This is a genomic window from Bariatricus sp. TF06-38A (assembly GCF_027690675.1).
Taxonomy (GTDB): domain Bacteria; phylum Bacillota; class Clostridia; order Lachnospirales; family Lachnospiraceae; genus Allocoprococcus; species Allocoprococcus comes.
This window is the reverse complement of record NZ_JAQFCE010000016.1, coordinates 1-83,309: the sequence shown is the minus strand read 5'-3', so window position 1 is coordinate 83,309 and position 83,309 is coordinate 1. Positions and strand designations below refer to the sequence as shown.

Below are 83,309 nucleotides of genomic sequence, written 5' to 3'. Positions count from 1 at the left end.
AAAGTCAATCTCAATTTAACCTCAACAAGGTTTGTTTTTTTCATCCACGCAAAATCTTCTTTGTACAACAGACTGTTAGATATAACAAAAACAGCCTTTCAAAAACAGTTAACTTCTAAATCAACTGTTTTTTGAAAGGTCGTTTCATCAGATTCTTATAGCAATCCAGCAAATAATCTCATAAATAATTGTCCCAGTCTCAAATATGCACTTCGTCCGGTTTGATATTGGTCTGTCACATCACGACATTCTCCCATCGTTCTTATCAAATCATTTTTTATTTCCACAACTGCCTGACAATCTGCCATAAAACAGCCGTTTTCAAAATGGTGATATAAACTTCGATAATCCAGATTAATTGTTCCACAGGTTGCCATACAGTCATCTGCCACACTCATTTTTGCATGACAGAAACCAGGAGTCCACTCATAAACACGAACACCATGTTTAACTAATCCATGATAAAAAGAACGAGTTATATTATAAATGAACTTCTTATCAGGGATACCCGGTGTGATAATTCTTACATCTACCCCTCGCTTAGCAGCCAGGCATAACGCATGTGTCATTTCATCTGTTATGATTAGATATGGAGTCATAAACCAACAGTATTTTTCAGCTTTATTTATCATACTGATATAAACTTCTTCTCCTACCTGCTCATTATCCATAGGACTGTCTGCATAAGGTTGAACAAACCCAGTTTGCTGTGCCGCATAATCATAATGGAAAAGGTATTTACTAAAATCAGAATCATTAGCATCCTTATCACTTACTGCATTCCACATCTCCAAAAATGTCACCGTAAGCGACTGAACAGCATCTCCTTCTAAACGAATACCTGTATCTTTCCACTGTCCGTACGGGTGTGTGTAATTAAAATATTCATTTGCGAGATTATATCCACCTGTAAATCCGACTTTTCCATCAATAACTGTTATTTTTCTATGATCACGGTTGTTCAAAAACAGATTTAAACCTGGCATAAACGGATTGAATACACGGCAATGAATTCCTATTCGCTCCATTTTTTTCACAAAATCTGTATTAATAAAGCCTATAGAACCCATATCATCATAGAATACTCTAACTTCCACACCTGCTTTTACTCGCTCTTCCAGAACATCTTGAATCTTATGCCATGCTTCAGCGTCTTCTATCGCATGATATTCCATGAAGATAAATTTCTGTGCTTTCTTCAAATCCTTAAGCTGTGCCTCTAATCCTGTCACTGCTTCATCAAAATACACAATATCTGTATTCTGATAGATTGGATACTGCGAATTTCTTTGTATGTAACTTGCGATATTTCCTGCTTTCGGAATCGTTTCTTTTATTCTACTCAAACACTCCTGATTGTCAGGAAGCATTGGTAATAATTTACTATCAATTTCTGTATATCGTTCACGCATTTTATGTGTGCCACCATTCAAACCAATCAACAAATACAGGCCTACACCCATAATTGGGAAGATTAGAATTAAGATGACCCAAGGCATTTTCATAGAAGAGGTCTTATCTGATGCGTACAATCCCAAAACCAAGATTCCACTCAAAATCCTTGTAAATAAATTTATAATTTCTGCATATTCATTCAAGCGTGTTACGATAGTAATAATAAAAATTACTTCCAGAAGAATGCAGACTATGGAAAAACACAGCCGTTTTACCCCATTTTTTGTTTTTGCTTTGCCCTCTAAAGTATCTTGCTTCATATATATTCCACCTTCCTACTTGCTCAGTTTTCTGCCTAAATTTCATGAAACATACCTATTTTGTCTTTTATTCTCTGCATTTCATTATCCGCTTCAATGATAGCTCTTGCAGAATGAAGTAATTCTTCACTTATCTCATCATAACCAGGCATTTCTTCAATTCCTTTTTTATAGCGAAGTTGATGTTCCAATGTTGCCCAGAAATCCATACCATTGGTTCGGATCTGTAATTCTACACGCATAGGTGTTTTACCCTTAGCAAAAAATACTGGTATTTCAACAATCATATGATAGCTTCGATAACCATTTGGTTTTGGATTTTTTATATAATCTTTTATTTCAATAACTTTAATATCATCCTGTTGGGTAATCAAATCTGATATCATATAAATATCGTCAATAAACGCACAAACTATTCGAACGCCTGCTACATCATTTAAATATGTCTGTATATTTTCTGTTGTAAAATCATGTCCCATTTTCTGCAATTTATTGTAAATACTATTGGGCTTCTTAATCCTTGTTTTTATAAAAGAAATAGGATTTCGATTGTTCTCAACTGAAAATTCATCATCCAAAACCTCAAGTTTAGTTTGTATCTCCCGAATAGCACAACGATACATCATCATTAAATTATAAAATTTTGTAGCATTATTTAAAAATTGTAGTGATTCCGGACTGTCCATCCAGAGTTTTTTTACTTCATCCTTTGTCATGGTACTTTCCTTTCTACTTCATCCCCGTATTCAAAACATTATTTATTTTGATAGTTGATTCGTTCTCCTTGAATTACTGGATAACAAGGCTATCTATATAATTTAGATATTTCTCTTTGGTCATGACTCTTTTACAATAGAAATTTCTCGATCGTATCTATCTTCTCCATTCCACTTTAAATGATTATTTAGAACAGCTACTTTGCTTGTTGTATGAAAATATGATGAATGATGCTCAAACTGGGAATATTACTGGTCGTAATACAATTGCATCTGCTTTGACCAATATTGTTACTGGGAAGGAAGATGCAAATTTTTCATCACCAAATGGGAAATATAATTTCTTTACTTGCTCAAGTAATACATTGAAATGTGATGAATATGCGTTCAATGCTTCATCTATTTTGATAGCCGGCAATGGAGAGTTTAATGTTAAGCATTATACAGGAAAATTTAATGCTTATCAAAGAACATATGTGTTAATACCAGACCTAGAGTATTATGCTCTTCTGTATTTAGCAAGCATGTATCAAATAAAGTCATTTAAATCTGCAGCTTCAGGTTCGATTGTAAAATTCATTACCAAAGGAGATATTGAAAATATTCCAGTTTTTATTCCTGATAATAAAGCTATTTTAAACAAGTTTAATTGTTTGCTCATGCTTCAAGAACAATATCAGAAAGAAAGTGATGAATTAGCCTCAATAAGAGACTGGTTACTTCCAATGCTCATGAATGGTCAAGCTGCCATCGAAGATTGATATGATAAATAATCATTTATCTTATTATTAGTCCTTATCTTAGCGTCGATTTTTTCTAATACTGCAACCATTTTTTTCTGATTCTTCAATGAAATCACGGGAATAGTGTAATTTGGAAACTCCTCTACCGAAATACGATCAACAGTACTTCCTTTATCTGCCTTGTAGCTGGCAATAATCTCCGTCAGTTTTGCAATCTGTTGCGGAAAATTCCTTGCAATGTCATCTTCCAGGCGGTACTGGTTATTCATGTGATTAGCTTTTAAAAGCTTTAATTTTGCCACATCCACATCTAATGCCATCTTCTCTTTTACTGCCGGATTTCCGGTTGCAAGTGCTTTGACCTCTGCATAGGACAGCGCCGCTTCGTCCACATCTTCACAACTTCTGACCGGTGCTTTGCTCGTCATAATCTGGGAAATGAATTTCTGCTTGTTCTCGATCAACTGCCACATATAACTGTCGAAAGTGGATTCTGTTACATACCGGAAGATATGAACCTTTTTATTATGGTTTCCCTGACGGATAATACGTCCTTCCCTCTGTTCCAAGTCAGATGGTTTCCAACCAATATCCAAATGATGCAGGGCAATCAAACGGTCCTATAGTGATAGGTAATCCTTTGATGTTATCGCCAGACTTTCCCCCACTTCACACCGGACATGAGAGTTTCCCCTCATCCGGCGTTCCATCATCAGTAACTTCTACTTTTTAACATCGTAACTTACAGTTCCTTATCAAGTGCTTTTATATATCAGTCGCCTTACTTCCATAACATTCCCGATAACCACATAATATACCACATAATTCCTCACATAAATCCGATAATATGGATACTCTCTCCTTTTTGCAGAACGATAAGGTTCAAACGCAAGAGGATTTTCCAGCCTTTTCAATATGGCACTTTCAATATCATCAACCAACCGATGTGCTGCATCTTCATTTTTCAAGACATTTGTAATGTAATTTACCGTACTTAGCAAATCAGTTTCAAATATTGACAAGTAGCGAAGCTGATAAGATTTATTTTCCATGTATTGCACTCCTTGCATTTTTGAACACGCTTTCGTGAGAAAGTCTTTCATCGGTTCCCGCAGCCTGTCTGTCAGCTTCATCAAGCTTCATTTCGATATTATCAGTGAGGCTTGCATACTCTTCTAAACTTAAAACAACCATAGCTCCATATCCATTTTTAGTTAAATACACAGGATTTCCACTATTAACAAGAGTCTCAATTTCAGGAAATTTATTTCTGAGATCAGAAACTGGGCGAATTTGTATCATTTCCACCTCTCCTTTCACTTTTTGCTATCTTTATTTTATCCTAATTTTATCATAATTGCAATAAACAGCAACACATTTCTCACAAATTCTACCATCCGCTTATACTGCGTACTCATCAGTCATAACTATTTCTCTCAATATAATATTTTGCCGCTTCCTGTAAAGACATCCCTTTCTTTCTCGCTTTATCTCTCACACTGCTTACAGAGATACTTTTCATTCTACAAAAGGAATTGATTGATTCATATACACTTCCATCCTCCCAAATAAATTGCCGCTGTTTCGTAATCTTTCTAATATAATCAATCGCCTCATCATAATCGCTGTCTTTATTCCGGAACCTATAAGAATGCACAGATTGAACATTGATTCCATATTGCTTGCAGCATTCTTTCAAGTCCTTATACCTATCACCTTTATAGTAAAACGCGTCCATTTCCAGATTCTTCTTCCTTTTCAAACAATGCCGGAATGCTTCTTGTGCCGAACAATTCTTTCGCCATGCTCTATTGCGCACCGCTTTTAATGACACCGATTGATATAAAATTTCAAAGCTTCTTCTCTGGATATTCCGTGCCGTTTTGCGTATGCCGACACATAAGATGCATTGCATCCAAATGCTCTGCAACATGATGTAAATGTAATATATTCCTGTCCGCAGAAATATATTTTTCTTTTATTATGATAATTCAAATAGCTGGAAAGCGCATGCCGCAGCAGAAAATGTTTTCTTTTTGCATATCGCCGGACGCAGATCGGTTTAATCTCATATGCCATGCAGCATGCGGCGAAACTGTCATAAGTCACATGGTTATATGTAAAACGATTATATTTATAATACTGATAATAATGGCTGAACGCCTCCTCTTTTGATATGTTATTTTTCTGCATATAAGTACATAGGGATTTATAGTTTATATTGTAATAATCGCAGCATTCTTTTAAATCTGTCCACCTCACTTTCCTCCTTTATTACAAAATATTGCAAAATGTTATAGAATTAAAAAGTCCTTGCCGGACATCTCTGCCTGACAAGGATTTTTTTGATACTTTTTATTACTTCTTCTTTAAGAGGACATTTATTTGATTTATTCTCGAGAAACTTCCTACGCTTCTCTTTCCATTCCCATTCCTTCTGCAAGTTTCTTGCTGAAAGCGAGTACGACTGCACCAAGGATAGCTACAACTGCACCGATTCCGATGAAGAACGGCACTTCGCTTCCTTCTTTATAGAAGTTAACGAGGATCATGTTAAGAGCAGCTCCTACTGACTGAGACATTGACCATACAGTCATCATCTGTGTTACAAAGGCTTTTGGTGCTGCTACTGCTGTAATGGAGTAACCGATCGGGCATGTAAATCCTTCAGCAAACATCAGTACTACATAGAACAATACGATCCACCATGCATTTACTTTTGCATCGCCTGGGTAAATGATATAAAGGAGTGCAATAATCATTGCTCCAAGTCCCCACAAAATCGTTCCGAATCCCATCTTTGTTGTTCCGAATGGCTGTTTCTTGCCAAGTTTTGTCCAAAGCATGGTAAGAAGACTACCGAAGCAAACCGCAAAGATTGCCGGGATTGTCTGGAATGAAGCTGCCGGAATTTCTACTCCGAAGATCACACGGTTTACTTTTTCTTCATAGAAGATAGCAAGGATTGAAATTGTCTGTGTCCAGATCAAAAGTGTAACGGCGTTACAGATAAATGGTGGAAGCAGACAAAGTACTTTCTTTTTCTCGTGCTTTTCTGTCTTCTTGCTGGAATAGATGAAGACAAGATAAGCAAGCGGGATAAAGATGGAAATAGTACTTACTACGTTTGCAAAGGAAGATATTTTCAGCTTTCCTGTTGCAAATGAAACTGCTAAAACTGTTCCTACGATAGCAACAACAATAAGCATTTTTACAACAAAAGAACGTTTCTTATCTGCCGGAAGCGGATCATCCGGTTCCAGACCGATATTTCCGAAGAATTTTTTGTAAGTAGCAATATAAGCAACAGTACCTAAGAATGAGAGAACTGCTGATAATGCGAATGCTGCGTGATATCCGCATTTCGCTGCGATTACACCTGCAAGGGCCGGAGCTGCTGCACCGATATTGGAAATTACGTAAGAAATTGTGAAAGCACTGTCACGTCTTCCATCGTTCTCATCGTAGAATTTACCGATCAGAGTTTCGATACATCTTCCTGCGAAGAGTGAACCGAATACCATACATCCCATAGCTGCTGCATATCCTACTACCCCAAGTGGAAATGCAAGTAAAGTATAACCGATAAATCCGGTAACTCTGGCTACAAGCAGTGACCTACGACATCCAAGAATACGGTCGCAGACATAGCTTCCGATGATGGTTGTCATTCCGACTACAGTTGCATATAAAGAAATCAACTGTGCTGCATCCGCTTTATCGAATCCAAGACCTGCAGGTGCATTTGCATACAGGTAATAGATCATTACGGCATTCATTGCGTAGTTCGAAAAAGACGAACAAAGCTGTACAAAGCTGAGAGTCCCCACCCCCCCCTAGGCTGACCCAAAAACGCGGTCTCCTTTTTTAAGGCTTCATCATATTGATTCATTTTTAGTTTTCCTCCAAATAACATATACTTCTCATTCAATAAAAAACAGTTTATATTTTCCCCGATTTTTCTTGCTGCCCTCCTTTTTCCATGATTATATTCACTTGTTTTTTATCTTGAACCTTTCTTGTATCTTACTGAATTCTTCGAAAATTGTCAACATTTTACATTTAACAAAATGCATTTATGCTCATTTTTGTAAACATCCACAAAAAAGATGAAAAGAGTTTGGTTTCCCACGACTCTTTTCATCTTAATTTCGTCATTTTTCACATATAAAAAAATGCTTAAGTCCCTTTTACAACACATGAAACTCCGGCTTTTTCTCCCCATATACGCCCCAGAGCACCACTCCTCCAAGGACGATCGCAAGGCATAAAAGTCCTGAAAACATCACCATAAACGGCAGGCAGATCTGGCCACACAGCTGGAACGGCTGATCCCGGTAATCCCAGATCCCGATCTTCAGCCATTTATTACAGATAATCCCCGTCATAAATTCCAAGGATGTCAGGAAAAGCACTGCCCGGATAATCTGAATCCACATCGGCTCAGACCAGTGCATTACCTCGCCCTGAAAACTGCAAAATGTCAATGCAACTCCCCCAAGCACAAACATAGTCCAATGAGAAAATCCACGAAACCAGATCTCGATCAGATAATAGGTGCTTCCCCCTGCTGCTATCAGAAAGACTATCTCACTTACCCTTTTACTCACTCTTTTCACCATAAAAAACGCCCTCACTATGCAAATCTCTTACATAGCATGAGCGTTTCTTTTGGATTTTATCACAAATCATTGGATTTATTTACAGAGTTCTCCCATATAATAGAAGCCTTTTGCCTCTTTTAAGTAAACTGTCACGATCTTACCGATCATGCTTTCATCTCCCGGGAAATGTACCAGGAGGTTGTTGCTCATTCGTCCTGTCACCAATGACGGATCATGATCGTTGACACTTTCTACCAGCACATCCTGTGTGGTTCCCTGATGTACAGAGCATACTTCCGCCGAAATCTGCTGCACCTCTTTTAAAAGGCGATCAAAACGGTCTTTTACCACGTCGTCAGGAACCTGATCTTCCATTGCTGCCGCAGGGGTTCCTGTTCTCTTGGAATAGATAAAAGTAAAGGCACTGTCATAACGCACCTGTCTTACAATATCCAGAGTATCCTGGAAATCTTCCTCTGTCTCCCCAGGGAATCCGACGATAATATCCGTTGTAAGAGAAATATCCGGCACTGCTTCGCGGATCTTTCTTACCACCTCAAGATAATGCTCCTTGGTGTAATGGCGGTTCATCTTCTGCAGGATCCTGCTGCTTCCTGACTGAACCGGAAGATGCAGATGCTTGCAGATTTTCTTGGAATGTGCCATTACATCAATTAGTTCATCTGATAAATCCTTTGGATGGGAAGTCATAAAGCGGATTCTCTCCAGTCCTTCAATCTTCTCAATCTCCTGAAGAAGCTGTGCAAATGTCATCGGCTCTTCCAGATTCTTTCCATAAGAGTTTACATTCTGACCAAGGAGCATAACTTCTACCACACCATCTGCCACAAGTCCTTCAATCTCGCGAATGATATCTTTTGGATTACGGCTTCTCTCACGTCCACGCACATACGGTACGATACAGTAGCTGCAGAAATTGTTACATCCGAACATGATGTTAACACCGGATTTGAAGGAAAATTTACGTTCGCTCGGAAGATCCTCCACAATCTTATCGGTATCCTTCCAGATATCGATCACCATTCTCTCAGATTCAAATCTTGTCACGATCAGTTCTGCAAATTTATAAATATTGTGAGTTCCAAAGATCAGGTCAACAAACCGATAGCTCTTCTTGATCTTCTCTACAACAGTCGGTTCCTGCATCATACATCCGCAGAGTCCGATGAACATATGCGGATTCTTTTTCTTCTTTGCACCAAGCTGTCCCAGACGTCCGTAAACACGCAGATTCGCATTTTCACGGACAGTACAGGTGTTGTAGATAACGAAGTCTGCTTTCTCTTCATCCGGCTCTTCCTTGTATCCGATCAGTTCCAGAACACCGACCAGCTTTTCGGAGTCACGAGCGTTCATCTGACAACCGAAAGTCGTCACGCAAAAAGTCAGATTTCTTCCGATCTCCTGTGCTTTTTCGCTTACATACTTCCGCGCTTTGGCAATGTAATAGTACTGTCTCTCCGGCTCAGTGACCGGAGCTTCTTTGGTAAGATCTATTGCATCAAAATCAATATTATTCATATGTTATTAACCTCTCTATACAAACTGGTTCAGCTCTGCATCATATTCATAATCAATGGATGCCAGTTTCTCTGTCAGTTCTTTTTTCTCAATCTGCATCTCCTGGCAAAGAGTATCCAGATCTGCATAAAAATCCCGTAATTTTGTATTGACCACACTCAGAAGGATCATTGGATCCTTTGGTAAATCTGCCATGTTTTTATCCTCTTTTTCTAATAATCTCTCGTTTTCAACACGGTATTCCGGATATAATCAAAAGTTTTCTCTTCCCCGTCTGCCGCGAGCATATAGAGAAGTTCTTCCAGAAGTGCCCTGGTATCCTTATGCATCCAGTTCCCTGCAATACCGTGAAGATAATATTCAAGCGGTGACGTATCCGTGTATTTATCTTTCATATAAATCTTGGATGCTGCGATCCGGTCCATTAACATCTCGACCACATACTTTTTGGGCATCTTCATCCCGGTAAGCATTGGTTCCCCTTCCAGTCCGTAGTCAATCCAGTATTCATAATGATGTTTATTGCGCCCTTTATGGTGCAGCCATGCCGAAGAATAGCCCTTTTCTTCTCTTTCTGCGTTATTCGGACTCCGGTTTCCCTGGAAATACCTGCACCCAACCCAGAACTCCGCCGGAGAGTACTTCGACATATCATGCAAAAGTCCCTGTCTGTAAAGTCCTACCTTAAAGCAGTTCTTCATAACCAGATATTTGTGATGTGTTATGGTGCAAAAATGTTTCCAGATTTTCATTCTTTAGCCTGCCTTCCAACAAAAACTTTGATCGTTCGCTCCTCCAGCTGAACCTTCTTATCTTTTACCGGAACTGCTTCTTTTTCATCCAGGACTCCTTCTTTTGTCCCTGCTATGCACACCCATTCCATTCCTTTTGGAAGAGAAGGAAGTGCAAATGAATGAGAAAGCCAGTGCATATTATATGCAATATAAAAGTCCTTCTCTGTACATTCTTCATGATAGAACACACCAAGCTGTCTGCTTGCACGCCCTGCCGGCATCTGCCACGCATCCTCCCCATGATAGGAAATCTGAGGGATTCCGCTTCTGCCCATCGTGTCTTCTGATTTTTTCGCTGTCTGCTTCATACAGGCTTTGCGAAGTGCAATCAATCGACATACAAATGTATATAATTCTTCCTGTCTGGAAAGCTGGTTCCAGTCAAGCCATGATATCAGATTATCCTGACAGTATGCATTATTATTTCCTTTCTGGGTATTCATAAATTCATCCCCAGAAAGGATACACGGCATTCCCTGTGCAAATAAAAGTAAAAAGAACGCATTAAATATCTGATTCTTCCGCAACTCGTTAACCGCCTTTTTCCGGCTGTTCCCTTCTGCCCCACAGTTCCAGCTGTAATTGTAATCCGGACCATCCAGATTATTCTCACCATTTGCTTCGTTGTGCTTTCCATCATAGGAAACTACATCACAGAGCGTAAATCCGTTGTGGCTTGCAATATAATTATACAGCTGTGTATCCTGATTCTTCAGCTGGCAGATCACATCCCAGATCATGCCCTCATCTCCCTTTAAGAAACGGCGCATCACATTCTGGAATCCGTCTTCTTTTTTGAGGATCTTACTTTTCGCAAGCACAGGATCCTTTGCAAGTTCATCCGGATTGCAGATATATGGATTCACAATAAATCCATCCACATGATACTGCATCACCCAGTAACGCAGACAATCTAAAATCAGAGAAAACGTAGTTCCTTCTGTGAAAGGCATCTCAAGAATAACTTCAATCCCCGCAAGATGCATCTGACGAACAAGTGACTTCATCTCATTCACCGGATCTCCTGCCGCATATGATGCTTTTGGTGCAAAGAAATATGCTTTTCCATATCCCCAGTAATTCACATGCCTCTGATTCTCATCAAATTCATAAACCGGCATCAGATGGATCTGGTTAATCCCCAATTTTTGAAGATAGGGCAGTTTCTCCGTAACTCCGTCAAACGTTCCTTTGTGTGCGACTCCGGACGAACTGTGTTTTGTAAATCCACGGACATGAAGACTGTAGGCGATCACATCTTCCTTTTTCAGATGCGGAAATTGCGACTTTTCCCAGTCAAATGTATCTGTTACGATCCGGGTACGCAGTTTTCTCTTTTCCTTTCCCTTTGACACAGACCAGTGTTCTCTGCCTGAAAATGCTTTTCCATATGGATCCGGAACTATCTTTCCACCGATTTTATAACAATATTCATAATCTTCCGGTTGTTCCAGCACAACGGAGAGAAAGTGCAGATTTCCTGCCACATCAGAGTATGGCATCTCCTGTGAAAATGCTGAAGCCCTGGCACCTTTTTTATAAATGATCAGTTCACATGTCTGTCCTTCCGGAACTGCTACCGAAAAATTCACTGTCTGTCCTTCCACAGTACATCCCTGTGGAAACGGAAATCCCACTGCTGTCTTCATATCCACTGTTCCCCCTGTTACTGCCATCCATCAACTCCATACATATCTACATTCGAGGCATCAATAAAACATACATCCAGATACGTTGTCTTTTCATAATCATCCCCGTTTAAAATAGCAAAACCGATTTTGGCCGATTCTTTTCCGAGTTTGATCGGTGATTGCGCACTTGTTCCGCGAATCAGGGAATCCGTCTTCTGAAGTTCTTTTTTCAGATCCGGAGAACCATCTACCCCGTAAATCTTTACATCAGTAAGACCGGCTGTTCTTGCTGCAACCAGTGCCCCAAGCGCAATCTGGTCGTTCCCGCACATTACTGCCGTAACATCCTTATTCTCTGCAAAAATCTTGTTAGATGCTTCTCTTGCCTCGTTCAAATCTCCACTGACATCTGCTCTTCCTACAATCTCAAATCCCTTTCCGGCAATTGCTTCCTCAAAGCCTGTAATTCTCTCTACAATAGAATTCTGTGTAAGACCTTCAAGAATTACAATCTTTCCACCATCCGGACTCTGCTGTATCAGATCTTCTCCACAAAGCTGTCCGGCAGCTTTATTATCCGAACCAATATAGGCATCAATATAATCCGTATCCTTAACTTCCGTATCAATATTGATGATCTTAACATCGGCTTCCTTAAGCTCTTCCAGAGCAGGTGTGATCGCATCTCTTGATACCGGACACAGAAAAATGGCATCCAGTCCGTCTTTGATCATCTGATGGATCTGCTCGATCTGGGTGTCTACATTCAGTGCCGGATCTTTTGTCACCAGCGTACTTCCCTGTGCTTCGACTGCTTCTCTCAGTGCCTGCTCAAGTGTAATATAGTATGGATTTTCCATGGTAATACAACTAAATCCAAAACGATAGCTTTTTGCCTCTTCCTTGCTGTCATCGTCCTCTTCTGCTATTGCATTGTCCTGGCTTGTCCCAACATTCTTCTTACAGCCTGCAGTCATGCCAATACAGAGAACCATCACAAGAAAGATAGAAAAAATCTTTTTCTTCATATAGATAAACCTCCCTGAAACCTTTCTTTTATTGTATCTTTTTTACCGCTAATGTCAATACTTTTCCCCTTGCAAATATCCCCATACTCTGTTAGAGTGATAGTATCAGATTGAAAGGAGAACTGAACAATGGAAAAGGAACATAATCTGCTTGAATCCGATGTTGTCACACTGACACTTGATGACGATGTGGAAATCGAATGCGCCATTATCACAACTTTTAATATGGATTCTACCGAATACATTGCACTTCTTCCGCTTGATGAAGACGGTGGAAATGAGGACGGAGACGTATGGATCTATCGCTTTATCCGTGATACCACAGGCGGCTCCGATCATGATCTTCAGAATATTGAAGATGATGATGAGTATGACCGCGCTGCGGATAAGTTTGATGAATGGCTTGATACACAGGAATTTGAAGGCTTTGATATTGAAGAATAATTATTTTATTCTCTGACCTAAAAGCTCTTCCACAAAACGGGACGGTTTGATACTGTTCCCGTTTTTTTGTGTAATATAGGAAATACAGAGATTATTCTTCGCACGGGTTAGTGCTACATAAAAAAGTCTTCTCTCTTCTTCAATCTCGTCTTTCTTTTCTGCCTTCTGATGCGGAATCTCACCCTCATTGGCATGGATCACAAATACATCCTCAAATTCCAGTCCTTTCGCTGAATGGATCGTCATCAGCTGTACCTTATTCTCCCGCTCTCCTTTGATCTTCCTTGCCTTTGCCTGCTGTTCTTCCAGCTCCTGCGTATATTTTGCAATATGGATTTCCCATTCATCATAGGATTTGAAGTTTTTACTCCTCTCCTCAAGCTCTGCCATCACATCCATCAGCTGCTTCCACGAAATCTGATGTTTTTCGGCATATTCTTTCAGGAAATCATCATATCCGATCTTTTTTCGGATATACTGGATTGCCGCATAAGGTGCCATATTCTTCATCATACGGACATCCACATCAAACTGGTCAATAATATCCAGCATCCAGTCCTTATCGCAATAAAATTTACGCAGATCCTCAAAATTTACCTGCCGGTTCTCCATACTGTTCCGTGCCAGATACCTGAGTGGTCGGTTACAGATCGTCAGGAAAAGCGACCTGTCCCGCTTTCCTGCTGCCAACTGCAGATATGCCATCATATCTTTTACAATAAAATGCCTGTAAAAATTGGTCACATAATCTCGCATTTCAAACGGGATACGGTGTTCGCTTAATATTTCCGAAATCATTCGCGCCTGGACTGCTGCCCGGAAAAGTACAGCAATTTCTCCCGGCTTTATTCCCTGGTCCAGTTTTTTCTGGATCTCTTCCGTTACATACTGCGCCTCTTCCTGTTCATCCAGGACTTCCTGCACATGAACATTCTGTCCTCTTCCCCGAAATGACTGTACACGCTTGTAAAAACGGGTATCATTATGCAAAATCACTCTTGCCGCTGCTCCGGTAATAAATTCGGTAGAACGATAATTCACCGTCAGCGAAATGGTCCGAAGTGACGGGAATTCCTGCTTCATATAAAGCATCAGCTCCGGCTTTGCTCCACGAAATCCATAAATGGACTGATCATCATCCCCGACTACAAACAAATTGTACCTCGGTGCTGCAAGCATCCGGATCACTTCATACTGCACACGGTTGATATCCTGGAATTCATCGATCAGGATATACTGAAAACGCTTCTGCCATCCTTGCAGAATCTCCGGCTTTTTCCGGAAAAGTGCATAACACTGTACCAGCATATCATCAAAATCAAATTTTTTCAGTTCTTTTTTCTGATGCTCATAGCTGCGGAACACTTCTGCAAACTCATCTTGTGTAAGATACTTACTGTGAAAATCTTTCAGATGATAAAGTCCGTTCTTTACCATGCCGACTTCCCGCAGAAGTTCTCTCACCAGTTCCTCTTCATCTTCTACTTCAGGTGTTGATTCGATATTGGTCTGGTCTAAGACCTCCTGTAAAAGTACAGAGGACTCTTTTTCAGACATCAGATTATTCGCACCAATCCCATAGGCACATTTTAGAATCCCATAAAAAATACTGTGAAAGGTCCCAAACGTTACCGGATAATTTTTTCCGGCAGTCAGCCTTTCAAAACGTTCTTTCATTTCACGTGCTGCATATCTTGTAAAAGTAATTACAAGAATCTGATCCGGGCGTACTCCGCTCTCCTCGATCAGATAACGGGTACGTTCTGTGACAATAAGCGTCTTTCCCGAACCCGGAGGTGCCAGCACCATACACGGTCCATTCCCGTGCTTTATCGCTTCATCCTGTCCTCTGTTTAGTTTCATGAACTCCCCTTCTCATATGTAATACAACAGAACGGATTCCTCTTCCGCATTACGCGAAAAAAGAAATCCGTCCCCCATGCATACTTTTATATCTGTATATTACCTGCTTAATAATTCTATTGCATTCTTGATTCTTTCTACAGATTCTGCCTTACCAAGAACTTCCATGATTTCAGTCGCTCCACCCGGAGTATTCTGCTTTCCTGAAACTGCAGTTCTTACCGGCCACATCACATATCCGTTCTTATAACCTTTTTCTTCTGCAAATCCCTTCAGCAGCCTGAATAATGCGTCATTACTGTAATCATCCCATGCTTCCAGTCTTGGAAGAATTTCTTTTAATACTTCCAGAGAAGTCTCTTCGTTAGTCTTCATCTTCTTATGGCAATACATTGCAGTATCATATTCCGGAACAGCTTCAAAGAAATCAATCTGGTCTTTGATATCCGGAAGGATTTCGATACGGCTCTTGATCAGAGACGCAATCTTTTTCAGATCATAATCCTTTGTGATCACTTTCTTGATATACGGCTCTGCAAGTTCATAGAATTTATCAAAATCCATAGCCTTCAGATATTCCCCGTTCATCCACTTCAGCTTATTGATATCAAATACAGCCGGTGATTTGCTCATATGATGATAGTCAAATGCTTCAACAAGTTCCGGCAGTGAGAAGATCTCTCTGTTATCCTGCGGACACCATCCAAGAAGTGCCACATAATTTACAATTGCTTCACTTACAAATCCCTGATCCAGAAGATCTTCGTAAGAAGAATGTCCACATCTCTTGCTGAGCTTTTTGTGGTTCTCATCTGTAATCAGCGGGCAATGTACATAGACCGGTACTTCCCATCCAAATGCTTCGTAAAGACGGTTGTACTTCGGTGCTGAAGAAAGATATTCATTTCCTCGGACAACGTGTGTAATATTCATCAAATGATCATCAATAACGTTCGCAAAATTATAGGTCGGATATCCGTCTGATTTGATCAGGATCATATCATCCAGTTCCGCATTCGGAACGGTAATATCTCCATAAATTTCATCATGGAAAGTTGTGGTTCCCTCTGTCGGCATATTGATACGGACAACATATGGCTTTCCGGCTGCAAGGTTTGCTTCTATCTCTTCTTTACTCAGATGCAGACAATGCTTGTCATAATTCACAATCTGTGTTCCATCCTCTGATACAGAAGTCTTCAAAGATTCCAGACGTTCTTTATCACAGAAACAGTAGTATGCATCTCCCTGTTCAATTAACTGCTTAGCATACTTCATGTAAATTCCTGAAGCCTGTCTTTCACTCTGAACGTATGGTCCGACACCGCCATCTTTATCTGGGCCTTCATCATGAACAAGGCCTGTCTTCTCCAGTGTTCTGTAAATAATATCCAATGCACCTTCTACATATCTTTCCTGATCTGTATCTTCAATACGGAGCATAAAATCTCCGCCTTCATGTTTTGCGATCAGGTATGCATATAATGCAGTACGCAAATTACCGACATGCATTCTACCTGTCGGACTCGGTGCAAATCTTGTTCTGACTTTTTTCATTTTAGTGTTCCTCTCTTTAACTTCTGTTTTATTTTCACTGTGAAAATAGACTATTCACAGTTCTCTATGACATTCAAATATATGTTCATCTTTATAATACTAACACATTCCCTTTTTTACTTCAAGCATTCCGAAGCCACTATTTTTCCCGTTTTTCTGTATTTTGCGGTTCCTCAGCTCCAGGAACGATCTTTCGGACGTACTTCATGGAATTCTGCTTCCACTCACTCTTCTGAAAAGCCTGGAAAAAGGTATCCACGACAAAAATTGCAAGAGAGATCACGCCTGCGATCTCCAATGTCTGGATCAGATAAAATTCGGACATCGCCTCGTTCCCGTCGATCAGATAATGAACCGTCTGGTACATCCCGTTTCCGGGAACAGTCGGAAGAACCCCGGCAATCAGAAACAACGTAACCGGTGTCTTATAAACTCTCGCAAAAATATGCGAAACAACTGCAGCTGCAATTGCTGAATATAAAGATGCCATCATATCTCCTCTGCCAAAATGTATTGCAAGCAGATAGACAAATCCACCAATTGCTCCTACAATACCAGCCTGAAGAACAAAGCGGCGCGGAACCTGAAGGAGAACCGCAAAACTGTAAATAGATAAAAACGCTCCAAATACCCGGATGATCATTTCAAAAACAGTACTGTTCATTTTTTGCTCTCCTTCCTGCTAAAAAATCTTTGCGCAAAGCGCCAGCCCAATACCAATTCCAATTGCAATCCCAAGTGCTTTTAAGAAAGCTTCCATCACTCTTGCACCACCGGAAAGATAATCCCCCCGCAAGGTATCCCTGACAGCATTGGTGATTGCCATTCCCGGTACAAGAGGCATAAAACTTCCTATCATAACAGTATCCATATTCATCTGATTACCCAGACCTTCTTTTAGAAGGCAGCAGGCAAACGCAACACCAAATCCTGCGAAAATATCCTGAATAAATGGGTGAAATTTCAGATCCTGTCCCGCTGATACAAAGGCAACAAGAAAAAGTCCTACAACGATGGCTGCCCCGGTATCTGCAATGGATCCACCAAAAAAAATTGTAAATCCCACACCAACCCCCATCATTGCCAGGTTGGTTGTCTTGCGGCTGAACTCGAACTGTTTTAACGTCGAAAGCTTCTCATATGCCTGCTCTAGTGTCAGATCATCTCCACAATACTGCCTGGAAATCTCATTAACATCTACGGCGAGCTTTAGATTGGTATCCCGTTCTTCTACTCTCTTTGTAACAGTAACTGCCTTTTCGTTCTCCAGTTTGATCGTCGCGGAAATTCCGGTCATGATCACCAGAACTTCTGCCATCTCGATGTGATCCGCCGTCTTCAGTATATGATGCATGGTATCTTCCACACGATACGTTTCCGCTCCGCTTCGCAGCATTATTTCACCGGCAAGCATCGCCGTTTTCAGTAATAATTGCGTATCCATGACTTTCTCCCTCTCACTTTTTCGGATTTATAACTGTCATGATACTATTTCCTATTCCAAAAATCAACCAAAATTTTTTCGTACACAAACAGTACAATCATTACTGTTCACAGTATCTGTGACAAATAATGTATAATCTTTCTGCAAAAACAGTTTTTTGCAAGGAAAAAGGCTTCCCGGTCTTATGACCGGAAAGCCCATCTTCCTGAATTAGAGTGAGAGTGTTTATAAAAAGGCAGATTTTATTAGTTAATATATCCGCTCTTTTTCAGTTCTTCCTCAGCTTTTGCGAGGTTTGCGTCTGATACACGGATGATTGGTCCGGTGCATCCCATTCCGCTTTCTGCGTAAATGCCGAGTTTCCACAGTACTTTGACTGCGTCTTCCAGATCCATTACTTCAATACCTGGAATCTGTGCTGTAACGATTTCCTTCGGTGGCTCTTTTACTTCTTCTTCAGCCGCTGCCGGTTTCTGAGAAGCTTTGTGCTCATCAAGGATTTCTTTTAATCCAGCTTTCTTAACAGCTGCAAATTCTTCTTTCGCTACTTCAAATACTTTTCCTCTTACCAGCTGTGCTGCGTAACGGATCGCATTTGCGATAACCGGTGCTCCGGATGCTCTGGATACGATCATAACAAGCTGTTCATATCCTTCTCCGATTCCAGGTCCGTATCCGAATCCTGTTGCTTCAAAGCTTCCACCTGTTGTGAAAGAAGAAAGCATCTTCACCATGATATTTCCGGTAAGGGAATCTGTTACCATGATGTCCGGGGATGCCTGAAGGACGTCATTTCCTCTCATAACGCATCCGCCATCTGCTCTTCCTGATTCTGCAAATTCGATCGGATACCCGTTCTCCTGCAGTTTCTTCAGAGCTTTCTCTGTCTGACGTGCACCGTCTACATTCAGGATACCAACGGTCGGATTCTTCTTACCACAAGCTTTTGCAGCGATGATTCCGTAGATCGCATTTTTGATCATTCCTTCAATACGGTCTGTGCTGGATGTTCCTGTTGTATTAGCGATGAACATTTCTTTTGCAGTTGCCGGTGTTACACAGCGTCCTACTGTAGATACACCGATCGGGAATGGGAAGTGCATGGTTACTGCTGCATCTACTTCTCCATTCTTCAGCATTTCTTCCATCTTATCATGACCTTCTTCATCGTTAGCCACTTTAACAGTTGTAACGCCTTCTGCTTCTAATGTTCCGATATAATATACATCAATTCCGTCTTTTGCCGCTTCAATTGCCGCTGCCATAGAGTTTTCTTCTCCATGTTCGCTTCCCATTCCGGTCAGTGCAACTTTCGGGCGCTTTCCGAAGCTTCCTGTCTCCAGTCCCTGCGCCATCTCCATAAAGGTGTCGGCAATCATTCTTTCAATACTATTTGCCATTTTGTTTGTCCACCTTTCTTATTCTTCTGTTGCCATGAGTGATGCTGCAAAATCTTTCATTGCTTTTGCAATCAGTCCTTTTACTTCTTCTTCTGATACACCACTGTTATCTTCTGCACCGGTATTTGCCTGGATTACAAAAGATACACCATCGAAGAGGTTGGTCATACGTCCAAGGAACAGACTTCCTTTTCCGATGATCATGACTTTATTGATCTTTCCAGCAAGGATATCTTCTCTTGCAAATCCGATGTACGGTACACCTGAAGGAATATGTCCCTGAGTCGGAGCCCATCCTGTCAGTCCGTGTTCTCCTGCGAAGCTTGCAAGTTCTTTTCTGTCAAGTTCGCCTCTCTTAACTGCGAGAGCTGCGATCATCTTGTAGTTAGCAAGCGGTACATCTCCGGCTCCTGCCGGTTTTGTGATATCCGGGTTCTGCATTTCCGGAGAGAATTTATCGATATCTGTGATCTTAAGTCCTGCTCTTTCCAGTGGATCAGCTACAAGGCTTCCGATTACGTTCTGCGGAGCACTTCCTGTTCCTACTGTATGGCGTCCAAGGATATCCAGGTTGATTTCCGGGTTTACACCATCGTTTTCTGCGATGATTACACAGAATCCGCCAAGGCAGTCTTCCAGGATCGGAAGACCTTTCTTTACATGGTCTTTACCGTTCATACCAAGTTTTGCTGTACAACCACCAGCTGTTACAGCTACACATTTGTATGCGCCTGATTTTACGAGAGCTGCTGCTTCGATCAGTGCGTGAGATGGTCCGGCACAGAATCCACGGGAGTCAGAACCTGTTGCGTTCAAAAGTCCTGCAACTTCAGCTGCTGCTTTCGCAAAGTTACCACCACCACGCTGGTTCATATCACCACAAGCTTCTTCTGCACAGTCGATGACATACTCAACGTCTGTCTTTTCGATTCCTGCGTTTCTTACACCATAGAGGAGGGCGAGCACGCTGGATGCCTTACTCATAATGTTTTCATGCATAACATGAGCTGAAAGGTTTGCATCAATGTCATGCGCTCTCTTTACACAGCCTACCAGTTTGTTTTCATGATACAGACCTTCAGCATGCTCTTCATTTACAAAGTGTTCGATTTCTGAGATTTCAAATCCCTCGATTACTTTTTCTACGATATCATCTGTGATGATCGGATCTGCTGCAAATTTTTCTTTTGTAGCTGCTACAAATCCTTTTTCAAGCATAACAACTTCGAACATGTCGCATGCCTGAGCTAAAAGAAGGAATTCGTCTTCCGGCATGATTTCACCGTATTTTCCGTAACGCTCTGCACCTTCTTTTACTTTATCGTAGTAAGGAAATTCAACCTGGGCAAGGTCGTCCGGTGTTGCATTTCCGATATATACCTGATTCGGCCAATAATTTACACATGTATCATATGACCGAAGATGATCTCTAAGTTCTTTTAAATATTCTGATTCCGGATTAACAACTCTTTCTGTTGTCTGTGTTGTTCCGTTGTAAACTACCATTTCCGGGGTATGTACGAGTACATATCCTGCTCCTTTAATTACACTGTTCATCGCTGGTTTCCACCTTTCCTGACATTCTCTTTTTACGAATGTCACCATCATTCATTTCTCCGTGATATGCGCGTATAATCTACCTGTCCTGATTTAAAAGATTTTGGGCAGAATGCGCTAAACAAGCTTTTATCAGAAGCGCATCACTGGCACGCTTCCGAGATGCTAGGCAATTCACTAATGCAATACCAGCATGTTCCCGATATGCCTGGCAATAAAACAGGCGACAGGAAGAATCCTGCCGCCTGTACCTCTATCTCAGATATTCCGCTTCGAAGGATAAATCCCTCTTTATCTTAGAGGTATTTGCAATATTCGTTGCGGATTGCTGACATTTCGTCTACGATATCATCAACATCAAGGACCATTTCCATCATGCCTACCTGTTCATCGTAAACAGCCGGGTCAAATTCTTTTTTTAACTCTGGTTCACATACGTGATAAGTTGTGAGTCCAAGCTGGACCCCTGTCAACGGACCTGCGAATGTCGGGTCTCCTGCTGTAACGGTTTCTGCAGCAAGTCCTGCTGCTTCTCCTTCAGCTGCGCCTACGATTACGACTACGTTTTCCGGGCCGTACTCCTCAGCAAATTCTTTTACCCTTTTCTGATTCTCCAGATCCATTGCGCCTGCGCTAGTTCAGACGAAACATTCTGTTGAAGAAAAAACTACATCTCCGCCAGCTGTCTTAACGCATTCTGCGATTGCTGGTCCCGGTACACCGTCACGGTCACCGATAATAACAACTTTTTTACCTTTTAAAATTGCCATGATGTCTTTTCCTCCTTCCTTTCTTTTAAAATTTTGTTTTGATAATAGTTTTACACGCTTTACGCGATTATATATTGTGAGCACACAGCCGGATCTCTGCCGGCTGTGCGCGGCTCACCTAATTAAATAATGATTAGATATATTTCTTAATCATTGCTTCGATGCTTTCCTGTGTAGCATCGTCTTTTACTACTTCTTCAACTTTTTCGCCATCTTTGTAAATAGCCATAACCGGAAGTCCAAGGATCTTCTGTCCGATAGCAAGACGACGAGCTTTTGTTGTATTCAGAGATGTGAATTTAATCTTATCTCCGTATTTATCTGCCATTTCGTGTACGAACGGCATCAAAGCCTGGCACGGAACACATCCATCACCAAAGAAATCTACGAATACATAACCTTCTGCTTTTAAGACTTCGTCTTCGAATGTTTTCTTATCTACTTCTAACATGTCAAATGTCCTCCTCACTCTATTAAAAAGTGTTTATTATTTTAATTCGTTAATATACTTTTCTGCCTGTGTAGCTGCAATTGCTCCATCAGCTGCAGCTGTAACAACCTGTCTTAAGCTCTTAACGCGGATATCGCCTGCTGCGAATACGCCTGGGATATTAGTGTGCATATCTGCATCTGTCGGAATATATCCTCTTTCATCCATCTCAAGACCTGTTCCTTCATAGATCTTTGAGTTTGGAAGTGTTCCGATAAATCCGAATACACCAAACATTCCGTCATCTTCATCAGCTACGATCTTAGTGAGTTCACCTGTTTTCACATTTTTAACAGTCATCTCAGAAAGGATTCCGTCACCGCCAACTTCTTCTACAACCGTATCCCACATAAAGTGAAGTTTTTCGTTCTTGAAAGCTTTTTCCTGGATGGATTTTGCTGCACGAAGCTCATCACGTCTGTGAATAATGGTAACTTTTCTTGCAAATTTTGTAAGGTACATAGCTTCTTCTACAGCAGAGTCTCCTCCACCTACTACGTATACTTCAAAACCTTCAAAGAAGTTTGCATCACAGGTAGCGCAGTAAGAAACGCCCTTGCCCATGAACTCTTTTTCGCCTTTGCATCCGATCGGTCTTGCAAAAGCTCCGGTTGCGATGATAACCGTCTTTGACTGATATTCAGCCTTCGCACTCTTCAGTACTTTGATATCGCCGTCCAGGTGTACTTCGTTAATTACATCTGAGGCTCTCTCAACGCCGAATTTTTCACACTGCTGTGTCATTCTTGCGATAAGAGAAGGACCGCTTTCCCCTTCTACGATCTGTCCAGGATAATTTTCGATGTCATCTGTGATTGCGATCTGTCCGCCATCTTTACCTTTCTCAATAACCAGTGTTGAAAGACGGCTTCTTCCTGCGTACAGACCTGCAGCTAAGCCTGCAGGTCCCGCACCCAGGACGATCACGTCATAAACTTTGCTCATAACGTTCTCTCCTTTTTTAATAAAATTACATGACCTTCTAACTATGATTTAGTTGTCAAAGATTGTCTGTCCGTCTACTTCTGTTGTAAGAGCTTTCAGAGCTTTTTCAACAAGGCCCTTACGAAGAGCATACTCTTCATCTTTTTCAAGAGCCGGATTTCCAAGTGGATGAGGAATAGCAATCGTAGGAACGATTCTGTTCGCACCAACTGTCATGGAAATCGGAGTTACTGTACACATATGAACTACCGGGAGTCCAGCTGCTTCAATTGCTTTTACCATTGTTGCACCGCAACGTGTACAGGTACCTCAAGTAGAGGTCATGATAACTGCGTCAACACCGTCTGCTATAAGTTTCTGAGCATATTCCTCAGCGAAAGCTTTTGCAGAAGCTACGGCTGTACCGTTACCAACTGTTGTATAGAATTTGTTGTGAAGTTTTCCGATAACGCCTTCTTTTTCGAATTCACGCATAACGTCTACAGGAAGTACACGGTCTGGATCTTCGTTTGCATATACCGGGTCATATCCACCATGAGCTGTTTCGTATGTCTCTTCTGTAAGATCCATAACACCTGTGATGTCATATTCTCCGTAATGTGAGGCATTTGAACTTTCGATGTGGTCCGGATTTCCTTTCGGAACGATTCCACCTGAAGTACAAAGTGCGATTGTAGCCTTGCTAAGATCTTTGATAGCTGGCTGTGGATCAACACGGTCGAATGTTGGCATTGGATACTCTGTCTCAAACGGCTTGTCTGCCAGTTTCTTAAGGAGCATCTTAACAGCTCTCTTAGATCCACGTTCTTTTTCGAAGAAGTTTACACGAACTCCGTTCGGCATGTAACCTTCCTGGCAAGAAGCACCGATTTTTTCGCCTTTAGCGATCTTAAGAGCAAGAGGAGCAAGTTTCTTAACTGCGTCTCTCATACCAGCTGCGCTGTTCTTTGTAGATACTGTGTAAACTTTGTTCTTGAACATATCAGCACCTGGGTTTTCAACGTACATACCAGTTACTGCCGGGATTCCGAGTTCTTCCTGTACTGCATCACAGATAGTTCCGCATGCAACACCGTAACGTCCAGCATTGAAAGCAGGTCCAGCGATGAAGATATCAGGATTCTGGCTCTTAACCATTTCAAGAATATCAGCTTTTGCTTTGTCAAGGTTTTCATTGAAGTAAGAGTCACCGCAAACGATTGTAGCTACGATCTCTGCTTCATCTTTAAACTGCTGCATCAGAGCCATACCTGGTCCGACAACTTCGCCTACACGAAGTTCAGCAGGATAATCAGCTTTTTCTTCTCCACCGATCTGAGCGAAGAACTGATTGATATAATGTACAACTTTAATTTTACTCATTATCTTTTCGTCCTCCATTCCTAACGTGCACTCAGATATCCAAATCCGGTTTCATTTGTAGCACCGGTAATGGCCTGAATTTCAACTTCGATTGTTCCATCTTCACGATGAGAATGTTCATTACCACCAGCAATGGTTGTAACGAATTCTTCTGTTCCGATTACTTTATCCATCTTAGGAAGTACGATTACCTGGTTAGCATTTCCACCGGTTACAACTGCGTCTGCAGCCGGATCAGCATCTGCCAGTGACTGAGATTTTCCGTCACGTCCGGCATATTCGTCTGTAATGATTACAGTCTTAACGCCTTCAGCTTCGATCTTCTTGCAGTTCATGATAAGGTCAGTATCCGGGTTACCGAATCCTTCCTGAGATACGATAACTGCATCAAGGTCTAACAGACGGCACATCTTAGCTGTCCAGTCAGATGAACGCATCTTATCAGCAAGGTATACGTTTTCGTTTGTAAGAATCTGGCAAACGAAGTTGATTGTTTTTCCGTGTTCTTCGAACAGGTCATGTACAACCGGGTTGTTTTCATGAACATATGTTGGGTTCTTATCGCAAGCGGATACACAGTTACCAGATACGATAGCTCCGTCCATAACTTCTGTCGGGTTCATGATTGTAGAGAGTGTTCTCTTAGCATCAACACCGTATACATATGTGTCATGGAGAAGCCCCTGGCTCTGAAGCATCTGTACATAAGCAACTCTCGGAAGGTTCGGGAATTTTTCTTTTCCTTCCATGATTCCGTATGTTTCATAAACCTTTGTCTCATCTGGTGTAAGTTCGCGAGCAAGTTCCCCAAGATAAACTGCTACTCTGAATCCGGCAAGACGAACAGCTTTTTCATATTCATGCTGTTTGATTCCTTCAACCGGTTCGCAGACAACAACTAAGTTGTTCAGCTTTGAAAATGGAGTATATTCTGCACCCGGGCCTGACATATCGATGATACCTTCCTGGAAACCAACGATCTTACCAGCTGTTACAACAGCCATTCCCTTTAATGCATATGTCTTACCACTTCCTACAGTGTCAACTTTTGCGATAACGCCCGGGAAGATTCCCCCTCTTCCTTCAACTTTAACACGTGGTTCAATAACGTCTTTAACCGGAGTGATACGAACGCTTTCACCTGGTTTTGCAATATCAAACTTAACGCCTTTGATTTTTTCGTCCTCAAGAACGATTGCCTTTACAGCTTCTTCATCAACATAGAGAACGCCGTTTTCGATTTTAGACTCAGACGCGAACTGAATGTCGTTAATAAAAATGTGACCCATTTCTAATCTCACTGTAAATTCCCTCCTTTTTTGAATGTGTTTGTTGTATGCTCAAAAGTACACCAAACCGCATGTACTTCTACAGCCTTTTGTCTAGCGCCAGCTTTCCGCTGACGGCAGAGCGCTTGAGATCAATGTGTAATCTACAAGCTGAAAGTCTGCATAAACCTGTGGTTTATAAAGATCAGACTTAAACTGAAATTTGCCGCACGCCTGAATAGCACTCGCGATAATCTGCATTGCCTGTGCATCCAGACCTTCCGGCGTTTCTGAGAGCATAACCGACTTATATGGAGTCTCATTCGGTTTTACGCTTCCGGACAGCGGATGTGTCAAAAGCCGGTATCCCTGGAAGATCATCTTCTGAACTTTTTTAAGTGTGTCCTCATAAGAAAGTTCTTCGTATTCCACATGATAATCTTCCCCCAGTTTTTCTTTTACCAGCGGATTATTTGTGATAATCATAAATCCAGTATTCATAGCCGCTTCTTCCTTTCGTCCCCTGTCCGTTTATGCGGTCTTTTTTGACTCCCTGTGTCTGAAATACTCCAGATAATTTTTTAACATATATCTGGTATCAAAAAAGGACGCCAAAACAACTTCTCTGTTTTAAACGTCCTTTCTGTCTCCTTGTAAATTCGGCAATTCCGGATTCAGAGTGTAGTACCTTTCCCGATCCTTTTGCCTGAAAGTTTCACCATTCAACGAGCTTTACTGCTCTACGGTTTGCATCTTCGGCGACCATTTATCAAATATCTTTATAAATGATTCTCTCGCAGGAAATATCAACCTACTATCTAATTGACTGCATTTTTTATACATTTTACAGCATCTTTCTTGCTGACATGATTACTATAACACACATTTATACAAAATGCTAGTCTTTTTATAGATTTTTTTGTATATATCTTATTGTTTTTTTCTATAACTATTTTTCAGTTATTATACAAATTATCTATTTGCCTTTTTTCTGATTTGGCAGGAAATTATTATAGTAATCGTCATGCGTCTTCTTAACAAGACCACTGAGTGCTACCAGTGCAATCGCATTCGGGATAACCATCATACTGTTAAAGCAGTCTGCCATATTCCATACAAGTTCTACTTCCTGAAGTGATCCAAGTGCTACGCAGATACATACAATGATTGAGTAAATTTTAACAGCTTTTGCTCCAAACAGGTAACGGATGTTTGCTTCACCGAAGAAATACCATCCGATGATCGTTGAGAATGCGAAGAATAACATACAGATCGCGATAAAGATCTCACCGAACTTACCATATAATGTAGAGAAAGCATACTGGCTCAGCTGTGCACCTGTAAGACCAGTCGTTCTTGAACCGGTTGTGATAATAACAAGTGCTGTCAGGTTAAGAATTACGAATGTATCAATGAACACACCGATCATAGCTACAAAGCCCTGTTCAACCGGATGTTTTACTTTTGCTACTGCATGTGCGTGTGGTGTAGAACCCATACCAGCTTCATTGGAGAAGAGACCTCTTGCCACACCTTTCTGTACTGCAAGCTTCAAGGTTGCGCCCATTGCACCACCTGCTACTGCTGCCGGTTTAAACGCACCGACAATAATGTCATGGAATGCTGCCGGGATTGCTGTAACGTTTGCAAAAATTACGATCAAAGAACCTACTATATAAAATGCTGCCATGATCGGCACGATCAGTTCAGTAACTTTTGCGATTCGCTTCATACCACCTGTGAATACAAACAGAGAAACAACTGCTACAAAAATACCCATTGCAATCTTCGGAATTCCGAATGCAGTGTTCCATGATGCTGCGATTGAGTTAGACTGAACTGCATTGCCCATGAATCCAAGTGCAAAGATAATCAGGACTGCAAAAATAGCTGCCAGAACTTTTCCGAACGTTCCTTTAAATGCTCCTCGTATGTAATATACCGGACCACCGGTTACGGTTCCGTCATCACTGACCTGCTTGAACTTCTGAGCCATAACCGCTTCTGCGAAGATCGTTGACATTCCGAGGAATGCGCTGATCCACATCCAGAAGATTGCTCCCGGACCACCGACTGCAATTGCAGTTGCAGCTCCGGCGATATTACCGGTACCAACCTGAGCAGCAATCGCTGTTGCAAGTGCTTGGAAAGAAGACATTCCGTCTTTTCCGGCATCCCCTTTCTTGCTAAAAAGTCCGCCAAAAGTTCTGTTCCATCCATCTTTAAAACCACGGATCTGGATAAATCCAAGCTTAAATGTGAACAGCAAGCCAATACCTACAAGTGCTATGATCAGCACCGATCCTGTTAGGACATCATTTACCTTTAATACTAAATCGTTAATACTCATACGGTAACCCTCCTTTTTAATAGACATCCCTTATAGTTTTTATCTGTTGAATCTATAATAACCTATTTATAGTTTTTATGCAATATTTTCAGTTAACTTATTTATTTTTTGTGTATTATCACCATGTTATTACGATAACATAATAAATTTGCTCTAAATAAGTGCGTTTTTTCGCGCTTTTCTGTGTTTGTCAAAAACTCAGTTTTCATATTTTTCGTCAAATTGTCTAATTAATGACGATTTAATATCTATGCATTTCCATGGGATTTATAGATTCTTTCAGATGAACGCATTAATTCTTTACTATATTGATATTTCAAAGAAGTTATTTTCAGACCATGAAACATAAATAAAAAGCAGGGAGCAATCTTCCGTCTTACCCGGAAATCTGCTTCCTGCTCTTCCATTCTGTTTATTCAGTTATTCTATACATTGATCTCTGCTTTTACACCAAGCAGCTCTTTATTTTCATCCAGGATCGGCCGGATCACATTCTTAAGGAATGCTTCGACCTGTTCTTTGGAACGTCCTACATATTTGGATGGATCCATTGTTTTCTGAAGATCTTCCAGACTCAGATTAAATGCATCATCTGACGCGATCAGTTCAAGAAGGTTGTTGTCCAGACCTTTTTCTTTAACATTCTTTCCTGCTTCCATCGAAAGTTCACGGATTCTTTCATGCAGTTCCTGACGGTCTCCACCAGCTTTTACTGCATCCATCATAATATTCTCTGTTGCCATGAACGGAAGTTCAGACATCAGACGTTTTTCAATTACTTTTGGATATACAACCAGTCCGTCAACGACATTCAGGCACAGATCCAGAATACCGTCAATCGCAAGAAAACCTTCCGGTACACTCAGGCGCTTGTTCGCAGAGTCATCCAGAGTACGTTCAAACCACTGTGTAGCAGAAGTGATCGCCGGGTTCAGTGCATCAATCATCACGTAACGGGACAGAGATGCGATTCGTTCGCTTCTCATTGGATTTCTCTTATATGCCATTGCAGAAGATCCGATCTGTGTCTTTTCAAACGGCTCTTCCACTTCTTTCAGATGCTGGAGAAGACGGATGTCATTGGAGAATTTGTGTGCACTTGCTGCAATTCCGGCAAGAACATTCACAACTCTTGTATCCACTTTACGGGAATAGGTCTGTCCGGATACCGGATAGCATGCTTCAAATCCCATCTTCTTAGCAATCATTGGATCGATCTTATCAATGGTCTCCTGATCTCCCTCAAACAGTTCCAGGAAGCTTGCCTGTGTACCGGTTGTTCCTTTTGATCCAAGAAGTTTCAGGCTTCCAAGCACATAATCAAGATCTGCAAGATCCATAGAAAATTCCTGCATCCACAGAGTTGCTCTCTTTCCAACCGTTGTCGGCTGTGCTGGCTGGAAATGAGTAAATGCAAGTGTCGGAAGATCTTTATACTGATCTGCGAACTTTGAAAGTTCATCCAGAACATTAACCAGCTTTTTCTTAACAAGTTTCAGAGCCTCTGCCATGATAATGATATCGGTATTATCACCTACATAACAGGAAGTTGCTCCCAGATGAATGATCCCTTTTGCTTTCGGGCACTGCTGTCCATATGCATATACATGAGACATCACATCATGGCGCACTACTTTTTCACGCGCTTTTGCGACATCGTAATTGATATCCTCTGCATGCTCTTTCAGTTCTGCGATCTGTTCATCTGTAATATTGAGCCCCAGCTCTTTTTCTGTCTCTGCAAGTGCGATCCAGAGTTTTCTCCATGTCTTAAATTTCATGTCCGGAGAAAAAATATACTGCATCTCCTTGCTGGCATACCGCTCTGAAAGCGGACTTACATACTTGTCGTATCCCATAGTCTTATCCTCCCTATTCTTCTGACTCAAACGCGTGGGAAATATCTTTTCCCGGAACGCGCATCGGGTAATTTCCTGTAAAACATGCATCGCAGTATCCAAGATCTCCAACCATGTCTTTCAGCTTATCTATTTCCATATATCCAAGAGAATCTGCTCCGATCATTTCACGGATCTGCTCCGTTGTATGTGAATGAGCAATGAGCTGATCATTCGACGGTACATCTGTACCAAAATAACAAGGATGTAAAAACGGTGGCGAACTGATTCTTACATGAACTTCTTTTGCTCCTGCTTTTTTGAGCATCTTGATGATATTTGCACAGGTCGTTCCACGGACGATGGAATCATCTACCATAACAATACGCTTGCCCCGTACAACCTCTTCAATAACATTCAGTTTGATCTTCACACTGGACTCTCTTTGACTCTGTTTCGGCTTGATAAAGGTTCTTCCTACATAACTGTTCTTGTGGAATGCCATACCGTAAGGGATTCCGGAATATTCCGAATATCCTTTTGCCGCAACCAGTCCGGAATCCGGCACACCGACAACCAGATCAGCCTCTACCGGATAAGACTGTGCAAGAGCCTTTCCTGCAACAATCCTTGCATGATATACATTGATGTTGTCGATCACGCTGTCCATACGTGCAAAATAAATGTACTCAAAAATACAACGTGCCTGCTTTTCAGGTGGAATCTGCATACTTTTGTCCGAAGATACTCCATGCTTTGTAAAGCTGACAATCTCTCCCGGTTCCACGTCACGGATAAAGTCTGCACCAACTGCTGCAAGGGCACAGCTTTCCGATGCCAGGAACCAGGTATTATCTCGCTTGCCGATACAGAGTGGTTTGAGACCAAATGGATCTCTCGCTCCGATCATCTTACGCGGGCTTGATACAACCAGTGCATATGCGCCTTCAATTTTCTTCATTGCATTCCTGACCGCATCCTCTGCCTTTGAAACCTTCAGACGCTCTCTTGCAATATGATAGGCAATCACTTCCGAATCAATCGTTGTCTGGAAGATTGCTCCGGTATATTCCAGTTCATGACGAAGCTCGATCGCATTCGTCAGATTACCATTATGGGCAATCACCAATGTACCTTTCACATAATTCAGAACCAGTGGCTGTGCATTTTCCGCACGAGTTCCCCCTGCTGTCGAATACCGCACATGTCCGACGCCAAGGTTTCCCTTTAATTTGCCAAGTTCTTCCTCATCGAATACTTCATTGACTAGTCCTAGTCCCTTTCTGAAATGAACTTTCCGCTTGCCATAGGTATCTGTCACTGCAATTCCGCAGCTTTCCTGCCCTCTGTGCTGAAGGGCAAACAAACCATAGTACACTGACGGCGCAACATCGCCACCATCCATATCATAGGCACCGAATACACCACATTCTTCACCTAAACCAGTCTCTACTCTTTCAAGTTCGCTCATCGTTTTGTCTTCTCCTATTTGTTGTATCCGCTTAATTTTTACATAGAGAGTATAATACATGATTTTCCGAAAATCAATACACAGCCTTGAACTTTCTCCCGTACACTATGCTCTTCTGTACTCTTTTTTCCATTCTTCAAACAATTCCTTTGACGGTTCGATGTTGATATTTTCTCTCACTTTTTCTATCTTTTCTGTAAGTTTGTTGTCAATTTCCAAAAGGATTTCATTGCCCATGACCATCTTCTGATATTCATCCTGCGGCATGTATCTGGAACTTGCATACAGGTAACCTTCGAGCATTTTATTATCTTCACAGATCTTATACGCCTTCTCATACATTCTCGCCGACTCTTCATACAGAAATGCTCTCCCATATGCTCCGGCAAGGCACGCAGACACGCGACCATAAAAACGCTTATCTACTGAATCATCCTTTTCTCCGTTGACGATCGACATGTAAACCAGGATTGCCGATTCCAGTTCTCCACTTTCCATCAGCTTATCTGCTTTGTATTTCTGACGTTCTACTTCTTTCTGGTTCTTGAGTTTCTCCAGAACATTCTGGATGTGTGCCATTTCACCCGGTGTGTAGATTCTGGATTCATGTAGCACAAGAACCACAAATTTCTCCACGGAACCATGATTCCGGATCAGTTCCACCAGCTTTACTGCAAGATCCTGCATTTCCAGTTCATCTGCGATCCATCTGCAGAGCTGCTCATTCATGATCGTATAATCGATCAGATACAGATTGTTGCACAGATAATAACACAGCTCTTCCAGTGTACTGATTCTTGTATGGATCCTCGAAATTTCATAGGGATGTTTTGCCTTTTTCTTATGACAAAGAATTAAACTGCCCATTGCTGCCTCCTAATTCAATGATCTTCTCCAACCGGAATCCTGATGGCGCAAAAAATTCGCCAAATCCCATATCTTCAAAAATAATATGACAGGTCTTTTCATCCGAGAAGAATGTACTAATTTTCAGACGAAGCGCATAGTTTTTCCGGTCCGGCAAACCTTTCAGAGAAACCGACTCCACAAGATGCCTGCCGGTCACCAGAGAATCTACATGGATCTCAATATCCTCTGTATCACCAAGAAGCACCTCAAACTGTCTGTCTGATTCGTACCAGTGATTGCCCCAGGATACCAGTGGGTACCAGCCTTCTTCTCCATTCACGCGCATCCGCACGGAAATCTGCTCGGTCAGTTTTGTCTCATCCAGGTAGACTGGCGCATCTGACTGTTCCTCTTTTCTGCGCTGCGCTGTATAACACGCTCCTTTACTGTACAGATTATTTCCCATAAACGCACGGCGTCCGTTACAGAGAACGCGCAGAGAATTCGGATACCAGTTATTTTCAAATCCATCTCCTGTCAAAAAGACAGAAGAGATCATCTTCTTGTTGAATACACTCTGGATAAAACGTTTAAAATGCTCATCTGCCGCTTTTGCCTTTTCAACATGCAGCACCGGATAAACTGCTTCCAGTTCTTCCATACGTGCATCTGCCACCTTGTCCACCGTCACAAAGCTTTCTCTGCTTTTCTGCGAACTGTTCTTCAGTTCCCGCAACATATATGCCCGGATCACATCCTCGTCACAGTAAAAAAGTGCCGCTTCATACTGCCATAATTCTTTCGGCTGATTAAACATATAATGGCAGAAGCTTTCCTTGTAGTCCTGAACATAAATATTTTCCTTTGCCACTCCGAGTTTCTGTCCGATTCCCTTCAGCAGGACGCGGATATCTTCGTTTTTCTCCGGGACTGTAAACGTGATGCTTTCAATTTCTTCAAATCCGTTCAACGTGTACTTTACAAAATCCGCCAGCAGCTGGACGCCTTCATATTCCTGTCCGTCTACCTCAATTTTCCTATTGCCAAGCGCACACTCCCAGATCCCTTCCACGCAGATACTGTCCCTTACCGTAGACATCCTTCTTGCCTGTCTTCCGTAAGTCCAGGTCTCTTTATAATAGTTCATCACCAGAGGAATCTGATTGTTCTCTTTTTCAATTCCGGTATCCACCGTCTCCGGTTCCTGTGTTTTTTCATTATAATAACTGATCTGACACATCTTTGCATTGATGTCATATCCTATAATACTTCCATGTGTCATGAAGTATTTCCTCCTTTAGTAAGCAACAAAAATATCCTCAGCAAGCTGTTTTTCTGTTGCAAATTCCTTCATCGCGATTGCCAGTGCTTCATTCTTCAGTGATGTCATATCATTCAGTCTTCCAAATTTTCCGATTGGTCTCACCTCACGCGGCTTATAGTCACTTTTTTCCGTAACTGTCACCTTATCCTTATTCGTCTCTGTAAAATAATAACGCAGAGATTCATCACCAAACAAAATAAAGCTCTTGATATAAGTGTCTTCATATGCCGGAAGCAGTATTTCTTCCTGATAATTCATATTATCACTTTCGCCTTTCCGTATCTGGTAGGAAATTGCCACTTTGCTTCCAGGTTTTGCGTGATATTCGATCATCGTCTTATCATAAAGCTGCACTTCTCTGAGCCAGTTCTCCGGATACTTCAAATAGAAAGAAAAATACAGCTGTTTTTCACACATTTCGCGCAGGAATTCCCGTAGCATCGGTTCCAGTTCCTGATGCACTTCCCTGCTGGAATAATATTTTAGCAGGGCGATCTTACAGATATCCGGAAGATCTTCCTCTTTGCGGTATTCATTTGCGATGATTACAAAAATACATCCTTTTACCTGGCGTCCGTTCACCACATATTCTCTTGAAACATAAGCAAGATATGCTCTCTTTAAACGGAAATACGTTCTTCCTTCATAATAATCCGCAAAAATTTCTTCCTCACCAAACATAGTTTCCGAGAAAAGCATCTGCGTAATGATTCTTTCTGAAAGCTTGTAGGTTGTAATATCATAATCTCTTGCCACATGCCAGAGTTTCTTCATATTACGGGTCGATCCACAATAATACTCAGCAAGATAAGACAGCGTCTGCTTATCATACTGATCTTTCAGAAACAGTTCAAAGCATAATGCCAGAAGAAAATCATCCTCCTCCGTACCTTCTTCACGCAGGCGCATACTGCACATTTTAAACACTTCTTTTTCATCTGCCATCTCCAGCCCGTGCTCTCTAAGCATATCCCAGGTCAGTTCTTTTTTCTCTTTCTTCCGTTCCTCTTCCTCATGCTCTTCCTGATATTTTTTGCAGATTTCCATATACCGGTTCTCATAGAACATCCTCATAGTCTCATATGGAATGGAATCAATGTAATGGCGGCCGTCTTTTGATTCCCAGACAATCCGTGCGTCTTTATTGTATAAATATACAATCACTCCATCCGCACTGTACTGTACTTTCTGACTGATCGTTCCGTCAGGCTCGATCACCATGACAAACGCCATGTTCTTTACCGTTGTCTTAATCTCATAAGCATGGCAGATATCATAAACTGCCCGGATTCTTTCCGGTGTCATATCCCGCTCAGTACAGCAGCGTTTGTAAATAATATGCAGAATATCATTGATCCTTCGATTCTCAAGCTGCATCCAGGCAAACCGCTCCATCTGCTCTCTGTAAGCACTGTAAAGCTCACTGCTTTCTTCCTCACAGTTAATCAGATTTGCATACAACACCGCTGCTTTTTTATATTCCAGTGTATTTCCATGCCGGAAGTAAAGTAATACGGATTTTGGAAACTGTCTGTCCAGATATTTGTCATCCACAGTCATCATATAATATTCAAAAAGCTGCGCAATCTTCAGATCTTCTTTTACTGCCAAGGCATACCACTTGAAGCATTCCGGTGTTGTCCGATTGCCACGGATCAGATGGGTACAAATTGCTGTCAGAATCTGTGGATCCGGGAAAATCCGATAAACCTTCTGCATCACAACATCCAGATTCTTATCATAAGTCCGCTGTTGGGATGCAAGGTTCGCCATATAAAGCGCAATTTCCTTTGTCAGAACTCCGTGCTTCTGCGCAAAATTGAGAATCTGTACTTCAAATGCCGAGAGCTTTTTCAGACAGGTTGGCTTCTCCAGAAAACACCGGTATGCCTGCCAGTACAGAATTACCTGGTTCGCACCGTTGCTGCAATGGCGTTCCAGAACCTGTAATTTTTTGCTATAGTTTTTATATTCCGGATCAATGTCAATCAGCATACACACAAGCTCCCATGAAGTTGGTTCTTTCATATATGCCTTATTCAGTTCTTCAATTGCTTTGTTAACCTGGCTGCCTGATTTTCTTAAAAGCGCAGTCAGATACAGATAATACGATGAAATGACCGAATCCTTATTCACTGAGAAACGGCTGTAATTGTAATCATCCAGAATACCACTGGCCTTGTCCGGCTCCTTACAGAGCAGGTTAAGATGTGCATCAAACAGTGGATAAACATCTCCGTCTTCTGAATATATATCCAGTCCCTTCAGTTTTTCTCTTGTTGCGTCCGCCCAGGCTGTCAGATCCTTTCCTTCCGCATTGCACGCAAGGAAATCCTTTATGATTGATGCAATCGTCTTATCTGCCACACGTCTGTTCTCTGCATGATCCTTGTGATTGGCCAACATTACCTCATAGGTCAGCGATTCATACGGACTTTCAAAAACAATCTGTCCATAATTATTTCCCGCATGAGCCTTTTCCGGATGAATGATATAACTGAAATCAAACAGATTTCCCACAAAATCGTCCGTTGTAAAGTTATCCCTTCCAATCTGGATAAAATCACCGCTCACATGCACCTTCACCGGCATAAATCCCCAAGTATTCTTTGTAAAATGAATAATCTCACGGGTTGCTTCTTTTAAATTGCGGAAGGTTCTCTGATTCCGTCCCATTGTCAGGAAAATACATTCTTTCTGTTTGATTCCGACCAGAAATTCTTCCATCGCCTGCTCACCGAGAGACCATTTCCTAATATTATCATAAAGTGCCTTTATCCTTGGCTCTTCATACTTTATCACGTCATAAAAATCGCGTGATCTGAAAAGACGGTGTGCCTCAATAAAGTTCTCCATCGCCAGCCTTTTAAAATCACGGATATTCTGTACTCTTCCACAGGAAGTCTCGACTGATGGTTTTTCAATGATCGCAGTAAAGTTTACCTCAAATTCTCCACCATTACATACAATCGTAAACTTTCCCTGTTCAACATGCCCGGGAGCAAGTCCGCTTCCATCATAAGTAAAACGGAGTTCCACCGGGTTGCCCTCAAATCCCTGTTCTTCTAAATGTATACGAAAAGAAGAAGAATATACAAGTCCTCTGATATCTCCTTCTTTCCTGTTCTTCAAAATGAAACTTCCCTGGCAGGACTCTCCTTCCCCGATCGTCATCTCAAGATTCGTTACCGGCAGTACAATCTCCGGATGAACAGTTCGAAAATCTCCTTTGGAAAATTTTTTTATTTTATTCTTCAAGCTTGCCACCTACTTCTGCATTGCATTTTTTCAAAAAGACATTATAATAAATTATAACATTATTCTGCATATCAGGCAATGCGGAATACCCGATTTTTTTAATTCACAGATTTTTGTTATACACAAAGGAGAATACTATTTATGGAAGCAAAACCGCAGTTTCATGGAAGTGACACCGCTGCTGTCGCCGCATTTTATCATGTACCGGTGGACGAGATCGTCTGCTTTGGAGCCAATGTCAACCCACTTGGATTATCCAAAAACCTGAAAAAAGATCTTGCTGCACATCTGGATCTTCTCAGTAGTTATCCAGACCGAAATTACACTACTTTGAAGAAAGTGATTGCCGATTACTGCCAGATTTTACCGGAACATGTAATCGTCGGAAATGGTTCTACCGAGCTGATCTCTCTCCTAATCCAGACACGGAAACCACAAAAAACGCTGGTTCTTGGACCAACTTATTCCGAGTATGGACGTGAACTGGATCTGGTGGGAAGTTCCATCCATACTTACCTGTTAAAAGAGTCAGATCAGTTCCATCTTGATATCCATGCCTTCTGCGAAGAAATCAGGAAAGGCTATGATCTGGTGATATTATGTAACCCGAACAATCCGACTTCGTCCGCTCTCAAAATGCCTGAGATCCAGACCATTCTGGACTGCTGCCGGGAGGCTGGCTCTTTCTTGATGATCGATGAGACTTACGTTGAATTTGCACCGGATATTAATGAAATTTCTTCCATGTCTCTGATCAGCAGTTTTGATAATCTGATGATTCTCCGTGGCGTATCCAAATTTTATGCCGCACCTGGTCTCCGCCTCGGCTACGGTGCAACCAGTAACAGCCAGTTTCTTCAGGATCTTCTGCTGATGCAGAACCCATGGAGTCTGAACAGTCTCGGCGCTTACGCTGGCGAGAAGATGCTCCAGGATCAGGAGTATATCCGGAAAACACGGGATCTGATCCTCTCCGAGCGAGACAAAATGTGCACTGAAATTTCCAAAATCAATGTGCTGACTGTGTATCCTGCTTATGCGAATTTTGTACTGGTAAAGATTGAAAAAGAGGGAGTTACTTCTGCGGATGTGTTTGAATTTCTGATCAAGCAGGGTCTGATGGTGAGAGACTGCTCCAGCTTCAAAGAACTGGGCGGGGAATACTTCCGGTTCTGCATTATGGCTCCGGAAGATAATAAGAGACTGCTTCAGGGAATACAGGATTTCTTTGCATAATGTTTCCTATCCCCACAAGAAGACCATTCACTAAATCGCCAACTCTTATTTCTAAAAATTTTGAGCAGCACAGGATCCCGGCGCAAATGATATTGAATCGTTGCGACTAAGAGCGCACAAAAATAGGGGTGGTGTCCGTGTTCACACGAACATCATCCCCTTTTTTGTACAAGCTTCGGAGTTGCCATGCATCCGTATGAAACTGCCAGTGACAGTTTCATAGGTGACGATCAATATCATTTGCGCCGGAATCCTTCCCTCTTCACACTATTCTTTCAAAATAAGCGCCACAAACACAAGATCTTCTTCCCCCGCATTCTTGATGCCATGTCCATTTCCGTCTGCGCAGAAAGTCACATCACCAACTTCTACCGGATATTCTTTGCCATTATCATTGTAAATGCCTGCCCCTTTTGTCAGATAGTAAGTCTCAGTCTCTCCATGATGCTCATGATATCCGATCTCACATCCAGGTTTTAACGTTACTTCATTGAACATCTTGCAGTACGCGCCGAGCTGTTCACCTTTGATCAGTTCTTCCTTCAGGATATAGCCTGCGCCACCCGCTACATTTTCTGCTTTGATTGGTTGTCTTTCTGATTTCTTTGTCATGACTCTTTTCCTCCTGTCTGATCAGATTTCTTTATCTGTCATTGTGACACGATTATTGAATTGCGTCAAGTGCCGCAGAAATATCTGCAATCAGATCCTCTTTATCTTCAAGTCCCAGACTGATACGAATCAGTTCTGCCGGAACTCCTGCTTCTTTTAACTGCTCATCATTCATCTGGCGATGTGTGGATGTTGCCGGGTTCAGGCAACAGGTTCTCGCATCTGCCACATGGGTTTCAATCGCTCCAAGCTTCAGATTCTGCATGAATACGGAAGCAGCTTCTCTTCCACCTTTCAATCCGAAAGATACCACTCCACAGCCCCCGTCTGGCATGTATTTCTTTGCTCTTTCATAGTATTTGTTAGATGGAAGTCCCGGATAATTGACATAAGCAACCTTTGGGTGCTGCTCCAGAAATTCTGCGACAGCCTGTCCGTTCTCCACGTGTCTTGGCATACGCACATGAAGAGATTCCAGTCCGAGATTCAGGATAAATGCATTCTGTGGTGCCTGGATTGATCCGAGATCACGCATCAACTGAGAAGTACATTTTGTGATAAATGCGCCTTCTTTTCCGAATTTCTCAGCATAGGTAATTCCATGATAGCTTTCATCCGGTGTGCAAAGTCCGGGATATTTATCTGCATGAGCCATCCAGTCAAATTTACCACTGTCTACGATTGCTCCACCGACTGCTGCTCCATGTCCATCCATATATTTTGTAGTCGAATGTGTCACAATATCTGCTCCCCATTCGATCGGATGACAGTTGACCGGTGTCGGGAAGGTATTATCCACGATCAGCGGTACACCATGCGCATGTGCAACCTTTGCAAAAAGCTCAATATCCAGAACAGTAAGTGCCGGATTGGCAATCGTCTCACCAAACATCAGCTTTGTATTTGGCTGGAATGCCGCATTTAATTCTTCTTCTGTTGCATCCGGAGAAACAAATGTTGCGTCAATTCCCATTTTCTTCATTGTCACACTGATCAGATTGAAGGTTCCACCATAAATCGAAGAGGAAGCCACAATATGATCTCCTGCTTCACAGATATTGAACATAGCAAAGAAATTCGCTGCCTGTCCGGAAGAAGTCAACATTGCAGCTGTTCCGCCTTCCATCGCCGCGATTTTTGCCGCTACGTGGTCGTTAGTCGGATTCTGCAGACGGGTGTAGAAATATCCGGATGCCTCCAGATCAAATAATTTTCCCATATCTTCACTTGTATTGTATTTGAATGTCGTAGACTGAATGATCGGAACCTGTCTCGGCTCTCCATTTCCAGGTGTATATCCTCCTTGCACGCATTTTGTTCCCATATGATAAGTATTCATGAGAAAGTTCCTCCTTTTTCTTTTACACATTTCCTCTAATGTATATTCATTAAGTATGTTTTCTATTATAGCAGAAAACGGGAGATTTTGTTTAAAAATCTCCCGTTTGTTTTATATTTTTCGTAGAATATGCAGTTTTTCTTTTATTTTCCTCTTACGGTTTACATCTCCCACACGGGCTATACCCCTCTTTAATCACTTCTTCTCTTGAACCTGTAAATGTTTTTTTATTTCCTTCTTTGATATCTTTTACTCCTGAACACTCCGGCGTATGGAACTTCTTTGTATTTTCATTCAACACATACGTCTTTTTCTCTGTATTTCCACTGGTTTTTCCCGTACCCGCTGACGCATCCGCATCGGAAAGTACTGCCTTTCCCGTTGCATAATCAATCGTAATTCCCGGCTGTACATTATAGACATACACATTAAATTTCACACCTTCTCCATGATCCTCCACTGATTCTGCTTCCATTAAAACTCCGGATGCAACCAGATTTTCCCCTTCAAATACCGGTGTGACACGATACATTACATGATTATCTGTCTCTTTGATGTAGTCGGCAACCATATTTTCAAATGGCAGCATTCCATCCACATTCATATAGCGGGTTCCTGTAATCAGATTCTTTTCGTTTGCATTTTCTGCCGTCAGCTGATAGCCTATCAGATGACAACGGTTGTAAAGATATTTTCCATCCACATTGTCAAATTTTATTGTCTGCCACCCGGACGGTTTCACCTGTCCAATCTTTCCTCTTTTCCCGGTCGGCATCAGATCTGTCCCAATACTGGACGTGGCAACGCCGCACCGCCCCAGCTCATCCAGATCACTGTAGCTTTCATAAGACTGATCTGTCAGCTCATCTTCGGTAAAATCCGGTTCATTATCGTCAATCACTACATACGGTGTTCCGCTGTATGCCGGAATATTATCCAATGTAGCGCTCACCGGATCCTGGCTGCCACCTGCTGTCGATTCATTTTTTCCGCTACCTGACTGCCTTTCAACTACCGCTGCCTGACTGTTTCCATATGATGCACTTTGCGCATCTGCTCCACCTGTGCCACACGCTGTCAGAAACAATGCAAACGTCAGAAGCAGCACACCTCTCATTTTCCCAATTTTCTTCTTCATAGCAATCCCTGCCTATTGTAAATTTCTTTTGTAATCTTCTCATGGGAGTAACCGGAAAAATCTTTTCTCTCTTCCAGTCTCCACTTGCTTAAATCTACCTCAAAAAATACATCTGCCGGATAATCCCGGTTCCATTTATACAGAACAATCTCTGTAATCTTCCCCTCATATCCAGCCAAATTCTCCCCCTCAACAAAACAGAAATCCTCTTTTTCTGCCTTTTCCAGAAAATTCCGGTCAACCTTCCACATTTTTTCATCCTCCAGGTGCCCTGCGTCCTGTATTTTCTTCCCAGTCCCAGTTTCCCGGCATACCTCTTCTTTTGCTTTAAAGACTTCTTTAAAAAGCTTATCTGCCTCCGGCGCCATCCAGAGCACATTCCCTCTCGTCATCTCAAGAATATCCCATGACACCATCCGGTCCCGGCTCACTCTCCTGCCATTAAAGCATATCCCCATCCGGTTATCCACACATACAATAGTTTTCACACTACCAAACTCCTTCCCCGCAATTCCAGCCAATATCCGAAATCCTCTACACAGCTTCACATTCTTTTGCCACTGTAGCGTCCGTCTCGTCCCTGCATTTTCCATAACACAAACAGGCAGAGAATCCAATCCCTGCCTGTCCGTATTCATAACATCTTATTCAACTTTCGCAATATCAATCAGTGTAAGCTGACGGATATCTGTATTTTCCAGACTTGTCACAAGTGCTCTTGCAGTATCCATAGCTGTCAGTACATTGACACCTGTCTCGATTGCATTACGACGGATTACAAATCCATCTCGTGCATGATCTGCTCCCTGTGGAGGAGTATCAATTACAAGGTCGATCTCGTGTCCAAGGATCAGATCCATCAGGTTCGGTGATTCCTGCTCAATCTTATTGACCGGAATTGCTTTTACGCCACCTTCTTTTAATGCATCAGCTGTACCGCGTGTTGCAAAGATGCGGTAGCCAAGTGCCTCAAATCTGCGTCCGATCTCGACAGCTTCTCCCTTATCCTCATCACGAACAGTCATGATCATGTTCTTATATTTTGGAAGGTTGATTCCAGCTCCAAGGAACGCTTTGTAAAGTGCCTCGTTAAATGTAGTTGCAATTCCCAGACACTCACCTGTAGACTTCATTTCCGGTCCAAGGCTGATATCTGCACCACGGATCTTCTCAAATGAGAATACCGGCATCTTGATTGCAATATAATCAGCTTCTTTCTGAAGTCCCGGTGTGTAACCCATTTCTCTGATCTTATGTCCGATGATCGCTCTTGTAGCAAGCGGAACGATCGGGATACCTGTTACCTTACTGATATAAGGAACGGTACGACTTGAACGTGGGTTTACTTCGATGACATAAACATCTTCGCCACATACGATGAACTGGATGTTGATCATACCAATTACGTGAAGGGCTTTTGCAAGACGCTTTGTATATTCTTCAATTTTACGCTTTGTCACTTCGGAAATGCTCTGCGCAGGATATACGGAAATACTGTCACCAGAATGGATTCCGGCACGCTCAATATGTTCCATAATACCAGGAATCAGAATGTCTGTTCCATCACATACTGCATCGACCTCAATCTCTTTACCGACCAGATATTTATCAACCAGAATCGGGTGATCCTGTGCAATACGGTTGATGATTCCGATAAATTCATCAATATCATGATCGTTGATTGCAATCTGCATTCCCTGTCCGCCAAGTACATAAGAAGGACGAACCAGTACCGGATATCCAAGACGGTTGGCAACCTCTTTTGCTTCTTCAGCGGTAAATACTGTATCTCCCTTCGGACGTGGAATATTGCACTGTGCAAGGATCTCGTCAAAGAGCTCTCTGTCCTCTGCAGCATCTACATCTTCTGCGGAAGTTCCAAGAATCGGCACTCCCATCTTCATCAGGGATTCTGTTAATTTGATCGCAGTCTGTCCACCAAACTGAACAACTGCTCCGTCCGGTTTTTCCAGGTCTACAATGCTCTCTACATCTTCCGGAGTAAGTGGTTCGAAATACAGCTTATCTGCGATATCGAAATCGGTACTTACAGTTTCCGGGTTGTTATTTACGATAATAGTCTCGTATCCTTCTTTTGCAAATGCCCATGTACAATGTACAGAACAGAAGTCGAACTCGATACCCTGTCCGATACGGATCGGTCCTGATCCAAGTACTAGAACTTTCTTTTTGCCGGAAGTCTCTTCTACTTCGTTCTGGCTTCCGAATACAGAATAATAATATGGGGTCTCTGCCGCGAACTCAGCCGCACAGGTATCAACCATCTTGTATGCTGCAACGATTCCGTTTGCATGACGCATATCGTGGATTTCTCTCTCATCTTTTCCGGTCAGTCGTGCAATAACATTGTCCGGGAATTCAATACGTTTTGCTTCTTTCAGAAGTTCCGGTGTGAGTTCCTGTGTCTTCAGAGCCTGTTCCATCTCAACAAGGATTGCGATCTTGTCGATGAACCATTTGTCGATCTTTGTGATCGCATGGATCTCGTCATAAGAGATTCCTTTGCGGAGTGCTTCTGCGATCATCCAGATTCTGCGGTCATCTACGATTTCCAGTTTTTCCAGAATTTCTTCTTTGGAAAGTGCTGAGAAATCATAAGAAAGCAGACAGTCTACATGCTGCTCCAGAGAACGGATTGCTTTCATAAGAGCTCCTTCAAAGTTATCGCAAATACTCATAACTTCTCCGGTAGCTTTCATCTGTGTCGTCAACGTTCTCTTTGCACTGATAAATTTATCGAACGGAAGTCTCGGCATCTTAACAACACAGTAGTCAAGCATTGGCTCGAAGCTTGCATAAGTTTTCTTTGTAACTGCATTCTTGATCTCGTCCAGTGTATATCCAAGGGCAATCTTTGCAGCAACTTTTGCGATCGGGTATCCTGTCGCTTTGGAAGCCAGTGCAGAAGAACGGCTTACACGCGGGTTTACCTCAATTACACAATATTCAAAAGAGTCTGGATGTAATGCGTATTGTACGTTACATCCACCAGTAATATTCAGTTCTGTAATGATATTCAGTGCCGAAGTACGCAGCATCTGATATTCTTTATCTCCAAGAGTCTGGGAAGGTGCAACAACGATACTGTCACCGGTATGAACTCCGACCGGATCGATATTTTCCATATTACATACAGTAATACAGTTTCCAGCACTGTCTCGCATTACTTCGTACTCGATTTCTTTCCATCCTGCAATGCAGCGTTCTACAAGAACCTGTCCTACACGCGACAAACGGAGTCCGTTCTCAAGGATTTCTTCCAATTGTTCCTGATCATGTGCGATACCACCACCGCTTCCGCCGAGGGTATATGCCGGACGAAGAACAACAGGATATCCGATCTTATCTGCAAACGCGACACCATCTTCTATATTTTCAACGACCAGTGAAGCTGCAACCGGCTCACCGATCTTTTCCATAGTATCTTTAAATTCCAGACGGTCTTCTGCTTTCTTGATGGTTTCCGCCGTTGTACCGATCAGTCTCACATTATGTTCCTTAAGGAATCCTGCTTCTTCCAGCTCCATTGCAAGGTTCAGTCCGGCCTGGCCTCCAAGGGTAGGAAGTACGCTGTCCGGTTTTTCTTTAAGGATCAGCTGTTCTACAACTTCTACCGTAAGTGGTTCGATATAAACGCGGTCTGCAATATCTTTGTCTGTCATGATCGTTGCCGGATTCGAATTCAGAAGTACAACTTCAAGTCCTTCTTCCTTCAGTGAACGGCATGCCTGTGTTCCGGCATAGTCAAATTCTGCTGCCTGTCCGATTACGATTGGACCGGAACCAATAACTAATACTTTCTTTATGTCTTTATTTCTTGGCATTATTTTGTTCCTCCCATCATATCCATAAATCTGTCAAACAAGTAACCAGAATCCTGTGGTCCCGGGCAAGCTTCCGGATGGAACTGTACTGTGAAAATATTCTTTCCAACGTATGACATTCCTTCGTTTGTATTGTCATTTACGTTCACAAATGCAGGTACTGCAACGCTTTCCGGAATGCTATCAGCATCTACAGCATAACCATGGTTCTGGGAAGAAATATAAACTCTTCCTGTCTGCAGATCTTTTACCGGATGGTTTCCGCCCCTGTGTCCGTATTTCAACTTATAGGTCTTACCACCGTTGGCGAGTGCCATCAGCTGATGTCCCAGACAGATTGCAAAGATTGGGATCTCTGAATCGTATAATTTTCTGATTTCTTTAATAATGGAAGTGCAATCCGCCGGATCGCCAGGTCCGTTCGACAGCATGATACCGTCCGGATTTGCGGAAATGATCTCTTCTGCAGGTGTATTTGCCGGGTAAACGGTAACTTCACAGCCACGATCATTTAAAGACCTTGCAATGTTGTTCTTAGCACCAAAGTCCATCAATGCAACTTTTGGTCCATTGCCTTCTAAGACATATTTTTCACTGCAAGTTACTTTGGAAACTACATCTCCTACTTTGTATGCATGAAGTTTCGGAAGTACCTCATCCAGATTGTAATTTTCATTCGTTGTGATCATACCATTCATTGTACCCTTTTCGCGGAGGATTTTGGTAAGTGCTCTGGTATCAATTCCTGCAATTCCCGGAATATCCTGTTCTTTCAGGAAATCCTGAATTGTACCTTCACAACGGAAGTTGCTTGGCATTCTGGACAATTCTCTTACAATATAACCATCCGGCCACGCCTTCTTGGACTCCATATCCGGTGTAATACCATAGTTTCCGATCAGCGGATATGTCATGACAACGGCCTGTCCGGCGTAAGAAGGGTCTGTCAGCACCTCTAAGTATCCAGTCATTGAAGTATTGAATACAATCTCACTAATCATATCTTTTGTTGAGCCGATGCTTGTGCCTTCAAACACAGTTCCGTCTTCTAAAATTAGAAACGCTTTCATATGTTCACCTTATCCCTTCGTAATACTCTTTTATTCTCAAAAAAGGGGCACTCTTGGAGTCTTTTCAATTCCAGAGCGCCCACACTTTCTCAAATTGTAAAAAGTTTACCATATCTGGTTACAGATTTCAATACCTATTTTTTATGTTTATTTTAAAGTGTAATTTTTTTAAAAAAGAGTTGCTTTTATTCAAAAATTTGATATAATATAATTCGTGACTGCGAAAGCAGTACGAATGCTGGAATAGCTCAGTCGGTAGAGCACTTCACTCGTAATGAAGGGGTCGTCGGTTCAAGTCCGATTTCCAGCTTAGTGATCAGAGAAAAAGGGAGTGCCTGTTTATCAGACATTCCCTTTTTGTATCCGGCAGAAATGCCTGTGATACCTTCACTGACTGTTCCTATCGACCGGACATCTGTTTTTCCTGTTCTTCGATCATTTTCTTGACCATATAACCTCCGACAGATCCGTTCTGTCTTGAAGTTAAGTCTCCGTTGTACCCGTCTGATAACGGTACTCCCAGTTCGCTTGCAACCTCGTATTTAAATTTGTCCAGTGCACCTTTTGCTTCTGGCACGGCTGCTCTGTTTGATGAACGACTTGCCATATTCATTTCCTCCTTTTTTGTAACATTTTGTTTTGTGTTACGCTCCTAGTATATGGAGAATAAATTCAGATTACACTGGGAGGTTTTGTTAATTTTAGCATTTTTTATTTTGCAGTAATCTGCACCAGATGAGTATGAAACATTTTAAACTGAAGCATGACACATTTAGTATTCTTTGCATAAAAGCAGAGTTTGGGAGAAAACTTAGATCATAATATAAAATCCAAGTCAGGACAATTCTGCAATTCTGGATACACCTACATAAATTTCGGAAATTTTATACCATGTACGGTAATCAACAGTTCCGGTTACCGGAAGCCCGAACACCGACTGGAATTTTCTGACGGACGATGCTGTTGCCGGACCATAAATACCGTCAACTGTGATTTTCGGAATTGCCGGGTATGCACCGGCAATGACATTTAGCTGTTCCTGCATTTGCCGGACTTTTGTACCAGAAGAGCCCTGGGAAAGGGTATACCCTGGCCATGAAGACGGAATGCCTGAAATTTCTTCAGCAGTATTGATGTAAATATCATCTCCGTAATAATAGCGGAGGATTTCCGACGGAGAATACCCCTGATCACCAAGTGCTTTAGAACCCCATTGGGTCATCCAGTTCGGACACTGAACCTGCCTTCCGTCACAGTATTGTGTCAGAATCGGCTGCCTTACATTCGGTCTGGAAAGATAATCTGCAAACAGTTCGTCCACCACTGTAGAAATGGAGTCAAAAACATTCCGTTCCGGAATCCATTTGTGATCAAAAGCCGTAGAAGATGTAATTGTGAAATCATAGCCCTGATTGCGATACCATTCGGTGTAAACCCGGTTCAGCGTAAAAGACATGATTGCCAGTACATTTGCCCGGATCGTATTTTCCGGCCAGGTTGCATAGATTTCACTGGAAGCAACATTTTTGATATAATCTTTATATTTTACATAATAATTCTGTGCGGTAGAATCGCGTGGTGAGCCATTGTGAACAACAATGTATTCCGGCACGACAACTCTGCTTAGCACAATCTCACCGGTTTCGTTTACCGGCTTGATCTCGTTTTCCGGGATTTTCGGCGGATACACACCGTACAGAGTATGTGCAGGAATCACAAAGATTTCCGGGGTCTGGTCTTCCGTGACAAGTGGACGCAGACGAATCTTCTGAATTGCCGTCACACCGGCCAGTATTTCCGTTCCTGCGATGTTGACCGGCTCGAATCCCGGAGCGTTTACTTCCAGGGTATATTCCGCATATGGCTGTTCTTCATTTGTTACATCCAGGCTATACTCCACAGGCGGTGCGTCAAGCTCAATGGTTTCACTTTGTCCGGAGCTATCGGTTGTCAGTTCTTCCAGTGTGTTTTCAGGAATACCTGTATAGGAAATACGGATTGACGCATCTGGAACAGGAAAAGAATCAATAGACGAAGTAATCTGTACCTGCAAATTTCCCCGATCAGAAGTCTGCATGGCTTTCAAAAATCTCATATCTGATATCCTCAAGGCTTTTTATACTGTCAGAAACATTATATGTAAAAAATGTCCGTGTTGTGCAAAAATGAAGGGTATGTTATGATGAAACATACAGATGAGTATTTGGAGGAATTAAATAGATTATGCGAAAAAAGATGCATCAAACAGGGAAATTTTTTTCGTTCATTCTTTTGGGACTTGGCTGTCTCTGTCTTATATCCGGAGGAATCCTGATCGGCAGACAAATGTCAGCCACTCCGAAAGCAGAGAGTTCCGCGCCGGAAGAAGTTCCTTATGAACAGGAAAAAATTACGGATGCAGAGGTTACCGGAGAATTCTACTATGAACAGCTTTCTGATGAAGAGCAAACGGTTTACCGGGAAATTCTTCAGGGTATCCAGGAAAATAAAAAAGAAATTTATCTGCATTGCAGCAACGCGAATACTGCAAATGAAGTATTTCAGAATGTGTTAAATGACAGACCGGAAATTTTCTGGTGTGATGGAAATGCAACTTCCACAGAATATTCTCAGTCTGAAGGACAGAGCCGATATGTAGTAATAGAGCCCAATTATCTTTATGAGGGAGAAGAAAAAGAACAACGGAATCAGGAGATTGAATCGGCAAGAACCACCTGTCTTTCTGGCATTTCAGACCTTTCAGATGAATACGAAAAGATAAAATACATTTACACCTATCTCATAGATAACGTAGATTATGATCTTGATGCACCGGATAACCAGAATATTTACAGTGCTCTTGTCGGAAAAAGATCGGTTTGTGCCGGCTATGCAAAAAGCTGCCAGTATCTGCTGCAACAACTGGGTATTTACTGTATCTATGTAACCGGACAGACTACAGATCCAAATGGAGGCATCGCAGACCATGCATGGAATATTGTTCAGTGCAATGATCAATATTATTATGTAGATGCAACCTGGGGAGATCCGATTTTTCTCGGCGAAGATAATGACTATCAGATACCGAACCTGATTGCTTACGATTATCTCTGCTGCAGTGAAAAAGAGCTAGAAAAAACACATATGATCAGCACGGACTATGTATATCCGTCATGTCAGTCTGAAAATCTGAACTATTATCAGCTGAACGGCATGTATTATGATACCTATGAGCCTGGTATGTTGCGAGAAGTGATCGACAGATCGATTGAGAGCCAGGAGGCTTATACGATATTTAAAATGTCAGATGATGCAGTCTATCAGGATGTCGTGGATGAAATGCATGAAACCCTCATGGAAGAAGGTGCAGGATACCTGGGTGAGTTATATGGACTTTGGCAGGTTTCTTATTCATACAGTGAAGAAGCATCCCTTAACAAATTTATTATTTACTGGTTTTATGAATAAAAAGATAGTGGGCAGAACAATTTGCCCACTATCTTTTTATCTACAACGTCGTTTCCAGATTGTTTCCCGAAATGTATGCCGCAAGCTTTTCACCAAGCAGTTTATATTTTTCGCCTTCTAACAGTGGATCTTCCCTCAGGATTTCCCCCGATGCTTCTCCTGCTTTTTTCAGAAGCTCCGAATCCTGGAACACATCTCCGATCCGGAAATTCATTAATCCGCTTTGCCGGATTCCAAAAAGATCTCCTGGTCCCCGAAGCTTCAGATCTTCATTCGCAATAAAAAATCCATTATTGGATTTGTTCAGGATCTCAAGTCGTTTTTTTGTCTCTTTCGTCTTCGAACCACTCATAAAAATACAATAGGACTGGTGTCTGCCACGTCCTACGCGCCCGCGAAGCTGATGAAGCTGCGCCAGCCCAAAACGCTCAGCATTCTCCACCATGATCACCGTAGCATTCGGCACATTGATACCAACCTCGATAACTGTTGTCGACACCAGGACCTGGATCTCATTCTTTGCAAATGCTCCCATGATCTCGTCTTTTTCTGCCTGTTTCATCCGCCCATGAAGCGCAGCGATCCGGATCTTGTCACCCATCTCACTTTGCAGAAGCTGCGCATAGTCAAGAACATTCTCTGCATCCATTGCCTCGCTCTCTTCTACCATCGGACAAATCACATAGCACTGTCTTCCTTCGGCGACCTGCTTCTGCATAAAGCGGTAAGCAGTCGGTCGGTAACTGGTATCCACCACACAGTTCTTGATTGGCAGACGGTTTGCCGGAAGTTCATCAATCACCGAAATATCCAGATCTCCATATAAAATGATTGCCAGTGTTCGAGGAATCGGTGTCGCACTCATTACAAGAATATGAGGAATTTGTCCTTTCCCGGCAAGTGCCTCTCTCTGACGGACACCAAATCGGTGCTGTTCATCGGTAACAACAAGTGCCAGATTCTGGTATTCCACCTTCTCCTGGATCAGTGCATGGGTTCCCAGAACAATCTGCACTTCTCCCGCAGCAATCCTCTGATAAGCTTCCCTTTTTTCCTTTGCTGTCATCGACCCGGTCAAGAGCTCGGTTTTCACCGGAATCTGATACTTTTCCAGCATCTCTATGATTGATTCGTAATGCTGCTTGGCCAGAACTTCTGTCGGCGCCATCATTGCGCCCTGATAACCGTTCAGTGCCGCCAGAAGAAGAGCCAGAAGCGCTACTATTGTCTTGCCAGAGCCAACATCCCCCTGGATCAGGCGTGACATCACTAGCTTTCCGCACATCTCCTCCTGGATCTGTTCCCAGACTCTCTTCTGTGCTCCGGTCAGTTCATATGGCAGATTTGCAAGAAAGCGGTCGATTTCCGACCGCCTTTTTATCACAAATCCGTTTTCGGCACGCTCATTTCGCTCCCTCGTCCTGCGAAGAGCAAGCACGAAAACTAAAAATTCTTCAAATACAAGTCTCTCTCTTGCATGGTAGAATTCTGCCTTATCCAGTGGAAAATGTATCCCGCGGATCGCATAGTTATACTCAGCCAGATGATATCGAAGGCGCAGATCTTTCGGTAGATCATCAGAGACGAGATCCAGATATTCCATCGCACCTTTAACCGCTTTTGCTACCGCATTGTTCGTCATACCGGCAGTTAACGGATAAATTGGCTGAAGAGTTCCACACTTTTTATCGTAACTATCCGGTGGTGAAAATAACTCTGGATGCTCCATAATCAGTTGATCCTTTTTTGAAACTACCCGTCCTCTTATGATAACCGGCATTCCCTGCTTCAATGTATTACGCAGAAACGGCATACGAAACCAGATCACCTTCAAAGTACCAGTCAGATCTTTTACGTATGCTGTCGTAATCTGCATACGCTTTCCTCCTCCAACCTGTACTCTTCCGTATATCACGCCTTTTACCGTGCTGATCTTTCCTTCTTCCAGCTCTCCTACGCTCACCGGCTCTTCATATACATCATATCCTCTGGGATAATAACGGAGCAGATCGCCGATGGTAAAAATTCCCATCTTGTGAAACAGTTCCTCGGTTTTTGCCCCGATTCCTTTCAGATTACGGATTTCTGACTGCTCATTCATAAGTCTATTCTACCGCCAACACATAGTAATAAATCGGCTGTCCGCCCATGTGTGCATCTACGTCCATATCCGGATATAATTCTTCAATCTCTGCTGTCAGCTTTTCTGCTTCTTCTTCGGAAACTTCTTCTCCATAATAGAGACTGATCAGTTCAGAATCATCATTTACCAGCTGTGCCAGCATGTCCTTTGTAGTACCATCAACAGACTTGCCAACTGCAAGGATACCTGCATCACCAATTCCCATGATATCACCTTCATGGATTTCTTTATCATCGATGTGGGTATCACGGACAGCATAAGTCACCTGACCTGTCTTTACACATTTGATCGCTTCCAGCATCGTCTCTTCATTTGTATCCACATCTTCTTCTGCATTGTAATTCAGAACTGCTGTGATTCCCTGCGGAACGGTCTTTGTCGGAATTACGATAATATCCTTGTCTTCTGTCAGATCACGCGCCTGATTTGCAGCCATTACGATATTCTTATTATTCGGAAGAATGTAAATATAGTCTGCATTTACATGATCGATCGCTGTCAGCATATCCTCCGTACTCGGGTTCATGGTCTGACCACCCTCGATAATGTAGTCCACGCCAAGTTCTTTGAAGATTTCATTTAATCCTTCTCCGATCGAAACAGCAATAAATCCGACCTTTTTACGTGGCTCTTTGGCTTTTTCTTTCTCTTTCTGAGCTGCTGCAAGCTTTTCTGCATCTTTGATCAGCTTTTCCTGATGCTCTTCACGCATATTATCAATCTTCATACGAGATAACTGTCCATAAGTAAGTGCTTTCTGGATTGCAAGTCCCGGATCGTTCGTATGAACATGTATCTTAACAACGTCTTCATCTGCTACACATACGATAGAATCACCAATCGATTCCAGATAAGCCTTAAATTCTATTTCATCCTTTTCTGTAAATTCTTTGTCCAGGAGAATAATAAATTCGGTACAGTATCCAAATTTGATATCCACTGTACCCTCAGTTTCAACCTTTGTTGCATTAACAGCCTGAGGAGTTGGTGCAAGTGCGCTGTAGTCAATCTCTTTACCGAGGAATGCATCATATGCCCCGCGCAGTACTTCCAGAAGTCCCTGTCCGCCGGAATCTACAACACCTGCCTCCTTTAATACAGGAAGCATATCCGGAGTCTTTGCCAGAACAGTCTCTGCCTCTTCAATCAGCTTCGGGAGAAATTCTTCCAGATCATCTGTCTCCTCTGCAAGTGTCTGAGCCTTTTCAGCCACCCCTTTTGCAACGGTAAGAATCGTACCTTCTTTCGGCTTCATAACAGCCTTATATGCTGTCTCTTTTGCACGTACAGCTGCTCTTGCAAGTGCAGGTACATCAATTTCGCTTTCCGTCTTGATGGATTTTGTGAATCCGCGGAGCAGCTGGGATAGAATAACACCGGAGTTACCTCTTGCACCACGGAGAGAACCGGATGAAATTGCCTTCGCAAGAGAAGCCATATCCATGCCTTCCAGTGCAGTTACTTCTTTCGCTGCCGCCATAATTGTCATAGACATATTGGTTCCTGTATCACCATCCGGTACAGGGAACACGTTCAGTTCATTGATATATTCCTTTTTTGCTTCTATATTCTGTGCGCCTGCAAGAAACATCTTCGCAAGCAGTTCTACATCGATACTCTTTGTTGCCACAACAAGTTCCTCCTTAATTAATCGATCACGCGGACGCCTTCGATATAGATGTTGATCTTATCGACGCTCATACCTGTAAATTCTTCAACTTTATACTTCACGTTGCTGATCAGATTGTCTGTTACTGCTGAAATACTTACTCCGTAAGCTACGACCACATGAAAATTAAGTGTAATCTTATTCTCATCAGAGATTCCGACCTGGATTCCCTTTGTAAGGCTTTCTTTTTTCAAAAGTTTTACCAGACCATCTTTCATGCTGACAGCTGCCATACCGACAATTCCAAAACATTCAACTGCTACAGATCCTGCATATTTTGCGATCACTTCCGGATCGATCGTGATGATTCCTAAATCAGTACTCATACTTCCCTTCATATGCCATCCTCCAATTCTCAAAATTCATATCAATAAATCTATTTTTAAACGTTGAAAATATTATACTCTATTTCCAATGCTTTTACAACCAATGCAGCCCGATAATCAGGCATGCTGACACCTGCCTGATTATACGGCAGCTCACTTAACAGTTCACTGTCGTACATTCGCCAAATACAGATCCAATCAGATTTTTGTGCGAGCACAAATCTGGACAGCTCCGTATTTGGTTCATCGTATACGCAAAAAACCGAAGCTTAAAAGCTTCGGTTCTCATCATTCCGCTCAGATTAAGCTCTTTCAACGCGTCCGGATTTCAGGCAGCTTGTACATACGTACATTTTCTGTGTTCCGCCGTTTTCCGTTTTAACTCTAACGGATTTTACGTTAGATTTCCACATCTTAGATGATCTTCTATGAGAGTGACTTACGTTATTTCCGAAATGAGCACCCTTTTCACAAATAGCACATTTAGCCATGATTGCACCTCCTAACGATCTGAAATGTCTGCTTACAAATCTTGCAGACTCACAACAATAATTATTTTAACAGAAACTTTTAACAATTGCAAGTGTTATTTTCACTTTTATGCATTTTTTGTTTCTTCATTGTGTCCATAATAGCCCTCATACTTCTGTGAGCCATAATATTTGTTATAATATCCCTTCTGGTTCTTACGCTCTACCTTGTTAAGGACAACACCAAGAACGGACACTCCCGAATTTTCCAGCTGGTCTTTTACATTCTGCACCAAACGGTATTTGGTCTTACCTGCTTCGACAACAATGATCGCGCCATCACTCTGATGTCCGATGATTGCCGCATCAATAACAAGACCAAGCGGCGGACAGTCAATGATAATATAATCATAGACATTCTTCATGGACTCCAGCATACCGGTAAAACGTTTGGATTCCAGAAGCTCTGTCGGATTCGGAGCCTCCGGTCCAGAAAGAAGAATATGAAATTTCGGAATATTTGTCGCCATAATCACATCTGCAAGCACACACTGTCCGGAGAGGAAGTGTGACAGCCCTTTATCTGCACCGGTAATCTGAAGTTTCGATGCCATAACAGAATTCCTAATATCCGCATCAACAAGAATAACAGATTTTCCCATGTCTGCAATTGATTCTGCCAGCGCAACAGAAACAGAGCTTTTCCCCTCTCTCGGCACACAGCTTGTTACAAGAATGACTCTTTTATCATCTCCGCAAAACTGCAGATTGGTACGCAATGTCCGGATTGATTCACGCACCCCGTAGCTTTTCTTTTCAATCGATAAATTAACCTTTTTCAACAAAACACCTGCTTTCTTCCCCACGCGGGGCTATCTGAATCTCTTTATCTGCTCTTCCATATCCGTCTTGGATTATCTACAAAAATCTCTTCCGCATAATCCTGTCCCATCTTTTTTCTGACGTAAGTGGCACACTTCCCGAGGTTCATCTTCCGCCCCTCCAGATTGTGTGCATCTGATCCTATAAAATCCACAAGATCATCTTTCATCAGGCCGGCACAGAACTTTTTAATCGTATGTCCTTCATATCCCAATACGGAATCTGCATTTATCTGGATCTGTGCTCCAAGTTTTTTCAGTTCCTGGATTCTCTCCGGTTCCTGACAGCAAAAATACCTTTCAACATGTGCAACGATCGGTCGATATCCCTTGGTGATTAGCTCATAAATGTAATTACGGACCGTGACAAAACTGTCATTGGTTGAAAACTCTGTCAAAACATATCTGCTTCCAAGCATCGTCGGCCGAAGCTTCTTATCAAGATGCCGGATCATCTGCTCATTCCGGTAATACTCGCAGCCAAGCCTCAGTCCAATTCCAACTTCTTCAGCATAATCGCGAAGTTCATGGTATACTCGGATCACCTTTTTCATGGAAGGCTCAAACATCTCCGGTCTGTAATGCGGAGTCGCAATGATATAACGTACTCCCTGCTCATAGGCATCCCGTATCATTGCTCTGGAAGTCTCCATATCCGGTGCTCCATCATCTACTCCCGGAAGAATATGACAATGAATATCTACCAACATCAAAACGTATCTCTCCTGTCAAAAAGAAAACGCCCCTCACGGTGACTCCCGCCACAAAGAAGCGTTTTCAACATATGTTTGTATTATCTAACAGCTTTCTTTTTAAGACCGAATGCTGCTGCTACTGCTGCCAGTCCAAGTACTGCAACTGCTGATACAGCTGTTGCGCTTGTAGCCGGTGAAGTAGCTGTTCCTGTAGCGGATGTAAGAGTTGTCTTGTCAACAACAAATGCAACCGGTGACAGTGAACTAAATGTACCTGTTACTGTTCCATCTGCAACAGTTGTATCAATCTTCTCCCAAGCTGATGCTGATCTATTGTAATGCAGAATCTGAACTTTAGAAGAAGCTGTTACGCCTTTCATTACGAATGTGATCTTAAGTGGGAATTTAGCTCCTTCCGGCGCTGTAACTTCCTTAACATCAGCAACTGTCATATTCGCATTAAAATCGCTCCCAATTACTTCTTTCAATTTTGCTTCAGTCTTAATGTCTGCAACTGCCTGTGTGTATTCTGTCGGGATCTCAGATGTGATAGAAACATTCACTGCATTACCATCTGTATCTGTTGCGCTGCTTACAGCTGTAACAACTGTAGAAGCTGCCGGACTTGGTGCTGCAAATGCCGTCATTCCGATGCAGGATACCATAGCTGCAATAAGACCAACTGTCTTTAAGATTCTTGACTTCATTTTCTTTGACCTCCTCACATAGTTTATTTGATATTCGCTATATCAAGCTATACTATACTACAATTACATTATTTTGTAAAACATTTTTAATATTATTTTTTTTAATTCTTTATTGTCTACCAGATACTGCGCATGTCCGTCTTTCTCAATAATCTCACCCGGAACTTTCACGGTGTCCTCTGCAATCTTATAATCTGTCAGCTCTTCCATCTCATCCGCAGTCATGTTTGTTGTCATATAATCCTCCAATTTCTGGTACAGAGAAAGATACTCTGTTTCGCTTTGAATACTCTGCATCTTCTCGATCAGAGCATCCATAAACTGTGACTGACGTTCCATGCGCTGATTGTTACTGTCAAGGACTTCAATATCTCTTTTACGGACATATTTTTCAGCAAGTTCCCCATTAAGAGTAACTTCTGCACCTTTTTCAAATGCAGGATCAACAGCTGTATAATCTTCTGGCACGGTAAGAGTAATTCCTCCAACCGCATCAGTTGCTGCAACCAGCCCCTCCAGCGTCAGTGAAAAATAAGAATCCACATTCACGCCATACATAAGTTCTGATACCTTCTCAGATGTCAGACGGCAGCTCTCTTCTGCCCCGTCCCCATATGCGTACTGAAGTGCGATCTGCCCATTTTCCGTCATCAGCCTGTTACCTGTCACATCATAAATATCGATTCCCACCATAGAATCTCTGGAAATCTGAATGATCTGTGCCGTCTTCTCTTCTTTATTAAGGACCAGAAGATTCAGGCTGTCGCTCTGTCCGTTTTCTCCCGGGTTATTACCAAGATCTGCTTTTTCTTCCTTGTCAACACCCATGAACAGAACGGTCTTGATATCCGGGTTGAGTTTGTATTTCTTTCCGTCTTCTTCGATGATTCCGGACTGTGATTCCGTTTCGTCTGCACCCGCTTCTGCCGATGCCTCCTGTTTTTTCTGCGTACCGCTTTTCCCTTTTGTAACCGTATAAACGACACCTGCCAACAGCCCTGCGCAGATAACTGCAAGTATCACGATTACCAGATTTCTATTCTTCATTTGTCAGAACCGCCTCCACAAGAAGTCTATGGTTTGATTCTCCCGTCACACAGGTACTGAGCGACAGGATCCGGTCTTCTGTTCCTACGCTTTCGATATCACTGTAACGGCTTCTCAGGTCTCTGGAATCCTGAAGTGAATCCAGGAAAGCCTGTCTCTGGTCATCCATTACATAATTGAAAGAGTTGATCAGATGACGGTCATCATAAATAACTGCCGCAAAAATCCGGTAAGTCAGAACATGATCTGGTGTATAAATGATCACATTTGGATATTTTTCAATATATCCTTCTTCCAGATAACGATCCAGTGTATGAAACATGGTATCTACACCCTCACCCATCTGATGTCCGTAAATAACCGTATTGAAATCTGTAAAATTCTTACTGTTGCATGCCTGTGTAAAAATAGCACCATCCGCCGCTTCTACCCGTTCCCAGGTATGAGATAGATAATAATTATCATCCTCATTATTCTGGCAAACCGGATAATCAACGGTTGTTCCATCAATCTTAATCCATGCGTAAATGTCCGGATTTTTTTCCTGAAGAGCAGTAAAATCAACCGGTATCTCCGGCTTTGTCTGCTCTCCGTCATCACTATCTGTTTTTGACGGTTTCACATTTTCCGTTGCCAGCTTTTTTGCATCATCATACGACTGCTTCGTCTTTGCCGCCGTGGCGTAATACCAAATCAGATAACCTGCACAGCAGACTGCTATCACAAGCAACACCGCAACAATAATCTTTCTTGTCCTGTCTTTCAAATCGATTCCCTCTTTTCTGTCGGAATCGCTGCAAGCATATGAAGTCCAAGATATTTTTTAATATCTTCTTCTGTCTGAATTGTATCATTCATGAGATAACGAAGTACAATAACAGTAGCTGCCACAAACGCAAATGCAAGTCCACCCATTGCAGTATTCTTCTTAGTATTCGGTGAAGAAGGATATTTTGGCACAACAGCTTCTTCAACAACCTTCGGCTTGTCACTGGACATTACATATGCCACTCTCTCAGCTGTCACATCCGCAAGTTCATTTGCAATTTTCTTTGCTTCTTTAGCGTTTGCATCCAAAACAGTAAATCTCAAAATACGGGTATCTGTCTGATTATCTGTCTGAATCATACTTTTTAACTCTTCATATGTATAATCCAGATTTAATTTTTCAATTACTTCTTCGAGAACAGGACGGCTCGTTGCCAAAATCTCAAAGTCTGCTGTAAGCTGCGTACCCATCTGAATATCTGCAAGGGATGTCACACTTGTTGTTTTTGTTAAGATATAAATCATTGAGGAAGCGGAATATTTCGGTGTGATCAGCAGTTTCGTACCACCAAACGCAAGTGTCGCTCCTATGATAAAACACAAAACAATTATCCACAATTTATTCATCAGCAAATGAAAAATTTCTCCGAGATCAATCTCCATCTCATCATCTTTTTGCATTTCTAACTGTTTCAACTCACTCATAGTTTTTTTCCTCTTCTGTTCTTTAATTCCACAATTTTTCCGGATAAACGCCATCTTCTGTCATCTTCTTGAATCCGGCCTGTGCAAGTTCTGTATCTTCTTTATAAGTAATACCGATCCATTTATCGTGTGTTTCCAGAACCTTTACATCCACATTTCCTTCTTTTAAAAGATCTCCTACAATATTTGGAAGAAGATATTCTTTTTTCAAAGGATCTCCTGCTTCATCTTTTAAAAATTCTGCGAATCTCTCATCCAGAACCTGAATGAAATCCGGATAACCAGCCCACATATTCATGGATACATTAGAATCTGGTGTGATCCATTTCTGAACCGCTTCGCTGTCGCAGTGTACCCCGTCAGCCTGGATACTGATTCCAGTCGTCTCATGGATCTGTTCAAGCATTCCATTTTCATCTACCACACATACGCCGCGGGTAACTGTTCCATTTTCACTAACCGTATTCTTCAGAATAAAACCAGCCATTCCCATCTGCATCTTATCTGCTGTCTCTGCGTGCGCAATCAAGTAATCATGGAGAAGCTTAAACGCTTCCTTTCCATAATAGTCATCTGCATTGATGATCACAAACGGTTCTTTTACTACATCTTTACAGCACAGGACTGCCTGACCGGTTCCCCAAGGTTTGGTACGTCCCTCCGGAACTTCAAAACCAGCTGGAATATCTGCAAGATCCTGATATACATATTCCACCTCGATCTGATCTCCGATACGATTCCCGATTACAGAACGGAATTCTTCTTCAATATCTTTTCTGATAATAAATACAACCTTGTCAAAACCAGCTTCTTTTGCATCATAAATAGAGTAATCCATAATGATCTCCCCATTCGGAGACATCTTGGCGAGCTGCTTGATTCCTGTTCCAAATCTTGAACCGATTCCTGCTGCCATAATAATCAGAGTAGTCTTCATAATAAATTCTCCCTCACTAAAAAACTGTCAATCTACATTATATACACTGTTTTTCTCCGTCAAAACATTAACATTTTAAACACTTTATTCAAAAATCTTACATAAAAACAGCTATTCGTAATTATACTTCAATTTTTCCACAATGTCTACCACCTATTACGAAATTAAGGAACTCCTCCTCTTCCTATCCATAACATTTTGATATGAATATAATTCATTATTGCTATTTTACGTTATCTTTTACTCATGATATGATGAACTCAGTTAAAAAAATAACAAAAATGAACTAGAGAAAGAGAGAGGTACAAAAATGGAAGACAATAAATTATGTCTTGAAAAGCAGCCATTATCTGATGAACTGCTCAACAAAATGAATGCCTACTGGCGTGCTGCCAACTACCTGTCAGCCGGTCAGTTATACCTTCTTGATAATCCGCTTCTGAAAAAGCCATTGACCATGGATCAGATCAAGAAAAAAATCGTCGGACACTGGGGAACCGTACCTGGACAAAACTTCATCTATGTACACTGCAACCGTGTCATCAAACGTTATGATCTGGATATGATTCTTCTTTCCGGTCCAGGACATGGCGGAAACTTCCTGATCGCCAACACTTATCTGGAAGGTTCTTATAGTGAAGTTTATCCGAACATCAGCCAGAATGAGGAAGGCATGAAGAAAATGTTCAAGCAGTTCTCATTCCCATGCGGAGTTCCGAGTCACTGTGCTCCAGAAACACCAGGTTCTATCAATGAGGGTGGAGAACTTGGATATTCAATTGCTCACGGCTTTGGTGCTGTTCTGGACAACCCAGATCTTATCGCTACAGTTGTTGTCGGTGACGGTGAAGCTGAAACAGGGCCGCTTGCTACTTCATGGCAGTCCAACAAATTTCTGAACCCGATCACAGACGGTGCTGTTCTTCCAATCCTTCATCTGAACGGATACAAGATCAGTAACCCGACCATTTTCTCACGTATTTCTCATGAGGAAGTAGAAAACTTCTTCAAGGGCTGCGGATGGAAACCTTACTTCGTAGAAGGTGATGATCCGATGACTATGCACAGAAAAATGGCTGAGACTATGGATGCCTGCATCGAAGAAATCAAAGCAATTCAGAAAAATGCCCGTGAAAACAATGATCCTACCCGTCCGTTCTGGCCAATGATCGTTCTTCGTACTCCAAAGGGATGGACAGGACCAAAGGTTGTTGACGGACTCCAGATTGAAGGATCTTTCCGTGCACATCAGGTACCGCTTTCTATGGAATCACCAGAACATCTTGACCTTCTGAAAGAATGGTTGGAAAGCTACCATGCAGAAGAACTCTTCGATGAAAAAGGACGTCTGATTCCGGAACTTGCAGAACTTGCTCCAAAGGGAGATGCCCGTCTTGGTGCAAACCCGCATGCAAATGGCGGACTTCTTCTGAAAGACCTTCGTCTTCCAGATTTCCGCTCATACGGAATCGAAGTAGAACCTGGCAAGACAAAAGCACAGGATATGATCGAACTTGGCGGATACATCCGCGACATCTTCAAATTAAATGAAGACAGTAAGAACTTCCGTATCTTCGGACCAGATGAAAGTATGTCCAACCGTCTGTACAAAGTATTTGAAGAACAGAAACGTGACTGGCAGGCAGACTTGCTTGACACTGATGACTGCCTTGCAAGAGACGGACGTATCATGGACGGTATGTTAAGTGAACATATGTGTGAAGGATGGCTGGAAGGATATCTTCTGACAGGACGTCATGGATTCTTTGCAAGCTATGAAGCATTCATCCGTATCGTTGACTCTATGGCAGCACAGCATGCAAAATGGCTGAAGGTCTGCAACCAGCTTTCATGGAGACAGCCGATTGCTTCGCTGAACTTTATCCTGACATCTAATGTATGGCAACAGGATCATAACGGATTTACACATCAGGATCCAGGATTTCTGGATCACATTGCCAATAAAAAGGCAGACGTTGTCCGCATGTATTTACCACCGGATACAAACTGCTTACTCTCATGCTTCGACCACTGCATCAAGAGTAAGAACTATGTCAATGCAATCGTAGCGTCTAAACATCCAAGCTGCCAGTGGCTGACTATGGAACAGGCTGTAAAGCATTGTACACAGGGTATCGGTATCTGGGAATGGGCAAGTAATGACTGCGGTGAAGAACCAGATGTTGTTATGGCTTGCTGCGGTGACACTCCTACTCTTGAAGTTATGGCTGCTGTTACTATCCTTCGTGATGAAATGCCAGAGCTCAAGATCCGCGTTGTCAATGTAGTTGACCTGTTCAAACTGGAATCAGACCACAAACATCCACACGGATTAAGTGATGCAGAATACGATGCAATCTTCACAAAAGATAAACCGGTTATCTTTGCATTCCACGGATATCCGACACTGATTCATGAGCTGACATACGAACGTCACAACCACAACATTTCTGTTCATGGATATCAGGAAGAAGGTACGATCACTACTCCATTTGACATGCGTGTACAGAACCAGATTGACCGTTTCAACCTTGTAAAAGATGCAATCATGCATCTGCCACAGCTTGGCAATAAGGGATCATTCCTGATTCAGAAGATGAACGACAAACTGGTTGAGCACAAGCAGTACATCGCTGAATATGGACAGGATCTGGAAGAAATCAGAAACTGGGAATGGCATAAATAATATCAATCGTTTTCTAATCCAAAATTCTACTTTATAACTTTATACTTACAAATATAAAAATGCTCCGGAATTATGATCCACACATAAAAAATTCCGGGGCATTCTCCTTATATTTTTCTTTGCAGATACACATCCCGGCTACAAAGGATACCGATTTGCACAATCCACTTTGAAAATCTATTTCTTCTTTAGTTCTTCTGACTGCTCAGAAACTTCTGAAACTCCTTCGATGCAATACTCTGAGGATACTCAGTATCATAGATCAGAATAATATTTCTGGTCGGAAGCTTCTCTTCCACTTCGATTTCAAATACATTTTCTGCCTTCTTCTCTTCTTCGGCAAATTCTTCCGGGACAAATCCAATTCCAAGATTGTGACGGACTGCCGGCAAGATCAGGTCTGTCGTCGCAAGCTCCATATCCGGCAAAAACTGCAGACCATGATCTGCAAAATAATTATTCAGGAATTTTCTGGTCAGTGCCTCCGAAGTCAGGCTGATCCAGGGATAAGTCGAAAGCTCCTCCAATGAAATCTTTCTTCCTTTTAATTCTATGTAACGACTGCCGCCGATCAGCACCTCATGGTATTCCCGCAGTTTCTTCATCCTGAGCGGCTTATTTACCTGCAGATCCGTTGACACAAATGCAAGGTCTACCTTTCCTTCTTTTACCGCGTTGACCGAGTCCATGGTACTGTTATTTAAGATTTTGAAATGTACGTTCGGATAAATGCTGTTGAACTCTCCCATTGCCCGGAACAGGAAGCAGTGCAAGGCTGTCTCAGTCGCACTGATATAGATTGTCCCGTTCTCCAGACTGATCAGATTGCTCAGATCATTTTCCCCTTTAAAAAACTGGGCGCACCCTGCCGATACATAGCTGTAAAAGGTTCTTCCCTCCGGTGTCAGCTTCATGCCGGATTTGCTTCTGGTAAATAACCGGCATCCCAGTTCATTTTCCAGGTTGTGTATCGTTCTCGTCACCGCCGGCTGGCTCGTCTTCAGAACGCTGGATGCCTTTGTAAGGTTCTCATACTTCGCCACATAATAAAAAACTTTATAATATTCAAAATTAGAATTCATGTGTCTCTCCTTTGTTGTCTTATCCTGTCAGTTTTTCATCTGCCGTAAGTATAGCATGCTTTTTTAGTTCTTACAATTGGAATCATAGCTTACTGAACATTCGGTGCGGATCCGGTCAAGTCATCATCGATTTTTCTACCAGAGAAACCAGTCTGGAGGTACTCTCCCTCGCAGTGAAACACCAAAAAGCCCTGGTATGCGGCACAACCGGATTTTCACCAGAAGAAATGCAGCAATTCCAGAACGCTGCTACATTGATTCCAATGCTCTATGCAGCAAATACTTCCAAGCTGGTCAAATATAATGAACAAGCTTCTGGAACTGGTCACTTCCACACTAAAAAAGAACTGGCGACACTTTTTATCGTGCCGCCAGTTCCTTATATTGCCAGAACATGCTGTAGTCCGAACGGAATCGCCTTTTTTACCGGCACTCTTCCATTCAGACAGTAAATATTTTCCTCACTCACTGCTTTTGTATTTTTCTCTTTATCCATTTTCCTTTTCCCTCATTCTCTTTTTTTATTCTGTCCTAAGCGCTGTCACCGGATCGCTCTTTGCTGCTTTCCTTGACGGAATGATTCCACCGAGCAGGGTAAGCCCGATACTCAAAAGAATCAGCACAATTGCCGGAAGCACTGGTAAAAATGCATTGATTTTGTTATTATCTGCCACCGCATGGATGATCATATTTCCAGGGATCAGAAGCAGCAGTGACAGTCCGATTCCGATCAGTCCGGCACACAGACCAATGATAACGGTTTCTGCATTAAATACCTGCGATACATTTCTCTTAGATGCCCCGATCGCGCGCAGGATTCCAATCTCCTTCTTCCGTTCCAGTACACTGATGTAGGTGATAACCCCGATCATAATTGAAGATACTACAAGGGAAATCGCCACAAACGCAATCAGCACATAGCTGATGATATCCACGATATTTGTCACGGAAGACATCAGTGTTCCGACTATATCGGTATAAGTGATGATCTGTTCCTCTTTTCCTTCTTTTTCCATCCGGCTATTATAAGAATCCAGGATTTTCACCACTTTTTCCTTGCTCTCAAAATCCATCGGATATATGGAAATCTGACTCGGGTTCGCAAAATCCACGTATCCAAGCTTCTGCAGATTATTGTCATAGGAAGCAGTCGCGCTCATTGTCATGGATGTCATCAGCTCTTTCAGATCATCTTCTGTCATATTCATCTGAAATGCCTTTGCAAATGCATCGGTATCAATCTTCATCGAACTTCCAAGCATGTTCTGCAGCTGGGTTCCCACATTTCCCATGGCAGCCTGCATGGCGTTCCCGATTTTTTCTGTGATCTGAGTGACGATCTGATTCATTGCCGAAGCGATCTGTGTCTCAAGCACATCCGAAATTGCTCCGGTATAAGTTCCCATTGCCTTTGCCATGTAACTTCCCATTGTCGCACTTAACTGGCTCTCCAGCTGATCCATATCGATCACCTCGGAAAGCCCGTTCATCAGACGCTGTTTTCCATCTGCTGTAGCAAGGTAGTTCAGAAAATAATCTCCCATTTTGGTCGGATCTGCTTTTCCATTCGCCGCAGCATATGCCGGATAACTACTCGCCAGTTCTTTTGTCAGTTTTTTCAGCTGGTCAGAAGTAATATTTATCACCGTATCTCCAAAAATCTCCTGCTGCCAGGCATTCATAATCTCTTTTGCTTCCTCGGTCTGTAAATACTCCGCCAAGTATTCTCCAAATTTATCCGGATCTGTATATCCTTTTCCCGCAGCATACTTTTGATATCCTTCCATCACACGCTGTACAAGCTCCTGCATCTGATCAATTGTAATCTTAAACCCACCGGTGCTCTCAATGATCTCCTGCAGATTATCTTTCAGGATCTTCTGCGCTTCATCCGTCATCAGGTAATCCATAAAATCTCTCGCCAGATTTGAATAATCTGCTTCCGGATGGAATTTCACATACTCCTGATAACCTTCCATAACACTCTCAGACAACTTCTGCATTCCACCCGGTTTTACGGTAAGATCCAGGCTTCCGATCATATCGCCAAGATTCATCTGTGGCATACCGGACACGTCAAGACTGATCTGATCCAGATTTATCATCCCGGACAGATCCAGAGAATCCCCACCCATCCGGAATGCATTTTCCAGATTCAGGAAATCTGCTGACAACAGATCACCGGAAAATCCACCGGAAAGTACACTGTTATCAAAACCAAATGCTTTCTGAAGTGCATCCTCATCGACCGTAAACAGGCTGTCCGCATCCAGTCCATTCTTCTCTTCTGTCGTCCCGAACGGTTCTCCAGTAAATACATTCTTTGACGGATTTTTCAGCTGATCCTTTACAATCTCACTTTTTGCAGCCTCTTTTGCGACATGCTCAGTAAGTCTCTGCGGATAGCCAATCCCCGGTGTCAGAGCGGAAGCATTTGCATCTTCCGATGCCTGTACGATTCCGACGATTTTAAGTTCTTCGCCCTGATCCACGAGTTTCTTCATATATTCCTTATTATCGGATTTATCCTTCCAGATCTTGTACTGGCTGTCATATTCGTAGCAGTCAGACACATTGACCAGTTTAAAAGTTTTTCCAATAATATCCTCATAGGTATATGTTCCGATATTTGCCGGAGTGTTCACATCTTCTTCATTGATAAACTCCTGGATCATCTCATCCAGTTCCAACTGATCCCGCAGTCCCAAAGTATAAAGGAGAAAATCACTCATGCCTCCGTCCGAAGTCAGCACCAGTACACATTCATTATAATTCTGTGGCCAGCGTCCCGCCTTCACATCATACTGGTTCTCATAAAGCCCCTCCGTCTTAGGCATTTCATAAAAAACATTCGTACTCATCATCGATGACATCAGACTGTTGGTACTTGCGCCAGAGCTGATTCCAAGCGACTCAAAGGATTTGTCCGGATTCACCTGGCGAATGGAACCATCCTTGTTCTGCCGATAGATTCTTGGTGAAATATTATAAGAATATTCAACGGCACTGGTATAGTCCTCAATTCCACTTTTTCCTCTATCCAGATATTCTTTTAAGGATTTCAGATCGTTGGAATCCATCGTGGAAAACATATTGGTCATCATCTGCATAACCTTGACTTCCCCGTCTTTTTTTGTCTCCTTCTTATCTGAACTGCCCGAACCACTGTCCATATTGCCTACCATCATCGATGTCATATCAAATCCGGTACTCTGGATCTGAAGCGGATACTCGGAAAGAGTCTCTTCTTCAATTGACTTGATGTAGGCATTGACTCCGTTGGAAAGTGCCAGTATCAGTGCAATCCCGATAATTCCAATAGAACCGGCAAAAGATGTTAGAAGAGTCCTTGCTTTCTTCGTCTTTAAGTTATTAAAGCTCAGGGAAAGAGCCGTCAGAAATGACATGGAAGCTTTCCCCATATTCTTATGCTCCGGCTCCTTCATGACCGCTTCATTGACATAAAATTCGTCCGTATCCGAACGGATCTTTCCGTCCTTGAGCGTTACGATACGGGTCGCATATTCTTCAGCAAGCTCTGGGTTATGTGTAACCATTACAACAAGCCGGTCTTTTGCCACTTCTTTTAAAAGTTCCATAACCTGCACACTGGTCGCCGTATCCAGCGCTCCTGTCGGCTCATCAGCAAGCAGGATATCCGGATCATTGACCAGCGCACGGGCGATTGCCACCCTCTGCATCTGTCCGCCTGACATCTGGCTCGGTTTTTTATGCAACTGCTCCCCAAGACCAACTTTTTTCAGAGCCTCAATCGCTCTCTTTTTCCGTTCTTCCTTCCCGATCCCAGAAATAGTCAGTGCCAGCTCCACATTGGCAAGCACCGTCTGATGTGGAATCAGATTATAACTCTGAAATACAAAACCAATTGTATGATTCCGATAGGAATCCCAGTCTCTGTCTTTATATTTTTTCGTAGAAATCCCGTTGATGATCAGATCACCACTATCGTACCGATCCAGTCCACCGATGATGTTAAGAAACGTCGTCTTTCCCTATCCTGTCAAGTAATATCCAAAAAAAATTGTCGATTTTTGCAATTAAAGAAAACCATTCTTATCGCTTCTTCTGTACTGGAAAAGGATTTTTCCTCTCCAATTCCTGTCCTTGAATTTCCATCTTTTTTATAAAGATGTGTTGCTGACTGTCAGCTTCATATTGAATTGCTACACCAAGATCTTTCTTCATAAATGCGGCAACTCCCATATCCGCAAGAACCTCCTGCTCTTCTTTCTCCTGAAAGCTGATTTTAGGGAAAGCCCCGGATAATTTTTCTGTAATATACAGTTCCATTTTTTCCAAACTCTCAAATGGCATAGCCTGTACTCTTTGTAATATCTCCTGCAAATGTTCCTCTCTCATAATACATCTGCAATGATCTACACCAAATACCATAGCAAGGCTGTGTCCGCAATCCCAGGATACATGAATCTGTCCGGCATCATCTACAAACTTTACGGTTCCTAAATCACCGGGACTCAGTTTTACATACGGATCAGCCTCCATATCTTCCAATTCTACCCGACACCCTGGTGGATACATATTTCTCAACACAATTCTTTCCGCATTACTTATCACTGTTTTCTTCCTCTCTTCAATCTGGCTACCGTTCCAAAGATTTCTCTGGAACATTTCCCTCCAATAAATGCTCTCTTTCTTTATTCCATTCCAGCACCTTTTCCATAGCAGCTTCCAACTGATCTTCTACCGGTTCTCTTGTATAGGTTCTATATTCCTGAAAATATTCTTCCAAAGTGTTCTGCTGTATCTCCAGTTCCTCTTTATCATAACAATCCGGCTCTTCCAGCTCCTTCAACTCCTGCAAGATTTCCCAGCATTCCAAAACACTGTCTATCTCCCGCATTTCAAGCAGATAAGATAAAAATGTTTCCTCTGGCATAATATTGAAATAGCACCGGTCAAACCATTGCTCAATATACATGCGTTCATCAGAACCATTGGTATGTGTACCACAAATCAAATCTGCAACAAAGTTTTCAAACAGTTCACCGATTGATAGCCCAACTTTTCCAGACTTCCTACAGAGCTCTTCTACCTCATCTTGATACAACCTGATAGAAATAGTCCGCTTCAGGCTTTTTTCATAGGGTTCTATATCTTCCCCTGTCTCGCAGAAATGCAGACATGTATTCGTATAAATGTTTTCCATATCGCAAAATCTCCGGCTCATTGCCACATAATCTTTACTTTCCCGGTCCCATTCCAGCCGGTAATGATGTTCCCTTGCATGTTCCTCTAAATCTTTCCGTATGATATTTCTGGTTGCTTCCGGCAACTCCGCAATAAAAATGCTTGTATCTGGAACTGCTAATACTCTTTCTTTTACCACATTTGTCCTCCTTACTTGTAACTATTTCTTGCACGCGGCAAATTCCCCAGTACATCCATATAGAGGATAATTCCCTGCGAGTCCAGATGTACGGTAATAAATTTCTGTATTTCCTGTAACAGATCATAATCAGAAAACCCAGCCTGGTAGCCAATAAAATTCCTGATTTTTTCTACAATATCCCGTTTACGGAACTCTTGTAACACCAGAATCGGAATCGTGTGCTGACCTCCCATAGCATTATATGGTAGCTTTTTTCACAGTCTTTCCATAAAATATGTTTCAAGATACATGGCTCTTCTCCCCTTCTTTCTTTTCTAAATTTTCTTCTAAATAAAAGAAGAGGAAGGCACCGCAGCGTTTTCCTCTTCTTTTATTAGTCTTTTCTGACTGTATAATCGTATTATAAATTACTTAGCATTACCGGCTGAAAATTTTTAATATCTAACCTTTTTGCAAAATATTCCATATTATCTAAATCACTTTCTGAGAAATATGAAATATACCATTTACACGAATGTAATACTCTCTTTCTAATCTCAACAAAATAATCCATATCTACAGAAGATAACGAATGACCTAATATAAATATTTCATTTATATTTATAAGAGAGTCAAAAAAATTTTGATTCATTTGTATAATACCAAACGTATCTTTATATGTCTTTTGAAAATAGGCTTTAATGATTTCTTTTGTTTCAGTTATTCTAAAATCTTCATCATCATCTTGTATATATATTCCATGTTCTTCCGCTGCATTAAATGGAGAAACAGCTCCGTACTGAAAAGTAGAAATATCATGATGTCCCACTACAAGTTTCTTACTGCTTAGGGCTTTTCCATGAATGTATAAAATATTCTCAGCAGGTACTTTATATGCTCTTTCTAATGTATCCGTATAATTAAAATTTAGAATCTTACACGTATTATTTATTATACGCTTTGATACCAAAGGTAAAACGTTTGTATCTATTTGCTCAATCCATTTCTTAAAATAATATGGAATATAAGATGCAAATGCCAAATCCTGCTCAATCATAAATTGAAAGTCATGATTAGCACTGTCTTTCCAATTTTCGTCACCATAATCAAGATAATATGAAGCATTTTCTTCTTGCACTTGATATTTATCTAATTCGCCTAAAGCCATTTCAAATTGAAACCACAATTCTTCTTCTGGTATATATTTACATATAGCTTCATAAAATTCACGAGCATATATTCTCAAATACTCCTTAAAATCATAATACGAAGTGGGCAAATTGTGTGCCCGATCAAAACCATTTCCTATAATAACCAATCTGTCCAATTTCTTTTCTCTCCTAGTAAATATGTTCCAAAAATGTTTGCACTGCTACACAAGCAGCTGTTAGACTTCCGATAAAAGCTGTTAAAGATACTATTAACGAAGAAGCCATTTCTAGCAGATGTACAATTCTGGAAACATTTTGATTTGTACTATTAGGAAACAGTAATCTCCTTACCTTCTGTATTAAAAAATAAAATGTTTTAATGAACGAGATAAGTATATAACACAAATAGGAACACACGATTATGCCCCCTATGCAAAATCCTATATCTCCCAAGTGAGATCCTTTTTTCCAATTAACAAGAATATAATGTATCTCCCAAGAAAATATAATTAAAACAGAAAATGCAGTAATGGCATGGATGCTTACTGTAACTATCTTTTTCTCTTTAGTTTCTCTTGATAAAGCAGGAAAACTAATAAACCAAAATGCAATACATGTGGCTCCTATTGATAAACGTGTTTCATTTGCTCCACCACTATATAAGGCTGGATATGCACCAATCGTTAACATTAAACATCCCATTAACAACAAACCCATATTAAGACTAAGTGCTATTTTCCTTTTATTTTCACGTATCAATGTACCCATTTTAAACATCTCCATTCGTATTCTATTTCTAAGTTAAATTATTAACCTATCATATTTTCTTTGGTTTTTATATTACTTTTAATGCTTATTTTTCTTTATATTTTATTGTACCACTTTTTCAATAATCTTCCTATATCTTATTTTCATAATGATGTCGAGAACCGCCAATACTCTTTCTTTTACCACATTTGTCCTCCCTGTTTGTAAGCATTCCTTGCCACTGGCTGATTCCCCAGTACATCCATATAGAGGATAATTCCCTGCGGGTCCAGATGTACGGTAATAAATTTCTGTATTTCCTGTAACAGATCATGATCAGAAAACCCAGCCTGACAGCCTATAAAATTCCTGATTTTTTCTACAATATCCTGTTTCCGGAACTCTTGCAATACCAGAATCGGAATCGTGTGCTGACCTCCCATAGCATCATAGGGCAACGCTTTCCGCAATTCTTCCAAGAGATACCTGTAATAATCAACTACCACCTGGTCTGTTTTCCACGCTTTTTCCTTACAATCCCGGAGTAAAAAATCATACTCTTTTTTTGCCTGTTCCATTTCTTTCAGAATTTCTACTGCTTCCACAGAACAATATCCTTTCTCTTCTATCAGTTCCATCAATTCTTCCATAGAATATGTTTCAAGATACATGGCTCTTCCCCCATCTTCTTTGCCAAATTTTCTCCTAATACAAAGAAGAGGAAGACACCGTAGCGTTTTCCTCCTCTTTTATGAAATCTTCTTCTCTACTGGAATCCAAGACAATAAGCTCTCCCGGTTCTTTCTTATCCTATTGCTTCCAGAAATTCGTCCCTGTATTTCCATACAATTTCAATATGTTCCGGATCATAAAAATTTATGACTTCAATCAGCTCATGCAGAACTTCATAAGACAGCTCTTCCAATCCCTTATATTTTACAAAAAGTTGCAGTCCCTCTGATTTCTCCTTTTGTTTTTTCTCCTCCCCTTTTAAAATTCTTGCTTCTATCTCCTGTATCTTTTGCTGATAAACTGCTGTCTTCTCCATACAGGTTTGTTTTCGTGCCAGGTAATCTTTCAAAGAAATCTGTTCTTCTGCATATTGTTCATACAGTTCCATTTTCTCCTGTTTACGAAGCGCCAGCTTCTTTTCATATTGCTTTTTCCGATATCGGAGTTTCGGAATATTCAAAGTCTGATTGGCTTTCTTTAACTGCTTTATGGTATCCTCTGCAAGGGCTACCTGCTGTCTTATCATAATTAGCACCAGTTCTTCCAACTCTTTCTGCTTATATTTCTTTGGATAACAGGAAGCATTGGGGGCTGTCGTAACACTTTTACAATAAATCGGCTTTTCTTTGTATTCTGTCCGTATCCGCATTTTCCGACCACAATGTCCGCAACGGATCAAACCTGAAAAAATATTCTCAGAAGACGGTGTCCGCCCATAATATTTTCTGTCCTTCTGTACCATGTCCTGGATCTTCTGAAGCTCCTGCTCCGTTACAATCGCTTCGTGTCCTCCTTTTACGCAAATCCAATCCTCTCTTGAAATATATCGGTACTCTCTTTTTGACGGAACCCTGGTTTCTGTTTTCCCTCTTACCGTCAGTCCTGCATAAACCGGATTAAACAAAATCAGCTTTACTAAATTTCCGTCCCAGAATTTCACAGATTTCTTTGCTTCCGGCGCCCAGCCTTTCCTTTGAAGGTATACGGTAGGTGTTTCAACTTCTTTTTTATTCAGGTCCCTGGCAATGTCTGCATAGGTCTTTCCTTCCAACCTTTGGTCGAAAATCCCCCTTACAACGGAAGCTGCCTCCATATCCAGATGAAGTTTTGTATGAACACCGTCATGGAAGCAATATCCGTATGTTGGGATTGAACCATGATATTGTCCCATTTCAGCCTGTTTCCTCATAACTTTTTTGATATTGTTGGAACAAATCTGGGGATAAATCCCATTGATCAGGTTCTTAAATTTAATCTCCGTATCCTTTCTTTCGGAAGGTTTCTGGCTGCTGTCATAAAAATCATTGATTGAAATGAAACGCACCCCAAGGAACGGAAATATTTTTTCGATATAGTTTTGTGTTTCTATGGTATCCCTTCCCAGGCGGCTCAAATCTTTGACAATGATACAGATCCGTTTTCTCCTGGTAATCAGCCCCATCATGCGCTTAAATTCCGGGCGGTCAAACGTTGTACCGCTGTAACCGTCATCTACAAAGAAGAAAAACTTTGCCCCTGCAAACTCCGGCTGGTTTTCTACAAAGTGCTGAATTAAAAGCCTTTGATTTTTAATGCTGTTGCTTTCCTCCATTTTTTCTTTATCATCTCTGGAAAGACGCAGATAAGCAAAAACAAAATCACACTGCATACGGAAGACCTCCTTCCATATTGTCTAGTTCTTTTTCCAGCTCCTTTTCAAATAAATCCCCAAACCAGAACACGATTTCCACATAGTCTTTGGAATATACCGTAATCTTTTCAATAAAGCGGTCCGCAATTCCTTTCTCTATCTTCTGAAATCTTTGGTACTTTAGAAGTTCCTCTGTCCAATCCATTCTTGCCTTCACCTGATCTAACAGGTGCTGTCCACGAAGCTGTATCTGCTTCATATTCTGCCTGGCTGCTTGCTGTTCTTCCTGATAGATTGATTTAATCTCCTGATATTCCTTGCAGTCCAACAGCCCGGTAGCATAATGCTCAAACAAGGTTTCCAGTTTTCTTCCATATTTCTCATACTTCTGTCTGGCATTTTTTATTTTTTCTGCTACCTCCTGCTCCAGCTTTTGATAAAACTCTGCACCATAGGTTTTCTTACTTTCTACAGCAAGCTGGATCTGGTAGCGGAGTGCTGCCTTGACTGCCTGATTGATGTAGATTTCATTCACCGTCCGGAAACATTCCGTATGATCTGTAAGGGAAAAGGAAGGGCATTTATAAACCATATATTTGTGTTTCTCATTACCTCCGCTCCTGCTTCTTCCAAGACGTCTTCCGCAATGCCCGCAGAAAATCCTTCCCTTAAAAGGGCCATCTGCCCCCTGTTTTTCTTTTGGGTTTGCAGCCCAGTTATCCAACGTATCTTTCCAGCGTTCCTTTGCAATTTCCTGTGCTTTCTCATAAATCGCCCGTTCCACAACTGCTTCCCAGGCATTTTCACACACTTCCCACTGCTCTTTTGGTATCATCTGAAGGGGAATATTCTGCGCAAGCATCTGTTTTGTTTTCCCATAAACAGCAGCACCTATATAAACGGGGTTCTGTAAAATCTTCCTGATACCGTCTGATCTCCATAACCGCCTTTTTTCCGGCTCCTTTCCCTGTTTCCTTTTCTGGTAGCTGTCCTCCGGTCCTAATACCTTTTTACCATTCAGTTCCCTTGCTATATCATAGCTTGACATTTCTTCAAACACATACCAGTAAAAAATCTGCCGGATTATTTCTGCTTCCTCTGGTTCTGGCACCAGCTTCTTACTGTTTTCCTCTGCTCTTTGGTATCCATAAGGAGGTCTGGAACCCCAAAACTCTCCCCGTTCCCTGGACAGCCGGTGCGCCTGTACCAGTTTCTCTGAAACTTCCCTGGCATAATAATCATTCATAAAGTGTTTCAAAATATTGGTGGTCCTGTTTTCTACACAAGCTGGGTTTGCGCTGTCATATTCGTCCATAACGGAAACAAACCGGATATTTAAGGTTGGGAAAATCACATCAATCAAATCTACAGCATCTAAGGCGTCCCTTCCAAAACGGGCAAAATCCTTTACAATGATGCAGTCAACCTTTTTATTTGCCACATCTTCCATCAACTCTTCAAATGCGTCCCTTTGGAACGTTGTACCTGTCACACCATTATCCGCATAGACTTTTACCACCAGCATTTCCGGGTGTTTCTTTGCGTAGTCTTCACAGATCTGTTTTTGGATATAAATGGAATCCCTTCTGCCATGCCCTCCGTCCTTTTCGGAAAGCCTTACATAAATATAGGTTCTCAGATACTTAACTTCTGGCTTGCTGCTTTGTCTTCTCTGTCCTCTTTTGCTTACCTTAGGCACTTGCTTCCGCCCCCTTTCCTTTCAGGAAGGCTTCCACACGCCGGGCCGGCTTTGCCCTGTTTACTGTTTCCAGCAGTCCCAATACCTTTTCAAATTCATCTTCAAACCAAAAATGAATGATAATGCGCTTCTGCTCATATACCTCAATCCGTTTGACCAGATTTACCAGCATTAAGCGGTCCACTTCCGTCCGGTCCCGGTATTCCAGAAAATATTCCAACCACTCCTGCTGTTTTTCAAGGGTTTCCTGCAAGTTTCGGATTTCCCTTTGCTGGCACTCCATTGCCTGCCGGATTTCCTCTAAAGACTGGTCATACTTTGCTTTGAAGGTTTCAAATTCTGTCCTGTCCAGGATTTCTTCTGCAAAACTGTCATACAGTTTTACTTTAATGTTTAAGATCCTCTGGCTCTCTTTTTCCAGCATCTCCAGTTTTTTGTCTTCTTCCAAAAGCCGCTGTCTTGGGATTGAGGCAGTTTTTACATACGCCAATATCTCCTTCAGTTCCACCAGAACAGAAATATAATGCAGGATTGCTTCTGTCACAGCCCCTACCAGTTTTTTCTCACTGATACTATGGGAACTGCACTGCTTTTCATAAAGGGAAGTCGAACATACATAATAGTGGTGGACTTTATCCGGGCTTTTCAGCACCATGCTTTCTTTACAGTCCCCGCATTTTACCAGGCCGGAAAGAAGCGCCAGCCCCTTTGCCCCTCTCATGGTATCCATTTTCATCAGGTTGCCCACCACTTCATATTGGTGTCTGTTGATAACCGGCTCAAAGGCATTTTCATACCGTATCCACTCAGCTTCCTCTTTGTGGATCACAACCTTTACTTTATGGTTTGGCGTTGTGGTTTTTCCCTGTATCAGCACTCCGGTGTAGCGTTCATCAAGAAGGATACGACGCACCATAGTTGGCATCCAGACCGGTTTTTCCGTCAGACGGAACCCTGTCTTTAATTTCTGTTTTAAATATACCTGCTTATACCGAAGAGGCGTCAAGATCCCACGCCGGTTTAATTCTTCGGATATATCCGTTAGGCTGCAGCCCTGCATTTTCATGTGGTAAATATCCCGTACAACAGAAGCTGCCACTTCGTCCATAACTAGCTTATGTTTATCCTCTTCGGATTTCAGATAACCATAAAAAGCAAAAGGCGCTACACACTGCCCGGCCGTCATTTTGACATACAAATGAGAACGCACACTTTTGGAGGTATCCGCAGGATAAAGGTCATTGATTAAACTTTTAAATCTCAGGGTAAGGAAATCACGATTTGGCGTGAGGCTGTCATAATTGTCATTGACAAGGATCAGGCGCACACCCATTTTCGGCAGGATACGTTCCACATACTGTAAAACACCGGAAAAATCCCTTCCATAACGGGAAAGATCTTTGACAATGATACAGTCTGCTTCCCCCTCTTCCAGCATACGCAGCATTTCCTGAAAACCAGGGCGGTTAAAGTTTGTGCCGGTATATCCATCATCTACACATTCTTTTACCACCTGAATTTCAGGGTGGCTCTTTAAGAAGCTATGGATTAGTATCCTCTGGTTTGATATGCTGTCGCTTTCCCTGTTATCACCATCTTCATCAGAAAGGCGCAGGTAAACAACCGCACGATAGATTTTTTTAAGTATTTGATTTTTCATTGTATTCGCTCCTATCATTTAGATTCGTCAGCCGATTCCCTAAATGATAGAGGCTACTGGGTCCTTGCCATCATCCTACCATAGTCCAGAAGGTTTGTCCACCCTGTAATCTGCCAACAATCCGCTTTGTTCCCTATCCCTGTCGTGGCTTTACCATTTCATCTGCACAAGGCTTTGCATGGCTTCCTCTATGGTACGGTTGGTAGAAGCAAACCCAATCTTTATGGTGATCCCCTTATATTTCAGAAAATAAGGGTTCTTTCCGGACTCCAGGATTTCCCGGATCTTCTCCGATTTGCTCTTTTTTACATCAATATTCAGTTTCTCTACATCTTGTATCTCTTTCGGGTCAATGTCCTCAAATGTCATTTCCCTCATCTTCAGCAGTTCTGCCCGCGAGAGCATTATATCCTTTCCCTAGTACAGCAGCTGCACAGATACGCATCTAACTCCTGCTCAAACTGTTCCTGTTTCTCCCAGGTGTGCATTAAATACTGTTTCAGTCTGGCATAATCTAAAATCCCATAACCGATACAGTCTATCTGTACCTGGAAAGACTGGAGCATTTCCATTGTCTGTAAAATTTCTTCCGGACAATAGGATAACCTGCTGAGTCCGGATACCACAATCACATCAATCATGCCTTTTCGTGCAAGCACTGCCAGCCTCTGCCAGTTTTCTTTTTCTATGGAATAATCACACCCTACACCTTCCAACAAAGTAACCACCTGGTATGTCTGCTGTTCACAGTAATGCAGGCTTTTTTCTTTTTCATAATACAAAAGCCCGGCACAGGGAATGGGAATATCCAGATACACTGCCGCACGCTGGGGAATATTCCTATTTTCTATCTCTTCTTTTCCTTTGCAGATCCATGTAGGAAACAGCATTCCTCCCTGAAAGATCTCTTTATCTTCTGAAAACAGTTTCTGTAACCTCTCTCTCTTCATTGCTCTGCCTCCTCTTTCTTTTGCTCCTGTTTTCATTCCAGGGCTATAAGGAAACCTGTTGTTTCCCCATAGCCCTAAAATGAACCTGTTTCACACACCATACCGGCAGGGCTTTCCCTGCCAGCATGATTTTTTCATTTTCTCGCCCCGGTGTGAACGGGAGCATGTAGGACCGGCCCGGCTGGCCGCCTGACACCCTGCAGCCCCCTTTCTCGCTACAGCATGTCCCAGACGCTACCCTGGTTGCAGTGTTTTTATGCAAAGGTATCATTATCATTCGGCTTTCAGGCTGCCTGCCACCAACAGCCTATGTCTGGGCGCTGCTCACACTTTTCCTTCATCTTCTACGATTCCTTGTTTGATCCGCTTCTTTTCTGCCTTACCTGCTGCCACTGCGGACAAATGTATCTTCGCACAGCTCATGACCCTGCATCACACAAAATAGAATGTGCCGAAATGTTTTGTGTCCTTTAAGATATTTCTATAGATTAGCGTCAGAAATGACACGTTTGTTTTAAAAAAATATCACCATACTGATATTCAGTTTTCAAGGTTCTTCCCGGCTGAAAACATCAGCCTGCCAAAAGACACCATAACCCTGATGTGTTTTGGCAGACTGTTTTCGGTCTGCATTTCTCTTTATTTTTTTAACCGGATAATCATATCTGCCCAAAATTCTGTGTATGCCTGCCGCATCAACTCCAAAAGCCGGTCTTCGGTAATTCCCGTAATCACGTTCTCTTCTTTCTTTTCCGGTTTTGGTTCCGGTACTTCCAGTGCTTCCTCCCGTATCTTCATTGTGAGCATGGATAAGGAAGGGGAATTGGCACAGTTGATAAAACCGATATAATGGTTCACCACATCATAATCACCTCTGCAGCTTCGGACAATATCAAACGCATGGCGGATTGCCCGTTCTACCCGCTGCCCTGTCGTGCCATGTTGCTGGGCCACCTTAAAATACAGATATGTCGTTTTAATCTTGCTGTCTTCTTCCAGAAGCAAAACACTGTCTACAATATAGCCAAATCCTTTTACATTGGCAGGCATTCCCATTTTAAATAATACTGCTTCCACCTTTTCTCTTGATAACATTTCCCTTTTCCTCCCTATCTGTATTCTCACTTCCTGCTGTCTTGCTGATATTTCTTTAGCCCTTTCTTAATTCCCTCTATGGAATAGATCAAAAGGCTAGTTTCTCTTTCATCACAATCCTGTACCAGATACCAGATTTTTTCCTTCAACATCATATCTTTTTTCGCTGTACCCATGTGTATAAAGTGTTCTTTTATGGGAATATCCATAGCTTCCAACAGCCGGATATAAGTTTTCATTCCCATAAGTCTGGCATGTGTTTCAATCTTCGCCAGATGTGATACGGAAATATCTGCTTTCTCTGCAAGCTGCTCCTGAGTCAGTCCCCTGGATTCCCGCAAGGCTTTTATGGCATCTGCTACAATATAAAGTTCATTCTGCATTCTTTTATCTCCTCGTTGATTACAGGCTCTATTATAATTACAAATCCTTTCCCTGGTAATGGACTATGGAGGCAAGATTTCCCCGTTTCATTACCATTTCTTTCCTTTTTTTGTTTTAGAGATTTATTATATCTGAATGCCTTGAAAATGATTTTTGCACTATTTACGAAAAAGCACTGCATTATCTCTTCATTTAGGCATAAAAAATACAGGTGACTCCTCTATCTCAGAATCACCTGCACCTTATGTATCCTTATTCTTTTTTATAAAATTCGTAGCATCTGAATATAATTCACATTTTCTTTTTCTGATAAACGTTCTCCGAATTTCCGGAATCTGTTTTTCTCATTCTGATAGAAATTCAACAGCTCCGGCTTTTCCTCACACTCTAAGTATACAACGCCACCACCAATTTCACGCTGTACATGTTTAAGAATGGTCAATACCGCTTCCATCATCCTCCCGCCATCTGGAACGGGTGCGTCTTTATGCTGATAATTTTTTCCAAACTGACCGATCAGAAAAGCAGAAAGAGCATATTCATCTGTTTTTTCATTTTTTTGTGCATACCGCTGTATCTTTTTTTGCAACGTAGAAGAAAGATTTTTTCCCCAGATTTGCACTGCTTTATGTGTGATTGCAAAAATTGCCAAAACCCTACTATACTCATCTAACAAAAGATAAGTAATGGACATCTTCCGTTTTGCGAACTCTACCGCATTATTACGGACAAAATTTTCTATTTCTTTATTCTTCGGACACGAAAAACCGGAGAGGACATCAACTACTGACTCCTCTCCTATAAGTTCCATATAATCTAAAATATTTACAACTGCATAATCCATCTCTCTTAGTTCCTTTTCCTACCCAGGAATCTGCGTAATTCTTCTACACTATCTAATATTGGAATAGACGGTGCAGAAGGTTTCCATACCGGATCTTGACTGGACTTTTCAAGTGCATCTACAAATGCTTCTGCTTTTTTCGGATCTTCAATTACAACATTGGTAAGAATACTTGATGTAGCCATATAAAAGCACCTCCTCTTCTCTTATCATTCTCTTTGTTCTAAAAAGCGGTTTTATGCTGGCTGTCAGCCGCGACACCCTTCCGAATGTCTGAAATGTCGCCGGTATCATTCAGTCCCCGGTGCGGACTCACCGTATCTCCCTGGTGTGGGCGTAATACTCTTCCAAGTATAAAATAGTCCCAATATTTACCCTGCCTGGGCACAGTACAGCTTTTACGTGCCGCTACACGAAACCTTTTGGCTTAACTATATTATATGTGATACCCTAAGAAATATCAATGGTTTCCCCAAAATTTGTATCCTGTTATAGAAGGTTCATGATCGTTTCAATAAACTTTTTCTATAATCTGTATCCAATACTATTTTATGAAAACCCAACATTGCGTGCTCTTGCATCAGTTTCTCACCCAGTTTCACAAGAGGATTGGTTTCCCATTCCGGATCTATTCCTGTTTGATGAAAGTATCTTGCATAAGCAAATCCCTCAGCTACCGCATCTGAATTTTCAAATACTCCCACTATTGCATCTATAAACTGCACAATGATTGAGTTTCCAAAAATACCCTGCAATTCTTCTGCATTCGCATCATCATATTTCTCTACATCAAAAGATAAAGAGAAATCATACGTATTCTCTTCTCCGTCTTTTGTTTCATAAGAAATGGTTCCAAAAATATCTCCCTTGCCAGACGGAAGTTCGATTGACTCTGAAAGCTCTAATTCATATTCAATACCATTGAATACTGTCGTTGCTTCAAACATTTGTGATATACAGGTACCTTCTTTTTCATAAATATCTTTCTGTAAAAAGGAAATAGGATTATACTCCATATTTTCCCATATCTGTTTTCCTTCCACTGTCCGTTTACACAAGGAATCTAAAAGCAACATCATTGTTTCCTGATCTATTTCTTCATATACGTTCATAGTCAGCCTCCTTTTTCTTTGGATGATCCACAAAAGCTCTGTAAGGGTTTATCTTAATTTCTGGTTACAACATGATATTTAGTCAAATAACGTATGTACGCACCTTCTTATAGTTGTCAATATTATATGGCGTATCTTCCAAAAATTCAATCAGAATATAAAAACTTTTACTCACTCTATCCTGCCTTTACATCTTTTTTAGTCTATACCCTACATTGATCAATGTTTCTATAATATCATGCCCCATCTTTTTTCGTATCTTCCATACTACGTGTTCCACTGTTTTGTACGGAATCTGATCATCATAATAATTACTCCCCCAGACCGAACAATAGATATTCTTCTTTGGGATAACCCAATTTGGTCTTTGGGCTAAAAGATACAGGACTTCAAATTCTCTAGGAGCTAAATCAATTTTTCTCCCTTCATAAAAAACAGTATATGACATCGGATCTATCCTAAATAGCCCATTTCCTAATTCTATAGCCATTTTGTATTCCGGAAAAATGTTCCGCATTCATACATCTCTCCTCATATATTTGTTACTAAGTATAAGTATTGAAAAAATACATTTATATTCTTCTAATTCTTTCTACAATAAGTGATATCATATTTAATCCTAAAGTTGTAGAAATAACTGTTATATAATCCCATTTTTTTAATAATGCTAAAATCAACATAATAAATCCAATTGCTCTTATTGTTCTTCTATATTTTTTAATCAAAAAATCTTTTTTGTTCAAAATCGAATTCAAATTCTGATTAACCAATGGTTGTACGCACCATAATAGTAACAGTAATGTATATCCTATTAAACAATTAATATAATTGCTTTTCAAAACCATTGCTGTAAAAATAACATATATATATACCAATACGGACAATACAAAGCAACTACCAAATTTACATAAATGCACACCACCTCCATATCTTCTCAGTGGTATAAATACCCCCCAAAAAAATATTCCATATAAAAATGTTTTACTTCCACCTAAACATGTTATAGAAAAACAGGTGAATAATACTATTAATAGCTCAATAAATACTCTAAAACCATATTCATATATTGGAATTTCACATGCGGATATTTCTCCTTTTTGCGCAATATATTTTGCTAAATAATTTGACAATTTACTGATCACGTTTTTTTCTCCACTCAACTAACTCATCAGGTTCTATCAATTTGTGAAAAATAAATACACAAAAAGGATCATTCATTACTGTAAGACATAAGGTACATAATATTGTTAAAAATTTGGCTCCACAAAATGTCTTTTTTCTTTTTTTACACATAAATTTATCTCCTCATCATTTTATTATGCATTATATCATAGCATCTAATTTATCCTTCGTTCATGTTATTTTTACCAATAAATATGCAATATTTACCACTTAAAAGGTTGCTATGAATATATTAATTCTATAGCAACCTTTCTTTATATTCCATATAAAAGAATAGTTAATTGAAATTCATTTTGTAATATTTGAGGGTCTACTAGTCCTTGATATTTAGATGCCGCTCTTTCTATAGATTTCAATCCAATTCCATGATTTTTAAAGTCTGTTTTGATTGTTAAATATCTTCCGTCTAAACTTTTCTTAATATTCCCATCAAAACTATTTTTTATTTCTATTAATAGATTATAATGGTGAAATGAAATATTTACTTTAATGTATCTCTGCTTATTCGGTAATTTTAATGTAGCATCTACTGCATTTTCCAATGCATTTTCTAAAATCACACTTAAATCAGCATTATTAAAACTATTATTACAAGGAATCTTTATTTCTATTTCAAAATTAATATTTCTTTTCAAACATTCTCTATATTTAGTATTAATTATAGCGTCTATCACAACATTCCCAGTGTCACATATTTTTCTGGCATCCTTAAAATTTATATTTATTCCTGACAAATATGTAGATAAAGCCACTTCATCTTTCTTATCCAAATATTCTTTTATGCATATTAAATATCCTTTCATATTATGTTGAATTTCTCGCAATTCTACATCCATTTGTGCTCTTTCTTGAATATGCATTTTACATAATTCAATTTGTTTTTCATATATACAATTTTGTTTTTGCAATTCTGCAGTCTTTGATAAACTTCCATATATATTATAAAACATTACATTAAGAAACAAAATCAAAAATATTGAAATTGTACTAGATAAGTGCACATATTC

77 protein-coding genes, 1 tRNA gene, 3 pseudogenes and 1 riboswitch are annotated in these 83,309 nt (G+C 41.4%); of the genes and pseudogenes, 7 read left to right on the top strand and 74 right to left on the bottom strand.

Going from position 1 to position 83,309, the window contains the following annotated elements; genetic code table 11:
* Positions 1-155 precede the first annotated feature (155 nt).
* Both cls and PG418_RS12535 read right to left on the bottom strand, forming a co-directional pair.
* On the bottom strand, positions 156-1,715 hold the full coding sequence (gene cls / locus PG418_RS12540; RefSeq protein ID WP_009203864.1) for a cardiolipin synthase: 1,560 nt from the start codon (positions 1,713-1,715) through the stop codon (positions 156-158).
* A 35-nt stretch (positions 1,716-1,750) separates the two neighbouring features.
* The gene (locus PG418_RS12535) at positions 1,751-2,431 is read right to left on the bottom strand and encodes a GTP pyrophosphokinase (RefSeq protein WP_009203863.1); all 681 of its coding nucleotides are present in this window, start codon (positions 2,429-2,431) and stop codon (positions 1,751-1,753) included.
* Between the two features lie 221 nt (positions 2,432-2,652).
* Here PG418_RS12535 and PG418_RS12530 point away from each other — a divergent pair, with 221 nt between their 5' ends.
* Positions 2,653-3,192, top strand: a complete 540-nt coding sequence (locus PG418_RS12530; protein WP_055157818.1) for a restriction endonuclease subunit S — start codon at positions 2,653-2,655, stop codon at positions 3,190-3,192.
* Here the strand turns inward: PG418_RS12530 and PG418_RS12525 are convergent.
* From PG418_RS12525 to PG418_RS12465, 13 genes and pseudogenes are all read right to left on the bottom strand, one after another.
* Positions 3,171-3,326, bottom strand: coding sequence for a restriction endonuclease subunit S domain-containing protein (locus PG418_RS12525; protein WP_334299362.1), 156 nt, complete (start codon positions 3,324-3,326; stop codon positions 3,171-3,173). The genes PG418_RS12530 and PG418_RS12525 overlap by 22 nt on opposite strands.
* Before the next feature lie 21 nt (positions 3,327-3,347).
* Positions 3,348-3,794 (bottom strand): annotated as a pseudogene (locus PG418_RS12520) (hypothetical protein); the annotation flags it as partial.
* Positions 3,795-3,929: 135 nt separating this feature from the next.
* Complete coding sequence (locus PG418_RS12515) at positions 3,930-4,226, bottom strand: type II toxin-antitoxin system RelE/ParE family toxin (RefSeq protein ID WP_055297053.1); 297 nt, start codon at positions 4,224-4,226, stop codon at positions 3,930-3,932.
* Positions 4,216-4,476 (bottom strand): type II toxin-antitoxin system Phd/YefM family antitoxin, encoded by a 261-nt coding sequence (locus PG418_RS12510; protein WP_044999282.1) that lies wholly within the window; start codon positions 4,474-4,476, stop codon positions 4,216-4,218. The genes PG418_RS12515 and PG418_RS12510 overlap by 11 nt, the downstream gene beginning before the upstream one ends.
* Before the next feature lie 115 nt (positions 4,477-4,591).
* Entirely contained in the window at positions 4,592-4,912 is a 321-nt protein-coding gene (locus PG418_RS12505; protein WP_055157820.1) for a hypothetical protein, read from the bottom strand.
* 86 nt (positions 4,913-4,998) lie between these two features.
* Positions 4,999-5,436 carry a hypothetical protein gene (locus PG418_RS12500; RefSeq protein ID WP_498837473.1) on the bottom strand — a complete coding sequence of 146 codons (438 nt, stop codon included), beginning with the start codon at positions 5,434-5,436 and terminating at the stop codon, positions 4,999-5,001.
* Between the two features lie 146 nt (positions 5,437-5,582).
* A complete protein-coding gene (locus PG418_RS12495; protein WP_243870560.1) occupies positions 5,583-6,941 on the bottom strand; it encodes a peptide MFS transporter in 1,359 nt (452 codons plus the stop codon).
* A gap of 423 nt (positions 6,942-7,364) precedes the next feature.
* Positions 7,365-7,796: a putative ABC transporter permease gene (locus PG418_RS12490; RefSeq protein ID WP_195368730.1), complete on the bottom strand. Its 432-nt coding sequence runs from the start codon at positions 7,794-7,796 to the stop codon at positions 7,365-7,367.
* Positions 7,797-7,871: 75 nt separating this feature from the next.
* Positions 7,872-9,320: a tRNA (N6-isopentenyl adenosine(37)-C2)-methylthiotransferase MiaB gene (gene miaB / locus PG418_RS12485; RefSeq protein ID WP_055157827.1), complete on the bottom strand. Its 1,449-nt coding sequence runs from the start codon at positions 9,318-9,320 to the stop codon at positions 7,872-7,874.
* Between the two features lie 15 nt (positions 9,321-9,335).
* Entirely contained in the window at positions 9,336-9,515 is a 180-nt protein-coding gene (locus PG418_RS12480) for a DUF4250 domain-containing protein (RefSeq protein WP_055157828.1), read from the bottom strand.
* 17 nt (positions 9,516-9,532) lie between these two features.
* The gene (locus PG418_RS12475) at positions 9,533-10,072 is read right to left on the bottom strand and encodes a DUF5662 family protein (protein WP_498837472.1); all 540 of its coding nucleotides are present in this window, start codon (positions 10,070-10,072) and stop codon (positions 9,533-9,535) included.
* Entirely contained in the window at positions 10,069-11,790 is a 1,722-nt protein-coding gene (locus PG418_RS12470) for an alpha-amylase family glycosyl hydrolase (protein WP_227084865.1), read from the bottom strand. The genes PG418_RS12475 and PG418_RS12470 overlap by 4 nt, the downstream gene beginning before the upstream one ends.
* Positions 11,781-12,773: a sugar ABC transporter substrate-binding protein gene (locus PG418_RS12465; RefSeq protein ID WP_173686605.1), complete on the bottom strand. Its 993-nt coding sequence runs from the start codon at positions 12,771-12,773 to the stop codon at positions 11,781-11,783. Before PG418_RS12465 ends, PG418_RS12470 begins: the two co-directional genes overlap by 10 nt.
* A 129-nt stretch (positions 12,774-12,902) precedes the next feature.
* Between PG418_RS12465 and PG418_RS12460 the strand changes: the two genes are divergently transcribed.
* On the top strand, positions 12,903-13,217 hold the full coding sequence (locus PG418_RS12460; protein ID WP_008375343.1) for a DUF1292 domain-containing protein: 315 nt from the start codon (positions 12,903-12,905) through the stop codon (positions 13,215-13,217).
* On the opposite strand, the gene PG418_RS12455 is transcribed toward PG418_RS12460, so the two are convergent.
* The 18 genes from PG418_RS12455 to PG418_RS12370 form a co-directional block, all read right to left on the bottom strand.
* Positions 13,218-15,080, bottom strand: coding sequence for an ATP-dependent helicase (locus tag PG418_RS12455; RefSeq protein WP_173686604.1), 1,863 nt, complete (start codon positions 15,078-15,080; stop codon positions 13,218-13,220). It lies immediately after the preceding gene.
* Positions 15,081-15,179: 99 nt separating this feature from the next.
* Entirely contained in the window at positions 15,180-16,637 is a 1,458-nt protein-coding gene (gltX, locus tag PG418_RS12450; RefSeq protein WP_498837471.1) for a glutamate--tRNA ligase, read from the bottom strand.
* A gap of 139 nt (positions 16,638-16,776) precedes the next feature.
* Positions 16,777-17,301, bottom strand: coding sequence for a threonine/serine exporter family protein (locus PG418_RS12445; protein WP_242860789.1), 525 nt, complete (start codon positions 17,299-17,301; stop codon positions 16,777-16,779).
* 18 nt (positions 17,302-17,319) lie between these two features.
* The gene (locus PG418_RS12440) at positions 17,320-18,081 is read right to left on the bottom strand and encodes a threonine/serine exporter family protein (protein ID WP_498837470.1); all 762 of its coding nucleotides are present in this window, start codon (positions 18,079-18,081) and stop codon (positions 17,320-17,322) included.
* A 245-nt stretch (positions 18,082-18,326) separates the two neighbouring features.
* Positions 18,327-19,481 carry a glycine/sarcosine/betaine reductase complex component C subunit alpha gene (grdD, locus tag PG418_RS12435; RefSeq protein ID WP_055247352.1) on the bottom strand — a complete coding sequence of 385 codons (1,155 nt, stop codon included), beginning with the start codon at positions 19,479-19,481 and terminating at the stop codon, positions 18,327-18,329.
* Between the two features lie 18 nt (positions 19,482-19,499).
* Positions 19,500-21,038: a glycine/sarcosine/betaine reductase complex component C subunit beta gene (gene grdC / locus PG418_RS12430; protein WP_055247420.1), complete on the bottom strand. Its 1,539-nt coding sequence runs from the start codon at positions 21,036-21,038 to the stop codon at positions 19,500-19,502.
* A 296-nt stretch (positions 21,039-21,334) separates the two neighbouring features.
* On the bottom strand, positions 21,335-21,808 hold the full coding sequence (gene grdA, locus PG418_RS12425; protein WP_082428247.1) for a glycine/sarcosine/betaine reductase complex selenoprotein A: 474 nt from the start codon (positions 21,806-21,808) through the stop codon (positions 21,335-21,337).
* A 133-nt stretch (positions 21,809-21,941) separates the two neighbouring features.
* Positions 21,942-22,259: a thioredoxin TrxA gene (gene trxA, locus PG418_RS12420; protein WP_008375313.1), complete on the bottom strand. Its 318-nt coding sequence runs from the start codon at positions 22,257-22,259 to the stop codon at positions 21,942-21,944.
* Between the two features lie 36 nt (positions 22,260-22,295).
* The gene (gene trxB, locus PG418_RS12415) at positions 22,296-23,243 is read right to left on the bottom strand and encodes a thioredoxin-disulfide reductase (RefSeq protein WP_055247348.1); all 948 of its coding nucleotides are present in this window, start codon (positions 23,241-23,243) and stop codon (positions 22,296-22,298) included.
* 48 nt (positions 23,244-23,291) lie between these two features.
* Positions 23,292-24,605, bottom strand: coding sequence for a glycine reductase complex selenoprotein B (gene grdB, locus PG418_RS12410; protein ID WP_082428246.1), 1,314 nt, complete (start codon positions 24,603-24,605; stop codon positions 23,292-23,294).
* 20 nt (positions 24,606-24,625) lie between these two features.
* Positions 24,626-25,906: a glycine/sarcosine/betaine reductase component B subunit gene (locus tag PG418_RS12405; protein WP_207642890.1), complete on the bottom strand. Its 1,281-nt coding sequence runs from the start codon at positions 25,904-25,906 to the stop codon at positions 24,626-24,628.
* An 81-nt stretch (positions 25,907-25,987) separates the two neighbouring features.
* Positions 25,988-26,374 (bottom strand): GrdX family protein, encoded by a 387-nt coding sequence (locus PG418_RS12400; protein ID WP_022220909.1) that lies wholly within the window; start codon positions 26,372-26,374, stop codon positions 25,988-25,990.
* A gap of 183 nt (positions 26,375-26,557) precedes the next feature.
* A riboswitch (glycine riboswitch) is annotated at positions 26,558-26,682 on the bottom strand.
* Positions 26,683-26,849: 167 nt separating this feature from the next.
* Entirely contained in the window at positions 26,850-28,223 is a 1,374-nt protein-coding gene (locus PG418_RS12395; RefSeq protein WP_022220910.1) for an alanine/glycine:cation symporter family protein, read from the bottom strand.
* A gap of 425 nt (positions 28,224-28,648) precedes the next feature.
* Positions 28,649-30,082 carry an adenylosuccinate lyase gene (gene purB, locus PG418_RS12390; RefSeq protein WP_044999258.1) on the bottom strand — a complete coding sequence of 478 codons (1,434 nt, stop codon included), beginning with the start codon at positions 30,080-30,082 and terminating at the stop codon, positions 28,649-28,651.
* 13 nt (positions 30,083-30,095) lie between these two features.
* The gene (gene purF / locus PG418_RS12385) at positions 30,096-31,532 is read right to left on the bottom strand and encodes an amidophosphoribosyltransferase (protein WP_044999256.1); all 1,437 of its coding nucleotides are present in this window, start codon (positions 31,530-31,532) and stop codon (positions 30,096-30,098) included.
* Between the two features lie 105 nt (positions 31,533-31,637).
* Positions 31,638-32,399, bottom strand: coding sequence for a hypothetical protein (locus tag PG418_RS12380; protein WP_008375292.1), 762 nt, complete (start codon positions 32,397-32,399; stop codon positions 31,638-31,640).
* The gene (locus PG418_RS12375) at positions 32,374-33,663 is read right to left on the bottom strand and encodes a DUF5716 family protein (protein WP_118217896.1); all 1,290 of its coding nucleotides are present in this window, start codon (positions 33,661-33,663) and stop codon (positions 32,374-32,376) included. Before PG418_RS12375 ends, PG418_RS12380 begins: the two co-directional genes overlap by 26 nt.
* Positions 33,664-33,678: 15 nt before the next feature.
* Entirely contained in the window at positions 33,679-36,972 is a 3,294-nt protein-coding gene (locus tag PG418_RS12370; RefSeq protein ID WP_242856238.1) for a DUF5717 family protein, read from the bottom strand.
* Positions 36,973-37,104: 132 nt separating this feature from the next.
* On the opposite strand from PG418_RS12370, the gene PG418_RS12365 reads away from it, so the two are divergent.
* A complete protein-coding gene (locus PG418_RS12365) occupies positions 37,105-38,199 on the top strand; it encodes a pyridoxal phosphate-dependent aminotransferase (protein WP_055297027.1) in 1,095 nt (364 codons plus the stop codon).
* A gap of 267 nt (positions 38,200-38,466) precedes the next feature.
* Here the strand turns inward: PG418_RS12365 and PG418_RS12360 are convergent, their stop codons facing one another.
* From PG418_RS12360 to PG418_RS12335, 6 genes are all read right to left on the bottom strand, one after another.
* The gene (locus PG418_RS12360) at positions 38,467-38,811 is read right to left on the bottom strand and encodes a cupin domain-containing protein (RefSeq protein ID WP_008375282.1); all 345 of its coding nucleotides are present in this window, start codon (positions 38,809-38,811) and stop codon (positions 38,467-38,469) included.
* 52 nt (positions 38,812-38,863) lie between these two features.
* Positions 38,864-40,150 (bottom strand): O-acetylhomoserine aminocarboxypropyltransferase/cysteine synthase family protein, encoded by a 1,287-nt coding sequence (locus tag PG418_RS12355; RefSeq protein ID WP_117558238.1) that lies wholly within the window; start codon positions 40,148-40,150, stop codon positions 38,864-38,866.
* 154 nt (positions 40,151-40,304) lie between these two features.
* Positions 40,305-41,288, bottom strand: coding sequence for a DNA/RNA non-specific endonuclease (locus PG418_RS12350; protein ID WP_498837469.1), 984 nt, complete (start codon positions 41,286-41,288; stop codon positions 40,305-40,307).
* Positions 41,285-41,776, bottom strand: a complete 492-nt coding sequence (locus PG418_RS12345) for a ribonuclease Z (protein WP_498837468.1) — start codon at positions 41,774-41,776, stop codon at positions 41,285-41,287. Before PG418_RS12345 ends, PG418_RS12350 begins: the two co-directional genes overlap by 4 nt.
* Positions 41,777-41,932: 156 nt before the next feature.
* Positions 41,933-45,133: a carbamoyl-phosphate synthase large subunit gene (carB, locus tag PG418_RS12340; protein ID WP_008375273.1), complete on the bottom strand. Its 3,201-nt coding sequence runs from the start codon at positions 45,131-45,133 to the stop codon at positions 41,933-41,935.
* Positions 45,133-46,203 (bottom strand): carbamoyl phosphate synthase small subunit, encoded by a 1,071-nt coding sequence (locus tag PG418_RS12335; RefSeq protein WP_117558244.1) that lies wholly within the window; start codon positions 46,201-46,203, stop codon positions 45,133-45,135. Before PG418_RS12335 ends, carB begins: the two co-directional genes overlap by 1 nt.
* A gap of 237 nt (positions 46,204-46,440) precedes the next feature.
* On the opposite strand from PG418_RS12335, the gene PG418_RS12330 reads away from it, so the two are divergent.
* Positions 46,441-46,513 (top strand) — tRNA-Thr (locus PG418_RS12330).
* 90 nt (positions 46,514-46,603) lie between these two features.
* Here PG418_RS12330 and PG418_RS12325 read toward each other — a convergent pair.
* The gene (locus PG418_RS12325; protein ID WP_022220917.1) at positions 46,604-46,810 is read right to left on the bottom strand and encodes an alpha/beta-type small acid-soluble spore protein; all 207 of its coding nucleotides are present in this window, start codon (positions 46,808-46,810) and stop codon (positions 46,604-46,606) included.
* 228 nt (positions 46,811-47,038) lie between these two features.
* Positions 47,039-48,298 (bottom strand): peptidoglycan-binding protein, encoded by a 1,260-nt coding sequence (locus tag PG418_RS12320; protein WP_498837467.1) that lies wholly within the window; start codon positions 48,296-48,298, stop codon positions 47,039-47,041.
* 128 nt (positions 48,299-48,426) lie between these two features.
* Between PG418_RS12320 and PG418_RS12315 the strand changes: the two genes are divergently transcribed.
* Positions 48,427-49,650, top strand: coding sequence for a transglutaminase domain-containing protein (locus tag PG418_RS12315; RefSeq protein WP_498837466.1), 1,224 nt, complete (start codon positions 48,427-48,429; stop codon positions 49,648-49,650).
* A 40-nt stretch (positions 49,651-49,690) separates the two neighbouring features.
* Here the strand turns inward: PG418_RS12315 and recG are convergent, their stop codons facing one another.
* The 12 genes from recG to PG418_RS12255 all read right to left on the bottom strand — a co-directional run bounded on the left by recG (position 49,691) and on the right by PG418_RS12255 (position 59,998).
* Positions 49,691-51,751 (bottom strand): ATP-dependent DNA helicase RecG, encoded by a 2,061-nt coding sequence (gene recG / locus PG418_RS12310; RefSeq protein ID WP_368276629.1) that lies wholly within the window; start codon positions 51,749-51,751, stop codon positions 49,691-49,693.
* A 4-nt stretch (positions 51,752-51,755) separates the two neighbouring features.
* Entirely contained in the window at positions 51,756-53,423 is a 1,668-nt protein-coding gene (locus PG418_RS12305; RefSeq protein ID WP_055157854.1) for a DAK2 domain-containing protein, read from the bottom strand.
* 17 nt (positions 53,424-53,440) lie between these two features.
* Entirely contained in the window at positions 53,441-53,800 is a 360-nt protein-coding gene (locus PG418_RS12300) for an Asp23/Gls24 family envelope stress response protein (RefSeq protein WP_008375262.1), read from the bottom strand.
* Positions 53,801-53,844: 44 nt separating this feature from the next.
* A complete protein-coding gene (locus PG418_RS12295) occupies positions 53,845-53,967 on the bottom strand; it encodes a hypothetical protein (RefSeq protein ID WP_264472185.1) in 123 nt (40 codons plus the stop codon).
* Positions 53,968-54,090: 123 nt separating this feature from the next.
* Positions 54,091-54,279: a 50S ribosomal protein L28 gene (rpmB, locus tag PG418_RS12290; protein ID WP_022219990.1), complete on the bottom strand. Its 189-nt coding sequence runs from the start codon at positions 54,277-54,279 to the stop codon at positions 54,091-54,093.
* Between the two features lie 107 nt (positions 54,280-54,386).
* Positions 54,387-55,100: a CpsD/CapB family tyrosine-protein kinase gene (locus PG418_RS12285; protein WP_498837465.1), complete on the bottom strand. Its 714-nt coding sequence runs from the start codon at positions 55,098-55,100 to the stop codon at positions 54,387-54,389.
* Between the two features lie 44 nt (positions 55,101-55,144).
* Entirely contained in the window at positions 55,145-55,849 is a 705-nt protein-coding gene (locus PG418_RS12280; protein ID WP_117558305.1) for a CpsB/CapC family capsule biosynthesis tyrosine phosphatase, read from the bottom strand.
* An 83-nt stretch (positions 55,850-55,932) separates the two neighbouring features.
* Positions 55,933-56,541: a hypothetical protein gene (locus PG418_RS12275; protein ID WP_270475893.1), complete on the bottom strand. Its 609-nt coding sequence runs from the start codon at positions 56,539-56,541 to the stop codon at positions 55,933-55,935.
* A gap of 63 nt (positions 56,542-56,604) precedes the next feature.
* Positions 56,605-57,588 carry an LCP family protein gene (locus PG418_RS12270; protein ID WP_195368933.1) on the bottom strand — a complete coding sequence of 328 codons (984 nt, stop codon included), beginning with the start codon at positions 57,586-57,588 and terminating at the stop codon, positions 56,605-56,607.
* A complete protein-coding gene (locus PG418_RS12265) occupies positions 57,578-58,354 on the bottom strand; it encodes a class B sortase (protein WP_055247232.1) in 777 nt (258 codons plus the stop codon). The genes PG418_RS12270 and PG418_RS12265 overlap by 11 nt, the downstream gene beginning before the upstream one ends.
* The gene (locus PG418_RS12260) at positions 58,351-59,061 is read right to left on the bottom strand and encodes a YveK family protein (RefSeq protein ID WP_070098610.1); all 711 of its coding nucleotides are present in this window, start codon (positions 59,059-59,061) and stop codon (positions 58,351-58,353) included. Before PG418_RS12260 ends, PG418_RS12265 begins: the two co-directional genes overlap by 4 nt.
* Positions 59,062-59,083: 22 nt before the next feature.
* Positions 59,084-59,998, bottom strand: coding sequence for a nucleotidyltransferase family protein (locus PG418_RS12255; RefSeq protein ID WP_055247228.1), 915 nt, complete (start codon positions 59,996-59,998; stop codon positions 59,084-59,086).
* A gap of 310 nt (positions 59,999-60,308) precedes the next feature.
* Between PG418_RS12255 and PG418_RS12250 the strand changes: the two genes are divergently transcribed.
* Positions 60,309-62,684 carry a phosphoketolase family protein gene (locus PG418_RS12250; RefSeq protein WP_008375246.1) on the top strand — a complete coding sequence of 792 codons (2,376 nt, stop codon included), beginning with the start codon at positions 60,309-60,311 and terminating at the stop codon, positions 62,682-62,684.
* 188 nt (positions 62,685-62,872) lie between these two features.
* Here PG418_RS12250 and PG418_RS12245 read toward each other — a convergent pair whose 3' ends face one another.
* Positions 62,873-63,766 (bottom strand): LysR family transcriptional regulator, encoded by an 894-nt coding sequence (locus tag PG418_RS12245; RefSeq protein WP_008375245.1) that lies wholly within the window; start codon positions 63,764-63,766, stop codon positions 62,873-62,875.
* 173 nt (positions 63,767-63,939) lie between these two features.
* Between PG418_RS12245 and PG418_RS12240 the strand changes: the two are divergent.
* Positions 63,940-63,987, top strand: a pseudogene (locus tag PG418_RS12240) (hypothetical protein); the annotation flags it as partial.
* Positions 63,988-64,287: 300 nt separating this feature from the next.
* Here the strand turns inward: PG418_RS12240 and PG418_RS12235 are convergent.
* The 20 genes and pseudogenes from PG418_RS12235 to PG418_RS12140 form a co-directional block, all read right to left on the bottom strand.
* Positions 64,288-67,779, bottom strand: a pseudogene (locus PG418_RS12235) (ABC transporter ATP-binding protein/permease); the annotation flags it as partial.
* Between the two features lie 61 nt (positions 67,780-67,840).
* Positions 67,841-68,362: a DUF4314 domain-containing protein gene (locus PG418_RS12230; RefSeq protein WP_498837464.1), complete on the bottom strand. Its 522-nt coding sequence runs from the start codon at positions 68,360-68,362 to the stop codon at positions 67,841-67,843.
* 25 nt (positions 68,363-68,387) lie between these two features.
* Positions 68,388-69,134: a hypothetical protein gene (locus PG418_RS12225; RefSeq protein WP_275932859.1), complete on the bottom strand. Its 747-nt coding sequence runs from the start codon at positions 69,132-69,134 to the stop codon at positions 68,388-68,390.
* An 11-nt stretch (positions 69,135-69,145) separates the two neighbouring features.
* Positions 69,146-69,370, bottom strand: coding sequence for a hypothetical protein (locus PG418_RS12220; RefSeq protein WP_270637487.1), 225 nt, complete (start codon positions 69,368-69,370; stop codon positions 69,146-69,148).
* A gap of 167 nt (positions 69,371-69,537) precedes the next feature.
* Positions 69,538-70,443 (bottom strand): bacteriophage abortive infection AbiH family protein, encoded by a 906-nt coding sequence (locus PG418_RS12215; protein ID WP_182439024.1) that lies wholly within the window; start codon positions 70,441-70,443, stop codon positions 69,538-69,540.
* A gap of 13 nt (positions 70,444-70,456) precedes the next feature.
* A complete protein-coding gene (locus tag PG418_RS12210) occupies positions 70,457-71,035 on the bottom strand; it encodes a hypothetical protein (RefSeq protein WP_044961781.1) in 579 nt (192 codons plus the stop codon).
* 179 nt (positions 71,036-71,214) lie between these two features.
* On the bottom strand, positions 71,215-71,685 hold the full coding sequence (locus PG418_RS12205; protein WP_117467675.1) for a hypothetical protein: 471 nt from the start codon (positions 71,683-71,685) through the stop codon (positions 71,215-71,217).
* Positions 71,686-71,819: 134 nt separating this feature from the next.
* Positions 71,820-73,394, bottom strand: coding sequence for a recombinase family protein (locus PG418_RS12200; RefSeq protein WP_118752715.1), 1,575 nt, complete (start codon positions 73,392-73,394; stop codon positions 71,820-71,822).
* The gene (locus tag PG418_RS12195; RefSeq protein ID WP_498837463.1) at positions 73,384-75,075 is read right to left on the bottom strand and encodes a recombinase family protein; all 1,692 of its coding nucleotides are present in this window, start codon (positions 75,073-75,075) and stop codon (positions 73,384-73,386) included. Before PG418_RS12195 ends, PG418_RS12200 begins: the two co-directional genes overlap by 11 nt.
* Entirely contained in the window at positions 75,068-76,735 is a 1,668-nt protein-coding gene (locus PG418_RS12190; protein WP_498837462.1) for a recombinase family protein, read from the bottom strand. The genes PG418_RS12195 and PG418_RS12190 overlap by 8 nt, the downstream gene beginning before the upstream one ends.
* 150 nt (positions 76,736-76,885) lie before the next feature.
* Positions 76,886-77,113 (bottom strand): DUF6870 family protein, encoded by a 228-nt coding sequence (locus PG418_RS12185; protein WP_498837461.1) that lies wholly within the window; start codon positions 77,111-77,113, stop codon positions 76,886-76,888.
* Between the two features lie 26 nt (positions 77,114-77,139).
* Positions 77,140-77,685, bottom strand: a complete 546-nt coding sequence (locus PG418_RS12180; RefSeq protein WP_025578821.1) for a recombinase family protein — start codon at positions 77,683-77,685, stop codon at positions 77,140-77,142.
* Between the two features lie 639 nt (positions 77,686-78,324).
* The gene (locus tag PG418_RS12175; protein WP_173724836.1) at positions 78,325-78,780 is read right to left on the bottom strand and encodes a sporulation initiation factor Spo0A C-terminal domain-containing protein; all 456 of its coding nucleotides are present in this window, start codon (positions 78,778-78,780) and stop codon (positions 78,325-78,327) included.
* A gap of 26 nt (positions 78,781-78,806) precedes the next feature.
* Positions 78,807-79,163: a helix-turn-helix domain-containing protein gene (locus PG418_RS12170; protein ID WP_117689892.1), complete on the bottom strand. Its 357-nt coding sequence runs from the start codon at positions 79,161-79,163 to the stop codon at positions 78,807-78,809.
* 263 nt (positions 79,164-79,426) lie between these two features.
* Complete coding sequence (locus PG418_RS12165) at positions 79,427-80,008, bottom strand: GNAT family acetyltransferase (protein ID WP_498837460.1); 582 nt, start codon at positions 80,006-80,008, stop codon at positions 79,427-79,429.
* 5 nt (positions 80,009-80,013) lie between these two features.
* On the bottom strand, positions 80,014-80,193 hold the full coding sequence (locus PG418_RS12160) for a hypothetical protein (RefSeq protein ID WP_055056077.1): 180 nt from the start codon (positions 80,191-80,193) through the stop codon (positions 80,014-80,016).
* Between the two features lie 315 nt (positions 80,194-80,508).
* Positions 80,509-81,120: a hypothetical protein gene (locus PG418_RS12155; RefSeq protein ID WP_498837459.1), complete on the bottom strand. Its 612-nt coding sequence runs from the start codon at positions 81,118-81,120 to the stop codon at positions 80,509-80,511.
* Between the two features lie 187 nt (positions 81,121-81,307).
* A complete protein-coding gene (locus tag PG418_RS12150; protein ID WP_498837458.1) occupies positions 81,308-81,637 on the bottom strand; it encodes a winged helix-turn-helix domain-containing protein in 330 nt (109 codons plus the stop codon).
* A 55-nt stretch (positions 81,638-81,692) separates the two neighbouring features.
* Positions 81,693-82,262, bottom strand: coding sequence for an accessory gene regulator B family protein (locus PG418_RS12145; protein WP_498837457.1), 570 nt, complete (start codon positions 82,260-82,262; stop codon positions 81,693-81,695).
* A 294-nt stretch (positions 82,263-82,556) separates the two neighbouring features.
* The coding region (locus PG418_RS12140) for an ATP-binding protein (protein ID WP_498837456.1) at positions 82,557-83,309 on the bottom strand (753 nt) is incomplete at its 5' end.

What these genes read in the sequence shown, in the direction of transcription:
- cls (WP_009203864.1), bottom strand. Translation starts at nt 1,715, where the DNA reads ATGAAGCAAGATACTTTAGAGGGCAAAGCAAAAACAAAAAATGGGGTA.
- PG418_RS12535 (WP_009203863.1), bottom strand. Translation starts at nt 2,431, where the DNA reads ATGACAAAGGATGAAGTAAAAAAACTCTGGATGGACAGTCCGGAATCA.
- PG418_RS12530 (WP_055157818.1), top strand. Translation starts at nt 2,653, where the DNA reads ATGATGAATGATGCTCAAACTGGGAATATTACTGGTCGTAATACAATT.
- PG418_RS12515 (WP_055297053.1), bottom strand. Translation starts at nt 4,226, where the DNA reads ATGGAAAATAAATCTTATCAGCTTCGCTACTTGTCAATATTTGAAACT.
- PG418_RS12510 (WP_044999282.1), bottom strand. Translation starts at nt 4,476, where the DNA reads ATGATACAAATTCGCCCAGTTTCTGATCTCAGAAATAAATTTCCTGAA.
- PG418_RS12505 (WP_055157820.1), bottom strand. Translation starts at nt 4,912, where the DNA reads ATGGACGCGTTTTACTATAAAGGTGATAGGTATAAGGACTTGAAAGAA.
- PG418_RS12495 (WP_243870560.1), bottom strand. Translation starts at nt 6,941, where the DNA reads ATGATCTATTACCTGTATGCAAATGCACCTGCAGGTCTTGGATTCGAT.
- PG418_RS12490 (WP_195368730.1), bottom strand. Translation starts at nt 7,796, where the DNA reads ATGGTGAAAAGAGTGAGTAAAAGGGTAAGTGAGATAGTCTTTCTGATA.
- miaB (WP_055157827.1), bottom strand. Translation starts at nt 9,320, where the DNA reads ATGAATAATATTGATTTTGATGCAATAGATCTTACCAAAGAAGCTCCG.
- PG418_RS12480 (WP_055157828.1), bottom strand. Translation starts at nt 9,515, where the DNA reads ATGGCAGATTTACCAAAGGATCCAATGATCCTTCTGAGTGTGGTCAAT.
- PG418_RS12475 (WP_498837472.1), bottom strand. Translation starts at nt 10,072, where the DNA reads ATGAAAATCTGGAAACATTTTTGCACCATAACACATCACAAATATCTG.
- PG418_RS12470 (WP_227084865.1), bottom strand. Translation starts at nt 11,790, where the DNA reads ATGGCAGTAACAGGGGGAACAGTGGATATGAAGACAGCAGTGGGATTT.
- PG418_RS12465 (WP_173686605.1), bottom strand. Translation starts at nt 12,773, where the DNA reads ATGAAGAAAAAGATTTTTTCTATCTTTCTTGTGATGGTTCTCTGTATT.
- PG418_RS12460 (WP_008375343.1), top strand. Translation starts at nt 12,903, where the DNA reads ATGGAAAAGGAACATAATCTGCTTGAATCCGATGTTGTCACACTGACA.
- PG418_RS12455 (WP_173686604.1), bottom strand. Translation starts at nt 15,080, where the DNA reads ATGAAACTAAACAGAGGACAGGATGAAGCGATAAAGCACGGGAATGGA.
- gltX (WP_498837471.1), bottom strand. Translation starts at nt 16,637, where the DNA reads ATGAAAAAAGTCAGAACAAGATTTGCACCGAGTCCGACAGGTAGAATG.
- PG418_RS12445 (WP_242860789.1), bottom strand. Translation starts at nt 17,301, where the DNA reads ATGAACAGTACTGTTTTTGAAATGATCATCCGGGTATTTGGAGCGTTT.
- PG418_RS12440 (WP_498837470.1), bottom strand. Translation starts at nt 18,081, where the DNA reads ATGGATACGCAATTATTACTGAAAACGGCGATGCTTGCCGGTGAAATA.
- grdD (WP_055247352.1), bottom strand. Translation starts at nt 19,481, where the DNA reads ATGGCAAATAGTATTGAAAGAATGATTGCCGACACCTTTATGGAGATG.
- grdC (WP_055247420.1), bottom strand. Translation starts at nt 21,038, where the DNA reads ATGAACAGTGTAATTAAAGGAGCAGGATATGTACTCGTACATACCCCG.
- trxA (WP_008375313.1), bottom strand. Translation starts at nt 22,259, where the DNA reads ATGTTAGAAGTAGATAAGAAAACATTCGAAGACGAAGTCTTAAAAGCA.
- trxB (WP_055247348.1), bottom strand. Translation starts at nt 23,243, where the DNA reads ATGAGCAAAGTTTATGACGTGATCGTCCTGGGTGCGGGACCTGCAGGC.
- PG418_RS12400 (WP_022220909.1), bottom strand. Translation starts at nt 26,374, where the DNA reads ATGAATACTGGATTTATGATTATCACAAATAATCCGCTGGTAAAAGAA.
- PG418_RS12395 (WP_022220910.1), bottom strand. Translation starts at nt 28,223, where the DNA reads ATGAGTATTAACGATTTAGTATTAAAGGTAAATGATGTCCTAACAGGA.
- purB (WP_044999258.1), bottom strand. Translation starts at nt 30,082, where the DNA reads ATGGGATACGACAAGTATGTAAGTCCGCTTTCAGAGCGGTATGCCAGC.
- purF (WP_044999256.1), bottom strand. Translation starts at nt 31,532, where the DNA reads ATGAGCGAACTTGAAAGAGTAGAGACTGGTTTAGGTGAAGAATGTGGT.
- PG418_RS12380 (WP_008375292.1), bottom strand. Translation starts at nt 32,399, where the DNA reads ATGGGCAGTTTAATTCTTTGTCATAAGAAAAAGGCAAAACATCCCTAT.
- PG418_RS12375 (WP_118217896.1), bottom strand. Translation starts at nt 33,663, where the DNA reads ATGACACATGGAAGTATTATAGGATATGACATCAATGCAAAGATGTGT.
- PG418_RS12365 (WP_055297027.1), top strand. Translation starts at nt 37,105, where the DNA reads ATGGAAGCAAAACCGCAGTTTCATGGAAGTGACACCGCTGCTGTCGCC.
- PG418_RS12360 (WP_008375282.1), bottom strand. Translation starts at nt 38,811, where the DNA reads ATGACAAAGAAATCAGAAAGACAACCAATCAAAGCAGAAAATGTAGCG.
- PG418_RS12355 (WP_117558238.1), bottom strand. Translation starts at nt 40,150, where the DNA reads ATGAATACTTATCATATGGGAACAAAATGCGTGCAAGGAGGATATACA.
- PG418_RS12350 (WP_498837469.1), bottom strand. Translation starts at nt 41,288, where the DNA reads ATGAAGAAGAAAATTGGGAAAATGAGAGGTGTGCTGCTTCTGACGTTT.
- carB (WP_008375273.1), bottom strand. Translation starts at nt 45,133, where the DNA reads ATGCCAAGAAATAAAGACATAAAGAAAGTATTAGTTATTGGTTCCGGT.
- PG418_RS12335 (WP_117558244.1), bottom strand. Translation starts at nt 46,203, where the DNA reads ATGAAAGCGTTTCTAATTTTAGAAGACGGAACTGTGTTTGAAGGCACA.
- PG418_RS12325 (WP_022220917.1), bottom strand. Translation starts at nt 46,810, where the DNA reads ATGGCAAGTCGTTCATCAAACAGAGCAGCCGTGCCAGAAGCAAAAGGT.
- PG418_RS12320 (WP_498837467.1), bottom strand. Translation starts at nt 48,298, where the DNA reads ATGAGATTTTTGAAAGCCATGCAGACTTCTGATCGGGGAAATTTGCAG.
- PG418_RS12315 (WP_498837466.1), top strand. Translation starts at nt 48,427, where the DNA reads ATGCGAAAAAAGATGCATCAAACAGGGAAATTTTTTTCGTTCATTCTT.
- recG (WP_368276629.1), bottom strand. Translation starts at nt 51,751, where the DNA reads ATGAATGAGCAGTCAGAAATCCGTAATCTGAAAGGAATCGGGGCAAAA.
- PG418_RS12300 (WP_008375262.1), bottom strand. Translation starts at nt 53,800, where the DNA reads ATGAAGGGAAGTATGAGTACTGATTTAGGAATCATCACGATCGATCCG.
- PG418_RS12295 (WP_264472185.1), bottom strand. Translation starts at nt 53,967, where the DNA reads ATGTACGACAGTGAACTGTTAAGTGAGCTGCCGTATAATCAGGCAGGT.
- rpmB (WP_022219990.1), bottom strand. Translation starts at nt 54,279, where the DNA reads ATGGCTAAATGTGCTATTTGTGAAAAGGGTGCTCATTTCGGAAATAAC.
- PG418_RS12280 (WP_117558305.1), bottom strand. Translation starts at nt 55,849, where the DNA reads ATGTTGGTAGATATTCATTGTCATATTCTTCCGGGAGTAGATGATGGA.
- PG418_RS12275 (WP_270475893.1), bottom strand. Translation starts at nt 56,541, where the DNA reads ATGAAGTCAAGAATCTTAAAGACAGTTGGTCTTATTGCAGCTATGGTA.
- PG418_RS12270 (WP_195368933.1), bottom strand. Translation starts at nt 57,588, where the DNA reads ATGAAGAATAGAAATCTGGTAATCGTGATACTTGCAGTTATCTGCGCA.
- PG418_RS12260 (WP_070098610.1), bottom strand. Translation starts at nt 59,061, where the DNA reads ATGAGTGAGTTGAAACAGTTAGAAATGCAAAAAGATGATGAGATGGAG.
- PG418_RS12255 (WP_055247228.1), bottom strand. Translation starts at nt 59,998, where the DNA reads ATGAAGACTACTCTGATTATTATGGCAGCAGGAATCGGTTCAAGATTT.
- PG418_RS12250 (WP_008375246.1), top strand. Translation starts at nt 60,309, where the DNA reads ATGGAAGACAATAAATTATGTCTTGAAAAGCAGCCATTATCTGATGAA.
- PG418_RS12245 (WP_008375245.1), bottom strand. Translation starts at nt 63,766, where the DNA reads ATGAATTCTAATTTTGAATATTATAAAGTTTTTTATTATGTGGCGAAG.
- PG418_RS12220 (WP_270637487.1), bottom strand. Translation starts at nt 69,370, where the DNA reads ATGGGAGGTCAGCACACGATTCCGATTCTGGTGTTACAAGAGTTCCGT.
- PG418_RS12210 (WP_044961781.1), bottom strand. Translation starts at nt 71,035, where the DNA reads ATGGGTACATTGATACGTGAAAATAAAAGGAAAATAGCACTTAGTCTT.
- PG418_RS12205 (WP_117467675.1), bottom strand. Translation starts at nt 71,685, where the DNA reads ATGTATCTTGAAACATATTCTATGGAAGAATTGATGGAACTGATAGAA.
- PG418_RS12200 (WP_118752715.1), bottom strand. Translation starts at nt 73,394, where the DNA reads ATGCAGTGTGATTTTGTTTTTGCTTATCTGCGTCTTTCCAGAGATGAT.
- PG418_RS12190 (WP_498837462.1), bottom strand. Translation starts at nt 76,735, where the DNA reads ATGAAAAATCAAATACTTAAAAAAATCTATCGTGCGGTTGTTTACCTG.
- PG418_RS12185 (WP_498837461.1), bottom strand. Translation starts at nt 77,113, where the DNA reads ATGAGGGAAATGACATTTGAGGACATTGACCCGAAAGAGATACAAGAT.
- PG418_RS12180 (WP_025578821.1), bottom strand. Translation starts at nt 77,685, where the DNA reads ATGAAGAGAGAGAGGTTACAGAAACTGTTTTCAGAAGATAAAGAGATC.
- PG418_RS12175 (WP_173724836.1), bottom strand. Translation starts at nt 78,780, where the DNA reads ATGTTATCAAGAGAAAAGGTGGAAGCAGTATTATTTAAAATGGGAATG.
- PG418_RS12170 (WP_117689892.1), bottom strand. Translation starts at nt 79,163, where the DNA reads ATGCAGAATGAACTTTATATTGTAGCAGATGCCATAAAAGCCTTGCGG.
- PG418_RS12165 (WP_498837460.1), bottom strand. Translation starts at nt 80,008, where the DNA reads ATGGATTATGCAGTTGTAAATATTTTAGATTATATGGAACTTATAGGA.
- PG418_RS12160 (WP_055056077.1), bottom strand. Translation starts at nt 80,193, where the DNA reads ATGGCTACATCAAGTATTCTTACCAATGTTGTAATTGAAGATCCGAAA.
- PG418_RS12155 (WP_498837459.1), bottom strand. Translation starts at nt 81,120, where the DNA reads ATGAACGTATATGAAGAAATAGATCAGGAAACAATGATGTTGCTTTTA.
- PG418_RS12150 (WP_498837458.1), bottom strand. Translation starts at nt 81,637, where the DNA reads ATGCGGAACATTTTTCCGGAATACAAAATGGCTATAGAATTAGGAAAT.